104 protein-coding genes, 7 tRNA genes and 1 pseudogene (2 of these 112 running past the window's edge) are annotated in these 115,343 nt (G+C 49.6%); 72 read left to right on the plus strand and 40 right to left on the minus strand.

Going from position 1 to position 115,343, the window contains the following annotated elements; genetic code table 11:
* Together AOV_RS04115 and AOV_RS04120 are read right to left on the minus strand one after the other, a co-directional pair.
* A protein-coding gene (locus tag AOV_RS04115; protein WP_075139395.1) for a protein-disulfide reductase DsbD family protein crosses the window boundary here: on the minus strand, window positions 1-766 show its 5' portion. 464 nt of this gene lie to the left of the window's left edge; the window shows 766 of its 1,230 coding nt (coding positions 1-766); its start codon is at window positions 764-766; its stop codon lies off the left edge, out of view.
* Window positions 767-808: 42 nt separating this feature from the next.
* Window positions 809-1,075 carry an FAD assembly factor SdhE gene (locus tag AOV_RS04120; RefSeq protein ID WP_075139566.1) on the minus strand — a complete coding sequence of 89 codons (267 nt, stop codon included), beginning with the start codon at window positions 1,073-1,075 and terminating at the stop codon, window positions 809-811.
* 118 nt (window positions 1,076-1,193) lie between these two features.
* Here AOV_RS04120 and AOV_RS04125 point away from each other — a divergent pair, with 118 nt between their 5' ends.
* The 5 genes from AOV_RS04125 to purH are packed head-to-tail and all read left to right on the plus strand — an operon-like array spanning window position 1,194 to window position 7,179.
* Window positions 1,194-2,282, plus strand: coding sequence for a M50 family metallopeptidase (locus AOV_RS04125; RefSeq protein ID WP_075139394.1), 1,089 nt, complete (start codon window positions 1,194-1,196; stop codon window positions 2,280-2,282).
* Between the two features lie 5 nt (window positions 2,283-2,287).
* Entirely contained in the window at window positions 2,288-4,627 is a 2,340-nt protein-coding gene (gene bamA / locus AOV_RS04130; RefSeq protein WP_075139565.1) for an outer membrane protein assembly factor BamA, read from the plus strand.
* The gene (locus AOV_RS04135; RefSeq protein WP_075139393.1) at window positions 4,614-5,174 is read left to right on the plus strand and encodes an OmpH family outer membrane protein; all 561 of its coding nucleotides are present in this window, start codon (window positions 4,614-4,616) and stop codon (window positions 5,172-5,174) included. Before bamA ends, AOV_RS04135 begins: the two co-directional genes overlap by 14 nt.
* Window positions 5,175-5,178: 4 nt before the next feature.
* Window positions 5,179-5,622 carry a 3-hydroxyacyl-ACP dehydratase FabZ gene (gene fabZ / locus AOV_RS04140; RefSeq protein ID WP_075139392.1) on the plus strand — a complete coding sequence of 148 codons (444 nt, stop codon included), beginning with the start codon at window positions 5,179-5,181 and terminating at the stop codon, window positions 5,620-5,622.
* Between the two features lie 15 nt (window positions 5,623-5,637).
* The gene (purH, locus tag AOV_RS04145) at window positions 5,638-7,179 is read left to right on the plus strand and encodes a bifunctional phosphoribosylaminoimidazolecarboxamide formyltransferase/IMP cyclohydrolase (RefSeq protein WP_075139391.1); all 1,542 of its coding nucleotides are present in this window, start codon (window positions 5,638-5,640) and stop codon (window positions 7,177-7,179) included.
* An 11-nt stretch (window positions 7,180-7,190) separates the two neighbouring features.
* On the opposite strand, the gene pgsA is transcribed toward purH, so the two are convergent.
* The gene (gene pgsA, locus AOV_RS04150) at window positions 7,191-7,733 is read right to left on the minus strand and encodes a CDP-diacylglycerol--glycerol-3-phosphate 3-phosphatidyltransferase (protein WP_075139390.1); all 543 of its coding nucleotides are present in this window, start codon (window positions 7,731-7,733) and stop codon (window positions 7,191-7,193) included.
* Window positions 7,734-8,437: 704 nt separating this feature from the next.
* Here pgsA and AOV_RS04155 point away from each other — a divergent pair.
* Window positions 8,438-9,742 carry a cbb3-type cytochrome c oxidase subunit I gene (locus AOV_RS04155; RefSeq protein ID WP_075139389.1) on the plus strand — a complete coding sequence of 435 codons (1,305 nt, stop codon included), beginning with the start codon at window positions 8,438-8,440 and terminating at the stop codon, window positions 9,740-9,742.
* 90 nt (window positions 9,743-9,832) lie between these two features.
* Entirely contained in the window at window positions 9,833-11,770 is a 1,938-nt protein-coding gene (locus AOV_RS04160) for a lytic transglycosylase domain-containing protein (RefSeq protein ID WP_233497128.1), read from the plus strand.
* 27 nt (window positions 11,771-11,797) lie between these two features.
* Here the strand turns inward: AOV_RS04160 and AOV_RS04165 are convergent, their stop codons facing one another.
* Window positions 11,798-12,418 carry an SURF1 family protein gene (locus AOV_RS04165; protein WP_233497129.1) on the minus strand — a complete coding sequence of 207 codons (621 nt, stop codon included), beginning with the start codon at window positions 12,416-12,418 and terminating at the stop codon, window positions 11,798-11,800.
* Between the two features lie 323 nt (window positions 12,419-12,741).
* Between AOV_RS04165 and AOV_RS04170 the strand changes: the two genes are divergently transcribed.
* Complete coding sequence (locus tag AOV_RS04170; RefSeq protein WP_075139386.1) at window positions 12,742-14,787, plus strand: pentapeptide repeat-containing protein; 2,046 nt, start codon at window positions 12,742-12,744, stop codon at window positions 14,785-14,787.
* Between the two features lie 137 nt (window positions 14,788-14,924).
* Here AOV_RS04170 and AOV_RS04175 read toward each other — a convergent pair whose 3' ends face one another.
* Window positions 14,925-16,175, minus strand: coding sequence for an iron-containing alcohol dehydrogenase (locus tag AOV_RS04175; protein WP_075139385.1), 1,251 nt, complete (start codon window positions 16,173-16,175; stop codon window positions 14,925-14,927).
* A gap of 249 nt (window positions 16,176-16,424) precedes the next feature.
* Between AOV_RS04175 and AOV_RS04180 the strand changes: the two genes are divergently transcribed.
* A complete protein-coding gene (locus tag AOV_RS04180) occupies window positions 16,425-17,150 on the plus strand; it encodes a F0F1 ATP synthase subunit A (protein WP_233497130.1) in 726 nt (241 codons plus the stop codon).
* Between the two features lie 108 nt (window positions 17,151-17,258).
* Here AOV_RS04180 and AOV_RS04185 read toward each other — a convergent pair whose 3' ends face one another.
* Entirely contained in the window at window positions 17,259-17,843 is a 585-nt protein-coding gene (locus AOV_RS04185) for a hypothetical protein (protein WP_075139383.1), read from the minus strand.
* A 555-nt stretch (window positions 17,844-18,398) separates the two neighbouring features.
* Between AOV_RS04185 and AOV_RS04190 the strand changes: the two genes are divergently transcribed.
* Genes AOV_RS04190 through AOV_RS04200 form a run of 3 tightly spaced genes read left to right on the plus strand, consistent with a single transcriptional unit; the run spans window position 18,399 to window position 19,624 of the window.
* Window positions 18,399-18,623, plus strand: coding sequence for a F0F1 ATP synthase subunit C (locus tag AOV_RS04190; RefSeq protein WP_012880407.1), 225 nt, complete (start codon window positions 18,399-18,401; stop codon window positions 18,621-18,623).
* Between the two features lie 6 nt (window positions 18,624-18,629).
* Window positions 18,630-19,130, plus strand: coding sequence for a F0F1 ATP synthase subunit B family protein (locus tag AOV_RS04195; RefSeq protein WP_075139382.1), 501 nt, complete (start codon window positions 18,630-18,632; stop codon window positions 19,128-19,130).
* A gap of 2 nt (window positions 19,131-19,132) precedes the next feature.
* Window positions 19,133-19,624 carry a hypothetical protein gene (locus AOV_RS04200; protein ID WP_233497131.1) on the plus strand — a complete coding sequence of 164 codons (492 nt, stop codon included), beginning with the start codon at window positions 19,133-19,135 and terminating at the stop codon, window positions 19,622-19,624.
* A gap of 93 nt (window positions 19,625-19,717) precedes the next feature.
* Here AOV_RS04200 and ftsA read toward each other — a convergent pair whose 3' ends face one another.
* On the minus strand, window positions 19,718-20,965 hold the full coding sequence (gene ftsA, locus AOV_RS04205) for a cell division protein FtsA (protein WP_117374480.1): 1,248 nt from the start codon (window positions 20,963-20,965) through the stop codon (window positions 19,718-19,720).
* A 57-nt stretch (window positions 20,966-21,022) separates the two neighbouring features.
* Window positions 21,023-22,564, minus strand: a complete 1,542-nt coding sequence (locus tag AOV_RS04210; protein WP_233497243.1) for a TrkH family potassium uptake protein — start codon at window positions 22,562-22,564, stop codon at window positions 21,023-21,025.
* Between the two features lie 164 nt (window positions 22,565-22,728).
* On the opposite strand from AOV_RS04210, the gene AOV_RS04215 reads away from it, so the two are divergent.
* The 4 genes from AOV_RS04215 (at window position 22,729) to secA (ending at window position 28,833) form a co-directional block, all read left to right on the plus strand.
* Window positions 22,729-22,813: transfer RNA gene (locus tag AOV_RS04215), tRNA-Ser, on the plus strand.
* A 27-nt stretch (window positions 22,814-22,840) separates the two neighbouring features.
* The gene (gene tilS / locus AOV_RS04220) at window positions 22,841-24,175 is read left to right on the plus strand and encodes a tRNA lysidine(34) synthetase TilS (RefSeq protein WP_075139379.1); all 1,335 of its coding nucleotides are present in this window, start codon (window positions 22,841-22,843) and stop codon (window positions 24,173-24,175) included.
* 12 nt (window positions 24,176-24,187) lie between these two features.
* Window positions 24,188-26,020: an ATP-dependent zinc metalloprotease FtsH gene (gene ftsH, locus AOV_RS04225; protein WP_075139378.1), complete on the plus strand. Its 1,833-nt coding sequence runs from the start codon at window positions 24,188-24,190 to the stop codon at window positions 26,018-26,020.
* A 194-nt stretch (window positions 26,021-26,214) separates the two neighbouring features.
* The gene (gene secA, locus AOV_RS04230) at window positions 26,215-28,833 is read left to right on the plus strand and encodes a preprotein translocase subunit SecA (protein ID WP_075139377.1); all 2,619 of its coding nucleotides are present in this window, start codon (window positions 26,215-26,217) and stop codon (window positions 28,831-28,833) included.
* A gap of 66 nt (window positions 28,834-28,899) precedes the next feature.
* Here secA and AOV_RS04235 read toward each other — a convergent pair whose 3' ends face one another.
* From AOV_RS04235 to AOV_RS04250, 4 genes are all read right to left on the minus strand, one after another.
* On the minus strand, window positions 28,900-29,640 hold the full coding sequence (locus AOV_RS04235) for an MlaC/ttg2D family ABC transporter substrate-binding protein (RefSeq protein WP_233497132.1): 741 nt from the start codon (window positions 29,638-29,640) through the stop codon (window positions 28,900-28,902).
* A 21-nt stretch (window positions 29,641-29,661) separates the two neighbouring features.
* Window positions 29,662-30,555 carry a cation diffusion facilitator family transporter gene (locus tag AOV_RS04240; protein ID WP_075139375.1) on the minus strand — a complete coding sequence of 298 codons (894 nt, stop codon included), beginning with the start codon at window positions 30,553-30,555 and terminating at the stop codon, window positions 29,662-29,664.
* Between the two features lie 18 nt (window positions 30,556-30,573).
* Window positions 30,574-30,646 (minus strand) — tRNA-Val (locus AOV_RS04245).
* Window positions 30,647-30,781: 135 nt separating this feature from the next.
* A complete protein-coding gene (locus tag AOV_RS04250) occupies window positions 30,782-31,444 on the minus strand; it encodes a heme exporter protein CcmB (protein WP_075139374.1) in 663 nt (220 codons plus the stop codon).
* Window positions 31,445-31,544: 100 nt separating this feature from the next.
* On the opposite strand from AOV_RS04250, the gene AOV_RS04255 reads away from it, so the two are divergent.
* Complete coding sequence (locus AOV_RS04255; RefSeq protein ID WP_075139373.1) at window positions 31,545-31,958, plus strand: TraR/DksA family transcriptional regulator; 414 nt, start codon at window positions 31,545-31,547, stop codon at window positions 31,956-31,958.
* Between the two features lie 437 nt (window positions 31,959-32,395).
* Here the strand turns inward: AOV_RS04255 and bioD are convergent, their stop codons facing one another.
* Complete coding sequence (gene bioD, locus AOV_RS04260) at window positions 32,396-33,079, minus strand: dethiobiotin synthase (protein WP_075139372.1); 684 nt, start codon at window positions 33,077-33,079, stop codon at window positions 32,396-32,398.
* A gap of 77 nt (window positions 33,080-33,156) precedes the next feature.
* On the opposite strand from bioD, the gene ftsY reads away from it, so the two are divergent.
* From ftsY to AOV_RS04280, 4 genes are all read left to right on the plus strand, one after another.
* The gene (gene ftsY / locus AOV_RS04265; protein ID WP_075139371.1) at window positions 33,157-34,074 is read left to right on the plus strand and encodes a signal recognition particle-docking protein FtsY; all 918 of its coding nucleotides are present in this window, start codon (window positions 33,157-33,159) and stop codon (window positions 34,072-34,074) included.
* A 301-nt stretch (window positions 34,075-34,375) separates the two neighbouring features.
* Window positions 34,376-35,812: an isocitrate dehydrogenase gene (gene icd, locus AOV_RS04270; RefSeq protein WP_075139370.1), complete on the plus strand. Its 1,437-nt coding sequence runs from the start codon at window positions 34,376-34,378 to the stop codon at window positions 35,810-35,812.
* Between the two features lie 140 nt (window positions 35,813-35,952).
* Window positions 35,953-37,713 carry a single-stranded-DNA-specific exonuclease RecJ gene (gene recJ, locus AOV_RS04275; protein ID WP_075139369.1) on the plus strand — a complete coding sequence of 587 codons (1,761 nt, stop codon included), beginning with the start codon at window positions 35,953-35,955 and terminating at the stop codon, window positions 37,711-37,713.
* A 464-nt stretch (window positions 37,714-38,177) separates the two neighbouring features.
* Complete coding sequence (locus tag AOV_RS04280; protein ID WP_075139368.1) at window positions 38,178-39,431, plus strand: CCA tRNA nucleotidyltransferase; 1,254 nt, start codon at window positions 38,178-38,180, stop codon at window positions 39,429-39,431.
* Between the two features lie 152 nt (window positions 39,432-39,583).
* Here AOV_RS04280 and ndk read toward each other — a convergent pair whose 3' ends face one another.
* Window positions 39,584-40,021 (minus strand): nucleoside-diphosphate kinase, encoded by a 438-nt coding sequence (ndk, locus tag AOV_RS04285; RefSeq protein ID WP_075139563.1) that lies wholly within the window; start codon window positions 40,019-40,021, stop codon window positions 39,584-39,586.
* A 231-nt stretch (window positions 40,022-40,252) separates the two neighbouring features.
* Here ndk and AOV_RS04290 point away from each other — a divergent pair, with 231 nt between their 5' ends.
* The 4 genes from AOV_RS04290 to AOV_RS04305 all read left to right on the plus strand — a co-directional run bounded on the left by AOV_RS04290 (window position 40,253) and on the right by AOV_RS04305 (window position 44,201).
* On the plus strand, window positions 40,253-40,822 hold the full coding sequence (locus tag AOV_RS04290) for a helix-turn-helix domain-containing protein (RefSeq protein WP_075139367.1): 570 nt from the start codon (window positions 40,253-40,255) through the stop codon (window positions 40,820-40,822).
* Window positions 40,823-41,252: 430 nt separating this feature from the next.
* A complete protein-coding gene (locus AOV_RS04295; protein ID WP_075139366.1) occupies window positions 41,253-42,185 on the plus strand; it encodes a P44/Msp2 family outer membrane protein in 933 nt (310 codons plus the stop codon).
* Window positions 42,186-42,426: 241 nt separating this feature from the next.
* Window positions 42,427-43,272 (plus strand): P44/Msp2 family outer membrane protein, encoded by an 846-nt coding sequence (locus tag AOV_RS04300; RefSeq protein WP_233497133.1) that lies wholly within the window; start codon window positions 42,427-42,429, stop codon window positions 43,270-43,272.
* Window positions 43,273-43,310: 38 nt separating this feature from the next.
* On the plus strand, window positions 43,311-44,201 hold the full coding sequence (locus tag AOV_RS04305) for a P44/Msp2 family outer membrane protein (RefSeq protein ID WP_075139364.1): 891 nt from the start codon (window positions 43,311-43,313) through the stop codon (window positions 44,199-44,201).
* Window positions 44,202-44,208: 7 nt separating this feature from the next.
* Here the strand turns inward: AOV_RS04305 and AOV_RS05455 are convergent, their stop codons facing one another.
* Window positions 44,209-44,475, minus strand: a complete 267-nt coding sequence (locus AOV_RS05455) for a hypothetical protein (RefSeq protein WP_233497134.1) — start codon at window positions 44,473-44,475, stop codon at window positions 44,209-44,211.
* Between the two features lie 154 nt (window positions 44,476-44,629).
* Between AOV_RS05455 and msp2 the strand changes: the two genes are divergently transcribed.
* The 3 genes from msp2 to AOV_RS05510 all read left to right on the plus strand — a co-directional run bounded on the left by msp2 (window position 44,630) and on the right by AOV_RS05510 (window position 46,552).
* Window positions 44,630-45,844, plus strand: coding sequence for an outer membrane protein MSP2 (gene msp2, locus AOV_RS04315; RefSeq protein ID WP_117374483.1), 1,215 nt, complete (start codon window positions 44,630-44,632; stop codon window positions 45,842-45,844).
* A gap of 133 nt (window positions 45,845-45,977) precedes the next feature.
* Window positions 45,978-46,337 carry a TrbC/VirB2 family protein gene (locus AOV_RS04320; protein ID WP_233497135.1) on the plus strand — a complete coding sequence of 120 codons (360 nt, stop codon included), beginning with the start codon at window positions 45,978-45,980 and terminating at the stop codon, window positions 46,335-46,337.
* A 92-nt stretch (window positions 46,338-46,429) separates the two neighbouring features.
* On the plus strand, window positions 46,430-46,552 hold the full coding sequence (locus AOV_RS05510) for a hypothetical protein (protein ID WP_267896377.1): 123 nt from the start codon (window positions 46,430-46,432) through the stop codon (window positions 46,550-46,552).
* Between the two features lie 539 nt (window positions 46,553-47,091).
* Here the strand turns inward: AOV_RS05510 and AOV_RS04330 are convergent.
* The 3 genes from AOV_RS04330 to AOV_RS04340 form a co-directional block, all read right to left on the minus strand.
* The gene (locus tag AOV_RS04330) at window positions 47,092-48,606 is read right to left on the minus strand and encodes a proton-conducting transporter transmembrane domain-containing protein (protein WP_075139360.1); all 1,515 of its coding nucleotides are present in this window, start codon (window positions 48,604-48,606) and stop codon (window positions 47,092-47,094) included.
* 215 nt (window positions 48,607-48,821) lie between these two features.
* Window positions 48,822-51,539, minus strand: coding sequence for an AsmA family protein (locus AOV_RS04335; RefSeq protein WP_075139359.1), 2,718 nt, complete (start codon window positions 51,537-51,539; stop codon window positions 48,822-48,824).
* A gap of 188 nt (window positions 51,540-51,727) precedes the next feature.
* Window positions 51,728-53,980, minus strand: coding sequence for an NADP-dependent malic enzyme (locus AOV_RS04340; protein ID WP_075139358.1), 2,253 nt, complete (start codon window positions 53,978-53,980; stop codon window positions 51,728-51,730).
* A gap of 250 nt (window positions 53,981-54,230) precedes the next feature.
* On the opposite strand from AOV_RS04340, the gene AOV_RS04345 reads away from it, so the two are divergent.
* Entirely contained in the window at window positions 54,231-54,905 is a 675-nt protein-coding gene (locus tag AOV_RS04345; RefSeq protein ID WP_075139357.1) for an ABC transporter ATP-binding protein, read from the plus strand.
* 159 nt (window positions 54,906-55,064) lie between these two features.
* On the opposite strand, the gene AOV_RS04350 is transcribed toward AOV_RS04345, so the two are convergent.
* Together AOV_RS04350 and AOV_RS05275 are read right to left on the minus strand one after the other, a co-directional pair.
* Window positions 55,065-56,003: a tyrosine recombinase gene (locus AOV_RS04350; protein WP_075139356.1), complete on the minus strand. Its 939-nt coding sequence runs from the start codon at window positions 56,001-56,003 to the stop codon at window positions 55,065-55,067.
* On the minus strand, window positions 55,996-56,196 hold the full coding sequence (locus tag AOV_RS05275) for a hypothetical protein (RefSeq protein ID WP_147314704.1): 201 nt from the start codon (window positions 56,194-56,196) through the stop codon (window positions 55,996-55,998). Before AOV_RS05275 ends, AOV_RS04350 begins: the two co-directional genes overlap by 8 nt.
* Window positions 56,197-56,421: 225 nt before the next feature.
* Here AOV_RS05275 and secG point away from each other — a divergent pair, with 225 nt between their 5' ends.
* Together secG and AOV_RS04360 are read left to right on the plus strand one after the other, a co-directional pair.
* Window positions 56,422-56,730, plus strand: a complete 309-nt coding sequence (gene secG / locus AOV_RS04355) for a preprotein translocase subunit SecG (protein ID WP_075139355.1) — start codon at window positions 56,422-56,424, stop codon at window positions 56,728-56,730.
* Window positions 56,731-56,742: 12 nt separating this feature from the next.
* Complete coding sequence (locus tag AOV_RS04360) at window positions 56,743-58,425, plus strand: CTP synthase (protein WP_075139354.1); 1,683 nt, start codon at window positions 56,743-56,745, stop codon at window positions 58,423-58,425.
* Between the two features lie 275 nt (window positions 58,426-58,700).
* Here AOV_RS04360 and ribD read toward each other — a convergent pair whose 3' ends face one another.
* Complete coding sequence (gene ribD, locus AOV_RS04365) at window positions 58,701-59,810, minus strand: bifunctional diaminohydroxyphosphoribosylaminopyrimidine deaminase/5-amino-6-(5-phosphoribosylamino)uracil reductase RibD (RefSeq protein WP_075139353.1); 1,110 nt, start codon at window positions 59,808-59,810, stop codon at window positions 58,701-58,703.
* A gap of 80 nt (window positions 59,811-59,890) precedes the next feature.
* On the opposite strand from ribD, the gene AOV_RS04370 reads away from it, so the two are divergent.
* Window positions 59,891-60,529, plus strand: coding sequence for a nucleotide exchange factor GrpE (locus AOV_RS04370; protein WP_075139352.1), 639 nt, complete (start codon window positions 59,891-59,893; stop codon window positions 60,527-60,529).
* Window positions 60,526-61,515, plus strand: a complete 990-nt coding sequence (gene trpS, locus AOV_RS04375) for a tryptophan--tRNA ligase (protein ID WP_075139351.1) — start codon at window positions 60,526-60,528, stop codon at window positions 61,513-61,515. The genes AOV_RS04370 and trpS overlap by 4 nt, the downstream gene beginning before the upstream one ends.
* A 44-nt stretch (window positions 61,516-61,559) precedes the next feature.
* Here the strand turns inward: trpS and murC are convergent, their stop codons facing one another.
* On the minus strand, window positions 61,560-63,023 hold the full coding sequence (gene murC / locus AOV_RS04380) for a UDP-N-acetylmuramate--L-alanine ligase (RefSeq protein ID WP_233497137.1): 1,464 nt from the start codon (window positions 63,021-63,023) through the stop codon (window positions 61,560-61,562).
* Window positions 62,999-63,085, minus strand: a tRNA-Ser gene (locus tag AOV_RS04385). Before AOV_RS04385 ends, murC begins: the two co-directional genes overlap by 25 nt.
* A gap of 197 nt (window positions 63,086-63,282) precedes the next feature.
* Between AOV_RS04385 and AOV_RS04390 the strand changes: the two genes are divergently transcribed.
* Both AOV_RS04390 and AOV_RS04395 read left to right on the plus strand, forming a co-directional pair.
* The gene (locus tag AOV_RS04390; RefSeq protein ID WP_075139349.1) at window positions 63,283-63,693 is read left to right on the plus strand and encodes a hypothetical protein; all 411 of its coding nucleotides are present in this window, start codon (window positions 63,283-63,285) and stop codon (window positions 63,691-63,693) included.
* 89 nt (window positions 63,694-63,782) lie between these two features.
* Window positions 63,783-64,718: a hypothetical protein gene (locus AOV_RS04395; RefSeq protein WP_075139348.1), complete on the plus strand. Its 936-nt coding sequence runs from the start codon at window positions 63,783-63,785 to the stop codon at window positions 64,716-64,718.
* Between the two features lie 201 nt (window positions 64,719-64,919).
* Here AOV_RS04395 and AOV_RS04400 read toward each other — a convergent pair.
* The 4 genes from AOV_RS04400 to rodA all read right to left on the minus strand — a co-directional run bounded on the left by AOV_RS04400 (window position 64,920) and on the right by rodA (window position 66,800).
* Window positions 64,920-64,997 (minus strand) — tRNA-Pro (locus AOV_RS04400).
* The gene (locus AOV_RS04405; protein ID WP_075139347.1) at window positions 64,988-65,362 is read right to left on the minus strand and encodes a MerR family transcriptional regulator; all 375 of its coding nucleotides are present in this window, start codon (window positions 65,360-65,362) and stop codon (window positions 64,988-64,990) included. Before AOV_RS04405 ends, AOV_RS04400 begins: the two co-directional genes overlap by 10 nt.
* Window positions 65,359-65,655 carry an integration host factor subunit alpha gene (locus tag AOV_RS04410; RefSeq protein WP_075139346.1) on the minus strand — a complete coding sequence of 99 codons (297 nt, stop codon included), beginning with the start codon at window positions 65,653-65,655 and terminating at the stop codon, window positions 65,359-65,361. The genes AOV_RS04405 and AOV_RS04410 overlap by 4 nt, the downstream gene beginning before the upstream one ends.
* 74 nt (window positions 65,656-65,729) lie before the next feature.
* The gene (gene rodA / locus AOV_RS04415; RefSeq protein WP_075139562.1) at window positions 65,730-66,800 is read right to left on the minus strand and encodes a rod shape-determining protein RodA; all 1,071 of its coding nucleotides are present in this window, start codon (window positions 66,798-66,800) and stop codon (window positions 65,730-65,732) included.
* Window positions 66,801-66,956: 156 nt separating this feature from the next.
* Between rodA and AOV_RS04420 the strand changes: the two genes are divergently transcribed.
* On the plus strand, window positions 66,957-67,559 hold the full coding sequence (locus tag AOV_RS04420; protein ID WP_117374484.1) for a TlpA family protein disulfide reductase: 603 nt from the start codon (window positions 66,957-66,959) through the stop codon (window positions 67,557-67,559).
* Window positions 67,560-67,584: 25 nt separating this feature from the next.
* Window positions 67,585-68,052, plus strand: coding sequence for a 5-(carboxyamino)imidazole ribonucleotide mutase (purE, locus tag AOV_RS04425; protein WP_075139560.1), 468 nt, complete (start codon window positions 67,585-67,587; stop codon window positions 68,050-68,052).
* On the opposite strand, the gene AOV_RS04430 is transcribed toward purE, so the two are convergent.
* Window positions 68,009-69,985: a hypothetical protein gene (locus AOV_RS04430; RefSeq protein ID WP_233497138.1), complete on the minus strand. Its 1,977-nt coding sequence runs from the start codon at window positions 69,983-69,985 to the stop codon at window positions 68,009-68,011. The two genes, purE and AOV_RS04430, sit on opposite strands and share 44 nt — an antisense overlap.
* A gap of 404 nt (window positions 69,986-70,389) precedes the next feature.
* Here AOV_RS04430 and AOV_RS04435 point away from each other — a divergent pair, with 404 nt between their 5' ends.
* The 3 genes from AOV_RS04435 (at window position 70,390) to ychF (ending at window position 72,973) form a co-directional block, all read left to right on the plus strand.
* Window positions 70,390-71,088, plus strand: a complete 699-nt coding sequence (locus AOV_RS04435) for an IspD/TarI family cytidylyltransferase (protein ID WP_117374485.1) — start codon at window positions 70,390-70,392, stop codon at window positions 71,086-71,088.
* 78 nt (window positions 71,089-71,166) lie between these two features.
* Window positions 71,167-71,703, plus strand: a complete 537-nt coding sequence (gene ispF, locus AOV_RS04440; protein ID WP_075139344.1) for a 2-C-methyl-D-erythritol 2,4-cyclodiphosphate synthase — start codon at window positions 71,167-71,169, stop codon at window positions 71,701-71,703.
* 175 nt (window positions 71,704-71,878) lie between these two features.
* Window positions 71,879-72,973, plus strand: coding sequence for a redox-regulated ATPase YchF (gene ychF / locus AOV_RS04445; RefSeq protein WP_075139559.1), 1,095 nt, complete (start codon window positions 71,879-71,881; stop codon window positions 72,971-72,973).
* A 446-nt stretch (window positions 72,974-73,419) separates the two neighbouring features.
* Here the strand turns inward: ychF and AOV_RS04450 are convergent, their stop codons facing one another.
* Window positions 73,420-74,841, minus strand: coding sequence for a metallopeptidase TldD-related protein (locus AOV_RS04450; RefSeq protein WP_075139343.1), 1,422 nt, complete (start codon window positions 74,839-74,841; stop codon window positions 73,420-73,422).
* A gap of 110 nt (window positions 74,842-74,951) precedes the next feature.
* On the opposite strand from AOV_RS04450, the gene AOV_RS04455 reads away from it, so the two are divergent.
* The 9 genes and pseudogenes from AOV_RS04455 (at window position 74,952) to AOV_RS04490 (ending at window position 84,326) form a co-directional block, all read left to right on the plus strand.
* Window positions 74,952-75,035 (plus strand) — tRNA-Leu (locus tag AOV_RS04455).
* A gap of 365 nt (window positions 75,036-75,400) precedes the next feature.
* Window positions 75,401-78,124 (plus strand): hypothetical protein, encoded by a 2,724-nt coding sequence (locus tag AOV_RS04460; protein WP_233497140.1) that lies wholly within the window; start codon window positions 75,401-75,403, stop codon window positions 78,122-78,124.
* A 103-nt stretch (window positions 78,125-78,227) separates the two neighbouring features.
* On the plus strand, window positions 78,228-79,223 hold the full coding sequence (locus AOV_RS04465) for a pyruvate dehydrogenase complex E1 component subunit beta (protein WP_075139558.1): 996 nt from the start codon (window positions 78,228-78,230) through the stop codon (window positions 79,221-79,223).
* Window positions 79,224-79,315: 92 nt separating this feature from the next.
* Window positions 79,316-79,762: a protoporphyrinogen oxidase HemJ gene (gene hemJ, locus AOV_RS04470; protein WP_075139342.1), complete on the plus strand. Its 447-nt coding sequence runs from the start codon at window positions 79,316-79,318 to the stop codon at window positions 79,760-79,762.
* A 241-nt stretch (window positions 79,763-80,003) separates the two neighbouring features.
* A complete protein-coding gene (locus AOV_RS04475; protein ID WP_075139557.1) occupies window positions 80,004-80,567 on the plus strand; it encodes a thioredoxin family protein in 564 nt (187 codons plus the stop codon).
* Window positions 80,568-80,579: 12 nt separating this feature from the next.
* Window positions 80,580-82,274, plus strand: a complete 1,695-nt coding sequence (locus AOV_RS04480; protein ID WP_075139341.1) for a cation:proton antiporter domain-containing protein — start codon at window positions 80,580-80,582, stop codon at window positions 82,272-82,274.
* Window positions 82,275-82,531: 257 nt separating this feature from the next.
* On the plus strand, window positions 82,532-83,638 hold the full coding sequence (dapE, locus tag AOV_RS04485) for a succinyl-diaminopimelate desuccinylase (RefSeq protein WP_117374520.1): 1,107 nt from the start codon (window positions 82,532-82,534) through the stop codon (window positions 83,636-83,638).
* Window positions 83,619-83,798 (plus strand): annotated as a pseudogene (locus AOV_RS05515) (double zinc ribbon domain-containing protein); the annotation flags it as partial. The gene dapE and the pseudogene AOV_RS05515, both read left to right, overlap by 20 nt.
* Before the next feature lie 12 nt (window positions 83,799-83,810).
* Entirely contained in the window at window positions 83,811-84,326 is a 516-nt protein-coding gene (locus AOV_RS04490; protein ID WP_233497244.1) for a ComF family protein, read from the plus strand.
* A gap of 47 nt (window positions 84,327-84,373) precedes the next feature.
* Here the strand turns inward: AOV_RS04490 and AOV_RS04495 are convergent.
* Both AOV_RS04495 and AOV_RS04500 read right to left on the minus strand, forming a co-directional pair.
* Window positions 84,374-84,447, minus strand: a tRNA-Met gene (locus AOV_RS04495).
* 50 nt (window positions 84,448-84,497) lie between these two features.
* Window positions 84,498-84,707, minus strand: a complete 210-nt coding sequence (locus AOV_RS04500) for a hypothetical protein (protein WP_075139340.1) — start codon at window positions 84,705-84,707, stop codon at window positions 84,498-84,500.
* A gap of 417 nt (window positions 84,708-85,124) precedes the next feature.
* Here AOV_RS04500 and AOV_RS05530 point away from each other — a divergent pair, with 417 nt between their 5' ends.
* Window positions 85,125-85,433: a hypothetical protein gene (locus AOV_RS05530; protein ID WP_117374487.1), complete on the plus strand. Its 309-nt coding sequence runs from the start codon at window positions 85,125-85,127 to the stop codon at window positions 85,431-85,433.
* 32 nt (window positions 85,434-85,465) lie between these two features.
* Window positions 85,466-85,783 carry a TrbC/VirB2 family protein gene (locus tag AOV_RS04510; protein WP_148666502.1) on the plus strand — a complete coding sequence of 106 codons (318 nt, stop codon included), beginning with the start codon at window positions 85,466-85,468 and terminating at the stop codon, window positions 85,781-85,783.
* A gap of 770 nt (window positions 85,784-86,553) precedes the next feature.
* Here the strand turns inward: AOV_RS04510 and AOV_RS05535 are convergent.
* Entirely contained in the window at window positions 86,554-88,467 is a 1,914-nt protein-coding gene (locus AOV_RS05535) for a hypothetical protein (RefSeq protein WP_275542897.1), read from the minus strand.
* Between the two features lie 107 nt (window positions 88,468-88,574).
* Complete coding sequence (locus AOV_RS04520) at window positions 88,575-89,144, minus strand: NifU family protein (RefSeq protein WP_075139338.1); 570 nt, start codon at window positions 89,142-89,144, stop codon at window positions 88,575-88,577.
* Between the two features lie 99 nt (window positions 89,145-89,243).
* On the opposite strand from AOV_RS04520, the gene AOV_RS05465 reads away from it, so the two are divergent.
* The 6 genes from AOV_RS05465 (at window position 89,244) to purF (ending at window position 93,690) form a co-directional block, all read left to right on the plus strand.
* Window positions 89,244-89,630 (plus strand): DnaJ domain-containing protein, encoded by a 387-nt coding sequence (locus AOV_RS05465; RefSeq protein ID WP_075139554.1) that lies wholly within the window; start codon window positions 89,244-89,246, stop codon window positions 89,628-89,630.
* Between the two features lie 479 nt (window positions 89,631-90,109).
* On the plus strand, window positions 90,110-90,478 hold the full coding sequence (locus AOV_RS04530; protein ID WP_117374488.1) for a hypothetical protein: 369 nt from the start codon (window positions 90,110-90,112) through the stop codon (window positions 90,476-90,478).
* Window positions 90,479-90,510: 32 nt separating this feature from the next.
* Window positions 90,511-90,675, plus strand: coding sequence for a hypothetical protein (locus AOV_RS05340; RefSeq protein WP_158543037.1), 165 nt, complete (start codon window positions 90,511-90,513; stop codon window positions 90,673-90,675).
* A 254-nt stretch (window positions 90,676-90,929) separates the two neighbouring features.
* A complete protein-coding gene (locus tag AOV_RS04540; RefSeq protein ID WP_075139335.1) occupies window positions 90,930-91,595 on the plus strand; it encodes a 50S ribosomal protein L25/general stress protein Ctc in 666 nt (221 codons plus the stop codon).
* Window positions 91,596-91,599: 4 nt separating this feature from the next.
* Window positions 91,600-92,160: an aminoacyl-tRNA hydrolase gene (gene pth / locus AOV_RS04545; RefSeq protein ID WP_075139334.1), complete on the plus strand. Its 561-nt coding sequence runs from the start codon at window positions 91,600-91,602 to the stop codon at window positions 92,158-92,160.
* 135 nt (window positions 92,161-92,295) lie between these two features.
* The gene (gene purF / locus AOV_RS04550) at window positions 92,296-93,690 is read left to right on the plus strand and encodes an amidophosphoribosyltransferase (RefSeq protein WP_233497245.1); all 1,395 of its coding nucleotides are present in this window, start codon (window positions 92,296-92,298) and stop codon (window positions 93,688-93,690) included.
* Between the two features lie 90 nt (window positions 93,691-93,780).
* On the opposite strand, the gene AOV_RS04555 is transcribed toward purF, so the two are convergent.
* From AOV_RS04555 to AOV_RS04560, 3 genes are read right to left on the minus strand one after another with little or no spacing between them, the layout of a single operon-like run.
* A complete protein-coding gene (locus AOV_RS04555) occupies window positions 93,781-94,734 on the minus strand; it encodes a complex I NDUFA9 subunit family protein (protein WP_075139332.1) in 954 nt (317 codons plus the stop codon).
* Window positions 94,735-94,766: 32 nt separating this feature from the next.
* Window positions 94,767-94,925 (minus strand): hypothetical protein, encoded by a 159-nt coding sequence (locus tag AOV_RS05345; protein ID WP_158543038.1) that lies wholly within the window; start codon window positions 94,923-94,925, stop codon window positions 94,767-94,769.
* A gap of 7 nt (window positions 94,926-94,932) precedes the next feature.
* Window positions 94,933-97,032 (minus strand): ATP-dependent DNA helicase RecG, encoded by a 2,100-nt coding sequence (locus AOV_RS04560; RefSeq protein ID WP_075139331.1) that lies wholly within the window; start codon window positions 97,030-97,032, stop codon window positions 94,933-94,935.
* Window positions 97,033-97,041: 9 nt separating this feature from the next.
* Between AOV_RS04560 and AOV_RS04565 the strand changes: the two genes are divergently transcribed.
* A complete protein-coding gene (locus tag AOV_RS04565) occupies window positions 97,042-97,599 on the plus strand; it encodes a phosphopantothenoylcysteine decarboxylase (protein WP_075139330.1) in 558 nt (185 codons plus the stop codon).
* 123 nt (window positions 97,600-97,722) lie between these two features.
* Here the strand turns inward: AOV_RS04565 and mnmE are convergent, their stop codons facing one another.
* Window positions 97,723-99,054 carry a tRNA uridine-5-carboxymethylaminomethyl(34) synthesis GTPase MnmE gene (mnmE, locus tag AOV_RS04570; RefSeq protein WP_075139329.1) on the minus strand — a complete coding sequence of 444 codons (1,332 nt, stop codon included), beginning with the start codon at window positions 99,052-99,054 and terminating at the stop codon, window positions 97,723-97,725.
* Entirely contained in the window at window positions 99,055-99,888 is an 834-nt protein-coding gene (locus AOV_RS04575) for a 2,3,4,5-tetrahydropyridine-2,6-dicarboxylate N-succinyltransferase (protein ID WP_075139553.1), read from the minus strand. It lies immediately after the preceding gene.
* Between the two features lie 181 nt (window positions 99,889-100,069).
* Here AOV_RS04575 and AOV_RS04580 point away from each other — a divergent pair, with 181 nt between their 5' ends.
* Window positions 100,070-100,741: a zinc-ribbon domain-containing protein gene (locus AOV_RS04580; protein ID WP_075139328.1), complete on the plus strand. Its 672-nt coding sequence runs from the start codon at window positions 100,070-100,072 to the stop codon at window positions 100,739-100,741.
* On the plus strand, window positions 100,716-101,909 hold the full coding sequence (gene xseA / locus AOV_RS04585) for an exodeoxyribonuclease VII large subunit (protein WP_199463060.1): 1,194 nt from the start codon (window positions 100,716-100,718) through the stop codon (window positions 101,907-101,909). Before AOV_RS04580 ends, xseA begins: the two co-directional genes overlap by 26 nt.
* A gap of 116 nt (window positions 101,910-102,025) precedes the next feature.
* Here xseA and AOV_RS04590 read toward each other — a convergent pair whose 3' ends face one another.
* A complete protein-coding gene (locus tag AOV_RS04590) occupies window positions 102,026-103,180 on the minus strand; it encodes a phosphoglycerate kinase (protein WP_075139326.1) in 1,155 nt (384 codons plus the stop codon).
* Window positions 103,181-103,694: 514 nt separating this feature from the next.
* Here AOV_RS04590 and AOV_RS04595 point away from each other — a divergent pair.
* From AOV_RS04595 to AOV_RS04650, 12 genes are all read left to right on the plus strand, one after another.
* Window positions 103,695-104,060 (plus strand): hypothetical protein, encoded by a 366-nt coding sequence (locus tag AOV_RS04595; RefSeq protein WP_233497141.1) that lies wholly within the window; start codon window positions 103,695-103,697, stop codon window positions 104,058-104,060.
* 143 nt (window positions 104,061-104,203) lie between these two features.
* Window positions 104,204-104,920, plus strand: a complete 717-nt coding sequence (locus tag AOV_RS04600) for a hypothetical protein (RefSeq protein WP_075139324.1) — start codon at window positions 104,204-104,206, stop codon at window positions 104,918-104,920.
* A 43-nt stretch (window positions 104,921-104,963) separates the two neighbouring features.
* Window positions 104,964-105,758, plus strand: coding sequence for a diaminopimelate epimerase (dapF, locus tag AOV_RS04605; RefSeq protein WP_117374491.1), 795 nt, complete (start codon window positions 104,964-104,966; stop codon window positions 105,756-105,758).
* Between the two features lie 75 nt (window positions 105,759-105,833).
* Window positions 105,834-106,343 carry a hypothetical protein gene (locus AOV_RS04610; RefSeq protein ID WP_075139323.1) on the plus strand — a complete coding sequence of 170 codons (510 nt, stop codon included), beginning with the start codon at window positions 105,834-105,836 and terminating at the stop codon, window positions 106,341-106,343.
* Window positions 106,344-106,404: 61 nt separating this feature from the next.
* Window positions 106,405-107,523 carry a methyltransferase domain-containing protein gene (locus tag AOV_RS04615; RefSeq protein ID WP_075139322.1) on the plus strand — a complete coding sequence of 373 codons (1,119 nt, stop codon included), beginning with the start codon at window positions 106,405-106,407 and terminating at the stop codon, window positions 107,521-107,523.
* A 57-nt stretch (window positions 107,524-107,580) separates the two neighbouring features.
* Window positions 107,581-107,669: transfer RNA gene (locus tag AOV_RS04620), tRNA-Leu, on the plus strand.
* Complete coding sequence (locus AOV_RS04625; RefSeq protein WP_233497142.1) at window positions 107,640-108,773, plus strand: GTP cyclohydrolase II; 1,134 nt, start codon at window positions 107,640-107,642, stop codon at window positions 108,771-108,773. Before AOV_RS04620 ends, AOV_RS04625 begins: the two co-directional genes overlap by 30 nt.
* A gap of 118 nt (window positions 108,774-108,891) precedes the next feature.
* Window positions 108,892-109,581 (plus strand): VirB8 family type IV secretion system protein, encoded by a 690-nt coding sequence (locus tag AOV_RS04630; RefSeq protein WP_117374492.1) that lies wholly within the window; start codon window positions 108,892-108,894, stop codon window positions 109,579-109,581.
* The gene (gene virB9, locus AOV_RS04635) at window positions 109,568-110,407 is read left to right on the plus strand and encodes a P-type conjugative transfer protein VirB9 (RefSeq protein WP_075139320.1); all 840 of its coding nucleotides are present in this window, start codon (window positions 109,568-109,570) and stop codon (window positions 110,405-110,407) included. Before AOV_RS04630 ends, virB9 begins: the two co-directional genes overlap by 14 nt.
* Before the next feature lie 19 nt (window positions 110,408-110,426).
* Window positions 110,427-111,752, plus strand: a complete 1,326-nt coding sequence (locus AOV_RS04640) for a TrbI/VirB10 family protein (protein WP_075139319.1) — start codon at window positions 110,427-110,429, stop codon at window positions 111,750-111,752.
* Between the two features lie 59 nt (window positions 111,753-111,811).
* The gene (gene virB11 / locus AOV_RS04645) at window positions 111,812-112,810 is read left to right on the plus strand and encodes a P-type DNA transfer ATPase VirB11 (RefSeq protein ID WP_075139318.1); all 999 of its coding nucleotides are present in this window, start codon (window positions 111,812-111,814) and stop codon (window positions 112,808-112,810) included.
* A gap of 47 nt (window positions 112,811-112,857) precedes the next feature.
* Window positions 112,858-115,296 carry a type IV secretory system conjugative DNA transfer family protein gene (locus AOV_RS04650; protein ID WP_075139317.1) on the plus strand — a complete coding sequence of 813 codons (2,439 nt, stop codon included), beginning with the start codon at window positions 112,858-112,860 and terminating at the stop codon, window positions 115,294-115,296.
* Between the two features lie 31 nt (window positions 115,297-115,327).
* On the opposite strand, the gene ilvC is transcribed toward AOV_RS04650, so the two are convergent.
* On the minus strand, window positions 115,328-115,343 hold the 3' end of the coding sequence (ilvC, locus tag AOV_RS04655; RefSeq protein ID WP_338024200.1) for a ketol-acid reductoisomerase. 971 nt of this gene lie beyond the right edge of the window; the window shows 16 of its 987 coding nt (coding positions 972-987); the start codon falls outside the window, past its right edge; the stop codon is at window positions 115,328-115,330.

Below are 115,343 nucleotides of genomic sequence, written 5' to 3' on the forward strand. Positions count from 1 at the left end.
ATGCCTGCATTTTTACACTGGACATAACTCGCAGAAACCATATCCCTGATGACACCACAACGATTGATAACGCCGTCGGTAGTAGGACATGTATGCCCTTCTGGCTCACTAGAACGTGCAATAGCCACGCGGAAGTTGCATACATCGGGAATGCAAGAAACTGCTTAAGGTACTCCATCCACTGTCCGGGTTTCGGAAGTAGGCGAGTCAGACCCGGGGAGCATGATATAACCAGATATGGAAGCGCCATACCCAGCCCCATGACCTGAAATATTGCAACAGAACGCGGCCCTGGTTGCAGTAGGGCAAAGCTCACTGCTGACACCATGAACGGGGCCGAGCATGGAGTGCCGATCAGTGCGGAAAGAACCCCGGCAAAAAAACTTCCAACATTGTGCGCAGCCATCGCACTGATGAACGGCACTTTGATGGATAAGTCAAAAAAGCCAGAAAATGACATGCCCACAAGAAAAGTTACGTGTAGTAGGCCAATAACCAAAGCTGGGGATTGCATCTGAAACCCCCAACCAAGAAAGTGGCCTGCAGAGCGCAGCAAAAGCAGCGCCAAAGATAAGAGCAGCATGCTACTCATAACCCCGGCCGTGTAGTACACCCCATCCACTACGGTATCCCACCTACTTTTTGAGCTTTTCCGTACTATGGATAACACTTTCAGCGACAATATGGGAAACACGCAAGGCATTAGGTTGAGCATCAAGCCCCCAACAAGCGCAAGCATTAATACGTTGAGAAATGTACGTTCCATAAGCTACCTCTGAATACCACCCTGGTGTACACCACCGCCTAGTCACTTGCCGGACGCGCATGCCGATATGCGAGACACAAGCGCCTTGTCTATAGAATCAGGCACCGGCCGCCTACCCACTACATAGGAATATAGCAACTCATCATCAAGCTCTACTATCTTCTCGTACCGCACAAGCTCCTCCTCGTCCAGTAGGGCGAGATACCTCTCAGCAAAGGCGCCCAAAAGTATGTCAGTCTCCTTGCAGCCCCTATGTGTACTTCTGTAAAGCAACCTGCGTTTTCGCCCTTCGAGACCAAAGTCATCCATTCCACAAACACCGCGCTCACTGCAGCCACCACGCAGGAACTTTATACCGCACAATACTGTTGTCAAGGATATAAATATGATATAACATGCTCCTGTTTCGAGCTTGTCGAGTATCCTTATGGTTTCCTTAGCGCGGGTGTTTGGCGCTTTTCAGGAGGGTTCTTTCTACATTGCCTCCTTTCTTCTTGTACTTTCCGTAGTTGTGTTCGTGCACGAGTATGGGCACTACTCGGTGGCAAAGTTGTGTGGGGTTAAGGTAAAGACGTTCTCCCTTGGATTCGGGCCCGAGCTGTTTGGAATCACGGATGGGTCGGGCACTAGATGGAAGTTCAGCCTGGTACCCGTTGGAGGGTACGTAAAGATGCTCGGCGACACGCAGGAGGATAATCTCTCTGAGGGTGAGAAGTCTTTCGCATTCAACGAAAAGCCGTTGTGGCAGCGGTTCGCCGTTGCCGGTGCCGGGCCGCTAGCAAATTTGCTGTTTGCCGTATTAGTATTCTTCGTGTTGTTCGCCACTAGGGGGGTGATGAGCCCGATGCCAATAGTTGGTGCCGTACTTCCTGGAAGCACAGCAGAGAAGGTCGGGCTCATGGTGGGTGACAGGATAGTTGAGGTTGACGGGCATGAGGTTTCGTGGTTTGAGGAGATACGACATTATATCGCCGGGAGCCCAAATCAAGAGTTTACAGTGGTGTTCCTCCGCGATGGCGTGCAGCATTCTATCAAACTCTCTTCGGATGTGTGGTCTGACGATGCACGTAGGTTGGGCATAGCTGCTAACATATCCCCGGAGACCACTAGGGCTAGGCGTCTGCCCGTAGTACGGGCCGCGGTTGAGTCCTTCAGGTGCATCTTCAGAATAGTAAAAATAACCCTGGTGGCAGTCGTGCAGCTTGTGACAGGCGCTCGTGGCATAGACGAGCTTGGCGGGCCGGTTAGGATTGCTAAACACTCTGGTGAGTCAATCAGAAACAAAGAGGGATTGTGGTTTGTAGGGTTGATCTCCGCAAACTTGGGGGTTGTCAATCTCCTCCCCATACCTATGCTCGATGGGGGGTATATGCTGCAGTATGTCCTGCAGGGAGTTTTCCGCAGGAGAACCATAAATCCCAAGTATCAGAATGTCATGATGGCTATAGGCTTCGTGCTCCTGGTATCTATGATGGTTTTCGTCACCTTCAATGACGTCAAGAGCATTTTGAAGTGAGTTTTATGAGATACGTCCCTGTTTTTGTTTTGTGTGTGATCACGTGTTTGTCCGTAGCGGGGCCTATTGTTCCCACTAGCGCAGCTGCTGGCGTGACAAGAGTCAAGGTAGTGGGCAACGAGAGGCTTGATTCTGGTACCGTGCAGTTTTACGCCAAAGTACCCTTAACAGGGGATGTTACGCAACCTGAAATAGACGAAGCGATAAAAAACCTATATGCAACTTCTCTCTTTTCCAGAGTCAGCGTTCGCGTAGAGGGGAATGAACTGGTAATCAGAGTAAAGGAGAACCCTGTAGTAAGGAGTATCAAAATCGTAGGCAACAGGGTGTTCTCTGACAAAAATCTTGAGAATGACGTACTCAAGATGAAAAAGATGAGTATTTTCACGGAGGCAAAGCTCAAGCGAGATCTGTCAACCCTACACGCGCTTTACCAGAGTAGGGGAATGCTGGGCGCAAAGGTGTCTTATGCAGTTAGGCGGGCTCCGCATAACGCGGTGGACATAGTGCTTAACATTGTTGAAGGAAAGGCCACCCGTATCGGTGAAATCAGGTTTGTGGGCAACAAGGCGTTTTCGTCCAGCGAGTTGAGGGCAATAATATACTCAAAGGAGCACAAGCTGAAGGAGGGTTTTGGCTTATTCGGCGGTAGCACAAAGTTCTTCGCAGAGCGATTAGTGGCGGACCAGTCCATTCTACGTGAGTTTTACACCAGCAGGGGGTTTCTTGACTTTAGAGTCAAGTCCGTGGTGTCAGAGGTAAGTCAGGATCTAGCACGCGCGGCCGTGGTATTCTCTGTAGAGGAGGGAAAGAAATACCAATTCGGCGAAAGCACAGTGACCGTGAGTGACATAGCGTACAGTTACGAGGGCATAGAAAAAGACCTGCTTGAACTTGTGCTATCAAAAAAGGGCGGGGTGTTTGACGCGACTATGGTAAATGGATCAGTGGCGCGTATAACTGCTCACCTTAATGAGCGCGGTAACTTGTTCGCCTCCGTTAAGAGCGACTACGACGTACAGGGTGACGTGGTAAATGTGAAGTACAGCATATCCCTGGGGCATAGTGTCTACATACATAGAATAAACATACTCGGCAACAATAGGACGTTAGACAACGTCATACGGCGCAAGCTCGGCATACACGAAGGGGACGTATACAGCACGGGCGCTGTTAGGCAGTCACGCAAAAGACTGGCAGATATGGACTTTTTCGAAACTGTAGATGTAGAAACTCAGAAGATCTCTGACAGCTTGGTAGATTTGAATTTCAGGGTGAAAGAGCGTGGTACCGGTTCGTTTGACATAGGTGCTGGCTTTTCCTCAGAAAGCGGCCTCGTTGGAAAGATTAGTGTGAGAGAGCGCAATGCGTTTGGCGCTGGGAAGATGGTCGCATTCGATCTATCTAGGTCCATGACCAGCTTGTCGGGAACGCTTGATCTGGTAACCCCCAATGTGCTCGACAGCGACGTTGCGTTTGGTGTGGGGGTGTTTTACTCACAGCAGGGCAGCCCATCTTCCTCTGGCGGTACTCTCGGTGGGCTGCTTTCTTCCTCCGAAGGCTCATTTAGCAGCACCAACGCGGGGCTTTCCACACGGCTGTCATGCAACCTCACTGATAGTGTCGCCGCGTCTCTGCAATATTACTACAAGTACCATAGCATACATAACATAGGGGAATCAGCCTCCATTTACATAAAAGAGCAAGAAGGGCGGCATTTTGATTCTGCGGTGGGTTATTCACTAGTCTACAGCAGTCTGGACAGCACTTACAAGCCCAGCACCGGGGTGTTTGCTAAGGTGAGCCAATTGTTTTCTGGGATAGGGGGAAACTTACACTACGTCAAGACAGAAGCCTCAAGCGCTCACTTCTTCCCGGTGTTCCGCAGAATACATAACGACATAGTGTTGAAGGTTAGGCCGTCCTTTGGGTATGTGTTTGCATATTCAGGTGAAACCGTAAAAATAGGACAGAGGTTCTTTGTGGGAAACAGCGAAATCAGAGGCTTCGCCGCTTCGGGGATCGGCCCCAGAGACCGCAATACCAAGGAATCTTTGGGTGGCAAGTTGTTCTACGGGCTCACCACCCAGCTTGACTTTCCCATAGGCCTGCCGGAACATTTAGGTATTAGGGGCTCAGTGTTTGCTGATGTGGCAAGCTTATCTCGGTTAGACTCAGGAGTCGGCGGGTATGATACTAGTGACCTGCCAAGGTTGTCCATAGGGTTTGGGTTCTCTTGGAAGTCTCCATTTGGGCCAGTAAGGATAGACTTCGGGTTTCCCATAGTGAAGGAAAAGTTTGACATTAAAGACAGAATTAGGATTTCCACGGATGCAGGTATTTAGAATGCGCAGATTTCTCACACTATTTTTCTTTGTACTCCTTTGCTCGTCGGGTGCAGGCGCAGAGGATGCGTCGGTTAGCAGACCTGTATTGTTTATAGATTCGGAAAAGGTGCTGGGCGAGGCATTGGTCGCTAAGGACATTAGGGCGCAGTTGGATAGAAGGCGCACTGAGCTGCAGAGTACGTTTTCCCGTAGAGGCGAGGAGTTACGTAAGGGCGAGGATGAGCTAATAAAGCAGAAAAGCATATTGAGTTCCGAAGCGTTTGAGGTAAAAGTTGCGGAATTTAGAAAGGAGGTCGACTCTTTAAACAGGGATGCGGCGGCTAAAATGTCTGAGCTCGAAGGTATGTACAGCGGCGCCATGGAACAGGTTTATAATAAAGTCCAGCAGATCTCCAAGCGCTTGGCTGGCGAGCTTGGTGCCACAATTGTGTTCTTCATACCCAGAGGCCAGGTTGCCTACGTGGAAGACTCGGCTGATATTTCTGAGCGGGTGCTGGAGGCCCTTAATAAGGACCTGTCAAGGGTAAGCATGGGGGGAAGCTAGCTAGATGACCATAGCGCTTGACCACAAGCAGATTATGCGGATGCTGCCCCACTCGTATCCGTTCTTGCTGGTAGACAGAGTTCTGGAGTGCATTCCCGGCAAGTCCATAGTTGCACTAAAGAACGTAACCTTCAATGAGCCGTTTTTTGTAGGACACTTTCGCAACAATCCGGTCATGCCTGGCGTGTTGATTATAGAGTCTATGGCCCAATCTTCGATGCTGTGCGTCGTAACCAACCGCAAAGAGGATGAGGCAGATGGGAATCGGTCAGTGTATTTTATGTCGATAGATGGGGCAAAGTTTCGCAGGATGGTTGTCCCGGGCGACACCCTAACGATAAAATCGGCAGTGATACACATGCGCGGCACCACCTGTAAATTTCAGTGCCACGCGTACGTTGGGGACGAGCTGGCATCTGAGGCACAAATTTTGGCAATGATGGGTTAAGGTAACGCAAGAACAATGACTGCTTCATCAACGGGCGGGACAGCTCTGATATCGGTGTACGACAAGACAAATATTGAGAAACTAGCCCAGTTTATAGCGGCAAGAGGGTTTCGCATAATAGCGACAAAAAACACATGTGGCCTGCTGCAGCAGGCTGGTGTTGCTGCAGTTGAAGTTTCGGAATATACCGGATACCCAGAGATGATGGACGGCCGAGTTAAGACTCTGCACCCCAAAATATTCGCCGGCATTTTGCGTAATGGAGACAGTCATAATTCCGAATTAGACAGGTTCTCTATAGACGCGATTGATCTTGTCATCGTTAATCTATACCCCTTCCAGAGCTTCGCGACCACTAAGGCCGCGGATGGCGAGGTGGTGGAACAGATAGACATAGGCGGGGTGTCGCTTTTAAGGGCTGGAGCTAAGAATTTTCAGCACGTTACGGTTATACCTGATGTGCACGAATATGAGGGGCTGATGCAGGAAATGTCCAATAACCAGGGCGCAACAACACTAGGGTATAGAAGGCGCTTGGCCGCCAAAACTTTCGCCACCATATCTTCTTATGACTCATGCATTCATGCGTGGTTAAACGGCGCAGAAGCGCCAGACATGCCACAAGAGATAATAATACGCGGCAGGAAAATTCAGGATTTGCGCATTGGTGAGAACCCGCATCAGAAAGCTGCCGTGTACAGTATGTACCACGATAGCTCGCCTATGGCGTTGCCCATCGAGCAGATGCACGGCAAAGAGCTGAGCTTTAATAACATCGTCGATATAGAGTCTGCCGTCGCGATAGTGGCCGAGTTTGATGTTCCAGCAGTTTCCGTAATAAAGCATGGGAACCCCTGCGGGGTGGCAGTCTCTAGCGCGGACATAGATGACGCCTATGAGAAGGCAATTACTTGTGACCCAAAAAGCAGTTTCGGGGGAATAATAGCGTGCAATAGGCAGGTTACAGAGGAGATAGCGCACAAAGTCGCCGATGTATTTGTGGAGGCGGTGGTTGCCCCGGGTTTTGCTGAAGACGCACTGAAAGTATTGTACGCAAAAAAGAACTTACGTGTAGTGAGATGCACGCCCTACACCGCAAGCAGGTTGGTTTTCAAAAGCACGCTTGGTAGCGGCTTGCTGATGCAGGAACGTAACTGCAGCGCGATAGGTATCGACGACCTGCTCAAGGTCACAACTAAAACAGCGTCCCCCATGGTACTGCAGGATCTGCTATTCGCATGGCGAGTATGCAAACATGTAAAGTCCAATGCAATTGTAATGGCGCGCGACGGGCGCGCCATAGGAGTGGGAGCAGGACAAATGAGTAGGGTTGACAGCGTAGAACTTGCCATCAAAAAGGCGCAAGACTGTACTGGCGCCGTTATGGCATCTGACGCATTTTTCCCATTTGCAGATAGCATACATCACGCCGCAACTGCAGGCATATCCGCCATAGTGCAGCCTGGTGGCTCTTTGCGGGACAAAGAAGTAATAGAAGCTGCTAACGATAGTGGCATTGCGATGTATTTCACGGGCCTCAGGAGTTTTTGTCACTAGCAGGAAGAAGGTCAGATTCCGGTTTTCTCAACCGCAGTACGAGTATACAGATACATGGAATATACCGACAATGCGGCTGCAATCCACAGAAGAAGTTCCCCAATGCGTGTTACAACTCCCCCATCACCGACTACGAGCACTCCAGTTGCGGTCATTTGCATCACGGTTTTTAGCTTACCCATGCCACTTACTGGTAAACTAGTGCCCGCGGCAACAAAGAACTCACGCATTCCAGACACTAGAACTTCCCTGCAGACGATAACAACAACGCATACAACGTTCAAACCTGTTATCTGCCCTACGTATACCAGCATTATGAAGGCAGAAAGGACTATAAGCTTATCAGCAACCGGGTCAAACAGCCGACCAAACTTAGATTGCGCCCTCCACATGCGAGCCAGGTATCCATCAAGAAAATCGGTTGCACAGGCAAGTAGAAATATGGTCAAGGTCACGTACCGGGCACACCCGCAACCTACGTAAAAGCTGGAGACCACGGCGGGTATGGCAAGGACCCTAAAAATGGTCAGCATATTGGGCAAAACCTTCCTCAAGCCACTCCCCCCCTCAATTCACAGCGCGCCCATCGGGACATCGAATACCAAGAGACCTAACAGCCGCGCACCGGACCTGTGGAAAGCGCAACATCCACTACGCCTAAAGAAACTAGCATAAAAACGCTCACCGCGCTGACACGCCTGTTTAAACCCATAAACAGTTCTATAATGGAGGCTTTCCGGGTTTACTGCAAGTCTAAAATACGCCAAATTGCCACGAATTAGTGCAATACCTGACCATTCTATGGCTGAAAATTACCACACCTAACAAATGGCACCTACCTTGAAAATTCCACAATGAGCATAATGCCCATTCCGGCCAGGCTGTGGAGGGTAACACAACAACGTGAGGTTATTAACCCAAATGTGAGTATGTTTTCAAGATTCCATTTGGGAACAATTCCAACACGCTGTTTGGTTTATCCATGCCAGATATCCACCCAGCTACCCCGCATGTTGATAACTCACAGACATTATTCACGCAGCCACTACCGGCCTCTGTAGCCGATGACGCAACATATTGGCAGCCGTACATAGCGTTGGTACCGCCGCAGGCAATGTTGTGCCCTTGCTACATTTTCAATGCGTGACGTAGCTGTTAGAAGCCCTTGCGCGCGGTTATACCGCATTATGGGATAACCTTTTTATTTGCTCGCGATAGTAATTACATATACTATGTCCCCGTCTTAACATGGCTTTATATGGCTTTCGTTGATGACAGCAACGCAAAGACTTGTCGTGGATGGGTTTTGGTCGGAGTCCACGCACTGGGAATCTCCGGCATCCTGTCAATACTGGTAGTCTTCCTAAGAATGCCATTTCTCAAGTCAGTAATTGTAGACGCTGACCGGGTGTTTGGCCTGTCACTAGTGCTACACGTGGACCTTTCGGTGATAGTGTGGCTGTGTTCGATGTCCTCCGCGCTGATCAGTATGACCGTACACCATAAGCCAAGATATCTTGGACACTGCTGGATGGTGGCAGCAGTAGGCACTGCATTCATGGTGTTATCAGCGCTCTTGGGAGATGCGGTTCCGGTAAAAAGCAACTATGTACCGGTCATAGATCACTGGTTTTTTTTCATAGGGCTGGGTCTATTCTGCTGCGGGGTACTGCTAAATACTCTACCCTCAGTAACGAGGCGCAGACACCAGCACACTGACTTTCCCATGTTAGTGGGAATACACGGAATGTCTGCCATGATGACCGCGGCAGTGTTTTGCTTCATAACCGCATATTCTGTGACCGACAAAAACCTGGAAAGTCTGGTGTTTTACGAAAGGGTCTTTTGGGGAGCGGGGCACCTCTTGCAAGGTGTATTCGGACAAGCGTTTTTGGTGGTTATACTGTTGAAGATCAGGCATGGACGCTTCACACATCCCTACCTGATCAGCACAGTGTTCGCGATAAATGCCCTGTCCGTCATTATTGCGTCTGCAGCACATATTGTTTACCCGCTAGATTTCGCGCTACTAGCCGAATTTTTCACATGGCATATGCGGATAGCAGAGGCTGTTGTGCCTGCCTTCTTGATAGTGTTTGCGAGCAGCAATCTCAGAACCTTGTTGCAGCGCGACAACAGACATTTGCTTTATTCCACAGTAATGTTCACTTACGGCAGCATCCTTGGCATTCTCAGCATGCATGGCACAGTCACAATACCTGCTCATTACCACGGGTGCGTTGTCGGAATGACAGCAGCTTTCATGGGATTTGTATATCTCATGATGCCACAGTTTGGTTATAGGGCAGTCAGTCAGACCTGGCAAAACATACAACTGCTCGTGTACAGCGCGGGGCAGATGCTCCACATAACCGGATTAGAGTTGCTGGGAGGATACGGGGCCTTACGTAAAGTGACCCATCTGCCAGATGCCGCATCAGCCGCTGCTCGTTACTGTTTTTCAGTGGGCGGCGCCATGGCAATTATGGGCGGGTTCCTTTTCGTTATGCTGGTTTTAGTGTGTGTGTATCGTGGAAGGGAAACAAAACATGGCACCTCATAGGTGTGCTTACCCCAAGGGTAGCCTAATTTGCGGTGTGCGGTATTTAAAAATTTACCACACACGCGTACCATCAACTCGAGGGTGTCTCAGGTGAAAGTAGGGCCTGCGACAGACAGAGGTCGCTGGCGCGAAGCGCTTAGTTGGGACACAACACCTTCGTCTGTTCCCCCTAGTTACGTCATCGCCGAAAATTCTATGATCACCGGTTCTTTGCGTCATCTACTGTTGCGCATGGCATGCGTCTTCCTTATGTTGCCGTCAATAGCCAACAGCTCTGGCTCAGACATAGTGGTTCCGTGGACGATAAGAGAGCCAGAAATGCGCGGCCTTTCCAAAATGCTTGAGCACACCAACAAAGGGGACTACAAAGCAACGCAACGTATCGCGAAAAGGCTGGGTAAGGAGTACGTAGTGCTTGCACAGTGGCTGCGGTTACGCCACGACTGCGTCTCTCAAGAGGAGGTAAACGACTTCAAGGCAAACCACCCGGAGTGGCCAAGCCCTGTTGAACGCACAAAAACTGCCGTTATGACGTCTATATCTGAGGTCAAGCCCGAATGCGGACGTCTTAGGAAAAGTGCGGTCTTCCTGAACTACAGCACCCTACCAAGAGATGCGCTCATATCAGTGGCAAACCGGCTACTGTGGACAAAAAGAATACGTGCGGCGGAGTACATCGCTAACAACCTTGGGGAAGAGGGCCTGACTACCACAGCAAGAATAAGCTTTAGACGCAATAAAAAAGACCTAGACAGCATAGCTGTGTCACCCGTTTTTGCGTCTATGAGCTCCGACTTTGGGCTAATGTATGACTACATATCTTGGTACATCAAGAACAGGCAGATCAGTGAAGAAATATTGCTTTTAATGTCTTCGATGCCCAAAGACCAAAAATACCACAGGGAGCTTTGGTACCTCTATAGGTTGTACATTGGTGAGATCATGTACTACAAACTCTCCAGGTTTTACGGCACCGCGTACGCACTAGCTAGAGACTGCACCAGACTTGTGGATGCCAGTACATTGCCCGAAGTACACTGGCTGTTGGGGTGGATCGCGCTTAAATGTCTTGAAGACCATGAAGCAGCCAGCACACATTTTACAGACTTTTACAACACAGCGAGAACGCAAGAACACAAAAGTAAGGCCGCCTACTGGGCCGCGCGCTCTGCCGAAAAGCTGGGTAATGCTGATGAATCTCTCGGGTGGTTTAGGCTTGCAGCACTGCATAAGACAACCTTCTATGGCCAGCTTTCTCTCCTGCAGCTGGGCGTGAACAAAGTTCTGCTTGATACAAAAACCATCAGGTACAGTAACCTACACTACCTGCGTTGCAGGAAAAACCTGTTTGCCAAAATAGGGTATATGTTGTCCAGAGCACAGCGCGATGATATTGCAGATCTGTTCGTGCAACATGCAATAAAAACCACTAATAGCCCGGAGATTGCTGGCATGATAACTGAGCTTGCCCTTTCAAGTGGCAATACTCACTCTGCGCTTAAAGGTGCAGAATATATAGGATCCAAGCTTTTACTGCCAGCGAGTCTTTACCCGCAACAATATTTGGCAGTGCACGATGACCACAAAGAAATAATGCTATCGATGATTAGGCAGGAGAGCAAATTTGACAAAAAAGCCAAAAGTCGGTCCAACGCGATTGGGCTAATGCAATTACTGCCGTCAACCGCAATGGAATTGGCGCGGGATTTACAGGTAGAATACCAAGAGAGTAACCTCTTGGACCCAGAGTATAACATAATGCTGGGGCGTCACTATCTAACAAAGCTGCTTAAGACATATAACAATTCTCTGGTATTGGCCTTGGCGGCTTATAACGCGGGGCCGGGAAATGTGAACCTATGGCTAAAAAACCTAGGAGATCCGAGGAAGTTGGAATCACCAGGAGAACTTGCAGAGTGGATAGAGTCCATACCATTCCCAGAAACTCGCACATACATACAGAGGGTACTTGCGAATTTGCATGTGTACAACGGAATGTCTGGCAAAATTATGACCCTGGGCCAGTAACAGGACTGAGTGTCTGTGCCCCAGTATTTACCGCACAGAGCGCCTTGTTCCACGTATGTAGTACACATACCCCAACAACCAAACCAGTGCTAGGGAGTACCACGTTATGGCGTATCCAAGATGGTCGTTCCTGACTACGAGCGCTTGATTGGCGCGTAATCCGCCAGAAACGGCTGTGTGATCACCCCACAATATGCAAGACTCCAGATCGGGAAGGCCGATGTGCTTTGACATGTTTTTTACGTCAAACCAAAACCATAGATTCTCCTCCGGATCGTTCCGCACCACCCATCTCACCAGACTTCTCAGTTTGCAGTGCAATACGCCACCGACTGATCGTGCACCTACATCGCGAGTGCTGGATACTGCATTGATGTCGGTAAACACTCCTCTGTTTACCAGAACTCGCCTACCATCCACCAACAAAAATGGCTGCAGGAAGTAGTATCCTATCTTGCCAGCGAAGACCCTTATATGCTTCTCGTCCTCAAAGACGCCTTGTAACTTCACCTTCCTGTACGCGTAAGTGTGCAGCTCACCAGCAGGAAGGACTACGGGATCCATGCGCATTGTTTCAATAATGTGCAACTTCTCTCGCAACCGCAGGAACTGCCACGTCCCCAATGATAGCAGCAAAGCAAAAGGCACAAGGCAACACGCAACCAGCAGTGCACACCCTGCGCGACCGTGCGTCTTAAAACACATCATGCACCCCACAGAATGCTCGCCCTACCCGCAAGATTTGCATAACACAAGGCTGCTAATGACCTAGAGGCAACACCACGCTCAACACCTTCCCGGAGTGTATGCTACTTTCTTGTTGACACAAAGTAATTTAAGTGTCACCAAGCGGCAGCACGGCGCGCGTATATGTGCCTTTCAATGTAGGTGATCGTACGTGAGTGGGGTTAATACTTTGTGAGTTTTTGCCTCCTACAATGTTGGAGCATGTGGGTTGGTTTTGGGTTTGTATGAGAAAAGCAGACATAAACGTGGGCCGCTTGTTTTTTCCCTCGAAAAAACTGGCTTGGGTCGCAGTTGTGTGCGTACTCTTATCAGGGACCTTTCCCCACAACAGCAGCGCACAGGCAGAAAAGCAAGAGGACCCCAGGCAGGCTTTTGTCAGGGACACCGAAAGTCTGAAGAAGACCTCATACACCAGACGTGATTTTAGAGAGTTCATCGTAAAGTGCAACGCTAAGGGGGTTGCCCCAAATTTTAAAAAGGAGTTCGGCAGTAACCTTGCTGGGGCAGATTTTAGCGAGCTGGACATGCGGGGTGCAGTTTTTGAGGATGTTAACCTCGTTCAGGCAAATTTTAGGCACAGCAACATTTCCAGCACGACATTTTCTGGATCAGACATGCGTGGGGCCAACTTTTCGAATACTGATCTGAACAGGTCTCAGTTCGAATCAGTAGATCTCAAGTTCGCCAACTTTGCACTTGCAGATCTCAACGAAGTCAAAATTAGCTCCTCCGAAATCAGTTATGCGTCTTTCCTTGGCGCAGACATGCAGGCTGCGGTAATCAAGGACTCGCAGGGGTTGCATACGGCATTCACAAATGCTGACCTCGGTGCTGTGTCAGTGCTGAACTCAAACATGAGCAATGCAAACTTTCAGGATATAGAAGCAACCGGCATATTGATACAGAATAGCGATCTGACGTCCGCAAGGCTATTTGGCGCCAACTTAAATGGCGCGAGAATACAAAACTCCGTACTAAAGGGTTCTATCATGTACGGAGTACGCATGAATTTTGCAGACTTCACGGGGAGTGATTTGAGCAACGCAAACATGGAGATGGTCAGCATTCACTCCGCGAGTCTGCACAACACAAACTTGAGCAATACTAACATGTACTCCGCCGATATCTATCACACTGATATGCGAAACGCCAATCTAAGTGGCGCAATTTTGGGCGGCGCGGTAATAGTTGGGGTAAATCTGCACAATGCAGTACTGGCAAGGGCCGAACTGAAGGGCACGGCAATATCTGAATCCATTTTAACAGAATCTGACATGAGAGATGTTACACTTGATGCTGGTAGCATTTCTGACAGTACACTCGGGCTTGCCGTGTTGAGTAGAGCAAAAATTAGCAATTCTGCAATTTCGCGGACTGGCATGGCATCAACTTTTGCGCACACTGCAAGTTTGGACAAAGTCACCTTGGAAAAGGTTGACCTAACAAACGCAGTACTGAGCGGGGTCAAGACGTCGCAATCTGTGTACAACGACGTAAACGCCAGTGGAATGATATGGTATTCAGCCGAGTTGTATGATGTCATAATACACGGCACTCTGTTACGCAATTCCGTGTTTGCCAATAGCAAGTTAGGGAAAGTAAGTATATCGGCAAGTAACGCGACAAAAGCCAGTTTTATAGAGTCAGAATTTGTTGGCACGAGCATATATAGGGGCGTTCTGGCTGGATCTAGTTTTCAAGACTGCACATTCGTTAACACTGTTATTATGGAAAACGACACGGTGCCGAGCGCTAGTGGCGCTGTCACATCGGAAAGGGAACTGCAGGCGTTGCTCAAGCGTGAAAAAGTGCTTGATGTAAACTACTCGTATCTGGACTTCAGCGGCATGCAATTACATGAAATAGATTTTTCTAATTCCCGCCTAGCAGGTACCAACTTTCATGAGGCACAATTACACAACGTAAACTTCTCTAAAGCGGACCTTTCCTCTGCAGATTTTACCGACGCATCCCTGGTGAAGGTAAACTTTACGGAATCTAACGTTAGTAGAGTAGTCTGGCCCGATGGGAAAATGGTCCGACAAGGGGAAAGCGTAGCGCAGCACAGCGCCGATGGTGATACCAAGGCTACTGGTCAGGCAACTGAGCAGCAGAGCGAGGCTTCCAGCCAGGACGAGCACAAACAAAAGGATAGTGCGCAACAGCCAGGCTCTAAGTCTGGTGAGAGCGATGCCGCGCAGGAGAAACCCGTAGGTTCGGGCGGTGGACCTAGTCACGCCGGCGGAGAAGCGCCAACAACGAAGGATTGAGTCGCACAAGTGACTCTGAAGCAAAAAAGCCCAGTCGCAGATAACGCACCATTTGCACGGACGCTCAGCACTAAGGTTGGGGGGACGCGAGATATGGCAGTCACGTTGGCCTTTGGGCCCCGCACCACAATTTCAGGTCACATTACCGGAACTTGCGCGTGGTGAGCAATGTCGAGAAATGTAAACCTATCTCTCGTGGCGAATGCCAAATTTGCTACTTCACCATACTCTGCAGCAGTCCACCCAACATGCTCGGGCAGATATGGGCTTTTTAGGTCATGCAGAATTCTCTCCAGTAGTGCAGGGTCAATGACCTCTGCTCTGACCCTCTCAGAGATATATTGCCACTTTTCACCTATTACGTGGTTTAGACTCTCTGCGGTTTCGCGGTCTACAGACTTCCGCAGCAGCACGTCATAAAACTCTCGCGCTCGCTCCACACCAAAATACTGTTGCAGTGAACGGCCATCAATGCGAGTTTGCACAAGTTGCGGTTGCATGTTGCACATTCTCTTTTGTAGTTTCGCCAGCACCACCGTGGCAACCCCCACCCTTTCTCCGTGCAGCAAGTTGTAGTCGTCTAGAAGCTCGGTAGCGCAGGCCAATATATGCTCCCCTTGGCTGGCAGACTGGCTCCCCCCAGCTATTATCATACCAACACCGGACAGGAGCAGGGCCTGCATAAGCAACATTATGGTATCGACATCTCTGTCCACAAGGCCTTGGTAGCCCTCTATGAGGGCACGTTCTACATCTTCGCTGATGAGAAAAGGCAACTCATTATATTGAGTACCTAGCAATACATGCGAAAGTAACCAGTCTGCACGCGCTGTTGAGCGACAAATAAAATCTGCAAAGCCGCTATTTATCATTCGTACCGGTGCGTTGGCCAGAATGTCTATATCTATGTAGATGGCGCGCGGCAGCTGGCCAGCAAAGGATTTTTTTGTGCCATTTTCAATCGTGATGGAAGCATTGGGGGAGGTATATCCATTCATGGAAGGAGCGGTTGGAAACAGTATGTATTCCTTGCCTTCAGTCTTGCTAACATATTTGCACACATCATTTATTGACCCGCTTCCAAGAGCAATAATGAAATCTGCACTTTTAGATGCATGCTTTACGCAGTCAACCAGGGCGGTGGAAGCGCAATATTCTCCTTGAATTGTATAGTGATTAAAGGAATTTAACACTGCACTACTTATGAGTTTTGCAGTGTTTGAGTCAGCAACCAAAAGCGCCCTACCCGCATGGTTGGATGCTATATCTGGAAGGCTGGCTAGCATACCTTGGCCCACATGTATGGCTTCAGTAACGTACTCGGCGACCTCGGCATACCCGCCAGCAACAATATGTGGCAGAGCCATGTTTAGAAACTGAGCAGTCATGCACCATAACGCCGGCCAAAACCCATGTAGCGAGTATACATCCAGCAGCAGCGCATAGCAAAGGATATGCCCTACTGCCCAACCTATATCTGGGGCACACAAAACCAGTGGTAAGTCTGCTGGGATACCCCCTTAACTCAGTACGAACGTCCTTGTTCAGCCTGATTGGCCACGGTGACGACTTTAGTTGACTAGAGCCATATTCTGAGTGATACTGCCCAACGTAGTCTACATTGCCTTAGGTGTAGTTTGAGTCCGCTGGAGCAGTTCAGAGTAACAAAGTTGCTCGACATACCCGCTTTTTGGGGAATAGACCTGAGTTTCACTAATTGCTCGCTCGTCATGGTGCTTGCATCTGTGGGCTCCATATTGTTTTTGTGTTGGGCGCTTAGAAAGGTCAACGTCGTTCCAGGGCCTGCCCAAACCGCGGTGGAGCTAATTTATGGCTTTGTGGCCAACACCCTTGAAAGCAACGCTGGCGCAGAAGGTCTACGTTACATACCCTTGGTTATGACCACCTTTCTGTTCGTGTTGGCGTGCAACCTAGCGGGAATATTGCCATTTGGGTTCACCGCAACCAGCCACCTATCCGTCACTCTGGCTTTGTCGCTTGTCGTCTGCACGGCCGTTACAATAATCGGGTTTAGGCACCAGGGGCTGCACTTTCTCAGGATATTCCTGCCCGAAGGTACGCCGCTGTGGCTGGCTCCTATGATGGTTTTTATAAAGCTGTTCGCGTACTTGGCACGGCCGGTAAGCCTTGCAATACGTTTGGCAGCAAACATGATCGCCGGTCACACCATAATCGCGGTCATTGCGGACTTCGTGCTTAAGATGCACCTCGTACTGGCACCTATGCCGTTTGCGTTCATAATGGCCCTGATAGCATTTGAGATCTTCGTTGCTGTGTTGCAGGCATATATATTCACCGTACTTACAACCGTATACCTGTCTGACGCTGTAGCTAGCCACTAAGGCACATGAGCACCGAGCCAGCCATGCGCAGGTGTCAGGCGCCGGAATTCTGTGTACGTTGCACAAGCAGCCAGAGACTACGGCCCGACTTTGGTTAGCACCCACACATCATGTAGACCTTCCTTCTGCCGGGATGCCGGGATCCCGCGACACTCTAACGTTATTCAAGCACGTTTGGACCCGCCCGTTACCACCATCGCTGGAGCCACAACCTCCATTCGCAGAATCGTAGCCAGAGCTCTGCCGAGCTCCCCCAGCTGCCGCTGGACCCTGCACTTGTGACTGCGTAGCGGGTCCTGGCCCAACATCTGTAGGAGCTCCCCCTCCCCCAGGAGTGAGCTGCGCACCCATGGCAGGCAAGGGTGCTTCCAACTCTGAATACACAAACCCAGCGTGGTCACGACGAGCACGGGCCACCGCGTATTGGGCATGCAATATCGCACCCACGGTCAACACAGCACTGGTATTAGCTCCCAGAGCTGCACCGAGAGCGCCAGCTACAACTCCATAGGTAACCATGCTAGTGGTACAATGCAATACGGCCTTATCAAAATTTGCACTGCATTCATGCTGCGCTTCATCATCCTCTTCAAAAGCAACTTCAGCAACTTCAGCAACAGCTTCGGCCATTCCGTCAGCAAGAAGATGAGCGACAGTGAATGCGAGCGCTCCTACAATAATTGGTAAAATCATACAAATTCCTCATTGATGAGTGCCACACAAAGCTTGCGCGTGAGCCCCATACTGCAACACCACCCCTGGCGCACGCGCCAACCCAAGACGGCCGCCACCCATGAAGCATTTGGAGATGAATACAGGTAACCACGCACACGTACAGCCGGGCAGTATATCCCCCCCCCCCTTCAATGTCAACCACGTTGCATTCATCCCATCAACCAAACAGTGTGTTGTTGCTAGACGGTAATTCACGCATTATCCGACATCTCTTAACCCTTGCGTGCTACAAACCCATGCTTGGCCATCTGACCGCAACACTAACTGTGGATGCACCCACCACAAGGAAAAATGCAACGCTGCCTGGTAGCGAACAATGGCTCTACTCCCACCAATTCCACGGTACTCACGACGTTAAAACGCAAGTGCCTCGTCTACAAGGCCCGCCCAACGTTCATGCTCTCAGGTGGCACATCTGGCAAATTCCCCACTGTACAACAGTCAATTACTAATTGACTTAGCATTGCAAGCCCTTATAATCTGTAGGGTTGAAGTTTGCACTGGTGGTGGTTTATGGACTCCTTGAGGTTTGTGGCCGTTGGGCTGAGCGTCCTGGGTATGGTGGCGTCTGCACTTGGCGTTGCAGCTGTTTTTTCGGCCATGCTCAATGGCATCGCTCGAAATCCGGAGACAGAGGACAAGCTAAAGAAATACGTCTACACAGGCGCCGCCTTGGTTGAGGCTATGGGCCTGTTCTCGTTCCTGCTAGCACTACTTCTGATATTTGTGGCCGGATAGCCAGCAATGGGCACCGTACCCCAGTTAGACTTCTCAATATACCCCTCGCAGGTGGTATGGTTTTTCTGCGCGTTTTTCTTGCTCTATCTCGCAGTCAGGTGGGTCGTTCCCAAAGTTGAGGGCGTCATGGGTAGGAGGCACGCTACAGCCAGCAAGTCTTTAGAGGGGGCTTCTGATGTTTGTAAGGCTATAGAGATAAAGCTGCTTGGGCAACGGAAAGCGCTAGAGGATGCAGACCTCAAGGCTGGAGACACGGTGAAAAAGGCGCTGGCTGAGGTCTCGCTGTGTGTTGAGGAGGCTCGCTCCCTGTTGGACAGGGAGGTTGGTGCTATGCTCGAGGTGGCGGGACAGCGTTTAGAAGAACTGCAGCAGAATGCTCGTGGCGAGCTGATTGATCTCTCCGCTGAGGTTGCGTTTATGTACTACGCTAAGGTACGTGGCCATAATGAGGCGAAAAGGGCCGCGCTGAAGAAGTTAGCCACCAGATTATACGAGGGAAAGTTATGACTATGAGCACTCATTTGATAGTTGACCTTGCTTTTTGTGTGGGATTTGCGTTGGCTTTCAACCCCGCCAGCAGGTTTGTGAGGCGGTTTTTGTCAAAACACTCAGGTTCAGTAGGCGGTGTCGTGGAGAAGTCAGCCGATCTAGAGGGTAAATTGGAGCTAATGCTTCATGACATATCTAGAAAGGAGCATGAGGTCGATTTAGCAGTGGCCGATATGCTCCGCAAGTCTGAGGAGCAATACAGGACCATGGTGCAGAACGGGAAAAAAGAGATAGAAGAAATGCTTGAGGCCCAGATTAACTTGGCAACAGAGCGAGTTGCGCTCGAGGTTGACAACTTTGTCAAGTCTCTGAGGCTCGCCGCGGTTGACGCAGCTTCTGGCGCCGCACGCAGCTTGCTAAGGGAAGAGCTAGAGGGCAAGGAGCGCGGTGACGGCAGTGATGTAGCCCCCTCACCGGAGCATGATGACGATATAGCGAAGAAGCTACACTAAGCGGTCGTCTTGTAGCCACAGTACGCGGGGTGCGCGGTTGCGGGTAGGCGCTCATCCAGTGCGGCTGTTGTTGCGACTGTGCCCATACGGGTGTTATGCGTCGCTCTTGTCCGTGATCCACTTCTTCAGCATCCTACGTATTCTTCCGCCGTATGACGGGTTGTGAGCCTCACCCACTCCCTTGCCGTAAAAGCTGTGCGCTACTAGTAGGGTAGTACCGACAGCCGCAGAGAATATTGGATTTCTGTCATACTCTTTGCCCATACCATGAATTTGGACAGGCAGACCAATCCTTACCTGCTTGTTCAAGATATAACTGGCAACCTCCCGGATACTGGCCAGGTTGCTACATCCTCCCGTTATCACTACTTTACCAACAACGTTCTGTTGCCTGTCCATCTCTTCTTTTACCAACTCGAGAATCTCCTCCACTCTTGGGCGAATAATGTTAGTCAAATCAGACTTCATTACGGAGCACTTATCTTCGTTACCATCTTCGGTTTCAATAGCGTAGTCTTTATCAGCCGAGGTGAGCATTACGTTCCCATGCAGCACCTTCATGCGCTCGGCATCCTTAACACTTATACACAATCCGTACGCTATATCCCTGGTTATGTGCATTCCACCCAAGGGAATCGTACCTGCGTGCACGAATTTGCCCCTATCAAACATCCCAATAGAGGTGTAATTCCCCCCTATGTCAAGAATCATGGTTCCCAGCTCTTTCTCATCCTCCGTGAGGCAAGCCAACCCTGACACATACGGTTCCGCAACACAGCCCCCCATGCTCAGGTTGTTATCAGTGATGCAATTCTCGATGTTGAGAAGGGCCAGCTTCGAAGCGGTAACCACGTGCATGTCAGCACGTAACTGCCTACCATACAGCCCTCTTAGTTCCGTAACATCGTTGAGGTCATCCAAATGATAAGCTATTGGAATATTGTGGACCACTATGTCATCCCTAGAGAATTTCTCATACGTTTGAAGCATGATCCTGCGTATGTCGCGATCTGATATCTCGTGTACTGTAGAACGCATTTCGTTCGAGATATTGTGCGACGCAATGTTGCACCCGGACACATTGACGTACACCTGGTTCATTGTGTGCTCAGACACCTGCTCTGCAGCATCTATACTGGACAATATGGAGTATCCTGCATGCTGCTTGCTGGCAATCGCACCACCATTAACGCCGTCAGCAGCTTTATATCCTACCCCCATAATTTCAGGTACACCGTCGCTACGTACTTTCACAGCGAGGCACACCATTTTTGTGGAGCCCATATCTAAAACTGCAAATACGTTCTTCCGGGGCTCCGTCATCACAGCAGAATGCAACACAACCGATACCCCTCCACCCCGGAGCAATCTACGACAGTCCGGGTTCATCTTATATGGTTATCGGAACATATCAAGCATTTTCGCGCCCTTACGAACCACCGGCAAGCGCCTTGCATCGCTTTGCAGTAGAGAAAGCAGAAGTACAAAAACTGGGACAAGCTCTAGTCGTCCGATCAACATCAGCACCGTCAACACAAACTTGACGGTTGTAGACAAAGAAGCATACGTGCCATTTGGTCCAATGACCTCGCCTATGCCCGGCCCTGTATTCGCAAAAGTTGATGCAACAGACGTTACAATTGTTGCCAAGTCGCTCTCACTCCAGGCGACAATAATGCACGCAATGCAAAATACAAAGACATACATAAAGAAAAATGCGCCAGCTTCGGGGAGGGCACTCCCCTCCCGTACTACCGGTTGCCATTGCCTATAAGCCGAAGTAAGCGGAGCTCGCATAAGCATGTTTCTAACGTACCTGTACCCACCGTGCACCAGGATGACAATCCTATGCATTTTGAGGCCGCTGTTAGTGGAGCCGGAGCACCCTCCACATAGAGTCAGAATTGTCCCAGTAACAGCTAAGAAGCCCCAAGTACTATAATCGCAGTTGGCAAACCCAGTAGAAGTTGCTAGCGAAACAAGTGTAAAGGTTGAGCGCCGCAGTACCTCAGGAAACTCCGCCTCAGGAAGCACGTTCTTACCGTATAGGTTAATCGCACCTAATAGCGAAAACACCGCCAGTATGCATATAAAGACAACAAACTGCTTGGATCGAAATCTGCCCTCAAGCACCAACCGTAGATACACTACAAACGGGCAGGAGGACAGAAGCATGAAGACGATGGCGATGATTTCAATTGCAGCACTGTCAAAGTAGCCCAGCGAGCTGTCGTAGTTCGCGAATCCACCTGTGGCAACCGTACTCATAGCGTGGCATATCGCGTCAAACACAGACATACCAGCTATTTTGTAGGCACCTGCACACAATACTAGCAACACAGCGTATACGCAAGTAATGTACAGCACAGTTCTGAAAACACTAAACTTGAACTGTTGCGGCACTGTAGGAGATTCAACACCGTAGATATCCTTAAGCCCAACAACTTTCAGGCATGGTAACAGCAACACACCGATGGTTATAACTCCCAACCCACCAATACAGTTTAGCATCGCGCGCCACAGCAGTATTCCCGGCGATTTTGCTTGTAGATTAGAGAGCACCGTAGCACCAGTAGTGGTGAGCCCAGACATGGCTTCAAACAGCGCGTCAACGTACGGCAACCTGGTTGTCTCCGAGACAAAAAAGGGTATTGCGGCTAGGACCGGTAGTATAGTCCACACAGCACAGATGAGATATACAGTTTCATGCCGCCCTATGGGGCCAGACTTCCCACCGTGCAGGCACACTGACCCAACAATAGCAGACACCGAAAAGGCAGTGGCAAAACTTTCCCAGTCTCCTCCTCCCATGCAGAAGTCCACAGCCATTGGAACCAGGAGGAAAAGCGCAAACAGTAGGGAGAATGCCCCCTGAATGAAAATAAGGGCACGGCAATGCGTCAGGGATGTACCACACGCCTCGTTGCGCACAACAGCCACCAAAATGCACTGCGCGACATCCTAGCGCAGATGCAGCACCCCTGGACCACGCGCCTCTAGGCGGATCCTACCATAACAAATATCTCACGTCTATGAATAATACATACGGGTCATGTGAGTCCAAATTTGTGCGCATGCGCGCCTTTTTCTGTTACAATCAGCACGGAGAGATGGCTGAGCGGTCGAAAGCGCACGCTTGGAGAGCGTGTACACAGCAATGTGTCGGGGGTTCGAATCCCCCTCTTTCCGCGTTTTACCCCACATGGAACAGTAAAGTTGGAGTTTGAAGCCCTAAAAAAGCTCGATAGCCTAGATCTGAGTGATTGCTACGCCGTTGCGGTATCTGGTGGCGTGGATAGCATGACATTGTTGAATCTCGTAGCGACATTCCACAAAGCGCAAGCTACAGGCCGTCCAACCGTGCTGACGGTAAACCACGGGTTCCGCGCTGAGGCAGATTATGAAACGCGCTTTGTACAGAAGCAAGCCACGGGGCTTGGGTTAGATTGCGAAATACTTAGCTGGAACAAGCGTCGCGCATCTAGCAAGTCTCAGGAAACCGCTAGGGAGATTAGATACAGCCTGCTCCACCAGTGGTGCGTGGAGCACTCAGTCAAATTTCTACTTACCGCACACAACAAGAGCGATCAGGCAGAAACTGTACTCATGCATTTAGAGCGTGGTAGCGGCATTGACGGGCTGTCTGGAATGCATGAGCGATCTATCTTCGGGGATATTACCATTTGCAGGCCCCTACTCAGTTTTACTAGACGGGAAATTTTGGAATATGCAACGCAAAAACAACTATCCTGGGTGGAAGATCCGAGCAACCAGAATCCCAAATATAGAAGAACGTTTTTTCGCAACTTAATAGCGGAGAGCAAAAATCCTGGCGTCATTATAGATAGACTATGCAGGACTACATCACACATGCAAAGGGCGCTTTCTTGCATTTTGCACTATGTGCGGTCTTCGCTTGATTGCTGTTTGGAATTCAGCCCTCTAGGTTTCATCACCATAAAATCGCAGGAATTACGCGGTGTGCCGGAGGAAATTGCATCCAGATTGCTGTTACTGTCGTTAATGGCCATGGGTGGGAAGGACCATAAGCCACGGTATTCTGCTTTCTGGCCAATATTGACAAAAATACGTCAGGGCCAGGATTTTACCTCGCGTACACTATATGGGTGCAAGATACGTAAAGAGCCAGACGGGAATTTCTCGATAGTGCGCGAGCTTGCACGTATAGAGACCAAAACTAGTGTAAGTACAACGGCTGAGACTATTCAGTGGGACCGAAGATTTGCCATAAAGGTAGTGTGCACACACAATGCACCAACCACGTCATACAGCGCTGAGCGTGTACCAGACCCTTCAGAAGAGATACATGGTTTGTACATCACCCCACTGGGCAATGGCCCATTGCCCGAACATCTGATGCATGTTAACAGAGATGTTGCATGCAGTCTCCCGGTGCTCGCCCATGGAGATAAAGTTCTTGCGTACCCTTGGCAAAACCATAATATAGGGGTTGCTCCAGCTATCAGTGTGGAGGAAGTTCTGGTTAGAAGGGGCGTGATTAATCTAATTTGCCATCAGCTTTATCGGTAGGGGTCACTCGTCATGAACTTTAGAAAAGTGGCTGAGGGGTTGATTGTGTGGTCAGCAGTGATTGCCCTCACTGCAGTGCTGTACACCCAGTTTGGTGACAAGATTACAGGCAATAAAGAGCTGCGTGTGCCTTTCTCCGAGTTTCTTGTGAAGCTAGATGCGGGGGAGGTGGAGCATGTTAACATAACAGAGCGCGAAATATCGGGAAAGCTGCGCGACGGCACCAGGTTCAGGACTGGAGGCGTAATATACGATAGTCTGATCAAAACCTTGCACGCCCAGAAAGTTACTTTTGAGTTCTCGTCTGGGGAAACAGTGCTGGGCATTCTGGGAAGCCTGCTTATTTCCTGTCTGCCAATGTTGTCCCTGGTAGCTATATGGTGCATTTTCCTCAAACAAATTCAGGTTGGGGGCAACCGCACGATGAGTTTCAGCAAGTCCCGCGCGAGGCTTATGACTGATAATCGTGGCAAGGTCACTTTTGAAGACGTGGCCGGCATTGATGAGGCAAAAGAGGAGCTTGTAGAGATAGTAGACTTTCTCAAGCATCGGCAGAAGTTTCAAAAGTTAGGTGGAAAGATTCCAAAAGGGTGCTTGCTGATAGGCCCACCGGGGACCGGTAAGACGCTGTTGGCTCGTGCCATAGCTGGGGAGGCAAGTGTTCCCTTTTTTAGTATTTCTGGTTCTGATTTCGTAGAAATGTTTGTTGGCGTAGGCGCCAGCAGAGTGCGAGACATGTTCGAGCAGGGGAAGAAGCATGCACCATGCATAATTTTCGTGGACGAGATAGACGCCGTGGGTCGGCATCGTGGCATAGGTCTTGGCGGGGGTAATGACGAACGCGAGCAAACGCTTAATCAGTTGCTTGTGGAAATGGACGGATTCGAATCCAACGATGGTGTAATCATAATCGCCGCGACCAACCGCCCAGACGTTCTTGACCCTGCTCTTCTAAGGCCAGGTAGGTTTGATCGGCAGGTTACTATATCTATTCCAGATATAAACGGGCGCGAGAAGATTATCAACGTGCACGCTAAGAAAGTGCCTATGGCTCCGGATGTTGATGTCAGAGTAGTCGCAAGGGGAACCCCTGGGTTTTCCGGGGCTGACCTGGCAAATTTGGTCAACGAAGCCGCATTGATTGCTGCCAGGCTTAACAAGAAAGTTGTCACTATGAGTGACTTTGAATACGCCAGAGACAAGGTCATGATGGGCGCTGAAAGAAGATCTATGATTATGACGGATGAGGAGCGCCGCCTTACTGCATATCACGAAGCCGGACACGCAGTAACGGCGTTTCACAATCCCGCCTCTGATCCCATACACAAGGCAACTATCATACCGAGAGGTAGAACACTGGGCTTGGTGATGCGCCTACCAGAAACTGACAGGGTTTCACATACAAGAGAAAAAATGCTTGCTGACCTGGTAGTAGCAATGGGAGGCAGGGCTGCAGAAGAGCTGATTTTTGGATACAGCAAGGTGACCAGCGGCGCATCTTCGGACATTAAGCAGGCCACAGAATTGGCTAGGTCTATGGTTATGAAGTGGGGCATGAGTGATAGTGTTGGTCCTCTCTATCACAACGACGACCGGAATGAGTCGATTTCTGACAACATGGCAAACCTGATAGACGAGGAGGTAAAGTCCATAGTGTCAAAAGCGCTTGAAGAGGCCAGGACCACCCTGGAAGAGCATATTAGCTTCCTACATGTTATAGCAGAAAACCTTCTGGAATTTGAGACGCTGACCGGCGAGGAAATAAGCGATCTGATGTCCGGCAAGAAAATAACCAGGAGTGAAGGGGAAACTAAGCCAATAAAGCGTTCTTTTGTGCAAGACTGATGACGCCGGCTTTGTAGGGGTTACTTTCACCATCGCTGTTGCAGCCACAAATTTGGCTGAGGTTAGCTAGTCACCAGACGAATCTTCCAGCATGTTAATCGTCGAGGGATGTCTGTGGGCTTTTGTCAATTCTGTTGTGCTTTACTCAGCTTGAGCATATAATCCGCGTTCCAGTACCTCTATACGTAGTCCCTATGTTGAGCATGGCAAAGCGGGTGTTCTGGCCGTACAGTTATAGGTCCGGCGGGGCCTCATTTCACAAGATTGTCAAGAACATTAACGCTATGGAGGAAGGGTTATCTGCACTTTCAGATAGCGAACTTGCTTCCAAAACCAGCCATTTCAAAGAATTGCTCGCAAGCGGCCAGACACTTGATGACCTCCTCGTTCCGGCTTTTGCAGTGGTGCGCGAAGCCGCACGTAGGGTACTGAATATGCGCCACTTCGATGTACAGCTTATCGGGGGAATAGCCCTACATAGGTGCATGATCGCGGAAATGAAAACGGGGGAAGGTAAAACATTGGTGGCAACCCTCGCTGCATATTTGGGCGCACTGGAGGGTGCGGGGGTGCATGTAGTCACTGTGAATGACTATCTAGCACGGCGTGACTCCGAATGGATGGGCAACGTATACCGGGCCCTAGGAATGAGCGTGGGTTGCATAACGGGGTCATCTTCGGATGAACAAAGAAGGGCCGCGTACGAGTGTGACGTGCTTTACTCAACAAACAACGAACTTGGGTTCGACTATCTCCGTGATAACATGAAATTCAGTAGGGAATCCATGGTGCAGCGGGGATTTAATTACGCAATCGTGGATGAAGTGGATTCTATTCTGATAGACGAGGCAAGAACCCCGCTAATTATTTCTGGGCCAGTAGAACGTGATAGCGCCCTGTATGGCAGGGTAGACTCATTAGTGCGAGCACTTACACCAGAAGATTATGAGGTGGAGGAGAAAAACAGGTCCGCATTTTTGACGGAAGAAGGAGCGGTTAAGGTCGAAAAAATGCTCCTGTCAAAGGGGCTCATCCCCGCAGGGTCTTCTCTGTATGATACCGAAAACATAGTAATGATGCACTATGTGAGCCAGGCTCTACGTGCCCACAAGTTGTTCGCCGTGAACAAGGACTATATAGTGAAAAATGGCAATGTGGTCATAATTGACGAGTTCACCGGGCGGATGATGGAGGGGCGCAGGTATTCAGACGGGTTACACCAGGCACTGGAAGCTAAAGAGAGGCTTGACGTCAACAGCGAAAATCAAACTCTGGCGTCTACCACATTTCAGAATTACTTCCGCATGTATCGCCGCATTTCAGGAATGACTGGTACTGCGGCAACTGAAGCTGATGAGTTTTTGGGAACGTACAATTTACAAGTCATGCAGATTCCAACCAATGTTCCCGTAAAAAGGGTGGATATGGATGACGACGTGTACTGTACAGAAGAGGAGAAATTTGAAGCGGTAATAGACTTTATAGTAGAGCGCAATAAGCGGTCGCAGCCCACACTGGTGGGCACCATTAGTATAGAAAAGTCCGAACTTTTGTCCGGCATGCTTACAAAAAGGGGAATAAAACATTCTGTACTGAACGCTCGGTACCACGAAAAGGAGGCATACATCATAGCCCAAGCGGGCAGACCCGGGGCAGTTACGATCGCGACTAACATGGCAGGCCGGGGAACAGACATACAACTTGGTGGAAACCCCGAAATGTTGGCGAAAGACGAGCTGTCGGGCATCACATCTGATGAGGAACGCAGCGCAAGGTACGAGCAGCTCGTGGCACAAGCAAAACGTGATAGGGATGTGGTGGTTGAAGCGGGGGGTTTGTGTATTGTCGGCACAGAACGGCACGAAAGCAGGAGGATTGACAACCAGCTCCGTGGAAGATCTGGTCGGCAGGGGGACCCCGGATTGTCCAAGTTTTTCCTTTCCTTGGAGGACGACTTGCTGAGAATTTTTGGCTCAGACAAAGTCAAAGGAATGTTAAAAAAGCTGGGTATGAAGAGGGGCGAGGCAATTCAGCATAGATGGATAAGCAAGGCGATAGAGCGCGCACAGAAGAAGGTGGAGTCCAGAAACTATGACATCCGCAAGTCTCTACTTCGGTTTGACGATGTAATAAATGAGCAGAGACGGGTTGTGTTTGAACAACGCAATCAGGTGCTTGACAACGACACATATGATTTCGCATTCATGTATCACAGCGTGAACAAAGATCTGGTGTCACGCATTATCAAGGACAAATATTACGACCACAACTCGGAAACGTGTGAACCTCTGTTGTTGGAAGTTAAGCGAATATACGGGGTAGAATTGGAGCTTGAAAAGCTGCAAAATTTGGAGACCAAGGAACAGGTGGTAGACTATCTAGACTCGTTCGCCCATGATTTACTAGAAAGGAAAGCTGCAGAGTTCGTCCACAACGGGGAGAACCTCTGGGACTTTGCGGCAAGGCGGGTGTTAATCACGTCTTTGGACCATCTGTGGACCGAGCACTTGTCTGCGCTTGACAGCCTAAAATGCGGCATTAACCTCCGCTCCATAGGGCAGAAAGACCCATTGAACGAATTTAAAATTGAAGCCTTCACCATGTTGAAGCACATGCTGTCCAGGTTTCATGAGATGGTAGTGCAGAAGCTATCAAACATGCGGCTAGAGCGGGATACCGGCCCCGCTACGCAGCATATGTTCGGAGCTGCACGTGGGAGTGGCTCACCATTTAGCGGCATTTCTCGTAATGAGAAGTGCCCTTGCGGATCCGGTAAGAAATTCAAACACTGCCACGGTATTCTGCAACTTTGATCTTTTTCAGAAGTAATGCAACCACCTGGGCCTGCTTCTCGCGCCACACTTAGCATATATGTTAGCCTAGGAAGTGGCACCAGCAGTTTGTGGGCGCAGACCACCTATTGAGTTCATGGGAGCTTTTTCGTTTTCAATCTCAAAGTGAGATATCGCCCCATCTATCCCATATTTTTTTATTATGTCGTCAACTATTGACCGCTGGGTTATGGCAGTGCTGATGAAGTTGTTGATTTTCATATCGCATATCCCAAGTTTGCCGCCATCGACAACGTGGAATTCTATTACAATAAAATCATCGCTGTACCCTCTTCTGGCCAGCCGGACCCTGACCGCGTATGTGCCATCATCAACGAGCCGCACAGACATTATACGCATCACGTGAAATGCATGCATGCGCAACTGCCTGATGTACACACCCCTTATGTAGCGCCCATATGTGCCAACAAACCTTTCGCGCTGCAATGGGTTGGCAGTTTTCCAGTGGCTGCCCATAGCGAACTTGGCAATCCCATTTAAATCAAGTGCACCATTTACGACTTCTTCGAGCAGTGTATCGACGGTTTCCCCGCCTTTCGACACTATGGAATATACGCGCGTCTTGAGAGACTCAATAAAGCCGCAAATCTCCTGGTGATTGCTGCACGTTTCGAAGCGGGTAGTAAACCCTCCAAGAGATACAAGAGATATAAAGGCAAGGCACACTGCCAGAACACAGCCTACATCGGTGTATCTTTTGTACATCAGCACTCTCCTGGGCAGTATGTGCAATGCTATACTACCAGTTGTTATCTTAACATTAACCATTACTACACCAAAAAGCACAGTTCAGCTCGCATCCGAACATTCTCCGCATTCAACCTCTATGGTTACATGGGGTATGCCGAACTTTTCGTTGAGCAACTTCTTTATTGATATCAAAAGTGCAGAGTGTGCTTCATTGCTTATCAGAGGTGTTGGCACCTTCACGTGCATTGTCATTATGGGATAATTGTTGGTCAAAGACCACAAATGAACATGGTGCACGTCGATAACCGCTGGAATGTTGCTGAGAATCGAATCTTTCACCTCTTCAATGTCTATGTTTTCCGGCTTTCCCTCCAGCAAAATATTGCCGGAACTTTTCACTATTTTAAACGCGCTGCAGAACATCATAATGCTAGCAAACACAGACAACAGAGGGTCAACAATTTGCCATCCGCTGAGCATGATAACAATAGAAGACACAACGGCCGCGACAGAGCTTAGTAGATCTCCCAAAACGTGCAGTACTGCACTTTTGATATTTAAATTGTGTTCGTTCTTTCTGTATAGAATCACAAGCACCGTTACATTCGCCACAAGGCCCAGCAGCGCCACCATTAGCATGATTTGCCAGTGTACCTCAACCGGGTAAATGAACCGCTTGGCTGATTCGCAGACTATTAGAATTGCCACCACAAATAAAGAAACACCGTTGACGAATGCAGCCATAACTTGAAATCTGTGGTAGCCATATGACCTGCACGCATCGGATTCTTTCGCGGCAAACTTATATGCAAGCCAACTGAGCGTGAGTGCCACAAGATCTGTAAGCATGTGGCCGGCATCTGAGAGTAATGCAAGTGAGTTTGAAGCCAGCCCTCCTATAACTTCGGCTGCCATTGCCACCGCAACCACAACCATAGAGAGTGCCATCCTCCTGTGCGTACGCGGGCAGAACTCACCATCATAGCTGGACATACGCATCACCCTCGTGAGTGGGTAATACTGGACTCGAACCAGTGACCTCTTGCATGTCAAGCAAACGCTCTACCACCTGAGCTAATCACCCAATGCTTACTACTATAGGCCATGTCCACTAAAAGTCAATTCGCTGTGGCGCCACCAACCCGCAGACCAGAGCATGCATCACGGAAAACTTGCGTGCCAAACAAGTTTTTAAGCTTCACTTCCGGCCCCATTGAAATTAGTCTTTCTCCACAGCCAGACGAACAGCAGCCAGTATAAAAAATACGCTCACGGGCACTATACATAACACGCCTGCCCCCAGTAGGGCGGTTGTTCGGGTAAAGGTGAAATCTACCATGCCTTTAAGACAAAGATGGGAGCACACAACGACCGGTACAATCATAGGGAAGACTAGAATTTGGGCCGTAATCAGCTTTCCCTCACCACCCAAGACCAGAGAGTGCCCAACGGCAGACACACAGTTTACAACCAGCAACCCAACACCAAAAGTCAGCCCTAGGGCAATCGCGTAGTGGAGGCTTCCCCCCAGTATTGTAAGCTGGATTAACGCGGCAGCTACGCTTATAGGCACCGAGATGCACATCCAATGCGCAAGTATTTTTAGGAATATGACAGCCTCTGGTAGTAGGTCTTGTATAAGCAGCTGCTCGAGCACTCCGCCGCGATAATCATCTTCAAGCAGTGCCTTGATAGATGCCTGTGTGACTGACACGCCACAAATCCAGAACAGACAAGGCATGACCTCATTCACGCATGCTGGTGGAAGCACAAAGAGCGCAATGCCCACTATTACCACAAACAGCAGCACAACCTGTGCCGCGTTACCGGCGTTGCAAGACATGATTTTGAGCTCGCGCATTAGCACGCTTCCATGGGACACGATAAGACACTATGTATAATCCCCTAGCAGCATAGTGGTACACCAAATGTTAATCAAGCATTCTTAGGATTTCAGTTATGCGATAACACCGGAGGGTGACGTGTTGCCTAAGTACACCTTGGATGAAGAAGATGAAAACTACATGAATCCCAAGCAGTTGGACTATTTTAGAAACAAGCTAATCGCATGGAAGCAGGCACTGCAGAAGGAATCTGAGGAGAAGGCCAGGGAGGTTTTGCAATCCCACGCGGATGCCGACCTAACCGATATGGCCACCAGAGAGTACGATACGGACTTAACCCTACAAACGTGTAATCGCAATGATGCTTTGACCGTGGAAATCGATAAAGCATTGCAGAGAATTGACGACGGTTTATATGGATACTGCGAAGAAACCGGAGAAAAAATTGGCACCGCAAGGTTGGAAGCAAACCCCGTAACCTTGTATTGCATAGAAGAGCAAGAAAGGCGGGAAAAACAACAAAAACTATATAGCGACGAGGAAGAAGATTAAGGCACTGTTTGACAAAACAGCAACCCGGGGGCGTATGCGCGTAGCACAGCATATTACAGCGCAATAAAACAGTGGGGCCTGCCGCCGGATGTGTGAGCTGCCCCGCCACTATTCCACATGCCTTGCCAATTCCCACGGCGTACGTTACCACTGCCCACAGTGATGCTTCGCTAATAGCATCAACATTGGTGAAGGGCCCCGAGACAGTGGGGTGTGTTGGGTTGGCTGGGGTTGAATACCCCCATGACACCAACACAATTCAGGTACCATTGCCTACAATGAAGTCCACTATTCCCCGCCCTACCAATGCCCACTTTTCGCGTTCACCACACGCATTTACACCTCACCAATGGGTTTGATATTGGTGAAGTGCATCAGGACAGTGGGGTGTGTCGTCTGCCCCGTGGTACGCACACCCCACATGACACCAACACAATTCAGGTGCCATTGCCTACAATGAAGTCCACTATTCCCCGCCCTACCAATGCCCACTTTTCGCGTTCACCACTAACGTGGTCCTGAATGTATGCTGAACGCCCACAATAGGAACGCAGGTACTCTACCAAATCTGTGCAGTATGTGTTATCCGGATCCTTAAGGGTAATCACAACCTTAACCTGCATACCCCTCAGAGCCTCCAAAGCCGTCAACACGTGGCTTATGCTCCCCAAACACGGGTTTGCAACCAAAACTACATCAATACTCAGATCTCTTATCAAATCTATGCAGCTCTTTTCATCCGTGAGTGGAGACATAACCCCGCCAACACCCTCAATTAATATGCGTCCAGGCGCATTTTTGCAACGCTCAGCACAAAACCCCAGAATCTCGCTATAGCTTAGATTAATGCCTGCCATCCTGGATGCGATGTTCGGGGCACGCGGATGGTTTAATCTCCATGGAGAAATTTTATCCACGTTCTCTTGGGTAAAATCATATCCTAAGCTGGCAATAATTTGAAAAGTGTCGCTACATCCTGGACTATCCTCATCGTACCCGCTTACTACCGGCTTAATGGCTTGCACAGTCTCACCAATTCTTCTAAAATTCCAGCACAGTGCTGTGGTGATAAAGGTCTTTCCTACGTCCGTTCCACAGGATGTTACAAAGTGCGCTTGCATTAACGGAAGCTCCCCCCCAAGGTGCCGTGGTGATGGTACCACGTACACAGGGAGTTTCAAGCTGTTGGGTCTAGTTTATGGAATGTGATCAAGGGTTGTTGGGTAGCTTGAAGGACAGCCTGTTGAAAACCTCGTCTAAGCTTAACGCGGGAATCAGAAAGCTGTTCCGGGACGGCCAGAAGGTTGATCAAGAGACTTTAAAGGAGCTGTTACACTTGCTAATATCTACAGACATGGGGCACGAGAGTGCGGCTTTCTTCACACAGAAAATAGCTGGAATGCAGTTTAGTGAGCCCAGCTGCACTCGAGTACGAGAAACACTGGCTGAAGAAATCGAGGCGTTCCTAACCAAGGTTGCCGTTCCAATATCTATAGGGCACAGCCCACAGGTGGTGATGCTATGTGGGGTCAACGGCAGTGGTAAGACTACCACAGCCGCCAAGCTTGCACGCAAATTCCAGCGGGAAGGCAAATCTGTACTCATGGGTGCATGTGACACTTTCCGTGCAGCTGCGGTTAGCCAGTTAAAGATCTGGGCCGATAGAATATCTTGTCCAATCATAGCGGGAGAGGCTGGGGCTGACGCCGCAAGTATAGCATACAAGGCGGTTGATCAGGCCATGCGCGAGAAAATAGATGTGGTACTCATAGACACTGCTGGGCGCCTACACAACCACAAGAACCTAATGGAGGAATTGGCTAAGGTCCGCCGCGTGATAGGCAGGCATGACGAAAAAGCTCCGCATAACACTATAATAGTGCTTGATGCCACAATAGGGCAAAATGCATTCTCTCAGGTTGAGCTCTTTTCAAGTTTTGCGGGAGTGAATGGTATAGTGCTGACCAAACTGGATGGCACGGCTAAAGGTGGCATCGTGCTCAGGATAGCACAGAAGTATGGCATACACATACATGCGGTTGGAGTCGGTGAAGGTATAGATGACTTGAAGGATTTTTCCGCCCGGGAATTTGCCAGAGGGCTCTTGGAAATTTAGCTTTGGGCCGGCACACCGTGTGGGAGTTTGTCCATGCACGCTCTATAAGCAATCCACATAGCAACCCTGCCAATGTTATTTCCACATAAGTTGGTCGTGAGGTCAGCACTGTATGTCTCCTCCTATAGCAGCACCACCCAGCCTAACAAACCAGTACGTGTTAGCACTTGTAGTGGCGCCATAATGGCTAACACTCACCCCACAGAGATGTGCTAGCCGTCTGCGTTACCCACGGTAAGCGTATTTAACTTTCCCATTTGAGTAATATTCGCTATACTCTAGACTCTTTTGTTGGGGGTTTATGTCAGTACCTGTAACCGTGGCATATGGAGATGGGGTAGGGCCAGAAATTATGGAGGCCGTCCTGTTCGTCCTAAAGGAGGCCAGAGCAGATGTTTCCATAGAAACCGTAGATATAGGCCATAGTCAGTATAAAAAGGAGTGGCCCTCAGGCATCGCTCCCTCCGCGTGGGAGTCAATAAGCAGAACTAGGCTGCTTCTTAAGGCGCCTACTATGACCCCGCAAGGTGGTGGGCACAAGAGCCTAAACGTGGCCCTCAGGCAAAAACTTGGGCTTTACGTAAATGTGAGACCCTGCGTTTCTTATTTTCCCGTTGTAGGCACGAAGCACCCAAATCTGGATGTGGTGATAATAAGAGAAAACGAGGAGGACACCTACAGCGGTGTTGAGCACAAGTTGTCTGAAGACACCCATGAGTGCGTTAAGATTTCAACTAGGTCCACCTCAGAAAAAATCTGTGCGTATGCGTTTAACTACGCCAGGGCCCACAATAGAAAGAAGGTTACGTGTTTCGCGAAGGATAACATCATGAAGATGACTGACGGGATACTGCACTCTTCTTTTGACAAAGTAGCCAAGGGCTATCCAGATATTGAAGCAAACTACTATATAGTTGATGTGGGCATGGCCAAGATTGCCAGCAACCCAGAAGATTTTGATGTTGTCGTAACCACAAATCTGTATGGAGACATTGTGTCAGACATAGTGTCGCTCTCTTCCGGGTCTATAGGATTAACTGGTAGTGCAAATATAGGTGATTATTACGCCATGTTCGAGGCAGTGCATGGCTCGGCACCTGATATAGCGGGCCAGAATGTGGCTAACCCCTCAGGATTGCTCAACGCAGCTGTGCAAATGTTAGTGCACATCGGGCAGCTGGACAGGGCCGGGGTGATTCGTAACGCATTTTTGAAGACTTTAGAAGATGGCGTGCATACCGCCGACATATATAACGAGAAAACCAGCCTGCGTAAGGCATCCACCATGGAATTCGCGCAGGCAATAGTGGGAAATCTGGGTGCAACGCCTCAGCGGCTTAAGGGCCTCTCTCTCGGAAAGGAGGCACCAAGCACAGGAAGTCCGGGTTATGTGAGCAGCAACCCCAGAAGGGTGTTGGTGGGTGTTGATGTTACGGTACATTGGGATAAGGGCACTGACATCAAAGAGTTAGTGGGATCTCTCTCAGGGCTCAGTTCAGAGCTGAAATTGCAGCTGGTGTACGCAAAAGGATTGGAGTTGTGGCCTAAGGCCCCATACTCCTATACATACGTTGATCTTGTGTCTTGCAGGTTCTACGCAGAAGGAAAGGAAGAAGAGGGCGTTGACGGCCGGGAGGTTGGGAATCTGCTGCTCAAAATGGAGAACGCTGGCATAGACACAGTGAAGATGGTGAAGCTGTACTTGTACGACGGGGGCCAGGGGTTTTTTACCCCGTAGCAGTTTTGAACCTGAACTCAGCTAAGCTTTCTCTAGGAGTTTGGGATTGTAGTGTGTAGGCCACGTTTGCAGCTGCTCTGTGGTTTGGTACCACAACTTGGAGAAACACAAAGCCGTTTGTAGGTCACCGGGGTTGAGTAGTGCAAGATGTAATAGAGGCAACAGACGCGGTACTGGAGTACGTTGGCGTCGGGGGGGCAACGTGGAGAGTCCATGACGTACCCTGCCGGGATGTGACAACAATTATGCAGCGCTTCGGGCTTTGTGAAGTAGTAGCCAGGGTGTTGGCAACTCGCGGCATTCCCATAGAAGAGATGGAAAATTTTTTGTTCCCTACCTTGAAGCTTCTGCTGCCAGATCCGTTTCACCTGCTAGACATGGACAAGGCCGTAGCGAGAATACACGATGCAATACGTAATGGAGAGAGCATCGCAATTTTCGGCGACTATGACGTTGACGGCGCAACATCCTCTGCCATGCTGTGTAGGTACCTGCGTGGCCTTGAGGTGCGTACAAAAATTTACATCCCTGACCGCATTGAAGAGGGCTACGGACCGAACTCCGCTGCAATGTTAAAACTACGTGAGGAGGGCTATAGTCTCTGTATTACCGTAGACTGCGGCACATTGGCTTACGAACCTATACTAGCAGCACAGTCTGTAAACCTTGATGTCATAGTGGTCGACCACCACATTGGAATCAATACCCTGCCCAAGGCCGTTGCGGTGGTGAATCCGAACAGACTGGACGAATCCTCTGAGCATACATACTTGTCGGCCGTTGGCACATCCTTTTTGTTATTGGTAGCACTACAAAAAACCCTGAGAGAGGCGGGACTTTTTGCGCGTAGAAGCGAGCCGGATCTCATGAACTACCTCGACTTGGTGGCGTTAGGCACCGTTTGTGATGTCATGCCAATGATAAAGCTCAACAGAGCAATGGTCAGGCATGGACTGAAGGTGATATCCGCCCGTAGCAACGTTGGGCTTAGAGTGCTTGGAGATGCAATTGGGATAGAGGAAAAGGTAAGTGTTTATCACCTGGGCTTCAGTATAGGGCCACATATAAACGCCGGAGGGCGGGTCGGCAACGCGAGCTTGGGAGCGCGTCTTTTGTCTAGTGATGACGAAAATGAGTGTGAGAGAATATCCTCCGTGCTGCTGAGCTTGAATGCTGAAAGAAAGGAGCTGGAAAAGCGAAGCCTAGAGGAAGCGTTGCACCAGGCAGAGCGGCTAGTTGCAGCAGGTAATAATGTTATCATGGTTGCGGGAGACTGGCACGTGGGCGTAATAGGGATTGTGGCAGGTAGGCTCAAGGAGAGATTCCATCTACCATCAATAGTGGTATCGCTGAGTGGAAATCTCGGCAAGGCAAGCGCCAGATCTGTTAGCGGCATCGATATAGGAGCGGCAGTGCTCGCGGCAAAACTTGAGCAGTTAATACCTGAGGGTGGCGGACATGCTATGGCTGCAGGATTTTCAGTGTGCGCAGACAAGTTCGAGGCGTTATACTCGTTCTTCCTGGATAGGTTTAAGCACTCCAACATACAGAAAGTCTCATACGCTTGTGGCATATTAACCGCGGGGGCCGTGAATTTCCCGTTGTGGAGGGAGCTGCAAATGCTAGAACCATTCGGCCCAGGGAATCCGGAGCCTAGGTTCATCCTTAAAAATGTGGAAGTCAGAAAACCCGAGGTCATGGGAGGCAGTCACGTTAGGTGTCTAATATCCGGTGACAACGTACTTGTTAAGGGCGTGTGCTTCAAGTGCATAGGCACAGAACTGGGCACAACGCTCCTACAGCGCGGGCGATATGTTCATCTGTTCGGCAAAATTAGCGTAAATCAGTGGCGGGGAAATGAGTACGTACAGTTCATAATAGACGATGCGGCACTGCCGTAGTTGGACAATACTAACGGCGCAATTCCCCAGCAATTTGGTTTCCATGCAGTATCACACAGCAGAAAAGATGCATAAAGCAGGCTCTACGTAGACAAACTGCGCCACAACGCGGCAAGTGGGCGTCTAGCGGTTGTAGACGTCACCAACAGATTCGTGCAATTCCGACAACTAATACGAAGACCCCATATCCCACACATAAATTCATGCTCTAACGGCATGCATACTTCGTGTAATAGTTGCCTAAGTGCGCCACACTGCATGTTTCATGCTGCATAACAGCAACTCACAGCAGTAGTTGTTGTCCAACAGGCACGTCAGGGTGGGAAATGTGGCTTATGTTCATCACACATTCCCAAACCCGCACCCACCGTGATAACTATTACACAGTACCACTATAAGGAAAATTTTCTGTCTTTTGTGCGGAAGTTTGCTAACATCGGTGGAAATTTTTCGTAGCACGGATAATGCTAAGTAAACTCGTGGCCGACCCCGGTGTAGTGCGGATAGTGGAAGCTATAGAGGGTTCACGTGGAGACGCTAGGCTCGTGGGTGGTTGCGTGCGTGACAGCGTGCTTGGCCGCGATACTACCGATATTGATTTGGCCACCGACTTAGTGCCTGCAACGGTGATTCAAGCTCTGGGCAGCGCAGGAATCAAGACCATACCTACAGGTATAAAGCATGGCACTGTAACCGCGGTGGTAGCGGGTGTCCCGTATGAAATTACCACGCTGAGGCGTGACTTAGAGTGCGATGGCCGCCACGCAGCTGTTGCATTCACAAACAGCTGGATGGAAGATGCCTCTAGGAGAGATTTTACGTTTAATGCTCTGTACTGCGACAAAGGCGGTAAAATTTACGATTATTTCTCCGGCATGCAAGACTTAGAAAATCGGACTGTGGTCTTCATCGGAGATGCGGAGGCGCGTATTAATGAGGATTTTTTGCGCATACTAAGGGTGTTTCGGTTCCACGCGTCTATATGCGACAAAAGCCCGTTGAGCGACGAAATTATTTTCCTCTGCAACAAGTATGCGGGCAGCATTGCCAAACTATCTAGAGAGCGCGTACGCAGTGAGTTTTTCAAGCTGCTGGCATGTACAAACTGCACATCAACACTAGAAATAATGGAAGAGTGCGGGGTATTACGCCAAGTTGTACCCTATCCGGTGCAAATCTCCAGGCTGTCATGTGCGCACTTGGTGGGCAGAGCACCCATAACCAAGCTTGCAGCCATTTTGAAAGGATGTGCACACACCGATACTACAGGCACCGTAGAGGAATTGGAAACGCTTCTGCGTTTATCCCGAAAGGAAAAAAAGCTTTTGGAAACACTGCTGACAACCAACCTGCCCTTGCCGCTTTCCACCACAGAACAGCAGAAATACCTCAATGACCTGGGCACAGACGTATATAGAGATCTGATAATAGTCAGTTTTCTCAACAGAGAAACCTTGCCCGAAAGCACCTTCCTTGAGCACTTGGAATACACAAAACAGTTTGCGCCCCTGGCATTACCTGTTTCTGGGAAGGATCTGGCTAAACTGGGATATAAGGAAGGAAAATTACTCGGACACACCCTAAAAAGGTTAAAGGAAGCGTGGGAATGCAACCCACAGGGTGTAACCAGGAACCATCTGCTGCTTTTGGCAAAACAGCTATTAGAAGCCCAACAGGAGGCAAATTGCAGCCACATTAATCCACGAGGCAAGAGGTAGCGTTTAAGAGGTCCTGCGCACTCAGACCCCGCATTTTTGCCGGCCATATTGATACACGATGAGCTGGAGATATCACTTAGAACGCTGCGCCCTGCAGCCTGCAATTTTGGATATCGCCCACAAGAGAACGATTGCAGGAGGGCAACTATAGGTCATTTACCATTGGATATGCTGTTCATGATTTCGCATTCTTGAAAAAAGAACTTTATTTCTCGCTCAGCGTTTTCTAGGCTATCAGAACCGTGTACGCAGTTTGCATCTATGCTTTCTGCCAAATCTCCCCTGATTGTACCAGGCGCCGCTTCACGTGGGTTCGTGGCACCCATAATATCTCTGTAAGTTTTGACAGCAGATTCACCAACCAGCACCTGCACCACGACCGGGCCAGAGGTCATAAAACCCACCAAGCTGGGGAAAAACGGCCTTGTCTTATGTACCGCATAGAAGGCCTCCGCCTGCTCATGCGACAACGCACACATCCTCTGGGCAACAATGCGCAGCCCCGCCGCTTCTATGTAGGATATGACACGGCCTATTATACCACGTTCAACAACGTCAGGTTTCAGTATAGATAGCGTCTTTTCGAACATCATGGCTCCTCCTAGAACGATCGCCGCATGCTAGCATAAAACAGACGCACTAACAAGTACGCAGCCACAGCTTCAAAAAACCTCCGGTGAGTTTCCTGGATGTTTATTGATGATTTTATTTCTAATCTAGCATACCATTTACAGTTTTATTATTACAACCATACATTAAATAACTGTTGCATTAACATTATGTATGATTTATCCTAAGTTATCTGAGTAACATATGGGATAATGTTTATGACTTCTCGAACACAAAACCAAAGTTCCATACCCATAATTGTTGAGGGCAAAGCAAGACCCCACCCAGTAGACGAGTATGTCGGCAGGGAAATCAAGAAGCAGCGCATCATGAAGGGCATGAGCCAGAACCAACTCGCGAGCAGGTTGGGAATCACATTCCAACAAGTACAAAAATATGAAAAGGGTACCAACCGTATTGTGATCAGTAGACTGTACGAGCTTGCAAGAGTTCTGGGTATCGAGATCAAAGATCTGATTTCAAAGCTTCAGAACGACTTACGGCCTATAACCGATGCGGGCGATGCAACAGATGCTACACTCAGGGAAGGTGACGAGTCCTCCCTAGAGGAATTTGGTCACAGCTACAACGATGGCAAAGAAGTCCTTATGCTGGTAAGAGCATATCGTCGCATCAAGAGCGATAAAATGCGTGGCGCAATCCACACTTTGGTGAAGGTAATGTGCGCGGAACAGCAGCGTGATGACTACGAGCATTCTGATGCGGACGCGGAACTTGGCTACGAGCACGATTCCGAGTTCAACGCGGGAGAGCCTAGGTAAAAACCTCGGGTAGACTGCTGTTATATAGGTTAGGTACGCGGTTGGCACGTTGAAGACTCTCGCAGCGTGGTGAGAGCGGCATGGCATCAACGCCGCCTTTGTAGGGCTGCTTTCACCTCTTTGCTGGTTTCGTCACGTGCCCCGCCGGTCTCACGCGTGTGTCGGTGTGCCCCTGTGTACTGCAATGCTTGCGCATTACACCGCCTTAATTGCACGGTTGCTGGTGTTGTGTTGCTAGTGGCATATTTGTCTCGCCGGGCTTATTAGTGTTGTACATCGTTGTACATTATAGTGACAGCGATGTTGATTGCTTAACAACTCCTTTAGTATGAAGCAAGCATTCCCTAAACGCAGACTACATGCATTTGACATACCATTGTGGTTCACCTATCCTGGCGGGTGCGCTTGAAATGTTGGGTACAGTTTCGCTATGAAGAAGGTCTACGGCTTGGTTTGTGCTGCGTTGTCTTTACTGTTCACGCCTTGCGGGTCGTTTGCTTCCCCCAGGCCCATGGACTTCTCTAGAGGCGAGGGTGCGTCGGGATTCTTTGCCAGTGTACAGTACAAGCTAGCAGTCCCACGCTTTGGAGGTCTTGCAATGGAAGACAATGGTAAGCCGCTTAGTGCGTTTGCCATGAAGGAAAAACAGCAGGGCGGTGATGCCGCAGCTGCAGGCGCTGCCGCTGCTGCGGCACCCGCTAAAGGGCTAGATCTGGCCTCAGTTGATAGCTTTGAGGGAAAATACTCCCCTGAGTACCTCAAGAGCGCTAGGGCTGGTTCCGTATCGGTTGGGTACTCCGCGGGAAATGTGCGGCTGGAGGCCGAGGGTATGTATCAGAACTTCCTCGTAGATACCAGGAAGTATAAGGATAACCCTGAGCGCGCGTATCGTTTTGCTGTCTCAGCACCCGATGAGAACAGCACTGTTGTTGCTACGAGACCGAAGGGGCCCTACCACGTCACTGTTGAGAATAAGGAGGTGACCTTGGCATCCTTGATGGCTAATCTGTGCTACGATCTCCTACCCGAGTCCTCCCAGATCTCCCCCAGCGCCTGCGTTGGCGGTGGTGGCAGTCTAGTTAGGCTTCTAGGTGTAACTGGAATTAGGTGGGCATACCAAGCGAAGGTTGGGGTGCAGTATTTCGCGTCTAGGAAGGCAGCCCTGTTCGCGTATGCCTACGCAAGTAGGGTACACCCGGAGAAGTTCACCAACATATCTGCGGTACACCACGTAGAGGAAAAACCCACCGACGGTGGTGGTGCCCAGACGACCGGCGGCAAGTGGCCTAGCCTGCTGTACCCGCAAGCAAGCTTGGGGCTGGACTATCTTGGGTTTGAGTGCGGCATCAGGCTCGTACTTTAGAGGTCTGGGTCAGCTCTATCCCACACGGCTGGGGGGCACAGCATCGGCTGTGATATCCGTGTAGTTGAGGGTGACGGGCTTGAATAAATCGTTAAGGTACATCATTTAAATTGCAAAATATATTGCCAGCTCTCTTGACTTAATTCTTTTTTAGTATACCTTATGGGTGTGTGGGTTGCACACACTGCCCTCTTCTGTGCGCAGATGGGGTGGTTTTGGGTCAGTTTGTTGGATTGTTTGTATGTCAATTCGCGGAAAAGCCTGTTATGGCATCCTTGCATGTGGGGCGCTGGTGGCGGCTTTTGGCGCGGTGTGCACCAGCGCTAGCGCGGGGGCTAGGGGTTTTTACGCCGCACTGGGTGGGGAGCTCGGTGTGGCTAACTTTGGCTTTCCTTCCGTAAAAACCCGCGGGGTGCCAGGTACAATGTTGGGAGTCGATAGGGGCAGCGAGCAGCTTGTGCGGTTTGCAGGGCTTGACCTCGCGGTGCCCGCGCGTGGTGGGTTTAGCGCGCATTACCTCCCTAAGTATAAGCACAGTCTTGGCCTGTCGGGTTCCTTGGGCTACAGCTTCGGCTCTTTTAGGCTACAGCTCAGCACTTATAACAGCAGTTTCAGCGTTGACGGTGGTAGTCATATCGTGGGCGGCAATGCTTCCTGGTTTGCGTTTCCTAGCGGCGAGCCCACAGCCGAGTATCACGTTGGGGAGGTTTTGGAAGTCGGCCTTAACTCCATCGAGCTCGGCACGTGTTATTCTGGCGTCGGCGTGGCCGGCGGCCGTTTAGGGCTCTATTCCTGCCTTGGCTTGGGGATCTCGTCTATAGATTATTGGGGGCCGCGCGGTAGGTTGGCGTTATCGTGGAGCGGTAGGACCGGAGTCGAGTATAACTTAAGCCCGCAGCTCTCGCTGTTTGCTGAGGCATACTATCTGGGCACGGATGCGGAGGAGCATGCCGAGGGTGGGCCAACACTCCTACGTACCGTTAGTAGTGGTATGCCTTCTGGTAGTGCCGGCGTTTTTCCAGTACTCAGCGCAGGTTACTTCGGGGGAATTGCTGGAGTAAGATGTACGCTCAGTAGTGGTTTTTAGGTTTGGTTTAGATAGGATTTTGTGGTCGGGTTTTGTATATGAGTCGTAAAAGTCTGTTTGTGCTGCCTTATCTTCTTTTTTTTGTGGCGGTGTCCGCCACTGGAAACGGGGCGGCTCTTAATGTTGGTAGCACCGTGCCGAGCGTCGGCGCGGAAGGTAAGCTCTACATAGCAGCCCAGTACAAGCCAGCGCTGCCTGTGGTGCGGGGGTTTGCCATCCGTGAGAGCAGGCTCACCGCTCCAAGCAAGCTTTTCAGGCTCATGCCTAGCACATCTGCTCTGACTACCGAGCAGGCGAGTGGTACACTCTTGGACCCCCCTCTGCTCAGAGCTCTACGAGTAGAGGGAAATTTCGAGCCTGGCTATACGCCGTCATACGAGGTGAGTATGTACGGAGTTTCGGGTGTGCTGGGTTACTCTAGAATGGGAACCAGAGTGGAACTTGAGGTTTCCTTTGAGGATTTTAGAGTTAAGAAGTCCGGGAAGCCGGTACTCAAGGGTGGGCACGAGTATTTCGCCGCCGAAAGAGCTGGTGGCACTCAGCGGGTTGTTTTTGCAAACCGCGCGATATCTGCCGGCGCAGCCGTGGTTAGCGTTTGTCATGACCTCCCTTCAGGTCCCTCTGGGGGAGGCATCGTCCCATACGCATGCCTGGGTGGCGGCGTGGAGTTCCTTGACGCCCTTGGCATGGCGAACACGCGCTTTGCGTACCAGGCGAAAGTAGGTGCGGCCTTAGACTTACACCCCCGTGTCGGCATCTTCGCGGCAGGTTACTACCGGGGAACTCTGGAGCGGGCTATTAGGCCCCTCCCTACCGTGGTAGCTATACCGGCAACACCGTCAGCGGGGAGCCCGAGCTTACCATCGTTCGAGGGTAACGCGGGAGTGCGGTACCTTGGCGTCGAAGCAGGCATCAGAGTGTCACTTTGAGGTAGTTTTATGTGGGAATCGGCATGAGTTGCAGGGCGTTTTTCTTGAGGGGAGTGCTCATCTTCGCGCTGCTACCGGGCTCTCTGGCTACAGCACGCCCGCTCTTGCTGGCGGTAGTAGACGGCACAGCGTGGGGACAGACCCCAGGTGGAGGCCCTCTTGTTAGAGAGGCTAGCACCACTGTAGGCAAGCTGGCTCCCGCTCCGGCTACCAGTGCATCCCGAAGTTCCAGGGTCCCTAGTAGCTTGATGGGGGAGAGCAGCTTACCTGCCAAACGTCTTTCCCCAGCTCAAGAGTTAGAGTTGTGGGGTACTGCGCTGCAACCAAGTCTGACCCCTTCAAGCTGGGTTTTTGGGCGTACGGCGATGAGTGGTGTGCGTAGTTTTCTAGAGCGTACGGTTTTTTTGGTTTTTTAGGAGTTAGGTTTTATGAGTGCTGTAAGTTATAGGAAGCTTCCCCTAGGAGGCGTGTTGATGGCTCTGGTTGCAGCGGTTGCACCAGTCCATTCTTTGCTGGCTGCCCCTACAGCCGGTGCTGGCACAGGCGGTGAGGGTCTCTTCTCAGGCGCTGGAGCCGGGAGTTTTTATATAGGGCTAGACTACAGCCCAGCATTCGGCAGCATCAAGGACTTCAAGGTTCAAGAAGCTGGTGGGACTACTAGAGGCGTGTTCCCGTATAAAAGAGACACCACAGGGCGGGTGGATTTCAAGGTCCATAACTTTGACTGGGGTGCTCCTGAACCTAAGATTAGCTTCAAGGATAGCATGCTCACAGCCCTAGAGGGGAGCATTGGGTATAGCATTGGAGGAGCAAGGGTTGAAGTAGAAGTAGGGTATGAAAGGTTTGTCATCAAGGGAGGTAAGAAGTCTAATGAGGATACAGCTTCAGTATTCTTATTAGGAAAGGAGTTAGCATATGATACAGCAAGAGGTCAGGTAGACCGTCTTGCTAATGCTTTAGGTAAGATGACCAAGAGTGAAGCTAAGAAGTGGGGTACTGCAGTAGAGGGTGCTACTGGTGGTGATGCACTGAGTAGGAAAGTGTGTGGTACCGCTAACAGTGGCAGTGGCAGCAACTGTGGTACCACCGGTAGCAATGGCAATGGCAAGCTCAGTACTGCATTCACTGAAGATACTACAACATTGCTCTCTGCTGCAGATACCACCATCAATACGGCAGGGATGGCTACAAATATTAATGGTCTGACAAAAGACGAAAAGGCCATAGTTGCAGGGGCCTTCGCTCGTGCTGTTGAGGGGGCTGAGGTTATTGAGGTTAGGGCTATTGGTTCTACTTCGGTGATGCTCAATGCTTGCTATGACCTCCTGACCGATGGTATTGGCGTTGTTCCTTATGCTTGTGCTGGGGTTGGTGGTAACTTTGTCAGTGTTGTAGATGGGCATATTAATCCTAAGTTCGCTTATAGGGTTAAGGCTGGGTTGAGCTATGCTCTCACTCCTGAAATCTCTGCCTTCGCTGGGGCTTTCTACCACAAGGTGCTAGGTGATGGTGACTATGATGAGCTGCCTTTGAGCCCTATCGCTGACTATACCGGCCCTGCAGGTAAAAATAAGGATACTGGTATTGCTTCGTTTACCTTCGCTTACTTCGGTGGTGAGCTGGGCGTTAGGTTCGCCTTCTAGTCTAGATGAACTAGTTTCCTTTAAGTTTAGGGGGGGAGTGCTTCGCACTCCCCTTTCTAGTTTGTCCTGGATGATGAAGGAAAGCTAATTGAGGTATTAGAAGAGTGGAAGTGCCTTAGGACACAGTGTACCTGTGGGGGCTGCTGCTCAGGCTGCTGATACTGCTGCTGACGATACAGCTACTAAGGTTATATGTAATGTTATAGGGTTTGTGCAGAAACTTGGATTACCCATCATGACTGGAGTAATACTAGGTTCTAGTATCATGGCTATATTCGGTAAACTCGCATGGCCTGCCATTGTTATGCTGGTTGTATTTACTGCCATATTCTTTGGTGCTGGTAAGCTTATGGCTAAGTTCGCTGCTGGGCTGAATGATACAGGTGTAGGTAGTGCAGAGAACTTCAAGTGTGTTGATGGTATGCCACATTGGGTGCCAGTGGAGTTAGGAGATGAGGTTCCTGAGGTTAGTAGGTGGTGCCAAGAACTTTGAGTGTAAGGCCCAGTCTTAGCGCCAGCCTTGGTGGCACCAAGTAGAGTTGGGAGATGGGGTGCTGGAGGTTAGTGCAGAGTGCGTTGGTGGTAATGCCAGCCTTGGTGGTGCCGGAGGTTCCTGAGGTTAGTAGGTGGCAATGCCAAGAGCTTTGGGTGCTGATGGTGGTAATGCTGGACTTGGTGGTGCTGGAGGTTCCTGAGGTTAGTAGGTAGTGCAGAACTTCAAGTGTGGTGATGCCAGGCTGGGTGGTGAGTTGGGAGATGGGATGCTGGTTGCAAGTCTTAAGTTATAGTTGCCATCTGTGGTGCCCTACGACGATGTAGATTTACTTTAGCCCATAGATGCTGTACAATGTGCCCGTAGTGGTTATGCCATGAAAGGCTTAGCGGGTGGGCCCGCTGCATTGTGTGTTGTTTGTGGTTATGTGTCATGCCCAGTTTTACAGGTGTATTATTTCTTGCCGTTTTTGGGATAACCCTGTACGTCCTTCTGACCTATGCGGTTAACCAGTTTACTGCTTGGGTTGGGAAACGAAACAGGAGTTTAAGAGAAAAATCCGGCGCCTCTTGGGGAAGCGCCAGCCCGACCTTCAAAAGGACCAGTAGTGCCAAGCCCCCACAGCGACAGTTTTCACCATACATGGAACACGGTGCTACCGCTGTGCTCCCGAAGAGTGTCATCGGGGTAGATGCCGTATCTCAGGTTTTTGTGTCACACGACAAGGGAAGGGGCAGGTAGGCTGCTAGAATATTTACAGCGGATTATTAGGGTGAAAGAATAAATCTGCCGCTATTTGCTCAGAGACTGATGTGAGCGGTAGCGGGTAGGCCCCCGCTATGAACCCGAAGAATGCCATGATCCAAATGCAAAGGGTCATGGCCCTTGGCGTTTTCAGGGCTATGTCGTTAGCACAGTTTTCTACCACTCGAGAAGAGAAATATAGATGCTCCACCACGCGCCACGTGTATATCACGGAGCATACAGAGCCAACCGACAAAACTACCAGTCCGGTAAAGGCGCGTGCATCCATAAATGAACTGAGCATATGCCATTTTGCTACAAACCCTATAGTGGGTGGCATGCCAACCAAGCTAAGCGCCAACAGGACAAAAGCGGAGGTGACATGCGGCAATGCCTTGCTGAGACTCAAGTACTTACTACTAACTTTGCGTTTGTCAAAGTGATACGCTATGCCCCCAGAAACCATAAATAATGCAGACTTAACTATACTGTGGTTGACCATATAAGCTACAGCAGCGGCAAGCCCAGAATACGTGTTTATGCAAACCGCGAGAATTATACAACCAATATTAGAGGCGCTTGAGTATGCAAGCACATCTCGCATATCTCTGCTTAAAGCTGCAATCACAGAGGTGAGTGCCGTAGCAATCGCGGCTAGGGTTAACAGAGCGGTGCCAAAAGGTAGCTCAGTGAACACTAGCCGGGGACCGAAGACGTTGTGTACTACTCTTATGATTAGGTACACCATCACTTTCGTGGCCGTACCAGACAAAAATACAGCAACAAATGCAGGTGAGGTAGAATAAGCTTTTATCATCCAGCCGTGAAACGGGAATAGCGCAGCCTTCACGACCAAGCCCAGAATTACACATAAAACCCCCGCCTGCACAGCTCTGTTTACTGGAATATCTTGCAATATTGTAAACATGTCTCCCATATTCAGTGTGCCGGTGGCGGCGTATAGAAACCCAATTCCTATTAGATAAAACGTTGCGCCTACCGTGCCCATGATTAAATACTCAAATGCAGAGGAAACTGCGCGTTTGTCGTTACCCACAGCAACCAAAACGTAAGAAGATATGGATGCAACTTCCAAGAACACGTAAACATTGAACACGTCATGCGAGACCAGTATTCCCAGCATACCTCCGAATGCTAGCAGGAACGCGGCATAGAACCTTGGGACCATGTTTGCAGGAAGTTCCCTACGGCTGGGGTATACGCCGTAGATCACACTCATGATGCCGATAAATCCGACCAAGAGCAGCATGGTAGCGCTAAGCAAATCAACCCGCAGCTCTATCCCATAGGGGGGACCCCACCCACCCACTTGGTATACAACTGGGCCACTATTGCTAATCTGAACGAACAGCGCTAGGGCTGTAAAAAAGGACAAAGCAACCGCTCCGCAGGATATTGCTTGCACCCATGTGACCTTATTGCGCAGCAAAGAACATACAATAGCCGACAGCAGCGGTATAATCACCTGCAAAATAACCAGATGCTCTTTTAAAGCACAAATCACGCGTTTTTCCTTTCACCCAAGCGGCATTCTGCATCCTTATACCAAAAGCGTGAAATTTACAATACATACTTTGAAAAACCGCGTGGTGGCGACAATCACGACCTGCAGCATTACTTACCCAGACCACCACAGCGTTGCGAGCGAGCCCTGCACGGCTCCCCTTTCCCGTAAGTGACCACTCCCACCTAGGTATAACAAAGAATTATGGGGGACCGCTATCTGCTATTCCTGACAATTTCGTACAGGCTGTCAATATCAAACGTAGGGTTGGGCTGCCATACATATCCTTGCAGGTGCATATCCATATGTACGGGAGACTCGCTCTCCGGAGGAATGAAGAAGAATCTGAACAGGGCAATGACAGCGAGTTGTGGGACCGAAAAGTTAACTGACGCGGACCCTGCAGCATTACCTATTTTGAATTGCAGAGATGAAGTAAGAGAGCCTCTGTCTATCTGGGACTCCCCGTCTAGAGTTTCAAATAGTGTACTACCCCTGTACAAATGTACGCGCGCGAGAGAGGCAATCTCAGACTTGCTCTCGGCCATAAACAAATCCTCAATAAACCCGTTCAAGTCTACGCCACCAATATCCAATCCCCTAGCCGCAAATTTTATCTTGCCCTTTAGTGCATTTGCCAGCTCAAGCATGCTCCTTCCCTGTGTTTGAATACTGCCGCTTATGCTAACATGCCCGCTTACCTTTGCTCCCCCTTTTGACTGGTCGCTTTTAGGGTCTACAGCTCCAATTGAAACGTCGGAGGCGGAAACTACCAAAGACAAAGAAGAAACCTCTCCCATGCCGATATTACCACTTATATCCACCACGCCTTTCTTTCCCTGGGTGAAATGTAGCTTGTCCATAGACATTACCCCCTCTTTCAGGGTAGAAAGCCACGTAAAATCTGAAAACACACGGCCGCCGAAAAACAACTCCTTGACGTGTATTTCAATGCTGCCATCCAAGCCTTCAAAACTGGCAAGATCTATAGGCCTGCTTGACCATAAAAACTTATCCGATTTTTCTCCTCTGTGAGAGCTACTCGCGGCATTGGTGGGTGCCTCCGCTACTTGCTCCACAAACTTGGGAAGCCGCAGAAATGCGTCGCTGTACCTGGCGCTTTTTAGGCTCACAAACACTTTTGGGCGCATGCCGCGGCTGCTAAGAGCCACGCTTGCACGTCCTTCCAAATCAGACAAACCGTCATACCCATCAACGGCGCGCATGCTTATCTTCTCGATACTCACTTTGTGCTGGGAGAGGTTTGCTAGAAAGCTCAACTCCTTGACGAGCCCGGAGCTCACTGCAAAATCCTGCAATTTCACTGCAAGCTTCACCGGACAACTTACGCTGCGCAGCCATGTAAAGTCCATTACATCATGCTTGACGTCAAAGTTTTCAGCAAATCTGTAACCGCCAACACTAAAATTGCTCACGGTTACATCGCCTATAACTTCACCACCCCTTTTGCCATATTTGTATTTAACATTCCCATATGCGCGGGTATTGCCAGCATACATTCTTGCTCCCAGAAGGGAGAAAACTCGAGGCGCCACATACAAACTGCCTGTGAGAGCAAACTTCTTGCCCTGCGTTCTGTGTGCATCTGCACGTAGTGGTAGTAACCAAGATACAATCGTATCGGCATCGTCCCCCTGCGCACTTAGTGTGCCAACGAACCTAGGCACAATACTGCTGGCGTCTTCTGAAGTTACCCCACTGACACTCAGGTGGTTGTTTTTACCCGGCAGATCAAGCAACAGTCGATCGACTGCAATCCTGCCTTGTCTCACTGAAGCTACAGCCACAAGATTCCTTGATACGCCACCTCTGTAGTTTATTTCTTTCACGTCCAGCCCAACTGTAGCGTCCAACCATGACGGCACCAAGGAAAAGCGCTCCGAACTTTGAAAATCCGCGTAGTAAGCATCCTGTTCTGTGCCCAGACCTTCTGGAAATAAGGCATCCAGGTCAACCAAGGAAAAATTTAGCGACGCGGTACAAAATGGAGCATGAGTGCACGCCAGCTCCAGAGATCCAGAAATGTTTTTACTCTGCATACTGAGGTTCTTTACCTCAAACCCACTGCCCTTTGCAGCTTTGATACTTGCAGACAGTGCCATCTCCTCGGTGGAGGCCACAGAACTTAGGACCCTGTAATTTGTAACTACTGCAACAGTTTGTGCCAGCTCCACTAGGTTTCCCGTTTTGATTTCAAGTTTGGCATCAAAGTCATCGAACAGGTCTTGCGCGGCGCCATTGCCGACCAGTATCATGCTGGTGTTTGGGGAATTCAATTCCACCCTAACTGCGCTACCTGCTGCACCACGCTCTAACTTCGAAGATAGAAGGTATTTAGTGCCACCAATTTTGAGCACAGCATCACTGAGCAATTTATTGCTGTCAGATCTTACCGTTGCACTCTTCACGTGTATCGCGTTATAGACGGAGGCGGAAGCACCAACGGCCCCACCCATCACAATTACCGAGTCAAAAATCTGCACTTGGCCAAGGCCATTTTTAGTCTGTGAGCCAACCATACCGGTGACTCCCCCAACGCTGGTGCGCAACCCGTACAGACTAATTGTACGTACCTTCGGCGCGCCCATAAGCATCGACAGCGGGTCAAGACTGAGCTCTAGGCGGTCGACCGAAAGCGTGCCTGCACACCCAGCAGCATCTTCACTGCACTCCACATATAGGTTGCGAACCGTAAGCCTTGGAAGCAACAACCTGCCTTCAATATTCCCTATAGCCTTGACTACCGCACCGCTGCTGCCGGTAGCCGCGCCCAGTTGTTTGAAAACGTACTCACCATAGTGGGCATTCCAATCTATTAAGTAGGGTACAAACACCAGGGCTGCAAACAGAAGTAGAACACAACAACACAAGCGCCCCAAAAACTTCATCGGTATACCGAAAGCATCACCCACTTATATTCACCAAACAGCTTAAGAATATATAAAGGTCCTAGTAAAAGCTACCCCGCTTGTTTTGAGGCGTTATAATAACAGCGCCATTACTGGAATATAGCGCACCCTCCTACGCAAGCAAGGCCGCAAAACACGCGTGCGGCCGTAGTTTAGCCCGTTGCAAGTGCATAACACCACTGGAAATTCGGCTAAATGGGGTGGGAAAGCGTGGCAAGAACTGCAAGGTTTAGAATCTCCGACACTGAAGCGGTCATCTGAACGATCTGCACTGGTTTTTCCATACCCATGAGAATCGGCCCAACAACAGTTGTCCCCCCTACTTCCCGCAACAATTTAGAAGATATGCTCGCGCTATATAGGCTGGGCATTATCAAAACATTTGCAGGTTTGCTCAACTTACAAAAAGGGTACAAAGACAGCGATTCGGGCTTCAGTGCAACATCCACCGACATCTCACCATCATACTCAAAATCCACGTTACGACTTGCAACAATGTCCATGCACTGCCTCACCCGATCAGATTCTTTCTGGGAATGACTGCCAAAATTTGAGAATGAGACAAAAGCAACCCTAGGCTCATGCCCCATACGCCGCGCGGCTGCAGCGGATTTAATTGCTATATCAGCCAGCTGTTGTGCGGTGGGAAGTTCATTTATGGCAGTATCAGCGATAAACAGCGTGCGCTCCTCCATTACTACAACAGACAGGCCAAAAACCTCACCACGTGCATCGATCACCTTGCGTATGTCTGAGAGTGACTCACTGTACCCACGCGTTATACCAGTCACTAATGTGTCTCCATCGCCACATGCCAGCATACATGCCGCGAAAACGTTTCTGTCTGTCTTCACATCTCTAACGCAACTACGGTGCAAGCGTCCCATGCGCTGGAGCCTACTGTATAGGTAGTCTATGTATACATCGTTGCGTGAGGAAATTGCGGCATTTGCTATGGTGATGTCCTTGAGGGAATCTACCCCTATCAGGTCAAGGCTTTCTTTGATCTTGTCAACCCTACCTACCAGTATGGGTGTGCCATAGCCTTGCCCATGCCACTGCAGCGCGGCCTTAATAACCCGCACTTCCTCCCCCTCGGGGAAGATAACGCGCTGTGGAGAGCTCTTTACCGAGCCGTACATGAGGTTCAAAATATTGGAGGTGGGCGAAATTCTGGAGTTCAGTTCCAGGGCGTAGCGATCCCAATCATCAATTTTTCTCCTCGCAACTCCAGAGTTTATAGCAGCCTTTGCAACTGCGGGAGATACAACAGACAGCAATCTGGGGTCAAATGGAGTTGGGATTATGTAATCCTTGCCGTAGCCCATTCCGCGCCCACCGTAGGCCTCCAGAACCTCATCGCTGACCACTTCTCTTGCCAACATAGCCAGAGCCTCAGCTGCAGCTAGTTTCATCTCATTGTTTACAGACTTTGCCCGAACATCTAAAGCCCCACGAAATATGTATGGAAAGCCCATTACATTGTTGATTTGGTTGCTGTAATCTGAGCGGCCAGTGGCTATTATGGCATCTGGACGCACTTCTCGAGCAAGCTCTGGGTTTACTTCCGGATACGGGTTCGCCAGTGCGAAAATTATTGGGTTTTTGTTCATGGAGAGAAGCATCTCCTTACTCACAACATCGCGCACGGATAGCCCGATGAATATATCCGCCCCCTTCATGGCGTCTTTCAAATCTCTCTCCTTGGTCTCAATCGTATGCTTGAGCTTCCACTCATTCATTCCAAGCTGCCGCCCTTTGTGCATCACCCCGTGCTGGTCGCACAGCACTATGCTATCGTTGGGGATGCCCACAAACTTTAGCATTTCGACGCATGCTATGCCCGCAGCACCTGCGCCATTCACGACTATCTTGACGTTCTTTAGATTTCTTCCGGTAATGTCGAGTGCGTTTATGATTCCGGCAAGTGTTATAATGGCAGTACCGTGCTGGTCATCGTGAAACACGGGAATATCCATCAATTCACCCAGGCGCTTTTCGATTACGAAACACTCAGGCGCGCGTATATCTTCCAAATTTATGCCGCCCCAACTGAGGCCTAGATGCTTAACGGCATTTATGAACTCCTCTACATCTTCTGTGTCAACCTCTATATCCACAGCATCGATATCAGCAAAGCGCTTGAACAAAACCGCTTTACCTTCCATAACTGGCTTGGACGCAAGGGGGCCTATGTTCCCCAACCCCAAAACCGCAGTACCATTGGAAATGACGGCGACATAATTACCCCTGGCAGTGTAGTCATACACTGTGTCAGGATCGGAGGCTATTCTAAGACATGGCGCAGCAACACCCGGGGAATATGCCAGCGAGAGATCGCCCTGCGTCATGAGAGGTTTGGTCGGTAACAAGGAAACCTTACCCGGCCTTCTTTTGCAGTGAAACTCGAGCGCCTCCCTGTCTCTTTCTGAAAAATCACCCATAAAAACCGCTCGTTAACCACTGAACGGATAGGATATACACCTCGCTACTCCCCCTAGCAACTTTTTAAATATCAGACATCTACAAGTATCGGTAGTCGCTCATAACTTAATATATACAACAGCTCAAACACAGTACGTACAGCGCGCTTTTCCAGTTTCACGTATAAGCTAGACCAGATTCATCCGTGGCAGTTGCTACAACAGCCATAACAAGTATACTGACCACCTGCGTGGCTATTCTGGTTTTTCCGTGACTGTGATGTTAGAAATCATTGACGTTAGTAAATACTATGGGCGGAATAATAGCACGTGCGTTCTCTCAAATGTAAACCTAAAAATAAAACGCGGGGAGTTTGTAGCCTTAATTGGAAGTTCCGGCTCAGGTAAGAGTACACTGCTGCACATAGCAAGCCTGCTTGAGGCACCCACTTCCGGAATTGTGGTGGTAGATGGAACTGTGTGCACCCCAGCAAGTGACAGAACAAGAACCATTATGCGCAGAAAGTGTATGGGGTTTGTGTATCAGTTTCATCACTTACTGCAGGAGTTTTCAGTTCTAGAAAACGTAATGCTGCCCCAGAGAATTCTCGGCCACAGCAGAAGTGTTGCAGAAGATGCCGCAATCGCGATACTAGCGGAAGTTGGGCTGCAAGACAAGGCTGAATGCCAAATTTCAGAGCTGTCTGGTGGCGAAAGGCAAAGAGTTGCGGTGGCAAGGGGAATTGTGAATTCTCCCGCTATAATGCTCGCGGATGAGCCCACTGGCAGCCTAGATCCGCAAATGTCCAGAGCTGTGTTTTCTGTACTGCACAAACACGTAAAAGCAAAGAACCTTGCCGGGCTTGTTGCAACTCATGATCATAATCTGGCCAAAAAGACCGACCGCGTACTCTCTCTAAATGGTGGAATGCTAACTGAGCTATAGAAACACAAAATCTCACGCCGCCAGCCGCACATTACGGCAGAGCACTCTGGCAGTGACCGCGACAAGATACTGCGGATAATCTGCCAAGCCATACCAGCGCTCTGGCAAGCTCCATTCGGGGAAATTGCATGCTCCTCGCATTAACAAAAGACGAAGCCCCTATTTTGGAGGATTGGTTGCAAACGGGTGGAACGTTTTCAGGGCTTCCTTTAGCCTGTCATTTGCAACATAAGTGTAGATTTGGGTAGTAGACAAACTCGCATGGCCCAGCATTTTCTGAATGAATACTACATTAGATCCGTTATTCAGCAAATGTGTAGCAAACGAATGCCTTAGTTTGTGTGGTGAAACCCGCTTCGGGTCAACTCCCGCAGCGATTGCGAGCGCTTTTAGCAACTGTCCCACTCTTTGTCTACTAATGCACTGGTCGAATTTTGCCCCAGGAAATAGCCACTTAGACTCTGATTTCCGTCCTACAATAAAGCGCTTCCTGACCGCAAGATATGCAACCACACTGGCTATTGCAACCTCGTTCAACAAAACTAGACGCTCCCTGCCGGCTTTCCCCTTGATTACCAAGTGTCCTACATCTGAGTGCTGCTCCCTTAACATTGATTCTATGTCATAAAAACCCAGATTTATAAGCTCCGAGATTCTAACACCTGAGGAGTATAGTACATTAACTATGGCTGCAGTTCTCCTCCCTTCTACGGAAAGGTCAGCTCCGGCCGTACGAAGCAACTTGTCTACTTCGCCTACGTCTAACACCTTGGGCAAGGGGCGCCCAAGTTTACAGGAGTCCAAATTAGCTGCAGGGTCCCCATCAATTATCCGGTCGCCGTACAAAAAGCCGTACAACCCCCTGATCGCGGAAATCCTTCTGGACACAGTTGCAGGGCTGTAGCCCCTACTGTTGAGGCTCCTGATATATTTGCGCAAGTCTGCAGCGCTGGCATCTACCATTCTGAGGTTGCGCCTGCCCAAAAACTCAGCTAAGTCTTCCAGGTCAGACCTGTAACTACTGCTGGTGTTTGGAGAGACGCATCTACCCGACAATAGAGACTCAAGAAACACGTCCAGGCAGCGCTTGTCATCCATGTAGCTCCAGCACTATCTCCCTGCGTTCTTCTGCGGATAGCATGCGCACACCTTCACGCGTTCTATAGTAGTGCAGCAACCACATCACAAGCCCGACCGCCAAAACCAGGACAAGTTTGCGTCTCCTACTCAGCTTTATCTTCATCTGGCTCCGACAAACCGCATACACGGATGTTAAGTTTAAAAACCCCAATGTCAACTGTGTCAACCAACAAGAGATAAGCAACCCCGACGTGCGCGCAGTGCAATTAACGCAGTGTACATGTATAAGTTCGGCTGTCCGAGCATAACTTAACGCATGGTGGGCTGCATGGGAGTTGAGCGGAGTATGCCGCAATCATGGCGCGCCACAGAACAATTTCTTGACTCAAGTACACAAATAGTATAGCTTCCCTAAGTGTCGTTTGTCTCTTGCCTTATGTTTTTGACAGCCGCGCAAGTGTTCCTGGCGTTTCTGCTGGTTTTGCTGGTGTTACTGCAGTCTCCTGAGTCTGATACCCTGGGGGGGTTCGGTGGTCCTCAGTGTAACCTTGGCTCAATGTTTGGTAAGAGTTCCTCCTCTAGTTTTATAGCCAAGCTTACTGCAGTCGTGGCTGCTGCCTTCATAGTCAACACCGTGTTGCTTGTGGGTACTAACGCAAGACGTGTTCGAGAGGTTTCTGTTGTTAGTAAGACTGGGGCAGTACCTGGGCAGGAGTCCAACGGCAGTGAGGTCCCTTTCGAGTGAGCTTGGGAATTTATGTCAATAAGGGACAGGTGTAGCGCGCGCTTCATATTCGTCACGGGCGGTGTTGTGTCCTCGCTGGGGAAGGGGCTGGCAGCAGCTTCTATAGGTGCGCTGCTTCAGGCCCGCGGTTTTCGAGTACGTCTTAGGAAGCTGGATCCGTACCTAAATGTGGATCCGGGTACTATGAGTCCCGCACAGCACGGGGAGGTTTTCGTCACTGATGATGGTGGCGAGACCGATCTAGATCTGGGAAACTATGAGCGGTTTACTGGAGTCAACACCACAAGGGAAGATAACGTAACCGCTGGGAGGATATATCAGCAGTTGCTTGTCAAGGAGAGGCGTGGAGACTATTTGGGCCACACTGTGCAGGTGATTCCCCACGTAACAGACCTTATAATCTCCTTCATCCTGAGCAATGACAATGGCGCTGACTTCATAATTTGTGAAATAGGCGGTACTGTTGGTGATATTGAAAGCCAACCGTTTCTTGAGTCCATACGCCAGGTAAGCTACAGACTGAGTAAAAACTTCACAATCTTTGTACACCTCACTCTGGTACCCTGCGTAGGTTCTGCTGGAGAGTTGAAAACCAAGCCCACGCAACACTCGGTTAAGGAGTTGAGCTCTTTGGGAATACAACCAGATATAATACTGTACCGCAGCGCAGCACCCCTGCCGCAATACCAGAGTGCAAAAATAGCAAACTTCTGTAACGTTTCTGCGGATAACGTAATTCCTGCGCTTGACGTAGAAAGCATGTACAAGTTACCCGTAGTGTATCATGCACATAAGCTCGACACACAGATACTCAATCACTTTGGGATGAGCGCCCCAGACCCTGACCTAACCAAGTGGGAAAATGTACTCAGGATGATCAACAATGCACGGAATGTGGTGACTGTAGCAATTATAGGCAAGTACACAAAATTCCTAGACGCCTACACGTCACTCACAGAAGCACTGGACCATGCAGGCATGCATAGTGGGATCAAGGTACAAGTAAAGTGGGTGGATTCCCGTCTACCGGTAAGGGAGTCCGACTTGCATGATGTGGATGGCGTACTCGTTCCTGGAGGGTTTGGTGACGATGGAGTAGATGGAAAAGTCCTCGCAATAGGTTACGCCCGCACCAATGGCATCCCTATGTTGGGGATATGTATGGGAATGCAGCTTGCCGCCATAGAATTTGCGCTTAATGTTGCAAAGCTTGAAGATGCCAATTCCACAGAATTCGATCAGACCTGCAAAAACCCAGTTGTTGTCGAGTTGCCATGGCTGCAAAAAGGTGAGGGAGAATATCTTTTGGGTGGTAGTATGAGGTTAGGGTCATACACATGCCATCTGAGCACAGATTCTAAAACTGCATCCATATACAGTAGTACGGTAATCAACGAACGATGCAGACACCGTTACTGCATCAACCCCCGGTACAAGAATGTCTTGGAAGAGCATGGATTGTCCTTCACCGGCACGTCAGACCCGCACGGGTTAATGGAGGTGCTGGAACTGCAGTCGCATCCATGGTTTTTGGGTGTGCAATTTCACCCAGAATTTAAATCCAGTCCGTTTGCGCCACACCCGTTGTTTACGTCTTTCGTGCAAAGCATCCTACAGATAAAACAGTGTGGGTTGATGCGCAGATCGGCGTCGGCCGCCACTACACTTTTTCCGGGCAGCAGTGTTGTGTCATAGCTTAGTCGCAAGAATTGTTGTCGCGAAAGTAGCGCACAAGGGGTATGAAGCGGCTTTCAGACCCTAGCTTTTGTGCATCTCCAGCACAACCTACAAATGAGCTGGCATCACACCTGGTTGCGTCCTCACTTTCATTTACCGGAATCTGCTAGCATGCAGAGCTCTATAACCTGGCTGCGCTGCTTATAACTTGCAGGCCATTACAACAGTGAGCTTAACGCGCAACCCAGCAACTTACCCTGCACCCGCATGTGTGCATTATCTCTGCAAGATGCCTAAGCAGGTGCGGCGGCGCTGCTGCATTCGCTGGCAAACAAGACTTGAAAAATGTCTACGGTGTCTTCCATAAATGTTAGAGTTTTTACTCTGGAGAAGTGGCAGTGCCCAGCCGGAAGCCCATCAAGATTCAATATAGATTCAACTCCTTGGCTTCCGCTAATCTTATTGGCTCTGCACCACATGAACTGATCCACCAACCTTCTTTTAAGCAGCTCGGTGACTAGCACGCCTCCGCCTTCGACAAACAATCTGGTTATTCCTAATTCCTCTGCAAGCGTATTCATGGTTTCCACGAGGAAGTCACCCCTTTCACGTATTCTGAGGTATCGCACTGCGCGCAGTGCTTCGTGGTTATCGTTATCCGTAGCAATATATGTTGGTACCACATCGGACGTCGCAACAACCTTATGATGTGAACATAATTTGCCAGAGCGGTCTATTACTATCCTGATTGGGGAGCACTTTTCCAGGCCTGGAAGTCTGCAATCCAGCATGGGGTCATCGACAATCACGGTATTGCTGCCCACCATGATCCCATCGTGCATAGTCCTCTGCTTGTGCACCCACCTTCTCGTAAGCTCATTGGTAATCCACCGATCACCATCACTAGGAGGGGAAATTTTGCCGTCAAGTGTGGTTGCCAGCTTTACCGTGATGAACGGCCTCTTTTTGGTCTTACTGTAAAAGAATCCCACATTCAGTTCCTCAGCCTGTTGCTGCAGCACCCCAAGCTTGACTTCCACGCCCGAATCCGCAAGAAACCTAGCTCCCTTGCCAGACACACGCTTGTCGGGGTCGAGCGCAGCTATTACAACCCTACGTACTCCCGCACTGATGAGCGCAGTAGTGCACGGCCCAGTTTGCCCGTGGTGGCAACACGGCTCTAGCGTAACGTATACAGTAGACCCAGCTGCTGCCTCCCCTGCCCGTCTTAGAGCCACAACCTCAGCGTGGGGCCTACCTCCCATGGCTGTCCATCCCCTACCCACAATACTGCCGGTACTGTTGGTCACAACACACCCTACAGTTGGGTTTGGATATGTGTTGCCCAGCCCCCTGCGCGCGAGCCTGAGCGCAATGGACATGAATCTCTCGTCGTCGAACATTGAGCGTTGCTTTTACTCTTGAAATATACACACAAAATTACTATATACTCCTAAGGTTCGTGTGTAAAAGTTTTTGAGCTATGGCTGAAGAGAGACACGTTGATCCCAAACAGCAGCAAGAGGGCGTCGCACCGGCCGGGTCGGGTGATGGAGCACCCCCAAAGGGCGCACCCGACCCGACTGCAGGAAGAAAGCAAGGCCCTGCAGGGAAGTTTGCAGCCGGCGTAGGCGGCAAAGTACAGCAGAGGGTGGCTGCTGATTCTTTAGAACTAGAAAAGCTTAGAACCGAGGTTGAGCACTTGCGCAACCAGTTGCGCCTAGCAGTTGCGGATAGCAAGAACCTTAAACGCTTGGTTCAAAAAGAGGTGGAGGAGGCAAGAACGCTTTCCATATCTGAATTTGTGCGCGACTTAATCGCCTCCTGTGACAATTTGGAAGCGTCTTTGAAAAACCTCAGTGATGATGACAACGTGCATGCCGGCGTGAAGATGACGTGGGACAGTCTCATAAGTACGCTGGGCGGCCATGGTGTGTCGAGAGTCTCCCCCTTGGGTGAGCAGTTTGATCCCAGGTTTCACAAAGCAGTAACCCAGGCTGTTGATGATAGTAAGCCTGCCGGTACAGTTTTAGAAGTTATACAGGCTGGGTATATAATTCAGACAAAAGTCTTGCGCCCAGCGCTGGTTATAGTATCAAAAACGTCGAGCGAGCAGGGGTGATATTTTCTGGTATCCAACCTAGTGGTGGTGTACCGCACTTAGGCAACTATCTGGGCGCAATACGCAGGTGGGTGGAATTACAAGGTTCTGACCAATGTCTTTTCTGTGTAGTAGATCTTCACGCGCTTACTGCAGGGAACGTGCCCGCAACTGTGCTGCACTCTCGATCAGTTAGCTTGCTAGCCACGTATATAGCATGCGGCATTGATCCGGAAAAGTCTGTACTGTTTGTGCAATCTTCGGTACCCGAGCATTCCGAGCTTTGCTGGATACTCGGATGCGTAACCCCTATGGGGTGGCTTAATCGCATGACGCAATTCAAGGATAAGAGCCGGAGTGGCAGTACACCGAACATGGGGCTGTACGGGTATCCAGTACTCATGGCAGCTGACATACTATTATACAAGGCAGACTTAGTACCCGTGGGCGATGACCAAATGCAGCATATCGAGCTCACCCAAGATATCGCTAGGGCGTTCAACGCAACGCACCAGGTAGACTATTTTCCCGTTCCAAAGCCGCTTAGCCTTGATAATTCAGCAAGAATTATGAGCCTGCGAGACGGCAGGAAGAAGATGAGCAAATCTGATGCGTCTGATGCCGCGCGCATCAACCTTGATGATGACGATGATAGCATAGTTCAGAAAATCATGCGTGCCACAACGGACAGCATACGCGGCCTATCGTTAGAAGGTCTGGATGAGAGGCCAGAAATGCACAACTTGGTCAATATATTTGCTGTACTTTCTGGAATGACCAAAGCAGAAGTGTGCAATGAGTTTGCGGCTAGTGGGACTAAAGAATTCAAAGAGGCGTTGGCGGGCTTATTGGTGCAAACCATCTCACCCATAAGAGAGAGAATAAGAGAGCTGGTGCGCGATGCTGCCTACATGGACAAAATAATAAACGCGGGAAATGGTGCGGCTAGGGTGTTAGCCGGCAGGCACATTGCAGAGATCAAAAAAATCATAGGGCTAGTGCGGTAGAAATAGCCAGTGGAAGGGTGGCCGAGCTAGCACGGTTTTGCGTGTTAGCAGCGCACACTGCGCTGAGCCATATACGCGTTGGAAATAGAGCGTATCATGCTTGTTATGCTACCGGCCCCCATTGCCACCACTACATCTCCCGGCCCTGCAACGGAAGCGACAATATTTGCGATTGTATCGGGTGTGCTCGCATGTACAACTTGATCGAATCCAAGGCTTTTCACCTCGCGCACAATATCCTGGCTCTCACAGCCAGATATTACCTCCTCGCCGGCAGGGTATACGTCAGTTAAAATCAGATAATCAAACTTGGAGATCGCGCTTGCAAAGTCTTTGAAAAAGTGCTGAACTCTGGTGAATCGGTGCGGCTGCAATATGCCGATCACTCGCCCGCTGGTTGCGAATATTTTAGCCGCGTTTCTCGAGGCTTCTATTTCAGTGGGGTGATGTGCATAGTCATCAACGAATGTAACTCCCCTAACATTGGCGATAATTTCAAATCTTCTGCTAACACCCATGAAGCCTTCTAGACCAGCCTTTATGTGGCTACAACCGATACCAATATGCTTAGCTACCGCGGCCGCTGCGAGCGCATTTTCCACGTTGTGGTACCCCAGCACCGGCAGCTGCACACCACGACAAACCTCTGCCCCATTCAGTCCTACTATGTCAAACACTGTGGCGTTACCCATATACGTGGTATTGGAAACTAGTAGCTCACCACCTTCAAGACCATAGGTAATTTTGCTGCATCTCACACTATTGCCCAGCATGAAAGACGGCCTGCTCGGTATAACAGCGGCTCCACCAACTTTTACGTTGCAAAGGAAATTTGAAAACACCCTTTCTAGGGCCTCTAAGCATGAATACCTGTCCGGATGCTCCCACTCAAGATTTGTAACCACAGCTATCTCACAGGGCAGCTCAGTAAAACCGGCGTCTGATTCATCGCCCTCAACTACGGCCCACTCTCCAGTGCCCATCTTGTAGTTATTACCATAGCTAAGGGCGACCCCACCGATAAAGACTGTAGGGTCCATTCCAGCATGTTCCATTATAGATGCAAGCATGCCGGTTGTTGAGGTTTTCCCGTGCGAGCCAGAGACAACTATAGTACGCTTTGCACCCAGCGCCTTGGACAGCAGCTCCGTTCTTCGTAAAACAAGCTTACCCGCAGCAATTGCAGACTGTAACTCGACGTTGTTGCTCTTGATTGCGTTAGAATATATCACGACGTCTGCATTATGCGCGTTGTCTGTCCTGTGGTCCGGCATTACTTGGATGCCCCTGTCTAACAGGGTTTGAACCATCAGGGATGTGGATGTATCGCTCCCCTGCACTGTGTAACCACAGTCATGGGCGGCCATTGCCAATGCACTCATCCCAATGCCCCCAATGCCTATGAAATGTAGCACACTGCCGGAACTAAATCCAAAAGGGTCCGTCAAACTACGCCTCCAAGCCAGCAGAAGTGGTGCACAAACGGACGGAGTGGGATTCGAACCCACGGTACGCGCTAACGTACGTCAGTTTTCAAGACTGGTGCCTTCAACCGCTCGGCCATCCGTCCGCGTCACTTGTAACACAATACAGGCAAGCATGCAATCGTGTGTCAGCAGTTGAATGGGACATGCATCTTCATCATAGTGAGTGATGCTATCCCTGCCAGGCAAAGTTGCGTTGTGCGCGAAAAAGCGTTGTTAACTCAAGCTTAATTCCTCCTATCTAGAATCCCCGCGGTTTTAACAGATTAAAGGCCAACGTATTATGTTTGATTTCGACAATACTTACGATCTAGCGTTTCGCATAGATGACGCTGATTTGTCTCGCAATTTCTCGGTTAGTGACGGACATGTGGTTGTCACTAATGGTGATATTTTCGCTGGCCATAGCCCGCTACAGTACTGCAACGCACCTGCGCAAGAGCCCATGAGTTATTGCAAAAGCCACGTGGTGCTGGGCAGAAACAGCGAAGTAACAGCTGATATATATAACTCCGCGCTGACAGGCATCGAGTTAAATATAGCCTCAGACAAGAAATCGCTTGAGGCGCATTTCTCAATCAATCCCCTGCAAGCCCTTCCAGTTATGAGCCAAATGTACCCTGAGGTCCAAGTACAGGTATACACAATGGCAGATTATGACTTTTTCGATGAAGATGAAGATTTGCAGTGGTAGCAGTGCCCCGGCTTAGAAACTGTTCTAGTGGCATGCCACCAAAGCAATTGCGCAAACACTAACACCCATTCAATATTTAAGGTACCACAATGTTCGATTACGTATACGACGCGCTTAATGGAAGCACGGCTGTTGTGACTTTTTCAGATATAAATGCACATGACCATGTGTCAATTTCTAGTGATGACTTTTCCATACATGGCAAAGATCTGCAAGTTTACTCCCACATTGCAGACTCTCCCAGACACAGTGAGGTAGTTTTTGTCAGGGGAGACGGTTCCACTGTAGCCAGTTTTATGGGAACTCACGCTCATGAGCTTACAATAAATTTCGACCAAAGGACAGCAAGCATAGCTTTTGACATTCCTCCATTGTTGGAACTATTAGGATGTGACGGCCAACTGTTGCCACCGGAAGAGGGCTCAAAATATGCAGGCTCCGTTGTTATAGATGGTGGCCAGCTACAACTGGCAAAAAATACCACACAAAGCGCTGACGGGGCACCTATGCAGCAGCGTGGAGAAGCTGTTGATGACGTTGATGACGCTACAGACGAAAATTTTGATGGGGATGAAGGTGTGGTGGAAATAGCGACATCACAGCGGGAAGTCGTTGACGCCCCTATCATAGAAGTTTCAGCTCCAACTGAAACTGAAAATTCCAATGAGACTGCGTATACGCAACAGGCACTGGAAGCCGACCAGCCGCACGTCACAACCGCACAGGACCAGCTTCCAGAAAGCATGAATAACCCTGCAGCAGTACAGCCTGTCATGGACTCTGAAGCTACGATACCTGCTAGTAATAACAACAGCGATGAGGAAGAGCAAGCACAAGAGGTGGCACACTTTCCCGTGGTAGAGGACCTGGCAGATTTGGGTGAGGAAATCCGCACAGAAGGTGAGCGGGTAAGCGAAACCTCAGCGCAACCAGAATCTGCACTTGAAGTAGTCGTGGAAGATGTGGACACAGAGGAAGACGCAGACATCCTACCCGCAGCTGTGAATGTCTTCAGCTGGATTTAGGCCTACATAAGCCTATTTGGCGCCGCCAATATATACCAAGACCGGGCTCTCCAGCTGTATCTCGAGCGGGGTACACGCAACTGAGGAGGGCCTGGCTCAGATTACGCCGGCACAACACACCGGGCATAATAGAATCACCTACAGGCTGAGACAAGAACAAGCCATAACCTGACACGTGGCATCATAAAAGCAAACACACACTGGTCGGAATGGCGGGATTCGAACCCACGACCTCCAGTCCCCCAGACTGACGCGCTAACCTGGCTGCGCTACATTCCGTTTAGTTTCTTGATCAGCACATCCCGCATTTCGGTCATGTGACGCAACAGCTGAATGAGGCCATCATTCCTTTCTGCCACAACCTCTGACATGCTTTTTCTTCGCTTTAGCTCCAGCTGCGCACCTCTTATGGTGTACCCCTTGTCATAAAGCATGTGTTTAATTCTTTTGATAATGGCAACGTTCTGCCTGTCATACAGCCTTCTGCCACGCCGTTTGATTGGGTTAATCTGTGCAAACTTACTCTCCCAAAACCTGAGCACATACTGCTCCACACCGACTTCTTTTGCCACATCACTAATTGTACAAAAAACCCTCTCGCGAACTTCGTCCGCTTCACTCCGGGTTTGCAGATCAGTGGTCACGATTCTTCGCCGTTGATTAGGCGCTTCATCGTTACCGACGGGCAAAACGTCACGGTGTTATGTTCCTTCACTATGAACTGCTCCAAAGTTTTGGGGTTTCTGCCAATCCGTTCTTTCTTTCTTATCACCTTGAACGTACCAAACGAAGATATCTTTAGGAGGCCCCCTCTAACCAGGGAGGACACCATCTCGTCAAGTATTTCCCCAACCAGCACCAGCGCATCCTCGCGCGATATACCAATTTCTCTGTTAATCGCGTCAGCAAGCCGAGCCCTCGTAAGCGTCTGACCCATAATTTAGCACCAAGTACAACAGACTGGACAAGTCTACATCATAGGAAGAAAGTATCAAGCCCATATTAGCTGCATCAGGTGGTACGGGCCTCCCGGGCAACAGCTGCAAGTATGCCCACAAGCACCATACTCGTGAGCATAATACTTCCCCCGTATGATAGGAACGGTAGAGGAATCCCAACTATGGGCAAAATGCCGGTAACCATGCCTACATTGATGAAGAGGTGCAACATGAAAAATGCGGAGATCCCCACCGCCATCAGCTTGCTGAAGTTGCAGCGTGCGCACAAGGCAACATATAAGCTGGTATATACCAACACGCTGTACAGGGCGAACAGCAAAATCACACCCACAAACCCATGCTCCTCGCTAAAAACGGAAAACACGAAATCGGTCTGCTTCTCGGGCAGAAAACCCAATCTGGTCTGGCTACCGCTCGCAAAGCCCTTGCCGTACACGCCACCAGAACCTATGGCTATTTGTGACTGCAAAGAATTATACCCCATACCCATAGGGTCACGCCCGGGGTCCAGAAAGGATAGCAGCCTGTTTTTCTGGTAATGATGCAGCATTCCCCATACCACGGGAGACATTGCGCACAGCAGAGATAGGAACAACGCCATGTATCGCCTATCTGCTACGGCAACAAACATTATGAGCATGGCCATAAGCAACATAATACCCGCGGTGCCCAAGTTGGGTTGTTTAGACACTGAAATTACTAGCGGCAAGGTGATTATCATTCCCCCAGTGAAATTGCGTAAACTCAGGGATCGGTGTGGGTTTCTGTCATGAAAATATCGGGCCAATGCGAGGATCAGGGAAACTTTGGCAAACTCCGAGGGTTGCGCGCCAAAGGCGCCTACTTTTAGCCACCTGGTCGCACCCATGGCTGCATGTCCAAAAGCGTGTACCATCAGTAGAAGGCAAAATGCACCAGCGTACGCCAAGTACGAGTACCTCATATACGACTTTACGCTGACAAATGACGCCGCGATAGATAGAGGTATACACACTGCACAAACGTACAAGTGGTGCTCAGCAAAAGGGTGCCAGTGCCCGCCAGCGGAGGAGTATTGGATTCCAAAGCCAACAAGCAGCAGCATGGCCACGTCCAGCAACAGTAAAACGCGTATCTTAGACATCACACACCTCCCCAGCGCTGCAAAAGCAACACGCTTACCACACCGATACAACACCCACGGTGATATAACACAAAACCCCGATTTGTTATATCCTCAAGTAACGACCCACAGCCCGATGCTATATCCGAACTGATAAAAACCTTGTGAGTTGCCTCTTTGAAGTTCATAATTGTGGCAAGGAAGGGTCTTGTACGGGGTACGCTTATGGTTCCCAAAGTGCTGTACAACAAGTGTTTCATAGCTGCGTTTTGCATACTTGCGGTTGCGTCATTCATACTAATCGGCAGCGTGCACAACTACGAGCTGGAGCTGGAGCGGTCCTCGATCAAGATTCAGGAGATTAACTCTGATGAGGCCCTTTATGGCCTGATGTCAAAAATAGGAGCAGGCCCTACTCTTTTGGTGCTGTACACCTCGTGGTGTAGCAACTGTGTGGAGAAGATGCCTGAAGTTATAGGGGTCATCGGCTCGTACAAAGATGTAGAGCCTGTAGTTATTTCTCTAGATACTAATAAAGAAAAACTCGCTGGGTTTTTGCTGTCTCAGAGGCAAATAAACTTCGTGCCATATAACGTATCCCCCGCGTATCACAGCAAGCTTGCCTACGCATTGGCCGGTAAGGGTGTGTATTTTGATGGGCGGATACCGTACATATCGGTACTCGGCAACGGCAGCGCCCCCTCTGGCAACATCACCAGTTCACGGACACTGCGAGCGGTTATGGATTCTATAACTTCGGGAAAGACCCAAGGTGAGTGAGAGTGGCGCGCAAGTATCGGTGGTGATGGGCAGCAAGTCTGACTTTCCCACCATGAGCGCCACAACGTTGGCTTTGGATGAGCTGCGCATTGAATTTGAAGTGCTGGTAGTCTCGGCCCACAGAACACCAGACAGGCTGTATGACTTCGCGAAAACCGCGCACACAAGGGGGATCAAAGTCATAGTAGCAGGTGCGGGCGGGGCGGCACACTTACCAGGAATGGTTGCCTCCTTGACAAGTATTCCCGTCATAGGTGTGCCCATAAAGAGCGAGTGCTTGAATGGGCTAGACAGCTTGTTATCCATAGCACAAATGCCCAGAGGGACCCCGGTCGCTACTATGTCTATTGGAGCAGCGGGAGCCGCAAATGCTGCTGTGTTTGCGGCCACAATACTCGGGTTAAGCGATGCTAACGTGCGGCACAGGCTTGTAGAGTGGAAAGCAAAGCTTACAGCTGCGGTGAATGTGTCACCTTTTGAGGGCGAACACTAGTAGTCCAGGTGGTATGAGACGCCGTACCTGGCATGAGTACAGCACCACCTACGCTGGAACCAGGCGGCGCGGAGCTGCCATGCGTATCTTGATCAGAGCAACCACCAGTAGCCCAGGGGAATGGTATACCTTGCATGAATACCGTCGCACCGTCTACATTGGAACCAGGAGTCGCAGAACTACTACGCACATCAACGCGGACGTCTTCCGCTATAGACGCGAGTCGTGAGCACACGTCAGTCATCTGCTCAACAGAGTTTTTCATGTGATCTATAACCATAGCAGAAGTCATTAAGTACGGAAGATAAACAAAAAACCCGTCATTTTCCTCAATAAAGCGCTTCACCTTTTGTAGTTGTTCCGGCAATGGTGTACTGTCACTGGATTGCTCCGTAGCTTTACTTGCTGCACGTATAAAAGCGGTATATTCAGCCTCATCCGCAAACACAGCCTTTTCGCCGAATAGTGCACGATCAAGCTGGCGTAGCACATCTCTACACTTTACAATTTCATCTTTGGTGTAACCTTGCTCCTTTTCTACTATTTTTTGTACAGTAGACAAGACCGCCTTTATTTTCTTGGCCATGTCATCTATCTTCTTATGTACATAGTATGACTTTTTCTCGCCCTTAGTGTTGTGGGTTTCATACTTAAGCGAGTTCTCGATATTCTTGTACGAACTGATGGTTGTTGAAATATCTTCAGCTTCTTTGAGTGCCCGTTTGAGTAGGCAGCACACGTTTACCACGGAGTTTTTGTCTACGTTCCATATGTTGTACATGGTACGCAAGCTTCGCATGCGGTCATCTAATATCGCCATTACTTCCCGTGCAACAAGCCCGCTACTCTTTTCCAGATAGTCAGATACACTCTTCTGAAGGGCTAGGAAGCCATCGCTTACTTCCGAAACTTTCTTTAGCACTTCAGCAAGATGCGCCTTCACCGCGCCGTCAACAAGGTGTTGCATTGATCCCGCAGCTATACGCGCATCTTCGATAAGAGCGCGCGCGTCATCCAAATAGCGCACCAACTCATTACCCATATCCCTCAGGCGCTCTTCGGTGCTCTCTAGAATGCTCTTGGTTCTGGCAAGATTCCACTCGAGCGCGTCGTCGGTGTGTTTTCTAATCTCCTCAACAAGGCCGGGAATACGCCGGTTGATAGCGCTGATTTCGTTGTCTAGTCGGAGCCGGAACTTCTGCATGTCGTCCAGCTCCCCGACACACATAAGAATGCCTTGTTGCACGAATTGTAGTTGCTTCATACTAGCATCTGCAACAGACACTACAGCAGCCTGCAGGGCGAGCCTGCCGTGCGCAATTTTTGCCTGAACCTCATGGCATGCTTCGTACTTTTTCATCAAAGTGTCTATTGCAGCCGTGTGAGCCCTCTTGTAGTTGCGTCCGCTAAGTGTTATATACAGCCCCAAACAAATTACCCCGATTAGCAGGGGCAGCGCCATGGCAAATGCGATTTTTAGTGTGAGCGGATACGGACCGGAAAATACCGCTCCCACGCCCCGGAAAAAGCCCGGAGCAAGGGCCCTAGAAATTTTCAACGCATTTCGGACAAGTATCGCAGTTGATATGGAAAACATCAGCACCATTACACACAGCACTACGGGTGCTGTGACTTTCCGGGTATTATGCGCCAGTGCAACATAGTCATTGAAGGCTTCGTGTTGTTCGTCCTGACATTGCGCAAGTTCACTCTCTAGGCGTACTAATTTCCTGTGTAAAACGGTAATACGGTTTTTAAGCTCGGCGAGATTTTCGTCGGTACTATGATCTTGGTGGGAACCACTATCCCGCGATTCTGCTTTACTTTTGCTTGCAGATCGATGCTTGCTGTCAGACTCTCCAGTGCCCTTGGCATGTGAGTTTTTTTCTAATCCGAGATCGGAGTTGTCAGTAGTGCGCTGTTCTAAAGGCATAAACCCTCCACGTTTTGAATCACAAGACAAAAAGAACGAACCCCCTGCTTGATGAGCAGTGCGTCATCAACTTCAGCGGATTACACAGGATCTACATAGGAAACAGTCCAACAAGCGCGCGCGTTGCGCGCGCAACCCTTGAACAGCATCTCCACGCAGCGTTGTGGATACCTACACTAAGCAGGTGTAACCACGTGCTGCACCGTCAAGCTAACATAGTGACGTGTACGCATCAACAAGAACAAAGATTAAGGCTTACAATTTTAAGTTGTCGTCAATGATATGGTAGTAAAGTGCTCGGAAGCCCTACTATCGGGACGTATTTAACTTGCTTGGAAAATGCCCTAAACAGGTGTACCATTGGCGCCTGTTCCTTTACTGTCCTCCCTATGCACGGTTGTGTGATGGTCGTTGTAGCTGCAGGAGAGGGTAGCAGACTTGGTATTGCTGGGTTGCCCAAGCAATATATGAAAATTCACAACCAAGCAGTACTGTGGTATTCCATCACCAGCTCATTCGCGCCTTACATGCATAAGGTAAGGGTTGTGATAAGAGAGGGGCATGACGTACTGTACCAGAATGCCATAAAGTCTCTGCCTCCGGCAATTGCAGACAGGCTTCTACCCCCCGTATATGGGGGCGATAGAAGGCAGGATTCTGTACGCGTAGGTTTGGAAAGCCTAGATGGCATGAAGCCCAGTATTGTGGCAATCCACGATGCATGCCGTCCATTTGCACAAGCAATACCAGAAAGTAGCGTCACAGATGCGCTTGCACAGCATTCGGGGGTTGTCCAGGTTTTGCCTGTTGTTGATACAATACAGGTTGTGTCAGACAATGCCATAGTGGGGAACGTCGATCGGGAGACTGCTCGTATAGTGCAAACTCCACAGGTGTACAGATACCGAGATGCGCTTGCATGCCACAATGCAATGTACCGTACAGACCCTGACAGACACTTCACGGACGATTCGTCAGTCATGCTAGAGTGTGGAATGTCAGTTGCAGTTGTTGAGGGGAGTCGCAACAATTTTAAAATTACCGCAGCCGAAGACATACTGCGAGCAGAGCTACATCTTTTCAGTAGTGCTCCCCACAATTAAAGTGAGTTACCCTACAAGTGGTTGCGGGCTGCCCTTTGCTGCTATAAACTGCCATTTTGGTCATCACGGTGTTAGAGTGTGCCTTTCAGGGTGGGCGTAGGTTATGATATGCACAGGTTTGCTGACTCTCCACCTGAAAGCGGCTACATTGTCCTGTGCGGGGTGGAAATAGCATTCCACAGGAAAATAGAAGCGCACTCAGACGGTGATGTAGGCACACACGCGTTGGTGGATGCCTTGTTAGGTTGTGTGGGAGAGGGGAGCATAGGTGAGCATTTTCCTAACACAGACCCAAGATGGAAGTGTATGAGTTCTACTCACTTTTTGTTGGAGGCCCAGAATAAGGCCCTGACTAAAGGTTATGCTATGCTGAATTTTGACCTTACCATGGTCTGTGAGCTCCCAAAAATTATCCCGCATGTTCACCGGATGAAGTTGTTCATGTCCAAGCTACTTGGCATGGATACCTCAGCAATAAACATAAAAGCGGTGACCACGGAAAAGCTTGGGTCTATTGGACGAGGTGAAGGAATTGCAGCGCACGCCGTGGTGCTGTGCCGCAAAATTGCCGAGACAGCACCCAACCCGGGCAGTAAAAATCCTAGTGGCACATAGTGTTTGCAAATCCGCTTAATGCAATCTCGGCTCTGGAGCCCGTTGGGCGGCTTGGAGCTTGTGGCTGGCGACATGAGGCTCATACAAGGGTTAGGTGGGAGGAAGTAAATGTAGTACCTCAAATTTTGATTCGGTGTTAGAATGCCCCTGCTACGGAGACAATTATAAGTTCGTTATGGGGTTAAATTGCGGGATAGTGGGGCTACCCAACGTGGGGAAGTCTACTTTGTTCAATGCGCTCACCAAGACTATGGCGGCAGAAATGGCCAATTACCCGTTTTGCACGATTGAGCCTAACAAGGGCATGTCCGCAGTTCGCGATTCGAGGCTCAAGGCGCTGGCATCCACAGCAGGCTCCCAAAATGTCGTGTTCAGCCAAGTGGAGTTTGTAGACATTGCGGGGCTGGTTAGGGGGGCAAGTGGCGGCGAAGGGTTGGGAAACAAATTTCTCGGCCACATAAGAGAAGTAGATGCAATAATGCACGTGCTGCGCTGTTTTGAAGACAGTGACGTCAGCCATGTACACCAAGTTGTTGATCCGATTAGTGATGCGGAAGTGGTGGAGATGGAGCTGATTATGGCCGATATAGACAGCGTCAAGCGCCGCTTACCAAATTTGGAAAAGGCAATCAAATCCGGCAAGGAAGACAAGGGCAAGCTTGTTGTGTTGGAGGAAATTCTTAAAACTCTTGAAAGCGGACAGCCCGCAAGAAGTGCTATTGGCAGCGTGGATCCGGAAGAACTAAAACAGTTGCAACTCCTCTCGAGCAAGCCTGTAATGTACGTATGTAACGTCGAGGATACAAACGTGGTGGGGGGCAATGCTCTCTCGGCTCTGGTTAGCAAAATGGCTGAGGCCAGGGGCAGTAAATGCTGTTATCTCTCAGCAAAGCTGGAGACTGATGTCCTTAGCATTGACGACGAAGAAGAAAGAAGAACTTTTTTGGCAGAGATTGGCATGGAGGAACCAGGCATAGATGTTGCGGTGCGCAATATGTATGCACTGCTAGATTTGATAACCTTCTTCACCGTAGGACCAAAAGAGGCTCGGGCATGGCCAATTAAGCGGAATACCAAGGCCGACAAGGCCGCTGGAGTTATACATACTGATTTTGAAAAGGGATTTATCAAGGCAGAAACCACGAGTTTTCAGGATTATGTGCAGTATGGCGGCGAATCTGGATGTAGGGAGGCAGGGAAGATGAGGTTTGAGGGAAGGGACTACGTGGTGCAGGATGGGGACGTAATACATTTTAGGGTAAACAAGTAATATGTACTACTTCCCCCAGCCCTGCATAACTGCAGTTGCAACCTAACCCCGCTGCGGGGGCCACTACACTAAACTGTACTTTAGCACCAAGTTTGTATCCGTAGCTGACCCGAGTATGGGAGCAGTTGTGCCTACTATTGGCATGCGGCACTTCCCAGTTTCGCTATGGTACATACGCGTTAGTCATCCAAAGGATTATGCTTCCCGTTGTGGATGAGACGATACTGACCATGCACACGAAAGATAGACAGGCGTGTCTGGCTGGGGCTGTTGCAGTTATGTGATGTAGATGAGGGCACTGCAGGCTGCGCGCAAGCGATGATCGATCAACACATCTCCCCGTGGGCATATGGGGCGGTGTAGCAGCCCAGCAAGCCATCTACACCATCTACACCAACTATGGCTCCAACCAGATTCTCCTAAATGGCGAACAGTGAAGATTCCAGCTACATGTCTGTGCCGCCAACTGTGATCGCATCAATCTTCAACGTTGGTTGACCAACGCACACTGGCACATTTTGGCCGTTTTTGGAGCACGTGCCAGTGCCGGTATCTAGCGACAAATCGTTGCCAACCATAGATACCTTTTTGAGGATGTCAGGCCCACTTCCAATAAGCGTAGCGCCCCTCAGCGGGCGCCCCATTTTACCATCTTCAATCATGTAGCTTTCCGAAGCCGAAAACACAAACTGGCCCGAGGTAATGTCGACTTGTCCGCCACCAAAATCAGCAGCATATATTCCACGTTTTACACTTGAAACTATCTCATCAGGGGCGTAGCTACCGGGCAGCATGTATGTGTTTGTCATGCGCGGCATTACAACACTTTTGTAGTTTTCTCTTCTACCATTGCCAGTGGAGGACGCATCCATAAGCTTGGAGTTCATGTTGTCATGCATGTATGACACGAGAACCCCATTTTCTATTAGCACGTTGTAACGAGATGCGGTGCCTTCATCATCTATGCTTATAGACCCTCTACGGCCCTCCATCGCCCCATTATCAACAACCGTGATGCCTTCTGCGGCTACTCTGGTTCCCATGGCGTCAGAAAAGGCAGAGATCTTCTTACGATTAAAATCACTCTCCAAGCCATGACCTACAGCTTCATGCAATAGCACCCCGGGGAACCCTGGCCCAAGTACTACGGTTATCTCCCCCGCGGGAGCGGCCACTGCCTCCATGTTTACCATAGATTGGCGCAGGGCCTCATCTGCGACTTTCTTCCACTGAGCCTCACTAACAAATTCTGAGCATAATGCCCTGCCCCCATGGCCCGACCTACCGTATTCTTTTCTACCACCTTTCTCTAGAAGTACGTATACGTCAAGTCTGACCAACGGCCTTACATCACCAACTTCGCTGCCGTCTTTCTTCACAATGCGTACTATTTGCCACTGAGTGCTAATTGCAACCTTGACCTGGGTTACGTGTGTATTGGCGCTGCGCAAATATGCGTCTATGGCCTGTAGCACGGCTACTTTGTTTGTGAATGGTACTTCGCTTACAGGGTTTGTCTGAGGATACAGTTGTGCACCAGACCCGCACAAACTCACCACATGTGCTCCCCCCTTGCTACCTGCATTTTTAACTAGGGAGGCGGCTTTACGTATCTCATGTTCGTTTATTTCAGAAGAGCACACAATGGTAGTGCTTTCTCCACAGAAAGAACGAAGGCCGAAACCCTTGCGAAAGCTAAAATCGGCGTTCTTTACCACACCGTTTTCCAGGCTGAGAGACTCTGAATTGCAAAATTCTAGGAACAGTTCCCCCCCATCAGAGCGGTGCAATGCATCTCTAACGAGCCCGCCTAGCTTCTCCCTATCTACTTGAGCGAAGAACACCCTCTCCGCATCGAAAACTTCCATTCCGGCTCTTTTGTCTGTATAAACTGTAACAATATACTTTGCGGTCTTGAATAATCAATCTAATTCGGGAGTGCACAGCCTCCTTGGTGAGTAGCTTCCGGTGGTATAAAGTCCGAATGGCGGAATTGGTAGACGCGCTAGCTTCAGGTGCTAGTGGCCTTACGGTCGTGGAAGTTCGAGTCTTCTTTCGGGCACTCTTGTTTCACAAACAGTTGCTCGCACACTGCGGGTGGTTGGCGTTTATTCTGTTTCAACACGCTTTCGTGCCATGCATACCTCAATGCCACTCCACGTAATAAAAATTCAGTTCTCTGGTCCACAACCGTAGCAGTTACTCGCCGCTCGCCGCACACGCAATATTGAGTTTGCAGCACTTTATACGCAGTAATAGCCCTGCTTGATGCACTTGCCGCTCTGCGGTCTTCGGACAACTAGTGGCGCTTATAGGCCACACAATCGGGTGAACACGGAATATAATTCGCGCTCTAAACTTCGCCACAGATGCGGACTATACAATGGTGAATGCAATCTTGGTTTACAAAGCGCATTATGTGTTGTATTGTCCCATCAGTGGCCTCTACTGGGGGCTCCGTATAAGATTCCTGAAGTAGATATGTACAAGCTCAACGCGAAGTCGTGGTTTCGCCGCGATTACGCTTCTAACTTTACTGGGGACCCTAGCACCGCAGCCTCAGTGCAAGGATCTACCAATCCTGTGTTGGACCTCAATCAAGCTGCCGCGCCAGATGCTGGGTCCAGAAATGCGTTGGTGGTAACCAAAATCAACGCAGTGAACCGCATACCGGTTGTGTCGTCCATATTGGAGTTTCTATCATCGCCGCAGGCACATGAGGCTTTTGCTCCGCAACGCAGGGAAGCAAGCAGTCAACAGGCGCACACGCAACAGCCAGTTACCCCGTATGCGCGCGTCATCACAGGTTCTTTCACAGATGTTAATGGGGACGTACAGGGGGTTGTAACCTTTGCCGTAGCAGCAACGCAGGAAGAAGATTTGCACCAGTTCTTCTGTCGCGCCGCCTATGCACTGTGCAACTTCTGCAATATGTACATTCTATCTGTGCTTGCATCTCATACACTCTGCAAAGTACGTGCATATGAAAGCCCGGAAGAGGCCAAGAGCAAGCTCGGCATTTCATTGAAACTTTGCACTCAGGCATACAACTGCGAAACGCGCAACTTGGACCACCACATTTTGTACAAGATAGCCCGACATGTGCACAGGTTCTTTTTCATTCCTGGTAACGCCATACTGCACGAGATTTTGGCTCTTTCCTTACAAGAACCGGCCGGGGTACACACAATCGTGCTGCGTGCAGAAATTCCCGACAGTATGCTGACAGCAGAACATCTGAAATTTGTGCGCAGCAATGTGCAGGCGCTACGCACAATGCTGCAGGCAAGCCAAGCGTTGCAGCTGTACCGCTACTTGCTGGCCACCAATACCGGTGATGAGCATCAGCAGGTCGAATCTGACCTCCAAATGCAGCAATTTGTATCACGCACTCCATACAATTTGGGAGCTATATGCGCACTTACTCGCAGTTCATCACAGTCTTGGTCACTCAACGGTGCGGGAAATCCTACACTTATGGGGTACATTTTTGTCTACGGGAAAAACGCACCAAGTCTCAATAGCTGTGCGTTTCCTATTACCGAAAAAGTAACTCGTGCCCGCAATGTGGCGCTGCACAGAATACGTGGAGATCTCCTGTACGTGCAGGAACTACCTGATATATTTCCCTACCACTTTGCAATCGATAATAGCATCCAAGTAGATGCCGGGCTTGTGTCACGCTTTGCCGCACTGGGGCTGCATTGCCAGGAGCCTGGTGCCATCGGTAGGTGTGTGTCGCTCTCTGTGGTGAAAAATGACCCAAACTCTGAACCGTCAGTCGAGCACTTGGCTAAATTTATCAATTTAATGTCTTCATGCAGGCGGCTATGCAACAAGAGGTTTGCAGCAGTGTTAGCAGTAAACTTTCAGGTAAAACGAGACTCTAGCGCCCAATCACAGCATTCCGGCGAGCCTAGGTGGGTGCTGCTGGAATCCACATTAAACGAGCAGCCTCTGGCCCTCACTGCCACCAAGCAAGTTGAGGAAGAGCTGCAATTCATATTCAGCAGCGCAACCGGGCAGTCCCCACTTATGTGTACTTTGGGAAGCTTCTTGCCAGCAGTACGTAGCACAGGTGCAGCACTCAACACGCTTGTGGAGTGCGTTATGTTTATCAGAGAAAGAGAGCGCACGGTTCAGCAAATTGCGGCAGCAGGTGTTGTAGCTCCAGTCAATCAGGAACCCGAGTACGCGCTGAACGTTGGTGCAGCCGACTTCACATCTTACATTGCTGAGGAATGCACAGCAGCCTACACATCTCAGCCATGTGATATGCAGGACGGCTACATAGCATCTAACCACGTACGTGGGCGAAGCATGTCATTAAGCAAGATGCGCTCAGAGCCCGCATTGTTTCCGGTAGCAACCCTGACTGAAAAAAGCCGCAGCGTAACGGATTTAGCACAAGAAGGCGGAATCCACCATCAAACACAGCAAAACGCTACACGCCTTGGTCTGCACACTGCACAACCTAGAATGGGCCACATACCCGACCACGCGCGCGGCGGCACGCGGTCAATGCAAGAGGCTGAACCGGTGCCACCTACAGTTTGTCAGCAGGAAGCCATTGGGGGCTCAGATGGCATATTGGCAAGGATCGCGTCCATAATCAGACGTGTTATCAGCGCGCTAACACCAAAACGCGAAACACCATCTGAAGATTCAGCAGAAGGGGCATCAGCTCTTGACGGGCATGAAGCTCAGCTACCGGAACTGGATGTTCAGTGGTTGGAAGAGCAGATTGTTGGAATAGATAGAAGCGGCGTGGAATATTTTGTTCACCAGCCACCACAAACACCAGCAAGAATGCTCCACGGCAGGGGCAAAAATTCGTCCATGCACGTCCCCACGTGCGGCGCATTTTCATCGTTTCTGGCGAGCAGATTTTGTAAAGTACTTATAGCATTCACACTTGCAGTAGCGCTCATTGCTGCTATATACGTAGGAACAATCAGACGCATCTACGCAACAACGACATATTTGGTAAGTTGTGACATCGCAATGGCAGTCGGTTTACCGTGCACACTGGTTCTTGCATTGCTATGCTCCTTAACTGCAGAGTTCTTGCTTGATAAAAGGCAGGAGAATATGCTGCAAGAATCTTACGCAACTCCGGCTGTACAGGCTATGCTTGGGGCAGAGAGGTAGGGCAGCACACGCGCTCATTAACCCGCAGTGTGTTCGTCGAATCTGTTTGCACTGCTTCTTCTTTTGAAATAAGATGAGGCCGAAAGCACACCTCCGAGGGCGTATGGCACTAATCACAGTCAGAGAAGCGTTACGTCAGGCGATGGAAGAGGAAATGGAGCGCGATCCCGATGTACTTCTGATTGGGGAAGAAGTTGGGGAGTACCAGGGTGCGTATAAGGTGAGCCAGGGGTTGCTAGAGCGGTTTGGTCCCGGCAGAGTTGTCGATACACCCATCAGCGAGCACGCGTTCACTGGTCTTGCAGTGGGGGCTGCATTTCGGGGCTTAAAACCGATTGTAGAGTTTATGAGCTTTAACTTCTCCATGCAGGCAATAGACCAAATAGTAAACTCGGCGGCCAAGACGAATTACATGTCTGGTGGGCAATTGGGTTGCCCTATTGTGTTTCGTGGCCCCAACGGTGCCGCCGCCGGGGTGGCAGCCCAGCATTCGCAGTGCTATGCGTCGTGGTATGCGCACGTCCCTGGCATTAAGGTGGTCGCCCCATACTTCGCTGCTGACTGCAAAGGCATGCTGAAGTCTGCTATTAGAGACCCAAATCCCGTAATATTTTTGGAGAATGAGATCGCATACGGGCACCAGCATAACATTTCAGAAGAGGAGCAAAGCGCGGACTATTTGGTGGAAATAGGTAAAGCCGCGGTGGTGCGTGAAGGATCAGATTTGACCGTCCTGGCATTTTCTCTACAGCTACAGTACGCGCTGGAGGCGGCGGATGTGTTGATGGATGATGGAATAAGTGCGGAAGTTATCGATTTACGCACAATACGGCCTTTAGACCACGAAACTATTTTACAGTCAGTACGCAAAACAAACAGATTAGTGACTGTGGAGGAGGGATGGCTGTTCTCTGGTGTTGGTGCCGAAATCGCCGCATTCGTGACAGAATTTGCTTTTGATGACCTCGATGCTCCGGTAGTCCGGGTTGCAGGCAAAGAGGTGCCGTTGCCATACGCGGCTAACCTGGAATCTTTGGCACTCCCTCAAGTGGGTGACATAGTCAGCGCGGCACATGAAGTTTGCTACCGCAAGGTGTAGTTGGTTTGTTTAGCCCACAAAAATGCGCATTGTATTGCACAAGCGGCTGTCGCGTAATACAATGCTTAAATTACTAACTATTAAGTAAAGCTGTGCTTTCGTGGGTTTGCGCGTACCACCGCTGGGTTGAGGCATTTCATGTTATTTCGGTGATCTCCTGGATGGTAGGCATGCTGTATTTGCCTAGATTATATGTATACCACTCAAAAGTTAGCTACGGATCAGAAAGTGACGCCATGCTTTCTCTCATGGAACGCAGGCTGTTGTTATACATCATGAACCCGGCAATGTTGGCAACTTTGGTAACGGGCATATTGTTGGCGGTTGCTGAAGGATATTACGTTTTTCTATGGTTCAAAGTTAAGTTCATGCTTGTCCTTGCCATGCTCACAATTCACGCTCTGCTGGCACAGCATGGCAAGAACCTTAGTAGAAATGAGTGCAAACGTTCTTCACTCTACTTCAGAATACTCAACGAAGCTGTGACTGCGCTCATGGTTGCAATAGTGATTATGGTTATGGTACAGCCCTTCATGTGACGGCACATGCTGCTTTGGAGCCTGAGTTGCTATTGCCCTACACAGGTGCATTCGCGTGTGGCGCTGCTATCGCGCAAGCTTGCGAGCAAGGGCTGTTGGGAGAAGGCTAGAGGTCAGATCTCGCGCCCATACACAGGTTTCTTGACCAACACAAATTTAGGCATATAGACGAAACTGTTGACTTTTTGGCGATATGCAGCTTAGAATCCGGGCATTGTACGCTCTTTATAGGTGCAAGAAGGTGGCCGCAGTAGTTACCCCTACACTTGACGCGGGGTTTACCGCGTGTGATTTTCAACTAAAATCCACCGATGGGGCCTATTATAGCCTGGATAACTTTCACAATAGTAACGCACTTTTGGTAATGTTCATATGCAACCACTGCCCGTATGTGAAGGCTGTGATAAAGCACCTTGTGCACGAGGTAAAGTTGCTTATGACGGATTTTGGTGTCGGAGCGGTGGCTATTATGCCCAATGACACAGGCGCGTACCCGGAAGATTCTTACGATAAAATGGTGGCTCTGGCTCAGAGCCTCGCCTTTCCATTCCCGTACGTTATAGATGAGGATCAATCTGTTGCAAGAAGTTATGGTGCGGTCTGCACGCCTGACTTCTTTTGTTTCAATAGGGAAATGAAGTTATGCTACAGAGGCAGGTTTGATGACCCTAACAAAGACTGGGAGCTTAGCCCCAATGATAAGAGCGAACTGTTTGAGGCAGTGCGGTTCATCGCGGAAACTGGCAAAGTGCCGGATGATCAGGTGCCTAGTATCGGTTGCTCGATAAAGTGGCGTTCTGGTTGAGTGTATTGCGCTATGAGTCACGCCAGCTACCTGTTGGATGTTGTCTTACTGCTCTCCGCGGCAGTGGTCGTGGTGGTTGTATTTGGTAAGTTACGCATCAGTCCAGTGTTGGGGTACTTCGTTGCAGGTGCTGCGATTGGGCAGCACGGGTTGCAGCTTGTAGAGTCATCCGCAATAATAAGCAGCTTGGGTGAGTTCGGCGTAGTCTTTCTGTTGTTCCTCATTGGCATTGAGTTGACATTCGAAAGGCTTGCGGCCATGAGGCTGCACGTGTTTGGGTTCGGTACAATGCAGGTCATTGTAACGGCGGCCCTTATTTGGTGCATTGCCAGAGCCTTTGGTGTGGATTATGAGAGCTCTGTGGTTATAGGCGGAGCCTTGGCCCTGTCTTCAACCGCAATTGTCTTGCAGGTGTTGCAAGAAAAAGGGCAGCAGTCGACTCAGGTAGGCCGGCTATCCGTCGCCATTTTGCTATTGCAGGATTTTGCGGTTGTGCCCCTCATAGTACTCCTTCCACTTTTAGCTGGGGAGTCTGATAGTCTGGTAATGTCGCTTATACACGCATTACTCAAAGCTGTGGCGGCGCTTGCATTAATTTTTATATCGGGAAGGCTGCTATTGCGCCCACTGTTTGGCACAATAGCAGCAATGAGAAGCAACGAGGCATTCATCGCAACCACGCTCTTGGTAGTGTTGGGAGCTGCGTTTGTTACAGAGAATTTTAACCTCTCCATGGCACTTGGGGCGTTCGTGGCTGGGCTCCTGGTCGCAGAAACTGAATACAGGTACGACGTAGAGCAGGTGGTGCTACCGTTTAAAAAGCTGCTTATGGGGCTGTTCTTTATGGTAGTGGGTATGTCCATGGATACGGAGCTGTTAATAAACAAGCTACCCGTCATACTCGCGTTATCGGTTGCGCTCATCCTACTAAAGGCGATTGTGATCTGTACGTTGTGTAGGTTCTTTAGGTTCCAGCTTTCCGTAGGCGTGCACGCCGGGTTGCTACTGTGCCAAGGGGGAGAGTTTGCCTTCATTCTGTTCGGCCTGGCAGCGGAAAAGGGCGTCTTGTCGCACAACTTGGCGCAGGCACTTATGGTAACAACAACAGTCACCATGGCGTTCACGCCGTTGCTAGCGGCGCTTGGGCATTGGATGTCTGGATTACTTACTAAGAAGAATAAGATTACCTTTTCATCGCAAGAGTTGGTGCTCGATACCAGAGACCTTGACCAACATGTGATAGTTGTCGGGTTCGGTAGAGTGGGCCGGATAGTTGCTAAGGTGTTGACTGCGGAACACGTGAATTACATTGCGTCTGACATCCAGCCAGTTGTGGTCACTGAGGGTAGAAAGGAGGGGTTCCCCGTGTATTTGGGTGATCTGACAAAGCTTGAGACCTTGACATCCATGGGAATTGCACGCGCCAAGGCGATCATCATTGCGATCAACAACAGCGTAACCACAAAGAAGATAATATCCCTGGTGGCAAATAACTTCCGTGACACAATAGTGGTGGTGCGCATTCCTGACCTAACAAACGCGGAGGCCTACAGAAAGCTTGGAGCCCATTATCTAATTCCGGAAACGTACGAAACTGGCCTGCAGCTAGGTGGCGTGGCCTTGAGTATCAGTGGGTTTAGCGAAGACGCGATCGCATCATTGCAAGATGCTCTTAGAGCCGAGGACTACGGGCACATAGAGGGGTAGCAACCCGGAAGTGGGTCAAAAAAAGGCGCACTGGTACCCGTAGCAATGTGCGATGTACGCCGTTGCACCCATGGAATGCAACATTCGGATCTACGCAAGCATTGCGCGTACTGTTCATCAACGGTGCTATTGCAATTTCGTGTGCATTGTTATACACTCGGCACGTTGTTCCTGCGTCTTATGTGCATAGCGTGTCTGTAGAAGCTCGGAGCGTGCCTGGCCATTTGTGTGACCCGGTGTCGCTAGCCTGTAGGCTGATGTCTTTTCCCAGCATCACTCCTGATAAAAGCGGTGCCATACCGTTTTTAGCCGGACTGCTCTCAGATTTGGGGTTCAGTTGCAAAGTTATGTCTTTCGGAGACGGCAATGTGGAAGTGCAGAACCTCTACGCACAATATGGAGATGGTCGCCCTAATCTGTGCTTTGCTGGCCACACTGACGTAGTGCCACCAGGGGGCGCCTGGCGCTTTGACCCATTCTCCCCGCAAGTGGAAGGCGGCATTTTGTATGGAAGGGGTGCAGCAGATATGAAGGCCGCAATCTGCGCGTACATTTCTGCAATTGCGCGGTTGGATTCAGTGCCTGGATGTCTGAGCTTGCTCATTACGGGTGATGAAGAGGGGCGCTGGCGCGAGTATGGCACTAAGTCCGTTTTAGGCTGGATGAAGGCCAACGATATCAACATAGACTATTGCGTGTTGGGGGAGCCCAGTAGCAAGGAGCGCTTGGGAGATTGTATAAGCGTAGGGCGCAGGGGTTCTGTGAATTTTGCGCTGTTATGTCGTGGCGTGCAAGGACATGTTGCATATCCGGAGCTGGCTCACAACCCTATAGATGACATATTGTGCATACTACGCAAAATAAAGGACACTCCCCTAGATAGCGGCACTGAGCACTTTCAGCCCTCGAACTTAGAGATAACAAGTGTGGACGTTGGAAACAGCGTAGAGAACGTAATACCAGCATCCGCTACTGCAGCATTTAACATAAGGTTTAATGACCTACACACCGCAGAATCCTTGTACCAAAACATAGACGCAGTATGTGCCTCGGTAACAAACAATTACACGCTCTCCTACAGGAGTTTTGGCACTGCATTTGTCAATAAGCCCTGCAGCATCACAGCAGCTTTGTGTGCAGTTGTGAAGGAGGTAACCGGGCTTGATGCAGAGCTGATTACGTGGGGAGGTACGTCCGATGCCTGCTTTATTAGTGATCACTGCCCAGTAGTTGAGCTGGGGTTGCCCAGCGGTACTGCCCATAAAGTGGATGAATGCGCCTCGGTAGCGGATATACTAGCGCTCACGGAAATATATCAGAGATTCATCAATCGGTTTTTTGTTGTTGCTCAAAGCTGTAGTTAGCAGGGCTTGCGAGGCGCTGTTCCCCAACATATGCGCTAATTGCTGCTCCGCAACGCAGCGGGGGAAGGTTGTGTGTGATGTCTGTGAGCGAACGATTAGGTTTTTGTGGGAAGACTTTTGCGTTGTGTGCGGAGCCGTAGCGCAACGGCATACTAACACATGTGCTGAGTGTGTGGCCAAGCCTACACATATATCTGCCGTCAGCTCCGCGTTTGCGTACGATGAGTGTAGTAAAAACATGGTGTTACGACTCAAATTTTGTGACGATCTGTTTCACGTTAGAGCATACGCAAATTGGATGTGCGAGAGAGGCGGGGCAGTGCTGGAAGGCGTAGATTTTTTGGTGCCAGTACCTATGCATAGAATGCGTTTAACGCGCAGAAAATACAACCAAGCATCGTTGCTGGCCCAGGCTGTAGGAAAACTGTGCAAAGTTCCTGCGGAAGTCCTGTTACTCAAAAAGTCAAAAAATACGCCACCCCAGCACGGTTTAGCTGCAGTGATCAGGAAGAAAAATGTTTGTGGATCTTTTTCCGTTACTGACACAGAGAAAGTACGGGGCAAAGTCGTCACACTCGTAGATGACGTCATAACTACTGGGGCCACCATTACGGCATGTGCGAGCGTTTTGGCAAATGCAGGTGCACGTGAGATCCGTGCCCTGACGCTCTGCAGAGCCCTACAATAGCCGCAACTGCCGCCTACGCACCGACACTAGCACCAAGTTATGGAGGGTTGCGGGGGACGGACTCGAACCATCGACCTGCAGGTTATGAGCCTGCCGAGCTAACCAACTGCTCCACCCCGCGCAAGGCGCATGTGACACATGCTTGGCCCCTTGTACCAAATTCTAAAGGTCTTAGCAACTGAGAAATAAAAATTTCCTGATTGCTCGGGCCAACCCAATAACTTTGCCCTCATTTTTCTCGTCGCAGATACCGCAAACACCCCTATTGAAGTCCTTGTCGCTACCAATCTCACTGCCTCCAACGCCTCTACCACCGAGTCGGGCCTGTCCACCACCCTGCACATACCTGGCCCCGGCCTCATTTAGGAACCTAAAGCTCATGACTTCTACTGGCACCTAATCCCATAACCTCCAACACCAAGGCTAGCCCTGCAACGCACTTGACCTTGGTCTCACTCAGGAACCTCAACCCCTAACTTCTACCGGCGCCTAATCCCCTAACCTCAGTTCCTAATCCTATCTACCTAAATCCTCATCTCCCACAGGTACAAGCGAAGGCCCCAAATCCATCTACCCAGCGGGCTCGTTCCCAATTACTCTAAGCTCTCTGCCCCCACACCTGCACCACTTACCAGGATTGAAGTAGGAATAGGAGCAGGAATAGGACATGAAAGGTTTGTCATCAAGGGAGGTAAGAAGTCTAATGAGGATACAGCTTCAGTATTCTTATTAGGAAAGGAGTTAGCATATGATACAGCAAGAGGTCAGGTAGACCGTCTTACTAATGCTCTAGGTAAGATGACCAAGAGTGAAGCTAAGAAGTGGGGTACTGCAGTAGAGGGTGCTACTGGTGGCGGTGATGTAAGCCAGAAAGTGTGTGGTACCGCTGGCAGTGGCACCAACAAGTGTGGTACCGCCGATAGCCAGAACACCAATGGCAAGCTCAGTACTGCATTCACTGATGCGGCAACACTGCTCTCTGCAGAGAACAACATCAGTACGTCAGGGATGGCTATCCTTGTGTATGCACATAGTAACTTATGGGGAAAGTGGGGTGGGCAAGGGGCATGTGTGATGACTAATGTAGCAGGAATGGCGATTAGGTAAGAAGGTTCGAGGTTTGGGTATACAGTGTACCTGTGGGGGCTGCTGCTCAGACTAATACTACTCCTGCTGCTGATGATACAGCTACTAAGGTTATATGTAATGTTATAGGGTTTGTGCAGAAACTTGGATTACCCATCATGACTGGAGTAATACTAGGTTCTAGTATCATGGCCATCTTCGGTAAACTCGCATGGCCTGCCATTGTTATGCTGGTTGTATTTACTGCCATATTCTTTGGTGCTGGTAAGCTTATGGCTAAGTTCGCTGCTGGGATTAATGGTGATGAGGCCAAGAACTTCAACTGTGTTGATGGTGGTAATGCCAGCCTTGGTGGTGCCAGTAGAAGTTAGAGGCTGAGGTTAGCGACTATGGTCAGTAGTTTTGAGTGTAAGGATGGTAATACCAGACTTGGTGGTGCTGGAGGTTCCTGAGGTTAGTAGGTAGTGCCAAGAGCTTTGGGTGCTGATGACGCCACATTGGGTGCCAGTGGAGTTGGGAGATGAGGTTCCTGAGGTTAGCGACTATGGTCAGTAGTTTTGAGTGTAAGGATGGTAATGCCAGACTTGGTGGTGCTGGAGGTTCCTGAGGTTAGTAGGTGGCAATGCCAGACTTAGTGCTGAGGTTAGTAGGTGGTGCAGGGCTCAACTGTGTCTATGGTGCATTACCACACTGTGTAGTTGTTATGTTACCTCAACACTAGTCTAGCCATGATGACATACCTACTGGGTGAGATTGGTGATACCAGTAAGTTTGAGTGTAGGGGTGGGTGGGCAGACCGGAACTAGCTAATTGAGAGGTTTTGGGAGAGTGGAAGTGCCTTAGGACACAAAGTGGGTAGAAGGATGAAGTATTTGCAACGGCCACACTGGGTAGGTAGGGTTATGACTAATGTTGACCAACTTTGACGGTGGCTAGGGATTTAGGTGACTAATCTCTCTCCTCACGTAATGGCCTTGGTGGGTGTAAGCTAGGGAATTGGTGTGATGACTGATCCAAATATCCTCATCTCCCAACTCTACTTGCATCACCCAAACACCTATCTTCCTATCTCTAAATCTTCAGCCCACAGTTGCAGGTACCACCTGTAACCAGAACACCACAAGATTAGTGCAGTGTTTGGCTATGATGCAACACTGCTCTCTGTTGCAGGTGAAACCATTAGTACGTCAGGGATGGTGGTCATTGGTAGCGTACAGACTCTTTCATCTACATCCAAGTTATTTATATCCCTAGCCCATGCTCTAATTTTCTCAGCAGCGATTAGTTCTCGTACAGCGTTAACTCTCTTACTTGAATCTATACCGTTTAAATAATCAGTCCAACCCCTATTCTTAGTAGTCTCCATAGCATTAGCCAATGCAGCCTTGAGTGTAGTAGCAACTCCACGTTTCTCAGCTATCTCTGTAAGTTCCTCTAGTGCCTTGATCTTGGCTAGTTCTCTGTCCAGTCTTGCTATCTCCTTACCCTTCAGCTCTGCCTGGCCCTGAAGTGGTTGTGCTTCGCGCTTACCAACCAATTCCTTCATCTCCTTTATCAGCTCCTTCTTCTTATGCTCCATCGTCAGCTTTTGTGCTTCCAATTGTGCTATAGTGCCTTTAACCTCAGCTAATGTTCTCAGCTGCTCTTCTGGTATTAGCTCATCTAACTGTCTTAGCTCCCTTAGCACACTTATCTCTTCTAGCATACTTGCTGCTTTCCTTATAGATTGCGGATTAGTCTCTGGACGCATAGATTGCTTATTCCGCGCTCTAAGTTCCTTTATCTCCTCCAGCTTTTGTGCTGCTAGCCGTACTAGCCTACCATTTAGTTTCCCCATTCTCTCTGTGAGCTGAAGTCCCTCTTGAATCTCTAATCCTCCAGCTTTCTGCTTCTCAGCTAATGCCTTGACTTCCTTAACCTCAGCTAATGTTCTCAACTGCTCTTCCAGACTTAGTGCACCTAGTCTTAGCTCGGCCAGCTCTGGATTTGTCTTAAGTTCCCTTATCGCTGCTAGTTCTTCTACTGTTCCTCCTAGTTTCTTGAGCTCCTCTAGTTTTCCAAGCTTCTTGAACAGCCAGGTCTTTTCCAGTTCTGCCGGCTTTTTCTCCTCTATCTTCTCAAACGCACCTCCAAGTTTCCCTATCTTTGTCACAACTGCACTCTTCGCCTCTTTCAACTCCTCCAGCTTCTTCACCTCTAGCGCTCCCATTATATCTGTACCCAGCACTTTAAGCTTCTGTACCAGCTCTGGCTCTTTTCCTTCCTTCTCGAGCTTTTCCCACTCCTTGAACTCTGCACTTAATACTCCCAATTCTGCCAGTTCCCTCCTAAGTTCCCTTATCGCTGCTAGTTCTTTGCCTGCTTCCCCCATCCTGCGTAGCACCCACGTTTTGTCCAAATGATTTTCCAGCTCCGTTCCCTTAACTTTGTCCTTCAACTCCTCCAGCTTCTTCTCCTCTAGCTCTTTTCCTACCTCCCTAAGCTTTTCCACTGCCGCCTTCAGCCCTTCAGCATCCAGCTTTTTCTCCAGCTTCACCTCCTTGAGCTTCTTCACCTCTAGCAGTCCCAAGTCACTCTCTAGCCTCTCCAGCTGCGTCCTAAGCTCCTCTGAGGCTCTTCTTGCCTTAAGTCTCAACCTCTCCTTCATCCCCTGGAGTTCTTCAGTCTCTATGGCTTCTAGTCTCTCTAACCACTTGAGTTCTCCAAGTTCTGCTAACTTACTTACTTGCTTTGCTAGTTCATGTTGTAACTTCTCTAACTCTTCTGGTCTGCTCAACTCTTGTATAACTAGTCCATCATCAACTCCTGCCATCTCTCCAGCAAGTAATGTATCTCCATCAGGGATCTGTCTACTAAACATTGCCCTTACAGGACTTGCTATACCTTCACTATCTACTACTTCCCTCTTGAGTCTATGCACATCACTCATGGACATCCTACCCAGAGCACTGGATAGTAATTGACCCCTTGCTGTATCTAGTGCAAGTCCCTTACCTAGGAGAAATGCTGTATCATCTCCTCCCTTGATGACAAACCTCTCAGTTCTGTGCCACACACGTACACAACGGTTGTACATTTCTTCTGCCTTGTGGCGGCGAGTGACGGTACGTATAATGCAAAGCTCCTTGTTTAGGTGTGGCATTATCAGACTTTCTGTGTGGGCTAGACGCTCTCTACGGCCTTGACCTCTGGCACATAATAACTGAGCATGCCGTAGACTCCGTCTTTCAAAGTCACAGCAGCGCTTGGGCACCCAGAACAAGCACCCCTAAGATGTACAAACACCACTCCCTCTTTGTACCCCCTGAACTTTATGTCTCCACCGTCTTGGGCAACTGCAGGCCGCACGTAGTGTTCTATAAGTTCCTTAACGCGCTGCACTACTTCAGAGTCTTTTGCGTCGAAAAATTCTTGCTCATCGTTTTCCTCATGCGCCTGTGGCACTGAGTCAGAATACGCATTGTGCAATGAGAAGTAGTCTGTCATCACGACCAAAATCTCCGGCCTTAGGGCATCCCAATCTACATGCGGAAGCTTTGTGACAGACACAAAATCACCTCCAAAAAACACCTTAGAGACGCCTTGTATCTCAAACAGTAATCTTGCCAGCGTGGAACCCTGGGCTGCGTTCGCATCAGAAAACTCGATGCCGCTTCCTATTGTGCCTATCTCAGTGCTTAGCAAAAACCTTAGAGCGTCCGGATTGGGCGTGCTTTCGATTTGGATAAACATAAACAACCCTTGCAATGAAGCAATTTTCGTGGGTATAATCCCCCTGCTGCAGGAGATAGCAGTGTATTGCAGTGCGTGGAGCAAATCAAGACTTATCGCATGTTTCTAGTGCTTTTCACTGTGCTATGCGTGATCGGCGCATTGTTTGTGCTGCCGGCCATTATCATGGTGGCGTTCCTGCTATTCAAGAAAAACAACCTAATATATGGGAATTTTAGCAACGGGGATTTCAGGACCATCCTGAATAAAATGATCAACGACATGTACGGTGGAGCATACGGGGCCGGCACAGCTAGAAAAACAACAGAAACTCTATCCAAGTATGAGGCGTTGGAAATTTTAGGCCTTAGTGCTGGCGCGACTCCGGAGCAGATAACCTCGGCTTACCACCGGTTGATGAAGTTTGCTCACCCAGACAAGGGGGGCTCGGCATATTTTGCCCAGAAACTCAATCAAGCACGTGACACTCTGCTTGGCGACAAATAGAGAGCGCCACTTCTGAGCTACGCACCCGTCAGTCTTGCACGCGTGAGGTTATAATAAGGCATAGCTGAGAGCCTGCATGCTGGACTGCGGGATATGTATTATATGTTATATATATCAAGTCCTAGGACAACTTTCAGGGTTATTATCCATTATTATGGATACATATAAAGGAGGAATATGTTCAACTTTGCACCGAGACATCTGGCTACAGCAGTGGTAGCCTTGATATGGTTATTCATCACTGCAGGTTCTACTTATGCTAGTAGCAGTGCTGCTGCTGCTGATGATACAGCTACTAAGGTCATATGCGGTGTTGTACTATAACCTTGCACTAACATCCTTGCCCAGTAGAAATGCTTCGTCCTACAGATAAGCAATACACCTCAGCACCTCTCCATTCCAGCTATAGAACAACGCAGTAACAACCATGTCTATGGTGATGCTAACATTAGTTATCACACCAGTACCACTTGGCGCATGTGGCAAGGTTTGTCATCAAGGGAGGTAAGAAGTCTAATGAGGATACAGCTTCAGTATTCTTATTAGGAAAGGAGTTAGCATATGATACAGCAAGAGGTCAGGTAGACCGTCTTGCTAATGCTTTAGGTAAGATGACCAAGAGTGAAGCTAAGAAGTGGGGTACTGCAGTAGAGGGTGCTACTGGTGGTGGTGAAGCATTGAGTAAGAAGGTGTGTGGGGCTACCAATGGCAGCACCAACAACAAGTGTGGTACCGCCGATAGCAATGGCAATGGCAAGCTCAGTACTGCGTTCAATGCTGATGCGGCAACATTGCTCTCTGCTGCAGGTGACACCAACATCAGTACGTCAGGGATGGCGATTAGGTAAGAAGGTTCGAGGTTTGGGTATACAGTGTACCTGTGGGGGCTGCTGCTCAGGCTTCTCCTACTGCTGATGATACAGCTACTAAGGTTATATGTAATGGCATTGCTACCATCAGCGCCAATCATCGCCTCACTCTTGTACTCAAAACTCTTAGCAAGGATGGCGCCACTCTCTGCTGCGGGGGATTGTTCCTAGATTAGGGATGGCACGTAGGTGGACTGGTTTAGAAGTTTGGGGTGACGGCTAATCTCCAAATACTCGGGCTACCACTGCTGTGGTACGTCATAATTAGGCTCCATAAGGCTTTGGTAGAGCAGATGCGTCGTGTTTGGGGTCGCACATCAGTGCCTTACAGTAAGCTTGTGCAAAATTCCTTTGTGCACGGCAAGTATTGTTATATGCTTGTGGGGATTCCCGGTTTTCGTGGTGCAAGGTTTTAAGAGGGATTGGTTATATGGGTCATGGCAACACAATAAGGGTGGATGCGTCTGTGCGCGCAAAGTGTGGCACGGGGAGTGCGCGCGCTCTTAGGGCAGCTGGGTTTATACCCGCAGTGGTGTACGGAAAGAATCGCGCCGCTGTTAATATCTCTCTATCGCACTCGGATTTTTTGAAGAAGTGCCGCACGCTTCCCATATTTTCGCAGCTCATAAAACTCTGCATAGACGGGAAAGAGGAATTCGCCCTCACTAAAGAGATCCAGAAGCATCCGGTAAGTGGCACCATATCACACGTGGACTTCCAGTTTGTGGACCGAGATGCAGAAATCAAGGTAGAAGTTCCTTTGGTATTCTTGAATGAACAAAAGTGCGCCGGGGTTAAGCTTGGTGGAGCACTTAACATCCTGCATCGCTCTCTGCTTATCCGCTGTGCCCCTGATGCAATTCCCCAAAACTTCGAGGTGGACTTGCTAGATCTGGCCATCGGGCACTCTATACACGTGAGTGACCTGGCTTTGCCTAAAACAATGCAAGTTGCAATGAAAGAGGAGAACCCTGTAATTGCGTCGGTCTCTTCTGTAACTGCAGCGGAGGAAGAAAAAGAGGAGGCGGCTACCGCGGCGGAAGAACCCGCGCAGGGTCAGGGGGCCACTACAGAAACTCAGGAGCAAAACAAGTAGTGCCGTGCTGTTACTGGTCGGGCTCGGTAATCCTGGCAAGCAGTATGAGTTTACGCGGCATAATGTCGGGTTTGTAGTCGTAGATGTAGTAGCGCGGGATTTTAATTTTCCAGAGTTCTCCAGCAAGTATGGCGCCCTTGTATCCGTAGGTAACGTTGGCTCACACAGGGCCATGATAATGAAACCCGCAACGTTCATGAATAGGTCAGGCGCCGCTGTTTTGCAAGCCGCAAGTATGCACAAAATACCAGCCGAGCATATAACGGTGTTCCATGATGACGCCGATCTCCGTAATGGCGTAGTGAAAGTCAAACAAGGGGGTGGTAACGCGGGGCATAATGGACTGCGCTCCATAGATGCTGCAATTGGACGTGAGTACTGGAGGGTTAGGCTGGGTGTGGGTAGACCAGACGTGGGTAGCTTATCGGAACATGTACTGTCTGACTTCCACGATTTTGATGCGGTACAGCAGGTGGCACGCAAAATCTCCGCCAATCTAACGGAGCTACTGGATGGTGACGTGCCTGGATTTGTGTCCAAAATACGCTCGGACCATACGCAATAACCAATTTTTCCCGCTCAATGGCTGCATACGCACAGCAAGCCAGATTTAGTAGAGCAAGGATTGCAAGATTAGTACTAGAGTGATATTCGCCACAGTGGTAAAATGTCACACGATAATGATTTGGCGCAAATGCGTATGCCACTGGCAAGTATACATGAGGAGTGCGGGGTTTTTGCAATACAGAACCACAGCAACGCGGCTAAGAAGTGCCTAATGGGCCTGCATGCGCTGCAGCACCGCGGTCAGGAGTCATTTGGTATTGCAACATCATCCGACAACGGAGAATTCTCTGTGTATCACGGCAGCGAATACGTGAACAGCATATTTGAAAAACCAGAAGCACGCTTGCTACGCGGCACTTTGTCAGTTGGGCATGTACGATATTCTACCAGCGGCAGCAAACCGGTGGCACAACCAATAGTAGTAGATTGCAAGTTTGGCAAATTGGCTATAGCACACAACGGGAACCTGACCAACGCCGGCAGCCTACGCAGGAAGTTAATAAGCAAGGGGTGCACATTTTTGTCAGATATTGACACCGAGGTCATTGGCCATTTGATAGCAACAAACCCGTCTGATTCTTTTATCGATTGCGTTATCCCCGCAATAGGAGAAGTCAAGGGCGCATATTCTCTAGTCATGATGACAAACAACACCCTGGTTGGAGTGAGAGACGCTGCCGGCATACGGCCACTAGTGCTTGGCACCGTAGATGGGGCATATGTCATGGCATCGGAAACCTGCGCACTTGATATAGTAAAGGCAGAGTTTGTCAGAGATATACAACCTGGAGAATTGGTAGTAATAAACCGGTCAAACGAGTTAACCAGTACGTATCCGTTCCCCCCATTGAAGCGCAGTTTTTGCATTTTTGAGTATATATATTTTGCTAGGCCGGACAGTGTCGTGGACAATGTACCGGTTTATGAGGCACGTAAAAACATTGGGGCAGAGCTTGCTGTAGAGAGCCCCCCTCCTGACAACGTAGATATGGTGGTGCCCGTGCCAGATTCTGGCATACCAGCAGCCATGGGGTATGCAACAAAGTCTGGCGTTCCCTTTGAGTTTGGGATAATAAGGAACCACTATGTGGGACGCACCTTCATACAGCCAACCGATGGCGGGCGGCGCATGGGGGTTGAGATGAAGCACAATGCGAACTCCTCAATTTTGCGCGGAAAAAACATAGTTCTGGTTGACGACAGTATAGTGCGTGGCACCACCTTGCGAGAAGTAATAGAGCTATTGCGCAAAGCGGGCACAAAAACCATACACTTGCGGATCTCTAGCCCACCAACATTGCACTCATGCTTTTATGGCATCGATACGCCAGAGCGGTCTAAGTTGGTTGCTAATAAGCTCTCTCTACAGGAACTGAACACCATGCTGCAGTGCGATAGCATAGCCTTTATTAGCATAGATGGACTATACAAGGCAGTGTGTGGGGCCCCCCGTGATCACTCCTCCCCACAATATTGCGACGCATGTTTTACCGGTATGTACCCGGTAGGCGAAATGGAACGGCACTGAGCGCATAAGTCCGCGTTTCATCAAACTGAGTCCTGAGTCACCTAGCTTGCCGGCAGCCCACTCCAACCAACCCAAGGTGTGCCCGCGCACTTAGGCGCAAGAGTCTTCCTGGCGTTTCTTGTATACTTCCAGGCAACTTGGCATAACATCCTCGAGAGATTGGGTCATCACTCGCACATTGCCACTAACGGAACAATCGGCAGTAATGTGGCACTTTAGCAGCTCCAGTTGGTCTGTAGTCAATATTGGTTCACTACTGCCAGTAAGGGGCTTGAGTAAAAAGGACACCAGCCAAAACTCACAGAAAAACGCCATCACCTTCGCAAGTAGGGTAGGCAAAGCCAGCACCGGCTTGTCCCTGGCTGTTGCTTGCAAAATGAACTCCATCAACTCCCGGAGTGAGTAGGTTTTTGGCCCGCATACCTCTAGTGTTTTCCCGGTCTCTTGATTCTCTATTATTGAGGAAGTAAGCTCCGCCACCTCGTCCACACACACAGGTTGCAGAAGGCTATCTCCCTCTACAATAGGTAAAAACGGGAGAATCCTGGCAAGTTTTGCAAATTTACTGAAAAAATGGTCTTCATCGCCAAAAACCAGGTTGGGCTTTAATATCACTGCATCTTTGCAGACACTTTTGACGGTGTTTTCCCCCTCAAGTTTGCTAGTGGCATAGACAGAGCTCGCGGCAATATCGCTGCCCATGGCGGAAAAGTGCACAAACATTTTGCCGTGCTGTCCCGCAAGCTTTGCAATGTTACCGGGCACAGTAACGTGCAGGTATCGTAGCACGTCCCTGCGCGGGCTCATGCCACCAACAAGATTTACGGCCACATCACACTCTGCGAGCAGCTTCTCGACCAGCAGTGAGTTAGAGAGGTCACCCGGTATTATTTGCACTTGCCCTAAGTTGCCAATTAACTTGAGTCGCGCGGCTTTCTCTTGGTTGCGGGTAAACACGCTTACAGTGTACCCACGTAGAACAAGGCTGTTCACCACATGCCTACCTATGAACCCACTACCACCGAACACAACCACTTTTTTCATGACACCACCGTTACCTTGAGCCTCCACATTATCTACGCTTTCAAAACGCCGTGCAATCCCATAACAGTAATTCCACCCATAGCATTGGGGGTGTATACCACCACTAACACAGCTATGTCAGCTACAGCGGCGTTATACGTCACGTTGGGAAGACGCACTAATGCAGTAATGACAACTTGTAATACCCACATACCAGTACTAGTAGTGCACTTCCGGCAGAGAATATCCAAATATCTCCATCAACCTACAGGCCACCACCCTGCCTTCGGTGGTTTTCAGCATTTGCAAGGCATCAGAGCGCGCCCTCAGTACGGTGCGAACGTCAAAGGGGTCTGCAAACCTGAACTCCACAGCACCGGATTGTCTGTACCCAAGAACATCGCCGCCACCTCGCAACAGCAGGTCCTGCTCCGCTATGAAGAAACCATCCTGAGAACTGCGCAACACACTCAGTTTGCGGTATGCAATCCTACCAATATCCCCATGCAGCAGTATGCAGAAAGACTGCCTGCTGCTGCGACCTACCCTGCCTCTGAGCTGGTGCAACTGCGATAAGCCGAACTTTTCCGGGTTTTCAATTACAATGATTGTAGCATCAGGAACATCAATGCCTACCTCAATAACTGTGGTGGCCACAAGTATTTTTATGTCTCCAGCGTGAAATGCCCTAATCGCCTTGTCCCTATCAGTGCGCGGCAACGCACCGTGCGCTATACCAACAGAATTGTTAAATATCTTCTTCAGAGACAGAAATCTTGCCTCTGCTGAAGCCATTTCAGAAGCTTCAACATTAACAATACGCGGGCATATCCAATACGCTTTGTGTCCTTCCGATATGGCATTTTGTAGGCGGTTACACACTTCATCTATCCTACTAATTTGTATAATACTAGTATGGATTGGGCGCCTGCCCCGTGGCCGCTCAAAAAGCGTCACCCTATCAATGTTGCCGTACAGAATTTGCTCCAAAGTGCGAGGGATTGGTGTGGCACTGATGAACAGCATGTCCGCAGATTCTCCCTTTTCCGCCAGGCGCATTCTCTGCAAAACACCAAACCTTTGTTGCTCATCTATGACTACAAGTCGCAAATTGCGAAATTGTACTGACTCTTGAAACAAGGCATGTGTCCCAATTAGTACGCATATATCTCCGGCAAGTAGCCTATCTTTGAGCAGTGGTTTGTTTTTTGTTTTGCTGGTTAACAACTCCGCACAAATGTTTAGACCGGATAATGTATTGTTGATCCGGGAGTGGTGTTGCTCAGCCAGTATTTCCGTAGGCACCATTAACGCAACCTGGCCACCACCCTCTATAGCATTGAGCATAGCAAACAGCGCAACTACTGTTTTACCGCTGCCCACATCACCCTGAAGCAGCACGGTCATCTGCTTTTCAGATTCCTGGTCTCGTGTGATAGCCTCAATTGCAGACTTTTGCCCAGCGGTGAGCTCAAATCCCAAATTCTCCTCTACCAACTTGCGGTACGCCCCACAACTTTTTACAGCAACACCCTTAGTTGCGCGGCTCTGTTTAGCAAAGTGCATGGCCGCGTGGTAGCTGAGCAACTCGTCGTATGCCAACCTGCTCTTGTAAAGGTGCACATCATGCACGCTGTCCGGATTGTGCATGCCTTCCACGCTTTTTTTCCAACTGTGCCATGAATTCTGTGACAGTACATCGGGTCTAAGCCATTCCTGCCAGTCAGGCAACAACTGCACAAAAGTTTGTATAAGCTTGTGCATTATCCTGGAATGAAAGCCCTTTGCTACAGAATATAGCGGCTCTAGGATGCAGATTTCCTGCATCTGGTCAAGCTTGGGGGTTGCGTAGTCTGGATGAACAAGCTGCAGCGCACCACGGTACTCTTCAAGCTTGCCACTCACCACGCATTGGCACCCAACCTTCAGAGAATTGCTAAGGTATCCCCTAGAGTGATTGAAAAAGATTAGCGACACAGGCCCAACTTCGGATTCTAATAAAATCCTATATGGTGTGCCGTGAGATTTTTTACCAGGTGGAGGAGGTATGTGCTGCTTGACCAGGGCCACAAAAGTCACAATACGCCCTATTGAATCTTCCGTTAGTGAAGTATTGGTCCTGTCCACATATCCATGTGGAGCATACAACAGAACGTCTATCAGCCTATGCCCACCGCATAGCTTTTCCAGCACCTCGCCTTTCTTATTGTCCACATCAGGCATATCGTATATGCTCGAGAATATCCCGATTCTCGCCTTCTGCGTGGTGGCTTTGTCATCTGGGCACGGACCAACTGCGGGCTTCGGTGTCTTGATCATAGGTCACACATGAACATACTGCTAATAATATCCGGCAGCATTGCAGCGTACAAGTCGCTAGATGTTGCAAGGGAACTAAAAAGAAGGGGCCACAACTTATTATGCGTCCTTAGTAAGTGCGGGGAAAAATTTGTCACTCCTTTGTCTGTCACATCGTTGGTCGGACACTATACCTATACAGAGAGCGACTTCTTCTCATTGCAGGCGAGTATGAAGCACATCTCGCTGCCGCGCAATTCTGACCTTATACTCGTTGCACCAGCAAGCGCCAACATAATTGCAAAAGCTGCATACGGCATTTGCGATGATTTACCATCAACAATTTTGATGTGCACAAGGGCACCAATTGTTATGGCACCTGCAATGAATACCGTAATGTGGGAAGCAAAAGCAACGTTGCGTAATCTGGAAATTCTAAGGCAAGATAACGTGCAGATCATAGAGCCAGAAGCCGGAGTTCTGGCATGTGGGGAAGAGGGATACGGGAAAATGGCAAGCGTGGACACCATAATCTCGTACGTAGAGAATATGCCCAATAGTGCGGCCAGCACGGCAGCGTGGGATTAGTTTCTACCTGCATAAAGCGCACGCATGCCGCCCAGCTGCCAGTACCCGCTCACCCGAACAATAGTACGACCAGCGCGCCACCCGCCTGTTGGCGGGTTTAGCGACCCAAGCCCAGCTCTTGGGCTATTTTCCAATGCAGAATCTCTTGAAGATGTTATCCAAAATGTCATCCCCATATACCGCACCAGTGATCTTACCTATCTCCTTGGTAGCTAACCTGAGATATTCAGCAATAATCTCCGCGGGCATCTCGTTTGTAATTTCAGAAATTACCGTGGCCGCACTTTGTAGGTGGCCTCTGTGCCTCTGAGAAGTTATTAGCAGGTCTCCAGATTTAGGGAAACTACTTACTGCTCTTTCCTTGAGCGCTGATAGTAGGCTATTCACCCCAAGGTTAGCATGCACAGACACTAAGTGGAACAGCCTTTCCCCTATAGTCCTGGTTTCTCCCTCTTGCGCGTTATCAGCCTTGCTCAGTACGTAGATGGTTTTACCATCATCACCCTGTTCAATTGCCTCATTCACATCCAGATTGTCTGCTTCGCCATAGGAGGATAATACTATCTTGATGTCGGCGATCTCCGCTTCCGATTTCGCGCGCATGATACCCTCACGCTCTATAAAATCTGTACTTTCACGCATGCCTGCGGTATCCACAACTATGAACGGATAGCCACCAATGTCCACATGCGCTTCCAGTACATCGCGCGTAGTGCCGGGATACTCCGAGACAATCGCCATATCTCTGCGTGCAAGGTGGTTAAAAAGTGTGGATTTACCCACGTTTGGCTTGCCAATAATTGCAACCCTCATACCATACCGCAACCTCTCCCCACGATGGCCATCATCAAGGTGTTTCTCCAAAGAGTTACGCAGCTCTTCTACCCTGGCGCACACACTATTTAGTATCTGTGATGAGACATCTTCAGGAAAATCGATATAAGCTTCTAGGTCAGAAAGTATATCGATAAGGTTGCCGCGCCACTCTTCATACAGCCGCCCCAGGCAACCTGAAGACTGGGCAAAAGCCTGGCGCAGCTGTGCTTCTGTTTCAGAATTTATGAGATCAGCAAGTCCTTCAGCTCTGGTAAGATCAATTTTACCATTCAAAAACGCTCTTAATGAGAATTCCCCGGGATCAGCAATGCGAAACACCGTTTGCAACTCCGCAAAGAGCAATCTTATAACCGCCAGGCTGCCGTGTATTTGAAGTTCCACAACATCTTCACCAGTAAAGCTTCCTGGCCCGGGAAAATACAGTACCACAGCTTGATCTATCGGCTGCCGTTTTTTGTTATATAGGATCCTGCACGTGGCTACTCTGGGACACACCTGCTCTTTAACGCCCAGTAGCCGCATAGACTCTAAAGCATCACATCCAGATATTCTGATCACCGCAACCCCAGATTTGCCCATAGGCGTTGACAAAGCGAAGATCGTATCAGTCCGCGACACTTAAACCTCTCTGAGGAGCTCATTAATTGCGGTACGGTTCCTGGTACGATCGCACACTTTCTTCGCAATTACAGCGCAATACAGGGACACGCCCCCAGATGTGGGCTCACACCCGGGAATTACAACAGAATAGGGCGGCACCCTACCGAAGGTGACTTCCCCAGTTTCCCTGTCAATGATCTTGGTTGAGGATCCGATATATGTGCCCATTGCGAGCACTGATCCCTCCCCTATTATGACGCCATCAACAACTTCGCTCCTAGCGCCGATAAAGCACCCGTCTTCAATAATTGTTGGCCTACTACCAACCGGCTCTAGCACACCCCCTATTCCCACACCACCAGATATGTGGCAATTCTCCCCAATTTGTGCACAGCTGCCTACAGTGGCCCATGTGTCGATCATGGTTCCTGCACCCACATAGGCGGCCACGTTAACAAAACTAGGCATTAACACCACTCCGGCCCCGATGTATGCGGATTTCCGAACATAGGCGCCAGGCACCGCTCGGATTTTCGCAGCTGTGAAATGAGCGGTATCCCACTCGGCAAATTTTGCAGGGATTTTATCGCACCAGCTACACCAGTCTGACCCAGCAATGCCCATAAAGTTAATGCCGTGTGTACGGAAAAAGGCCAGCACAGCTTTTTGCACCCAGCCATTGACTACCCAATCTCCTGAGGCAGCCTTCGTGCAGGCGCGCACTTTGCCCGTATCCAACAGCTCCATGGCCATTTCACTTGCTCTACGCAACTCATCTTGGGAGTGATGCTCCCCTGCAAAAACCTTTTGCAGGTATTCAAAACCGGCTCCAAAATCCACGGATTTATTCATCTCAGCACACGCGCCCAAACTAACATACATCAACACTCCATACAACCGCTTCAACCCGGAAGGACCCCCCGTAACTGCAGGCCACACACTCTGTTTAGGGTAGACGAACAGGTACGAAACCGCCTTCTATTTGGTCAATCACCGTTCATAAAAATGGACACATGGGGAATAATGCGCTATAGTGCACCCGTTGTTACGCATTACCGGCGCCGATGCGATGAAGATAGAGTGCAAAAATTGCCATGCAACCTACAGCGTAGCCAGTGACAAGATGCCTGCTAAAGGGAAAAAAGTCAAGTGCACAAACTGTGGAAATGTGTGGTTTTTTTCTGCTGAGGAAAGCACAGCTCCATCTGCAAGCAGCTCACACGCTGCAAAACTTGGCGGCATGGCTAGGCGTGGCAGGGGGCGCGATCCTTTCACGTGGAAGGACTGTGTGCTCATTGTAATGATGGTTCCGCTCGTATTTTTCTTTTCCTCTACGTTCCAGAAGAAAGTCCCTTATAGGTTCAGAAAGGCGTACCGATTCGCGGAAATCTATGACACCTCTCACATCAAGCTTCGGGAATCCCGGGTCAAAATTCTGAGTGTTGACGGAGAAGAACTAGCGGTCAAGATAAGCTGGTCAATAGAGAACACGGCGGGTGATGAGCGCTTTATTCCTGGCGTGCATCTAGCTTTTTATGACAAAAATTCCAAGAAGGTATTCTCCCGTAAAGTAGAGGTGAACAAGTACGGACTCATACCTGGAAACACGAGGCTGCAGTTCGAAAAGACCGTTAGCGGAGTACCCAACAATGTGGCAACCATGAAAGTGAAGGTAGGAAATGCCTTTGAGGTCTTGTTCTACTGAGATGATTCCGGAATTCACCGTAACGGAAGTCACTGATCTAGTGCGGCGGGTAATGCACGATACGTTCTATTGCATTAAAATCCGTGGGGAGATAACCGGCCTATCAAAGCCAAGTTCCGGACATGTGTATCTATCGCTCAAAGACGATGATTCCGTCATTAGCGCCGTATGTTGGAACGGCACCAGGCTCGATGCACAGTTCGAAAATGGGTTGGAGGTCATATGCACTGGGCATCTTAGCACCTACCAATCGAGATACCAATTGGTGATCGAGGGAATGGTGTTGGCTGGCCAAGGCAAACTGGCAGCCATGCTTGAAGAGCGTCGCAAAAAGCTGGAGAAAGAGGGGTTGTTTGACCAGGCACGTAAAAAGCCCCTGCCCCTCCTACCGCTCAAGATAGGCGTAATAACCTCACCAACCGGGGCAGTGATTCGTGACATACTAAACCGTGTTAAGCACAGATTTCCCTCACACATCGTAGTGTGGCCGGTACAGGTGCAGGGATCGCAAGCAAGCACGATGATCGTGCAAGCAATTTTAGGGTTTAACAGCCTAGAGGAGCCACCAGACGTGATAATCGTGGCCAGAGGCGGGGGAAGCATGGAAGATTTGTGGCCGTTCAACGATGAGGAACTTGCACGGACAACCGCCGCATCGAAGATACCTATCGTTTCTGCTATTGGGCACGAAACAGACTTCACAATAATTGACTATGCCGCTGACGTACGTGCACCAACTCCCACAGCAGCGGTTGAAATTGTACTGCCGGAAAGGCAGCAGCTTGTGAGCGATATCACGCACAAGCTTTCAAAAATCAGAAATGCTGTGGGAAATGTGCTGGGCGCTAAGGAGCATAGGTTGCTCCAGCTGTATGGAGTGCTCACTGAAACCAGACATAAAATAAGCGAAGTAGGAAGAAGTGCGCTTGTGCACCAAGAAAGAATTGAGTTCCTGTTTAAAGTGTCCTTGCTCAAAAAACAACAGTACCTTGACAACCTGATTGGGAGGATAAGCCGCTACAACAAAGAACACATTCTATCGGTGGGTTATGCAGTTATATATGACGACACCGGGCAGCATGTGAGCTCTGCAGACGCCGTAGCTTCTAACGACACTATAGTGATAGAGTGGAAGGACGGAAAGCGCAGGGCGGCGATACTCACGTGAGTGTCAGTATGCCTTGAACATAACGTATAGTATTTACCGCCATAGTGGGACGTGGCACAGCGCAGAATAATGATGACAGACCCACATGCCACCTCTGAGCCGTAGGGCCGCATAATTCACGCAACGCTCAAAAATTGCAGCAGGGCGCCACCCCCGGTAGAGATGTATGAGAAGTCCTCTTCAGAATAGCCGGATGCTTTTATCGCAAATATGCTGTCACCACCCCCTACAATTGTACTGACTCCCTCCTTCTTGAGACGTACCAAGTCCCGCACTAGGCCTGAAGTGCCCGCAGCAAAAGCCGCCCGTTCAAAAACCCCCATGGGCCCGTTCCAGAACACGGTTTTACACTTGCCCAAAACCTCAGTCACCTCCGCAGAGGTTTGTTCTCCAATATCAAAAATGCAGTCTTCTGCCTCCACATCCTCAGTTACCTTTGTATGTGCGGCACAGTCCAAACTACGCGCAACAACGTGGTCCCTAGGTAGGATTACAGTGCAATTGTTCTTGCTGGCAGATTCCAAAACTGCATATACGGCATCGTCGCAAGGTTCACAGATCGAATTACCGATCTTGTGGCCACTCGCACGTAAAAAGCTGTTTGATAACCCCCCACCCAGCACGAGAAAATCAACCTTCTGGGCTAGGTTACGTAACATTGGTATCTTAGAAGATGTCTTTGCACCCCCAATAACCGCGGCAACTGGATGCTCGCTCACAATATTGCCCAGATGGTGCAGCTCATTTTGCAAGTTAAGGCCCGCAGCGGAAGGGAGAAACTTGGTAATCGCGTCAATTGAGGCGTGCATTCTGTGTGAGCAGGAAAACGCGTCATTCACGTACAAGTCTGCCATGGAAGCCAACTGCTTCGCAAAAGCAAGATCGTTCTCCTCTTCCCCCGCATGGAATCTAAGATTCTCCAATAAAACAACAGACCCCCACGGTAGTGCGTTCACAACAGTGCACACCCGCTCACCAAGACAGTCTCCTATAAAAGTGACGGGTACACCCAACACCTCGCTTATTGTGCCAACCAGCGGCTCAAGCGAAAAATTCGCATCGACGCGGTTCGGGCGCCCAAAGTGGGACACCATAATAACCTTGGCCTCAGCTTTGACTAGATAGTCTACCGTAGGCGCAACTCTCTCAATCCTTGTCCTGTCACGCACCTGGCCATGCTCAACTGGAACGTTAAAGTCAACCCTTAATAGAACCCTACAACCCCGTACACTGGAATTCTGCACCCAGGGTAACGTTCTGATGCTTTTCATCACAAACCACAACATGAAGCTGCCCGTAACCGCACGCACGGGTCTTAGAGCATCCCAGAAGTGTACACACGTACACCGTACAATACAAGTCCTATTGCGTCACCGAATACGAAACAGTTGCGGGTTCTCGTGCACCACGCACAATACGAACAGGACTCTGGCTAAATTTGCACCGGCACGCGCCCCGTCTATGTTCACACAACTGGCGTCTCTCATGCTGGTCCTGGGCACACAGAAACCGCAGAGCCCCCTGCAATGCGTGCATCCTGTTCGAAAATGGATATGGACAAGTTGTCGTGAGTTACGTCTCTCTCCCATGTCGCACAACCACAAGGACTAAAGTGAGTGTTGCCGCGCTATTTGGGCACTATAATCTCACCATTATGCATTATTTAACTATGGAAAGTGTATGCTTTTGCGGTGAGCAGAGTTCAGTTTTAGGTATAGCCGTATGCAGCAAGATGTACCTGCAGGCACCCCGGGGCACTCCAGCCCTTTGAGAGTGCAGTGGGAAGTGGTAAAGCATCAAAAGTACAGCAATGGCAGCTTGTCTCAGGTATCCTGCCTGTATACCATAAAGGTGTACAACATTGAGGGAATGTTCGCTTTCAGCGCGGAACCTGTGAGAAGCGTGCTACTGAGAATTAACCCCTCTATAGATTGTGTGCTTCTTAACAAGGCGGTCAGCATAGAGGTCCTCGACGGAGTCATACTACGCAAGTTCGCCAGCAAGAAGAGGAATTATGTCTCCCGCTTGCAAGACTTGTCCAAATATTTTGAAGACAATCTCGGTATCACTCTTCCAGAGAGTATACGGAAGAGTTTCGTTAAGGAGTTCGGTGAGGCAGCAAAGCTGCTGAAGGGCTCTTTCAGCGTGTAGGTTCACATAGCTAAGTGGTTATTGAACGTTTAAGGTTTGTGCGCGGCGACCTGTTGATTCGCGCACATTAACTCTTAAGAAATTAGGATAGATTATAAATTTCTTATCTATCCGCCTTACCAATTTCATAATTAGGAATACGTGTGTACGCCGTAGCTGTCATGCAGCTTCTGCAACAGTACCAGGTGGTGCTCGCTGCGTTTGTACTATTTGTCATATTTTTCACAGCAGCAGGGCCGGTGCGGGGTGCCGGCTTCGGACATATGCCCACAGCATTTCGCAAGAAATCCGTACATGGCCAGACACCTCCAGCACCAGTATATCATACTCCACGTAGTCCAGCAGAGGCCCCCATTCCCTATGGCGGCGGCACAGGAGCTGCACCACCAGATCCCGGGCACGAGCGCATTTGTCACGCAGATGACCAAACTCGTACAACCGCAGCCTTACCTCAAGCCACACCAGCGCCTTACACAATGTGCGGTGGTGGCACTCATCCCAGTCAGAAACCTGCAATGGTAGGCCATATTCCCGCGCTGTCGCACGCATGTTCTGCCAAAATTATAGCGGAGCCAAGCGCTAAGTGTGTGTTGTATTCTTTAGAGGCGGAACCCGACCACCATGAGCTGGCAAAATCTGCGGAGGAAGCCATGGAAGTGGTGGATATTGCACATGAGCCAGGTGCGGACATTTGCGAGCCTGCACTAAACGAAGCGCAGCTCTGCATTGTCGAAGAAGAAGCTGGCACAGTAGACCAAGAACCGTTTCCCAAGATAGAACCTGCAAACACCTTGATGTGTTGCATCACGGTGGACCAAGTACTCCCCCACTCGATTGCAAAAATGCTCCAGCACGGGTAGAATCCCGCTCCGTGTGTTAGACGTACCATAAGTTGGTTGGGCAGTGAATTTTATCAAAATGCACAGCAATGCGAATGATTTCGTCATCATTGATCGCAGAAGTATTGGGGATGCAGTTGTAGACTACGCAGCAATTGCTCACAGAAGGACCGGTGTTGGTTGCGACCAGGTGGTCACCATATACAGATCAAGCAGTACTGACTGCTTGGTTACTATACACAATGCCGACGGCAGCCAGGCAGAAATGTGCGGCAATGCCGCAATGTGCGTGGGTAAGTTGCTGATGGATGAGCTGGGTACTACTAGCGCATCAATGACAATTGGAGACCGCATAGTGCTTGCGGAAAAGTCCAAAACTGGCATGATAAGAGTAAACCTAGGCAAGCCAAAACTTGCCTGGCAGGACATACCTATAGCCTGCGAGTGCGACACATTGCGGGTTCCACTGTCAATTCCCAAATACCCACAACCCGTGGGGGTGAATATGGGTAATACGCATATGGTGTTTTTCGTGGCATCAGTCAGGAACTGCAAGCTGGAGGAACTAGGGCCGTTGGTGGAGCACAATTCCATATTTCCACAGCGCACCAATGTATGTGTCGCAGAAGTAGTCACCAGGAGCCAGATTACCCTTAGGGTTTGGGAAAGGGGCACCGGTGAGACGTTTTCCTGCGGCAGCGGGTCCTGTGCTGCACTCATAGCGGGTGTAAGGTTGGGAGTCACAGAAAGAAAGTGTACGGTAAGTATGCCCGGTGGAGACCTGTTAACAGAATGGCAAGAAAGTGGTGATACCGTGGTCAGCAGTGGAGTTACCGAGTCTTTCCGCGGCATTCTGTAGGTGGATTGCAAGTTTTCTAATTACAAATACGGCGTGCGTGCGCTATAATCAAGGGTGTGGTGTGGAGCTTTTGTTATGCAGGAACTTTCCTCTGTGGGCAAGGTGGCAGCGTCAATGTGCGTGGTGCCGGCCTCTATGTGTGTTTTCGCGGCGTGCATAGCCGCAGTGTTAATAAAAACTCTGGGTACTAAGTCTGGGTCTGCTCTAGAATCCCCGTTTGTGGGGTTTTCTGCGTGGGCAGTACTTACGGTGGTGACGCTGCTGTTTTTCACGCTTCAAGCGCTGGAGCGCGCTTGGTATGTCGCGTCCATAACCGCCGCTAAATACAGAAGTTTTGCTGCGGTCATAGCTTGGTGGTTATCTTTGGAGAGGAACAAAACAAGGGAAGCTCTGGTAGATGGACGCGCTGCTCCTGAGGGTTGCGGTGATGGCAGCTTCCACCGCGGAATAGATCCCAAAGAGCCTGATCCCCGTCCCTGCAAGGGTAACGGAAGACAAAGAGTCGGCAGCATGCTTTGGTTGCTGGATGTCACGGATTCTGTTGCGCACCAAAGAGAGCTTTGCAAAAACTCAATTTTGTCTTAGAACTTACCGACGGCGTTCGCGGTTTTTTTGGTGTGGAGAGTTTTGTCTTACCGGTTGTAGTATGAGGAAAATCCTTTCTTTCTTCGGCGATGGCCTGGGGTCGTTGTGCTCAAGGGTTTTTTGTTCGCTCCCAGGTACGGGAGAGGTTGCTGAACTTGTAAGAAGCAGCCGCGCGTCAGCCATGGAAGGCATTTCTTCCTTGAAGGATAAGTCTAAGAGTCTACTCTCCACGAACATGGATCTGGGGTTGTACCACTTTTACAGGGGAAATATACAAGACGCAAAGGCAAGATTCTGGCTTATCAGCTTGGTAAGACCAAAACTTCCGGACGCTTACTACAACATAGGTAGGTGTTACCTGGTGCTGCGAGACATAAACAGGGCGGTGAAGAGCTTTGAGAAGGCGTTGTCGCTCGACAAGTCGCATCAGGAGTCTATGTATTATCTACAGAAAATAGAAGCCCCTGAAAAGGTGGCTGAGGTACCAGAAAACATCATAAGGCAGCACTTCAACTACACGAGTGAGTACTTTGTCGAGTATTGGCTAATCGCCCAGAACTATAGGGGGCACGAGTATGTGCGATCTCTAGTCATGAATTTCCTGGGGGATAGGATTGCCGAGCTGGATGTTCTAGACCTGGGGTGCGGTACTGGCGTTTGTGGGCAGTTCCTGAAGATGAAGGGGGTAGGCCGCCACATAACCGGGGTTGATATATCCCGCAGGATGCTGGACATTGCAAGGAAGTGCTTCGTAAACGGAAGACAGGCGTACAATGAACTACTCTGTATAAACATGCACGAGTTCCTGCGAGACAACAGCAAGGAATATGACGTCATCATCTTAACTGAAGTGCTACACTATTCGGGAAAACGCCTAGGCGAAATTTTGGAGATGTCTAGCAAGACTCTGGCCAAGGGCGGCATTATTGTGGCACTGGTGCGCGAGGGCAGCGGACAGGGGTATAGGTTCGTCAAGGAGGGAGATTTCTTCTGCCACTCGGGCACATATGTTCAACAACAAGTGGAGAAACTAGGCCTCCGTCTAAGTTACGTTAACCGTTGCAAGATATACGGAGACAGGGTTGACGGGCTGCTGTTTGCAATATCTCACGGTGATGACACTGCGGCGGTACAGCAGAGTGGTAGGGCAGATGCTGCTGACTCTAGAAGCACAACCTAGCAGCTGTAGTTATTGACAGGCAAGTCTATTTTGCATTACCATTGCCGGGTATTTGTCGCGGTTGTGGTGGAAATGGTAGACACGCAGCGTTGAGGTCGCTGTGGCTATAACAAGCCTTGGAAGTTCGAGTCTTCTTAACCGCACCATCTCATGAGTCTCAAGTGAATCTGATAGGCAGAGTTTTCGGCTTTGGCAACAATCTGGTAGAGAGGGCGGTACTGGAGATAAGGCGCTGCGCGCCAGTTGTCCTCCACAAGAGCGGCAAGTATGCGTTGGTTTTCCCCAGCGAGCTGCTTGAGGAGCACTCCTTCGCCACGCTGACTGAGTTTTCCAGCAAGTTGTACTTACTGCTAACCGGCAGGAGAATGGCCGCAGTCGCAGGCGGGTGCGCGCTGTCCAGGGTGCTTGCAAACAGTCTCACACTGGCAGACATTGCAGCCGCGCTGTCTACTAGTACAAGTCTGCCACCCGATGCGCAGGTTACAAGCAGCAATAGCCCGTTGGATTGTCACGCGATAGACCTGGTGAAGCTAGCAAAGTTGCTTCCCTCCGCTCTGGTCGTGGACATGGAGTTTGCCAACGATGGGGAAATGGAGCAATGGTGCACGCAAAACGGCGTACTGTGTTTGGCGTGCGATGCACTATCTGGCTATCGCAAGGAGTACAGATTGCATGAGGTCTGCCGCTCTGACCTTTTCCTGCACAACGCACCAGTTGCCAAGATACTTGTGTACAGGTCAAACCTAGGAGAACCAGAGCATTATGCTATTATCATAGGTAACCCGAGCTTCGAAAACCCCGTGGTGAGGCTGCACTCATCATGCTATACGGGAGACCTACTTGGCAGCGTTTCGTGTGACTGCAGGGACCAATTGTTGCACACTATACAGTTCTTGGGGGGCAGTAGTGGCGGAATAGTGTTATACATCTCTCAAGAGGGAAGAGGTATAGGACTAGCAAACAAAATACGCGCCTACAACCTGCAAACACAGAACTCTCTAGATACCGTAGACGCAAACAGGTTTCTTGGATTCGATGATGACGAAAGAGTCTTCCTGCCGGCAGCGCGTATTCTTGACGAGCTAGGAGTCTCAAAGTTTCAGATGCTAACCAGCAACCCCAGTAAGGTGTCTGGCATGCGTGACCATGGGTTCACTGTAACAAAGATGATACCCCTTTCGGTCGGAACTCACGAACGTAACATTGGCTATATAAAAACAAAAATAGAACGCCTAGGTCACGTTAATTGAGGATGCTTTTCCTGTTAACTTGATGTAAATAAAAGCGTTGTAGGTTGTGTTCGTGTATTATGCGGGCTTATCGGCGGGAAGGGTCTTCCTCTTCCTAGTTTAGTTTCGGCGAGTTTGTATGGGTATGTTCGGTTTCGGCAAGAAAAGTGGGGGTGCCGCAGTTTCCGCGGGTACTGATGACTGGTATCATGATAGATACAGCTCAGTTGTGGTTCAGCGGAACGTCTTGCTTCTTCTGGTAGTGTTGTCCGTGTTCTGCATTGCAGTAAGTACTTTTGTAATTTTTAGGATAGGCAAAACAAGGACAATCGAGCCGTTTGTGGTTGAGATAGAAAAGAAGTCGGGCATCACCACGCTAGTGAACCCGATTACGGTAAAGCAGTACTCTGCTGACGAGGTTTTGGGCAATTACTTTATAATCGAGTATGTACGGGCAAGGGAGCTGTATGATCCTAACAATTTCCAGTACAACTACTACACGAAGGTGAGGTTACTCTCCTCCCAGGAGACTTACAGTGAATTCCGTAACTGGATACGCCCTAGCAACCCTTCAAGCCCAATGACGCTATACTCGGACGCAGTATCTGGCAACCTGAAGGTGCGGTCTTTACAGCATCTTAGCACTGGAAACGTGCAGATTAGGTTTTCCTTAGAGTTTAATAACCACAACGGGTCTATCACCAAGAGGGATAGAATTGCCACTCTTTCCTTCAGGTACTCTTCGCTTGAGATGAACGATCAAGATAGGCAGGTGAACCCTCTGGGATTTCAGATTACTTACTATAGGGCAGACGATGAATTTCTATAAAAACTTTCTTGCGTTCTCGACTCTACTGACCGTCGTTTTTACAGGAGGTGTGGCACAGTCTGCCGTAAGCGGTGGTGCACCTGTATCTGTAGACAGTAGGATCAAAACCTTTGTGTACAGCCCGAACGAGATATTTACCGTTGTATTTAACCATGGGTACCACTCGTTTATAGAGTTCTCCAAAGGCGAGACCATAAAAGTGATGGCTATGGGGGACAGCGTTCACTGGAAGGTAAAGCCCGTAGACAATAAACTGTTCATTATGCCATTGGAGAAGGAAGGCAAGACAAACATGCTGGTAGAGACCAACAAGGGCAGGAGCTATGCTTTTGATCTTGTTTCGAAGCCTGCTGGCCCCGATAGCGCGGGGTACAAAGAAGTGGCTGATGAACTAGGTAGGGTGGACGCTCCCCTATCGGATATGGCCTATATGGTGCGTTTCTACTACCCAGATAACAACAGGGAGTTTGATCTAAAAGGGGCCGGTCTGGCAGACTTGTCTGCTCCAAGCTTGGCGAAAAACCCCAACAGTGGCGAGGTTACCATACGCCCAAATGCAACCAGCAAGAATTATGTTTACTCTGCAAGTAGTGCTGATGAAACGATAGTTCCTGTAAAGACTTTTGATGACGGGTCACTTACATACTTTCAGTTTTATGACAACAACAGAGTGATTCCCAAAGTGTTTTCTGTGGGAAGGCATGGTAAAAGGGTGCCATGCAGAATGTTGCTACTGAAGGGCTACGTTATAATCAAAGGAGTCCACAAGCGGCTGTACCTTGACTACGGCAAGAGTGGCGTTGAAGTCGTGAATACGGTGCTTTGATCAATAGTTGAGTTTAGGGATGTCAGACGAAACCAAGGATAATAACTACGGCGATGGCGTAGAGGAAAGCGTCAATGTAGTGGGGGTGCATAAAAGCAAGAAGCTTTTTGTGGTCCTGGTAGTGTGCGCTATCACTGGAATGGCCTACTACGCCTTCTTCCGTAGTAGCGGTACCACAGAGAAATCTGAGGAGCCGCAGCCAGTTATTGAGAAACAGGATGTTGACAAGTTGCTCAAGGAGTCTGAGGCTCCAGCTCAGGAAACTGCGCCGAGAATTTTGACGCCTCCGCCGAAATTGCCTGACCTGCCTCCTTTGGTCATGCCCACTGCACCTGAGCTCCCAATGCTGACTAGAATAACAAAAAAGAGGAAAGAGGAGCCAGTAGTGGAGGAGACAAAGGAGATTTTGCCTCCAGCAGCGGACAGTTTCTTTGAGCCTGAGTTGCAACGTCGCTCCATGGAGGACGATGGGCCGCCGCAGCACATACCTATGCCGTACCGGCCAGGTGGAGGAGGTATACCTGAACCTATGCCTTCCTTCTTGGGATACGACAGAGAGAAGCGTGGCACACCCATGATAGTTCTGGGAGGGGCAGGCGATAGCGGCGCAGGCGAGGATAGTGGCGGCCAAGGTGCTGACAGCCGTTTCAGGACTTGGAGCACACTGGATGGCACCTCATCCCCTAGTGTTAAGGCAACCAGAGTGGGAGATCCCGGATATGTGATTCTTCAGGGGCACATGATAGATGCAGTTTTGGAGACCGCCATAAACTCAGACATTCCCGGAGTGTTGAGGGCAGTGGTATCCAGGGATGTATACGCGGAAGCTGGTAATATGGTCATGATACCAAAAGGCTCTAGGCTGATAGGTAGTTATTTCTTCGACGCGTCTGGTAATAACACACGGGTAACCGTGAGTTGGTCCAGGGTAATTTTGCCTCACGGTATAGACATTCAAATAAACTCTGCTGGTACCGATGAGTTGGGTAGAAATGGCACTTCGGGGGTTATCGATACTAAGATGGGGAACGTCCTTACGTCTACGATTCTGCTCGCAGGAGTTTCTATGGGCACTGCTTTTGTGACCTCAAAAATACCTGCCCTGCAGTCTGAAATCAAAGACACTACCGAGGAGAAAGGTGAGAAGAAGAAAGAGGAAAAGTCATCTACCCTTCCGGTCAAGATTGTTTCTGACGCCGTAAAGGATTTCTCTGAGTCTATGAAGTCTCTGATCAAGAAGTACGCAGATACTACCAAGCCTACCATTTATGTTGACCAGGGAACTGTAATGAAGGTATTTGTAAACCAGGACATAGTGTTCCCTAGGGAGGCGGTGCGGAGGTAGTAGAGCCTGGCTCAATGTTGGGGCGCGTTTGTTATTAGTGTGGGGTGTTGTGTGCACATATGACAGCAGGATACGCAGCGTTAGAGACATACTTGGAGCCCCTACAGAACATCTTCGCAGAGGATGGGGTCAATGAGATCTCAATCAACAGAGAATGCGAGGTGTGGGTAGAGAATAGGGGGGAGATACGGTGCGAGAGGATTGAGAGCCTAACTTTATCGCATCTCAAGGCGCTCGGCAGGTTGGTTGCACAGGCAACCGAGCAGAAGCTGAGTGAAGAAACACCTCTGCTGTCAGCTTCTTTACCTAACGGTTTCCGCGTGCAGGTGGTGTTTCCCCCCGCTTGTGAGGGTGATAAAGTCGTACTCTCCATAAGGAAGCCGTCAACGGTGCAGTTGTCGCTCGAAGATTATGAGAAGATGGGTGCGTTCGCCCACGTGGCACGGCAGAGCCACGAGGCCATGGACGTGAACAAAAAGCTTAGTGATCTCCTGAATAAGGGGGATATTAAGTCCTTCATCGAGCTCGCTGTACTCAGCAAAAAGAATATAATTGTCAGCGGGGGTACGTCTACCGGGAAAACTACGTTCACGAATGCGGCACTGCGGGTTATCCCAAAGGACGAGAGAATAATTACGGTAGAGGATTCCAGAGAAATAGCGTTAGATCATCCTAATAGGGTGCACTTGCTGGCATCTAAGGGTGGCCAGGGGCGCGCTAAGGTGACTACGCAGGATCTTATAGAGGCCTGCCTTCGTCTTAGACCCGATAGGATAATCGTGGGGGAGCTCCGGGGGGCGGAGGCGTTCAGCTTTCTAAGAGCCATAAACACTGGGCACCCGGGTTCTATTTCCACCTTACACGCAGACACACCCAGGATGGCTGTGGAGCAGTTAAAGCTCATGGTGATGCAAGCAAGCTTGGGGCTTCCACCGGAACAAATAGTGAGCTACATCACTAACATAGTAGACGTAATTATACAGCTAAAAAGGGAGTCCGGAGGGGTGAGACACGTCGCAGAGATTATGTTCACTAAATGTTCACAAGGCAATGATTAAGCTTTACGCAAAATTGCCTACGGCCAAGGTTTCCTTATCGTTAAGCCATGCACAGTAGCTCTAACCACATACGCAACATTTTGGTGTTCTTCTTCGGGATGTTTTTCATCCTGGAGTTTTGTTTTTACATCTCAGGGGCGCTTTTTGTCCTTGCGATGTGGGGCCTTGAGTATCTGGATTTCAACGCTTTGAATCCCAGCATATCAGACTTCCCCATGAGATTATGGCCAACCATTTTTAATTACATTCACGGGTGGTGGGCCGACCCCAAACTATATGGGGTGTCAAACTCACTGAAGTTGTGGCTATCGTTTGCAGCACCATTGTGCATAGTGGGAACTGTCTTTTGGAACTTGCGACATATTCTCATGGAGTGGCGGCCTTTCAGAAAGAAAGAGGCTTTACATGGTGACTCCAGATGGGCGTCAGAGCGCGATATACGTAAAATCGGCCTAAGAAGCAGGAAGGGCCTACTTCTTGGGAAAGACCAAAGGGGGTATTTGGTTGCTGACGGCTATCAGCATGCGTTGCTTTTTGCACCTACAGGGTCAGGTAAAGGTGTGGGGTTTGTCATACCAAATCTCCTATTTTGGGAAGACTCTCTTGTAGTGCATGACATTAAGCTGGAAAATTATGATATCACCAGCGGTTGGCGAAAGAAAATTGGGCAGGAAGTCTACGTGTGGAACCCGGCGCAGCCCGATGGTATCAGCCACTGTTATAATCCCTTGGACTGGATAAGTAAAAAGCCAGGCCAGATGGTGGATGACGTGCAAAAGATTGCAAACCTCATCATGCCCGAGCAAGATTTCTGGTACAACGAGGCGCGTAGCCTTTTTGTGGGCGTTGTTTTGTACTTGCTTGCGGTTCCGGAAAAGGTCAAATCGTTCGGTGAAGTTGTACGCACGATGCGTAGCGACGATGTAGTCTATAACTTGGCTGTGGTCCTGGATACAATAGGGAAAAAGATCCACCCAGTAGCATATATGAACATTGCGGCCTTCCTCCAAAAGGCCGACAAAGAAAGATCTGGGGTAGTCTCAACAATGAACTCGTCCCTGGAACTGTGGGCAAACCCCCTTATTGATACTGCAACTGCGTCTAGTGACTTTAACGTGCAGGAATTCAAGAAAAAGAGAATCACGGTGTATGTGGGGGTAACTCCTGATAACCTTACCAGGCTTAGACCCCTGATGCAGGTGTTCTATCAGCAGGCAACAGAGTTTCTATGTAGGGCGTTGCCATCAGACGATGAGCCCTATGGGGTGTTGTTTATGATGGATGAGTTCCCCACACTGGGGAAAATGGAGCAATTCCAGACTGGTATTGCGTACTTCCGCGGCTATAGAGTTAGGTTGTTCTTGATAATACAAGATACCGAGCAACTGAAGGGTATATACGAAGAAGCGGGTATGAATTCCTTCCTCTCAAACTCTACTTACAGAATCACGTTTGCGGCAAACAATATTGAAACTGCAAATTTGATCTCTCAGTTAATCGGCAACAAGACCGTAAGTCAGGAGTCGCTGAATAGGCCGAAATTTTTGGATTTAAACCCCGCATCTCGCTCTTTGCACATTTCAGATACCCAGCGGGCGTTGCTGCTCCCGCAAGAAGTAATTATGCTGCCAAAGGACGAGCAGATTTTATTGATTGAATCTACGTATCCGATCAAATCAAGAAAGATCAAGTACTACGAAGATAAGTTTTTCACCAAAAAGTTGCTAAAGAGTACTTTTGTTCCAACTCAGGAACCGTATGATCCAGATGCCGCACGGGGAGGGGGGGTAGACACGGTAGCTGAAGATGTGCCCACACCTGAAGAGGGAGAGCAAGCTGCTATTGCTCATGAAGAAAGCGCTCAGGAACAGCCGCAAGAGCAACATGGCGATGGAGGCGGGTACGAAGAGTTTGGAGATTACTCACAAGACTATGATTACGGCCCAGAGGATGAGTATATGGAGGGTCTGGACGATATAGAGGGGGAGGACGAGCCCCTTCATAAGGAAGGTCTGGACGATATATATGACGAGAACGGCTACGCGGATGACCATATGGGCGATGGGTATCCGGAAGAGGAAGAATCAGCTGGAGGTGGCCTACAGGATACAGATTACGACGAAGACGGTGAGCCTTACCATGCCGGAGAAGGCGGCGAAGAGCCATATGGGGAAGATGAAATGTATGGCGCAGAAGAAGGCGGAACTGGGGGGCGTCTAGAAGGAGAAGAACCCACCGATAGCGATTTTCATGATATGGACTACGGGTACGAGGGCGAAGATGGTGAGTCCTATCACGCTGAAGATGGTGGTGAGGAGCCATACGGGAAAGATGAGATGTACGGCGCAGAAGGCGAGGCCACCGAGGAGTATACAACAGAAGCAGAAGAATTCGCCACTGATGGTGATTTACAAGACGATGAGCCACATGAAGAAGGCGGCGGGGAGGATGCACAACCTCAGCGTAATGACGACGAAAAGCAGTAAGACAATGACTCTTGATGGGTTGGAGTGTTGCTTAGACCCCCATCAGA

This window comes from Anaplasma ovis str. Haibei (assembly GCF_002214625.1).
Taxonomy (GTDB): domain Bacteria; phylum Pseudomonadota; class Alphaproteobacteria; order Rickettsiales; family Anaplasmataceae; genus Anaplasma; species Anaplasma ovis.

Excerpts from the sequence above, each read along its gene's own strand:
- purF (WP_233497245.1), top strand. The coding sequence starts at position 92,296 with ATGCCACTGGCAAGTATACATGAGGAGTGCGGGGTTTTTGCAATACAG.
- AOV_RS04170 (WP_075139386.1), top strand. The coding sequence starts at position 12,742 with ATGAGAAAAGCAGACATAAACGTGGGCCGCTTGTTTTTTCCCTCGAAA.
- AOV_RS04200 (WP_233497131.1), top strand. The coding sequence starts at position 19,133 with ATGAGCACTCATTTGATAGTTGACCTTGCTTTTTGTGTGGGATTTGCG.
- secG (WP_075139355.1), top strand. The coding sequence starts at position 56,422 with ATGTTTTTGACAGCCGCGCAAGTGTTCCTGGCGTTTCTGCTGGTTTTG.
- fabZ (WP_075139392.1), top strand. The coding sequence starts at position 5,179 with ATGACCATAGCGCTTGACCACAAGCAGATTATGCGGATGCTGCCCCAC.
- AOV_RS05510 (WP_267896377.1), top strand. The coding sequence starts at position 46,430 with ATGCCAGCCTTGGTGGTGCCGGAGGTTCCTGAGGTTAGTAGGTGGCAA.
- AOV_RS04125 (WP_075139394.1), top strand. The coding sequence starts at position 1,194 with ATGGTTTCCTTAGCGCGGGTGTTTGGCGCTTTTCAGGAGGGTTCTTTC.
- ychF (WP_075139559.1), top strand. The coding sequence starts at position 71,879 with ATGGGGTTAAATTGCGGGATAGTGGGGCTACCCAACGTGGGGAAGTCT.
- AOV_RS04190 (WP_012880407.1), top strand. The coding sequence starts at position 18,399 with ATGGACTCCTTGAGGTTTGTGGCCGTTGGGCTGAGCGTCCTGGGTATG.
- AOV_RS04280 (WP_075139368.1), top strand. The coding sequence starts at position 38,178 with ATGCTAAGTAAACTCGTGGCCGACCCCGGTGTAGTGCGGATAGTGGAA.
- AOV_RS04195 (WP_075139382.1), top strand. The coding sequence starts at position 18,630 with ATGGGCACCGTACCCCAGTTAGACTTCTCAATATACCCCTCGCAGGTG.
- virB9 (WP_075139320.1), top strand. The coding sequence starts at position 109,568 with ATGAATTTCTATAAAAACTTTCTTGCGTTCTCGACTCTACTGACCGTC.
- purH (WP_075139391.1), top strand. The coding sequence starts at position 5,638 with ATGACTGCTTCATCAACGGGCGGGACAGCTCTGATATCGGTGTACGAC.
- AOV_RS04520 (WP_075139338.1), bottom strand. The coding sequence starts at position 89,144 with ATGTTTATCCAAATCGAAAGCACGCCCAATCCGGACGCTCTAAGGTTT.
- AOV_RS04175 (WP_075139385.1), bottom strand. The coding sequence starts at position 16,175 with ATGACTGCTCAGTTTCTAAACATGGCTCTGCCACATATTGTTGCTGGC.
- AOV_RS04240 (WP_075139375.1), bottom strand. The coding sequence starts at position 30,555 with ATGTCCAGCTATGATGGTGAGTTCTGCCCGCGTACGCACAGGAGGATG.
- AOV_RS04540 (WP_075139335.1), top strand. The coding sequence starts at position 90,930 with ATGGGTCATGGCAACACAATAAGGGTGGATGCGTCTGTGCGCGCAAAG.
- AOV_RS05530 (WP_117374487.1), top strand. The coding sequence starts at position 85,125 with ATGACCAAGAGTGAAGCTAAGAAGTGGGGTACTGCAGTAGAGGGTGCT.
- virB11 (WP_075139318.1), top strand. The coding sequence starts at position 111,812 with ATGACAGCAGGATACGCAGCGTTAGAGACATACTTGGAGCCCCTACAG.
- msp2 (WP_117374483.1), top strand. The coding sequence starts at position 44,630 with ATGAGTGCTGTAAGTTATAGGAAGCTTCCCCTAGGAGGCGTGTTGATG.
- xseA (WP_199463060.1), top strand. The coding sequence starts at position 100,716 with ATGCCTTTGAGGTCTTGTTCTACTGAGATGATTCCGGAATTCACCGTA.
- AOV_RS04295 (WP_075139366.1), top strand. The coding sequence starts at position 41,253 with ATGAAGAAGGTCTACGGCTTGGTTTGTGCTGCGTTGTCTTTACTGTTC.
- icd (WP_075139370.1), top strand. The coding sequence starts at position 34,376 with ATGTCAGTACCTGTAACCGTGGCATATGGAGATGGGGTAGGGCCAGAA.
- secA (WP_075139377.1), top strand. The coding sequence starts at position 26,215 with ATGTTGAGCATGGCAAAGCGGGTGTTCTGGCCGTACAGTTATAGGTCC.
- AOV_RS04610 (WP_075139323.1), top strand. The coding sequence starts at position 105,834 with ATGCAGGAACTTTCCTCTGTGGGCAAGGTGGCAGCGTCAATGTGCGTG.
- purE (WP_075139560.1), top strand. The coding sequence starts at position 67,585 with ATGGGCAGCAAGTCTGACTTTCCCACCATGAGCGCCACAACGTTGGCT.
- AOV_RS04560 (WP_075139331.1), bottom strand. The coding sequence starts at position 97,032 with ATGATCAAGACACCGAAGCCCGCAGTTGGTCCGTGCCCAGATGACAAA.
- ftsH (WP_075139378.1), top strand. The coding sequence starts at position 24,188 with ATGAACTTTAGAAAAGTGGCTGAGGGGTTGATTGTGTGGTCAGCAGTG.
- AOV_RS04185 (WP_075139383.1), bottom strand. The coding sequence starts at position 17,843 with ATGATTTTACCAATTATTGTAGGAGCGCTCGCATTCACTGTCGCTCAT.
- AOV_RS04340 (WP_075139358.1), bottom strand. The coding sequence starts at position 53,980 with ATGGGTGATTTTTCAGAAAGAGACAGGGAGGCGCTCGAGTTTCACTGC.
- AOV_RS04565 (WP_075139330.1), top strand. The coding sequence starts at position 97,042 with ATGAACATACTGCTAATAATATCCGGCAGCATTGCAGCGTACAAGTCG.
- AOV_RS04500 (WP_075139340.1), bottom strand. The coding sequence starts at position 84,707 with ATGAGCTTTAGGTTCCTAAATGAGGCCGGGGCCAGGTATGTGCAGGGT.
- AOV_RS04305 (WP_075139364.1), top strand. The coding sequence starts at position 43,311 with ATGAGTCGTAAAAGTCTGTTTGTGCTGCCTTATCTTCTTTTTTTTGTG.
- AOV_RS04235 (WP_233497132.1), bottom strand. The coding sequence starts at position 29,640 with ATGGTTAATGTTAAGATAACAACTGGTAGTATAGCATTGCACATACTG.
- bioD (WP_075139372.1), bottom strand. The coding sequence starts at position 33,079 with ATGCAAGCGCACTTTGTAACATCCTGTGGAACGGACGTAGGAAAGACC.
- ribD (WP_075139353.1), bottom strand. The coding sequence starts at position 59,810 with ATGTTCGACGACGAGAGATTCATGTCCATTGCGCTCAGGCTCGCGCGC.
- AOV_RS04435 (WP_117374485.1), top strand. The coding sequence starts at position 70,390 with ATGGTCGTTGTAGCTGCAGGAGAGGGTAGCAGACTTGGTATTGCTGGG.
- AOV_RS04630 (WP_117374492.1), top strand. The coding sequence starts at position 108,892 with ATGGGTATGTTCGGTTTCGGCAAGAAAAGTGGGGGTGCCGCAGTTTCC.
- AOV_RS04300 (WP_233497133.1), top strand. The coding sequence starts at position 42,427 with ATGTCAATTCGCGGAAAAGCCTGTTATGGCATCCTTGCATGTGGGGCG.
- AOV_RS04450 (WP_075139343.1), bottom strand. The coding sequence starts at position 74,841 with ATGGAAGTTTTCGATGCGGAGAGGGTGTTCTTCGCTCAAGTAGATAGG.
- AOV_RS04290 (WP_075139367.1), top strand. The coding sequence starts at position 40,253 with ATGTTTATGACTTCTCGAACACAAAACCAAAGTTCCATACCCATAATT.
- AOV_RS04615 (WP_075139322.1), top strand. The coding sequence starts at position 106,405 with ATGAGGAAAATCCTTTCTTTCTTCGGCGATGGCCTGGGGTCGTTGTGC.
- AOV_RS04480 (WP_075139341.1), top strand. The coding sequence starts at position 80,580 with ATGAGTCACGCCAGCTACCTGTTGGATGTTGTCTTACTGCTCTCCGCG.
- AOV_RS04555 (WP_075139332.1), bottom strand. The coding sequence starts at position 94,734 with ATGAAAAAAGTGGTTGTGTTCGGTGGTAGTGGGTTCATAGGTAGGCAT.
- AOV_RS04640 (WP_075139319.1), top strand. The coding sequence starts at position 110,427 with ATGTCAGACGAAACCAAGGATAATAACTACGGCGATGGCGTAGAGGAA.
- ftsY (WP_075139371.1), top strand. The coding sequence starts at position 33,157 with ATGGAATGTGATCAAGGGTTGTTGGGTAGCTTGAAGGACAGCCTGTTG.
- rodA (WP_075139562.1), bottom strand. The coding sequence starts at position 66,800 with ATGTCTAAGATACGCGTTTTACTGTTGCTGGACGTGGCCATGCTGCTG.
- AOV_RS04650 (WP_075139317.1), top strand. The coding sequence starts at position 112,858 with ATGCACAGTAGCTCTAACCACATACGCAACATTTTGGTGTTCTTCTTC.
- AOV_RS04465 (WP_075139558.1), top strand. The coding sequence starts at position 78,228 with ATGGCACTAATCACAGTCAGAGAAGCGTTACGTCAGGCGATGGAAGAG.
- AOV_RS04395 (WP_075139348.1), top strand. The coding sequence starts at position 63,783 with ATGTTCGATTACGTATACGACGCGCTTAATGGAAGCACGGCTGTTGTG.
- dapE (WP_117374520.1), top strand. The coding sequence starts at position 82,532 with ATGTCTTTTCCCAGCATCACTCCTGATAAAAGCGGTGCCATACCGTTT.
- bamA (WP_075139565.1), top strand. The coding sequence starts at position 2,288 with ATGAGATACGTCCCTGTTTTTGTTTTGTGTGTGATCACGTGTTTGTCC.
- AOV_RS04390 (WP_075139349.1), top strand. The coding sequence starts at position 63,283 with ATGTTTGATTTCGACAATACTTACGATCTAGCGTTTCGCATAGATGAC.
- AOV_RS04120 (WP_075139566.1), bottom strand. The coding sequence starts at position 1,075 with ATGGATGACTTTGGTCTCGAAGGGCGAAAACGCAGGTTGCTTTACAGA.
- AOV_RS05465 (WP_075139554.1), top strand. The coding sequence starts at position 89,244 with ATGTTTCTAGTGCTTTTCACTGTGCTATGCGTGATCGGCGCATTGTTT.
- AOV_RS04370 (WP_075139352.1), top strand. The coding sequence starts at position 59,891 with ATGGCTGAAGAGAGACACGTTGATCCCAAACAGCAGCAAGAGGGCGTC.
- AOV_RS04575 (WP_075139553.1), bottom strand. The coding sequence starts at position 99,888 with ATGAATAAATCCGTGGATTTTGGAGCCGGTTTTGAATACCTGCAAAAG.
- AOV_RS04155 (WP_075139389.1), top strand. The coding sequence starts at position 8,438 with ATGGCTTTCGTTGATGACAGCAACGCAAAGACTTGTCGTGGATGGGTT.
- AOV_RS04430 (WP_233497138.1), bottom strand. The coding sequence starts at position 69,985 with ATGCCTTTAGAACAGCGCACTACTGACAACTCCGATCTCGGATTAGAA.
- AOV_RS04410 (WP_075139346.1), bottom strand. The coding sequence starts at position 65,655 with ATGGGTCAGACGCTTACGAGGGCTCGGCTTGCTGACGCGATTAACAGA.
- AOV_RS04360 (WP_075139354.1), top strand. The coding sequence starts at position 56,743 with ATGTCAATAAGGGACAGGTGTAGCGCGCGCTTCATATTCGTCACGGGC.
- AOV_RS04590 (WP_075139326.1), bottom strand. The coding sequence starts at position 103,180 with ATGAAAAGCATCAGAACGTTACCCTGGGTGCAGAATTCCAGTGTACGG.
- AOV_RS04135 (WP_075139393.1), top strand. The coding sequence starts at position 4,614 with ATGCAGGTATTTAGAATGCGCAGATTTCTCACACTATTTTTCTTTGTA.
- AOV_RS04350 (WP_075139356.1), bottom strand. The coding sequence starts at position 56,003 with ATGGATGACAAGCGCTGCCTGGACGTGTTTCTTGAGTCTCTATTGTCG.
- ndk (WP_075139563.1), bottom strand. The coding sequence starts at position 40,021 with ATGTTCGAAAAGACGCTATCTATACTGAAACCTGACGTTGTTGAACGT.
- AOV_RS05345 (WP_158543038.1), bottom strand. The coding sequence starts at position 94,925 with ATGTGGGTATTACAAGTTGTCATTACTGCATTAGTGCGTCTTCCCAAC.